Below are 115343 nucleotides of genomic sequence, written 5' to 3'. Positions count from 1 at the left end.
CGATTACATTCGCTGGCAGCACCTTTGGCCGCGCATTGGGAAGATGTTTGGGCTGGAGGTGGCGGAGCCGGTGCCGACGCCGCTCGCGGTCTACATGGCCGATAAGGGGCCGCTTTGGGAGGAGATTGTGCGCAAGTACAACCTGCGGCCGCTGCCGTTTGAGCAGGTGGCCTCGTGGTATTTTGCCGACGCGATCTTCCGGCTGGACTATGACAATATCTCCAGCACGATCAAGGCGCGGCAGGCGGGGTTCCACGATTGCATCGATACTGAGGCAATGTTTGCGGAGTTCTTTGCCGGGCTGCGGCGAGAGCGGATTATTCCTTAAGAAAACAACATCCGGCCCGGGTGAAGGCTTGCCCTCGGGCCGGGTTGCGGTTAGACTAAGAAGACGCTCTTAGAGGCGCGTAGCTCAGTTGGTTAGAGCGCTACCTTGACACGGTAGAGGTCAGCGGTTCGAATCCGCTCGTGCCTACCACTTCCGCGGTTCTCCTGTTGGACAACACTCCACAGATTGAGCTTGAAAACCGGAGGTCTCGTGCCTGTGTATTTTCAGGAACGGGCAATAGCGAATCAGGATTTGGAGTATCGACATGGCAGCGAAATGTGATCTCTGCGGCAAAGGCCCGCAGTTCGGCAATAATGTCTCGCACGCGAACAACAAGACCCGCCGCCGCTGGGATGTGAACCTGCGCCCCGTGAAGGCCAAGGTCGACGGCGCCAGCAAGCGCATGCGCGTCTGCACCGGCTGCATCAAGACCGGCAAGATCGTTAAGGGCTAAGCCCCGACAGGATTAAACGAAGTGACCCCGGTCGAGTGGGTATCGACCGGGGATTTTCGTGTTTCTGTTGGGGATTGGTGGCCGGGGAAGGAAAAGCTCAACCTCGGGGCTAAAGCCCGGACCTACCCCAGAAGCAAAAGCAACGGCAAAGACAGAAGCAACGGCAACAGCAAAGACAGAAGCAGATTCCTCCGCTTCGCTCCTGAATGACAACCAAGAAAACAGGCAACGGCAACAGCCAAGAAAACAGGCAACGGCGAAAGTGGCTCCGTTGCCCTTGGGTTTGTTTGGGACGACCGGGTTACTTCTTGGCGAAGGAGAGGCTGGCGCTGTTGATGCAGAAACGCTCGCCGGTGGGACGGGGGCCGTCGGGGAAGAGGTGGCCGAGGTGCGCTCCGCAGGTGGCGCAGGTGGCCTCGACGCGGCGCATCCCGTAGCTTCGGTCTTCGTGCAGCTCGACCGCCGTGGGGCTGACCGGCGCCCAGAAGCTGGGCCAGCCGGAGCCGGACTCGAACTTCGTGTCCGAGGTGAAGAGCGGGGCGTTGCAGGCGCCGCAGTGGTAGACGCCGTCGTCGTGGTTGTTGACTAGCGCTCCGGTGAAGGCGCGCTCGGTGCCCTTCTCGAACATGACGTGATACTGCTCGGGGGTAAGCTGGGCGCGCCACTCGGCGTCGGTTTTGGTGACTTTGGCGGGTGTCTGGATCTCACTCATAGTCTTTTTCTCCCTGACGATTAGATGTCGGCGCACCCGGTTGGCTTCTTGTGCTGCCCTTACGATGCCTTGACGACGAGGTCGATCTCGACCAGCGCGTCCTTGGGCAGGGCTGCGACCTGGACGGTGGTGCGGGCCGGGGCGACGACGCCCTCGGGGGCCAGGTACTTGCCGTAGATCTCGTTCATGGCGACGAAGTCCTTTAGATCCTTCAGGTAAACGGTGGTCTTGACGACCTGGCTGAAGTCGCAGCCGGCGGCGGTGAGGACGGCCTTCAGGTTCTCGAAGACCTGGGTGGTCTGCTCGACGATGCCGCCGGGAACGAAGACGCCGGTGGCGGGGTCGAGGGGAATCTGGCCGGAGGTGTAGAGCATGTCGCCGATCCGGATGGCCTGGGAGTAGGGGCCGATGGCGGCGGGGGCGTTCGGGGTGGCGATGGCGGACTTGCTGGTGGAGGTCGTCATGGAGGTATTGTCCCTTGGGGGAGGCGAATTTACCAAACCGGTCCGGCGAAATGGATTGGTTACAAAAGATTTACGAAACAAATTGCGGAGACGGTGTTTAGTCGATGTAGGGTATTGGAGTCTTTCTAAAGGGGGTTTTGGCATGGGGCTACTCGACGAGTTTGAAGCGTTTGCCGGTCAGGAACTGGCGCAGAACGGTGGAGGCGATACGGCTAAAGTGGCCGGTGGCCTGGTGCAGGCGTTGCAGGAGCATCCGGGCGGGTTGCAGGGTATTCTGGACACCCTGAAGCAGAACGGGCTCGACGAGCATGTGCAGAACTGGACCGCGGGCCAGGGCACTCCGGCGACGCCGGACCAGGTGCAGCAGGGGTTGAGCGGGACCGGGTTGATCGAGGCGGTTGCGGCCAAGGCCGGTGTCTCGCCGGAGATCGCGCAGATGGCGATGACGACGGTGCTGCCGATGGTGGTCTCGCACTTCGCTCCGAACGGCGAAGTGGCCGGGGAGAGCCAGTTTGGCGGATTGGCGCAGCAGTTGCTCTCGCGCTTCCTGTAGGGCTTTCGTTTTTGGAGTTTGCAGGAATGGCGGCGGCGCTCGGTGTCTGCCGCTATCCATAACCGATGCAGTACCGAGGAGATGACATGGCTGATTTTCAGGCGTTACAGGCGAAGTATGCTCCGGTGGTCGAGGTCATCAAGAGCTTTGAGGCGTATGGCTCGAAGGTGACGGGTGAGGAGCTGGTGGGCGAGCAGTATCACCTGATGGCCGACGTGCCGTCGCAGGTGGTGCTTAACCGGGTTTGGGACGCGATCAAGAGCGTCGATCCGACGTTTGCGGACCTGAAGCATGAGATCACCAACACGGGTGGGCAGGAGCAGAGCTACACCATCGTGGCCGGGGATAACCTGAGCAAGGTGAGCAAGCTGTTCTATGGCAGCGCGAACCACTATGAGGCGATTGCGCAGGCGAGTGGGATTGCCGATGCGAACAAGATTCAGGTGGGTCAGACGGTAACGGTTCCCGTCATCTCCTAATGCATTTGGGGAAGTGAAATTTTGAGGTCCTCCTGCTGGAGGAAGCGAGCATTTTTCGTTTCCGACCAGCGGGAGGACCGTTGCATTTTGAGTCATTGAGACAAGTGTGAAAGTCACGAAGTGACCGCTCTGCGCGTAGGAGGCCCGTCCGGCAGGACAGATTTGTGGCGGGGATAGGTCGGGCCTTCAGCCCTCATCCCCAATATGGGGACGGAACCCTAGGGCTTTGCCCTAGGCTGGTATAGAGCGCGCTTTCAGCGCTTTTCGAAGGCATCCGGAGGCTTGGGGCGAGTTGAAAGAAAGCATACCTCGGGGGCTAAAGCCCTATGTGCGTCCGGGGTAAACCTGGACCTGCCAGCCCGGACCTACCCCAGAAGCAACAGCAACGACAAAAGCAACAGCAAAGACAGAAGCAGATTCCTCCGCTTCGCTCCTGAATGACAACCAAGAAAACTGGCAACGGCAACAACCAAGAAAACAAGCAACGGCAATGGCAAGAACAACAGCAACGGCTCAGGCTTTAGAACTTGTGCTTGTCGTCCTTCTTGTCCTTGGAATCTTTGTCGTCTTTATCGTCGCCTGGCAGGGTTGGCGGTGGGTCTTCGCCGGAGTAGTAGCTGAGGCGGTAGTGGAGACGCGCGTCGGGGTAGTCCGGGATCGTGAGGGCGAGGCGGTGCAGGCCCGCGGGATTGGTCGAGGGCGTCTGGAAGCTGAGCAGGTAGTAGTTGTGGATGTGGTTGGCGAGTGAGTGCAGGCCGTCGTCGAAGCCGTGCTGGCCGCTGAAGTTGACGTACTCGCCACCGGAGAGCGAGGCCAGGGTGTGGGGCACGTTCTTGCGGACGGCCTGTACCGCCGAGACCAGCAGCCCGATCGGGCCGGGACCCATGCGGCCGTGGAAGAGCGATTCGAGGATATCGGTGCGGCCGGGGTTGTAGGAGACCGCGTCCAGCACGGTATTGGAACGGCCGAGACCGGCGATGACGTCGGCGGGGCGGGCGTGGGAGCCATGGTCGCGGGTCTCGCTGATGAGCAGGATGGCTTGGCGGTAGCGGCCATTCTGCTTTGCGGCCAGGTCGTTGAGGAGCGAGTTCGAGTAGGCTACGGCGTCCAGATGAGCGGCGTCGGATTCGTCGCAGGGCTGGAGCTGGTTGAGGTTGTGGATGAGGCGGGCGGGGTCGCTGGTGAAGTCGCCGAGGAGGGTCGGCTCACCGCCGTAGCTGACGACGGCGACCTGGCGGGGAGCGCCGCCGGTGATGTCGTCGATCATGGCGGCCAGGCCGCGGATGTTGTTGAACTGATCGAAGGCCGCGCGGCTGCACTGGACGGCGACGACGAGGGAGAGGCCGAGGGAGTCGACGTCTTCATCGACGTGGATCTTCTGGGGGACGCCGTTGTCGGTAAGGACGAACTGCTCGGGCTTGAGGGTATAGATCATCTCGCCCTGCTTGGTCTGGACCTGCGCGGGGACGAAGACGATGTTGGAGCTGGTGCGGAGGGTGAAGGGCGTCTCCTGCTCGGGTGGTGGGGCTGTTTGGGCGAGAGAAGCTGTGGCGAGGATGAGCGGGAGAAGCGCGGCTGCACGCATGTGCTTGAGTGTAGCGGTTGGCGATGTGGCCGGGGTCACATTTCGGTGACGGCGGTTCGATTTAGACTTGCGGGTATGGCTGAAACAGGTTCGGAACTGGCATTTGGTGAGACTCGGATTCGCGTGCGCTACGCGGAGACCGATCAGATGGGCGTCGTCTATCACGCGAACTACCTGGTCTGGTTCGAGGTGGGACGGGTGGAGCTGATCCGGCAGATGGGGCTGGATTACAAGTCGATGGAGCGCGAGGATGGGTGCGGGATCGCGGTGGTAGAGGCCAATGTGCGGTATCGGCTGCCTGCGCGCTATGACGATGAGCTGATCGTGAGAACGCGGGTTGTGGGCGTGCGCGGGTCGGTGCTGCGATTTGCTTATACGGTTGTGCGCGGAGAGACCGTGTTGTGCGAGGGGGCGACGGTGCATGTCGTCGTTGGGGCTGATATGAAGAAAGCGGCCATGCCGGAGCGGTATGCGGAGGCGTTTCGCAAGCATCTGGCTACTTCGTAGCGTTTTCGGGGGAGGACCACGCGAAGCTTTAAAAAGGAGTGTGGACGCTCGCCCTCCGCGCAGGAGACCCGTCCGGCAGGACAGGTTTCCCCAGTCGGAGAAAGCATACCTCGGGGGGCTAAAGCCCGCGTTTGGGGCGGTTTTGGTGTCCGGGCTAAAGCCCGGACCTGCCCCAGAGGCAACGACAAAAGCAGAAGCAGATTCCTCCGCTTCGCTCCTGAATGACAACCAAGAAAACAAGCAACGGCAAGAGCAACGAGGGGTTGTGGTCGGGCAATATTTCCAAGGCGCTTTTAAAGCGGCTGGTAGTAGCGGCTGGCGGGGTTGGCGCAGCCCTGGCAGAGCGTCTGTCCGTCGCGGAGGATCTCGCGGTCGTAGTTGATGCCCTCGCCGCAGATCGCGCAGGTGATGCGGGAGGACTTGTAGCCAGGCATCTCGCGCGCGGCCAGCGGGACCGTGACCCACTGCTCGGAGAACAGCTCGGCGTCGGGCAACTCGCGATAGGCGGTCATCTGCTGCTGGTTTTTGTTCTCGATGTGGGGATAAAGCTCGCGGGCGCGGGCCTTTGAGGACTCGAGCGCGGCGATGCGGATGGCGCGACCGCCGGGGTGGGTGTCGTTCCCAATATCGACAAAGGTGGCGGCCATCTTGCCCCAGTCGCGGAGCTTGAGGGCGCGCTTGCCCAGGCGGCAGCCGGTGACGACGGCGATAGCGTCGGTAGCGCAGCGGTCTATCTCGATGAAGGTGACCAGGCGCTTGCGGTCTGCGCCCTTGGGGTCGTCGATGCCGAGGCGCTCGCAGCCGAGCATGGCCATGCGCACGCCAAGGATCTGGCCTGCGCAGAGATGGCCGTGGGCTAGTTCGGCTTCGCGGAGCAGTTCGTTGAAGGTCTGCATGGTTCTTCTCGCCTCTACTTGGATGATAGGTGCTCGGGTTGGGTCTAACATAAAGGTATGGCTTCCGCGAAGACAGCCGCGAAGATCTCGGAGAAGAGCTTTCAGTCGATCGCGAAGGCGCTGGCCGATCCGCGCCGCACGGCGATCCTGCGGCAGATTGGTCAGTCCGGAGATACGCTGGCCTGCTCGTGCCTGCTGACCTGCATGGACGTCAGTGCGGCAACTGTCTCGCACCATATGAAGGAGCTGGAGATGGCTGGGCTAGTGGAGTCGGAGCGGGAGGGTAAGTTCGTGAACTACCGGCTGCGCCGCGATGTACTCCAGGCGTATCTTGACCGGCTTGCCGAGATCTGATTTTTTCCTCAAGAGCATGTTGGAACAAATTTCTGCACCCTTTCCTGGCCGGCTCAATCAATTAGATGGTTGTCGAATTATCGAAAACGAATGACGACACTAGGAGATCTGAGATGAGCAAGCTTAAGGGACAGGTAGCAGTGGTTACGGGCGCTTCGAAGGGCATCGGCGCGGATATCGCCAAGGCGTTTGCGGCTGAGGGCGCTTCGGTTGTGGTGAACTACGCGTCGAGCAAAGAGGGTGCGGACCGCGTCGTTGCGGAGATCGTGAGCAAGGGCGGCAAGGCCATTGCGGTGCAGGGAGACGTGGCCAAGCAGGCCGACGTGACGCGCATCTTCGAGGAGACCAAGAAGGCTTTTGGGCGGCTCGATACGGTGGTCAACAACGCAGGTATTTATGCGTTTGCACCGCTGGGGCAGATCACCGAGGAGCTGTTTCATAGCCAGTTCAACACCAACGTGCTGGGCCTGCTGCTGACCTCGCAGACGGCGCTGCCGTACTTTGGCGAGGAGGGCGGAAGCATCATCAACATCAGCTCGGCGGTGACGCGGGTGCATCCGGCGGGTAGCGCCACTTACACCGGCACCAAGGGCGCGGTGGATGCGATTACCGTCGTGCTCTCGAAGGAGTTGGGACCGAAGAAGATTCGGGTCAATGCGATCAACCCCGGCATGGTGGAGACGGAAGGCGTTCATGCGGCGGGTTTTGCGGAGAGTGATTTCCGTAAGGGCATTGAGGCGTCGGCTCCTCTCGGACGCATCGGGCAGCCGGATGATATCTCGCCGACCGCGGTTTACCTGGCTTCGACGGACTCGAAGTTCATGACCGGTGAGACGCTGGTTCTCGCAGGCGGAATGCGGTAAGCACTGCGTACCGTCCTCGGGGCGGTATGGGTGAGTTGGCTGTATCGGTCCTCCCGTTGGCCGGAAGCGAGCATTGCTTGTTTCCGGCCAACGGGAGGACTGTTGTTTTTTGAGTGGGTAGGACAAGTGTGAAAGTCGCGAAGTGATCGCCCTGAGCGTGGTGGGTCTGTCCGGCACGACAAATCTGTGGCAAGGATAGGCTGAGTTTTTGTGCGGTCTTAGACGCTTAAGGGGCAATGGAAAGACTACGTCCGATGGTTTGTAATCAACTCTGATGGTTGCTATACTGCGCAACAGAGCCAGACATTTTGCCGTAGTTTTTGAGCTTCTCTTTGAATCTCAGAGGCCGGAGGTCCATTTTTTTCGCGATGGATCGCTGCTTCTGCGTTTGAGATGAACGACTGTCGAAGCTGGTTGACTGATGTTGGCCCGGCTTGCTCCGGCCAGCTTGAGCAGCTACATGAGGCGGAGATTGATACTCCCCGATCATTCGTGAGTGCCGGTTAACGTACGACTCACTCGACAGGTTCATTGCATCTGGAATCAGCCGCAGGGCCATCCCATGCGGCATGACCGGGAGGAAGTGGCGTGCAGTTAGCGGATGCCAAATACGTTTACCCGATTCAGCCAGTGGTTCGGACCATCTCCACGAATCGTTTCCACCTGTCCGAACGGATGTACCCGCCGAATGCGATGTCGCCGCTGCACGCGCATGTGAAGCACTACCTGATCGTCACGCTCGATGGCCAGTACGCCTCCACGTTTGAGGACCGGACGGAGGAGTTCAAGCCCTGGTCGGTCAGCTACCATCGCGCGGGCATCTCGCATACCAGCCGCTACAGTTCCAAAGGAGCCAAGGTGCTGTACGTCGAGCTTCCGGCGGATCAGATCAAGAACTTCGCGCGCGAGGCTCCATACAGCCTGAGCACCGTGAACCTGCAAGGCGGGCTGGCGAAGTGGACCGCGCGGCAGCTCTATAACGAGTTCGATAATCCGGACGACCTTTCGCCGGTGGTGCTGGACTCCTTTATCCTTCAGCTCTTCGCGCAGGTCTGCCGGCATCGCCGCCAGATCACGCAGGGGCAACCGGCCTGGTTGACGAAGGCCGATGAGCTGATCCGCGACCGCTTTATGCAGCCGCTAAGCCTGGCCAAGGTGGCCAAGGCGGTCAACGTGCATCCGGTGCATATGGCGCGAGAGTTTCGGCGGCACTATAGCTGCACGGTAGGCGACCAGATTCGCCGCCTGCGGATCGAGTACGCCTGCGAGCAGCTTTCGAAGACCACGCAGCCGCTTTCGAATATCGCGCTGGCCGCGGGGTTCTCCGACCAGAGCCACTTTACGGTGGCGTTCAAGCAGCAGGTGGGCACAGCGCCTTCCCGTTACCGCCGCGCGCTCCAGGTGGATGTTGCATCCAGCACAAAAAGTTAGTCAGCTAAAAGATAGTGTAGGTTTATTTCACGTACAACTATTGCATCAGGTCATAGATATCCAGAGCCGACACGGTTTGCTTGATGGAGCGTGTGTGAGTCGTTTCACATCCACAAGGGATCTCCTGCGCAGATCTAACCTGTCGGCGCGCCTGCTCCCAGGGGCGGGTGGCTTCACTCTTTTACCCAGGGCGTCGCAATACGAGTGTGGCCTGCTCGATATTAAAACCGAGGTTCAGAATGCTGAATAAGAGACTTGGAACGATCGTTCTCATGCTGGCAACACTGGTACAGGGCAAGCGGGTCTTTGCCCAGGAGTCCACTAAGCCCATCGCGCTGGTTGCGGATACGGTGATCGACGGTACCGGCAAGGTGCTGCATCATGCCACGATTGTGGTGGAAGGCTCGACGATCAAGAGCATCGGCGGACCGATTCCGGCGGGCTCGGCGGTCTATAACCTGGGCACGCTGACGGTGGCTCCGGGCTTCATCGATACGCACGCGCATATCCAGTGGCACTTCGACAATGGCCGCCTGGCGGGCAAGGGCGAGCCGCCGCTCCAGGCGATTCTGCATGCGGTCGATAACAGCGTGAACACGATCAACGCCGGTTTTACCACTATCCAGAGCCCTGGTTCGGCTGAGGATCTTTATCTGCGCGCCGCGCTGGCTCGCGGCATTACGCCGGGACCGCGCATCATTACCTCTTTGGTGCCGCTGACGGAGAAGAGCGGCGATCCGGAGAAGCTGCGCGAGCTGGTGCGTGAGCGCAAGGCGCAGGGAGCGGACTTCATCAAGATCTTCGCGTCGAAGTCGATCCGCGAGGGCGGCGACCAGACCATGACGGATGCTCAGTTGCAGGCTGCCTGCGGCGAGGCCAAGAAGCTTGGGATGCGCACGCTGATCCACGCCCATGCGGATTCGGCTGCGCGCGCTGCTTCGAACGCCGGTTGCACCTCCATCGAGCACGGCGCGTTCGTTACGGACGAGACCTTCCGCCTGATGGCCAAGAACGGTACGTACTTCGACCCGAACATCGGCCTGGTACTGCAGAACTACATCGCCAACAAAGAGAAGTACATGGGCATCGGTAACTACAACGACGAGGGCTTCGCCTTCATGGTGAAGGGTGAGGAGATCACGCTCGAGGGCTTCAAACGTGCGATCAAGATCCCCGGCCTCAAGATCGTCTATGGCACCGATGCGGTTGCCGGAGCCCACGGCCACAACGGCGAAGAGTACATCGCGCGCGTGACGAAGGGCGGCCAGGACCCGATGGCGGGCATGATCTCGATGACCTCGCTCTCGGCGACTTCGCTGGGACTGGGCAAGGAGATCGGCTCCATCGCGCCGGGGATGCAGGCCGACATCGTTGCGATGGAAGGCAATCCGCTGACCGATCCTACGGCTGTTCGTCGCGTAGTCTTCGTGATGAAGGGCGGCACGATCTTCAAGAACGTGGAGCCGACCTCGCACAAGTAGGCCGCTGTTTTGTTCCACCAAGGGGCTGAGAGATGCTCGGCCCCTTTGAGTTCTGCTAGGAGAGTTCATGTCCGATTCCCGTTCGATTGCTTCTGTAAAGGGTTCGCTGCTGCTGTTGCTGGCGATCCTTGTTCTGCCGGTCTTCGGCTATGCTGCCGACCACGGCGCGAAGCCCTGCACCACCGCTACTCCCGAGTGTACGGAGTGGGTCACGCTCGGCGGCGGACCGTCGCGGGCGATGATCTATCGCAGCTATCCACTGTCGGCGAAGAGCAGCACCATTCGCCGCGCGCTGATTATGGTTCACGGCACCAACCGCAACGCCGATCACTACTTCCGCACGGCGACGAGCGCGGCTTTTCTGGCGGGCGCTCTGGATGACACGATTGTGATCTCGCCGAGCTTTCTTTCGGCGGATCGCGGCTGCAACGACAAGCTGCAGCCGAACGAGGTGAGCTGGAGCTGCCGCGGCGATAGCTGGCGCTCGGGCGGTGTTTCGCTCAGCAACAAGGACCTGACCTCGTTCGACTTCATCGACGAGATTCTGCGCAAGCTGGCGGATAAGAAGATGTTCCCGAACCTGACCCAGGTCGTGATCGCGGGCCACTCGGCGGGTGGGCAGTTCGTTGCTCGTTATGAGATGGCGAACCGGGTTCACGACACGCTGGGGATTTCGATTTCGTACGTCGTCTCCAACCCTTCGAGCTATGCGTGGCCGGATGCGACGCGTGCGCTGCCGACGGGCGATGCTGCTCCCGAGGCGGCTGTGGCGGGATGGAAGTCCGAAGCTCCGCATACCGACTTCAGCTACGGCCCGTTTGATGCGACGAAGGACCCCAAGTACGATCTCTGGCCCTATGGTCTGGAGCAGCGCACCGAGGGGTACACGGTGAAGATGAGCGATGAGCAGTTGAAGAAGCAGCTTGTCTCGCGGCCGACAACCTATCTGCTGAGCCAGGTGGATACGTTGCCGCTGGGTGGCTTCGATAGCGGTGCTTCAGCGATGGCGCAGGGTGCGACGCGGCGGGCTCGGGGTGAGGCGTATGTGAAGTACATCAACGAGAAGATGGGGGCGAAGGCCAACATTATGATTATCCCGGAGTGCGGGCACAACGATCGTTGCGTTTATACGACGGATTCCGCGTTGAACGTAATCTTTCCCAAGCCGTAAGTACTTTTTCTGCGGTCCTCTCGTTGGTCGGTTTGTTTCCGACCAGCGGGAGGACCATTACTTTTTGAGTTGGCGAGACAAGTGTGAAAGTCACGAAGTGACCGCCCTCCGCGCAGGAGGCCCGTCCGGCAAGGCAAGTTTGTGGCAGGGACAGGCCGGGCCTTCAGCCCTCATCTGTCGTCCCATACGGTTACCTAGGGCTTCGCCCTAGGCTGGTATAGAGCGCGCCTTCAGCGCTTTCTGGGGACCAAAGTGCACTCGAGAATTGCCTGGCATAATAACGCAGCCCCTGAAGACTCTTCAGGGGCTGCGTTATTATGCGTCGAGACTACCCGATGGGGTGCAGCGTGGTCTGGGTCAGGTAGGAGAGGTGTACTGCGTCGATATTGGAGGGAGCAGCCTTGCCGTCGGTCTTGAGGAAGAGAATGAGGGCCTTGATATCGTCGTCGCTCATGCCGGTGACCGGCGGCATCTTGCCCTTGCCGTTCTTGATCTGCGCCGTGATATCCGCATCGCTCAGGCGCTTGGTTACGCCGATCAGCGAGGGGAATACGGGGGGCATTCCGGCCAGGCTGGCCTGGTGGCACATGCTGCACTTGGAGGCGTAGAGGTCGGCTCCGTGATCTGTGGCGTCGTCACCGGCGGCTACGAGTTGAAGGTGTGGTCTTGCGGCGGACGAGACTGTCGGCTGCACGACTGCCTTCGTCAGAGCGGCGCTCAAAACCAGGAAGCTGAAGCACACTAAGGTAAGAACTCTCATGGATCCTTTCGATGCCAACCATCCTTGGCAGGTTTGGTCTATGGTGGTGCAATCTGTGATCGGAAACGGTCTCCGGACGGCGTTATCCGCAAACCGGATTGCGGAATCATTCTACCTTTTCCTTAGCTCCTCTGGCTTGCCGGAAGTTGATTGGCGATGGCGGTCGCGGAGCGCAGCGTAAGCGCAACAAAAGTAAGGGTTCCGTTGGTGCAGCCCGCCGAGGGCAGGGTCGGCGCGCCCACGACGTACAGATTTTCGTGGTCGTGGGTGCGGCCGAAGGAGTCGCAGACGCTGGTCGCGGGATCGGTGCCCATGCGGCAGCCGCCCGCGGGGTGGTCGAGATAGTCGCTCTCCGACGTGCGCAGGATCTTGCCGTTGTCGGCCTTGGCCAGACGGGCGAAGACCTCGTTCATGTGCTGCTTGGTTGCGGGCCAACGGGCCTCGGTGGCCTTGTCCATCTTGTGGATGATCTTGGGCATGGGGTCGCCCAGGCTGTTGCGGTGCGTGGGGTCGAGGGTCAGGGCGCTGTTTTCGTCGGGGTGGATGTCGAAGTAGCCACGCACGCGGGCGACGCTCTTCTTGTTGCGCGCGCGCCAGTCGGTCAGGACGTCTTCGCCCAGCAGAAACTCGCCGGAGTCGTTCTTCAGGCGTGGGCGCGGGCCGTTCGAGGGCCAGATGCGCAGGTCGTGCCGGACGTAGGGGCGGTCGGTGGGGCAGCGGAAGAACTCGCGCGAGATGAGACCGTACTGGGGGTTCATGCCGGGTGTCACGTCGCGCTCAATCTCGATGTAGGCCGTGATGAAGGCGTGGCCGGTGGAGTACTTGCCCACCTGGCCGGTCTTGTTGGCGAGGCCGTTGGGGAAGCGCGGCGAGGTGGAGAGCAGCAGCAGGTGCGGGCTCCACGTATAGCCGCCCGCCAGCACGAAGGTGCCTGCGCGGTACTGCACGGGGTCGTCGGGGTGGTCGCGGTGGACAGCCTCGGCGGAGGCGATGCGGTCGTTGCCCTCGTTGAGCGTGAGCTTGCGGACGAGGGTGTGGTCGTGGAGGGTGATCTTCTTGTTTGCGAGCAGGCGCTTGAAGGTGAAGTCGGGCGAGTACTTGGCTCCCGTGGGGCAGATGTCGCAGGTGCCGCAGCGGAGGCAGGCGTTGCGGCCGTCGTAGGGCACGGTGTTCTTGGACTGCGGGATGCCCTGGAAGAGGATGCCGCTCTGGTTGCCCCACTGCTTCATCTGTGCGATGTCGTGGCTGAGGATCATGCCGGGCATGGGGTAGGGCTGCGTCATCTTGTCGGCGGAGTAGAGGCTGGGGTCGCCCGAGACACCGAGGCGGCGCTCTGCCTCGCAGTAGTGGCGCTCGAGGTCGTCCCACTCCAGCGGCCAGTCGGTGTAGAGGCCGTACATTGATTTGAGGCGTAGGTCCTCTACCGAGAAGCGGTTGCACGCGCCGCCCCAGTGCAGGGCCTGTCCGCCGACGGCCATGCTGCGCGAGATCTGGCCCTCGGCGGCCTGGTCGGGGATGAAGTCCTCGTGCCAGGGGTTCTCGCCGTACTCCATCTGGCGCTGGCGATACTTCATGCGGTTCTCGAAGTCGAAGATGGAGCGTCCCGCCTCGACGACGGTGATGGACGCGTGCGGCCGCAGCTCGGTGAGCTTCTGGGCCAGCATGGCGGCGGAGACGCCACCGCCGATGATGCAGATATCGCTCTCGTACACAGGCATTTGCAAACTCTCCTCTGGTCTCTTGTGCGTTTAGGACACAGGTGCCGGGCGCTTGTCCGATCCGGCGAGGCCGCGGCAGTCCGACTCGCGTATGGCGGCGTTGTAGCAGAAGTCGACGCCGTCGCTGCTGCTGTAGAAGTAGCTCATCAGGTCGGCGGCTACGTGCTTGCCGTTGGGGCGGGGTGGGATCGCGGTTACGCCTGCCGCAGCCAATGCGGATTGGATGGCGGCGCGTTTTTCCTGCTTGCTGAGTGACGCGAAGCTACCGCTCTTTCCGGCGGCGGAGTCGAGCTGTTTGAGCTGCTCGGCATAGTGTGCGCCGGGGTTCGGGCCGAGCACGGTGGGCTTGGGAAAGCCGTAGCCGTAGCCCGCGTCGGCACCGGCGTGATAGCCGCTCAGCCACCGCTCGAAGGCGGCTGCGGTGGCGGCGATACGGCGGTCGCCGAGAGACTCCGGCAGAACGACGGCGGCGATGTCGTTCATGGTGGCGTTGCTGGGTGGAGTGTTGTGGGCGGGCGTCTGGGCGCGGCCCCACCTGGGCAGTAGCAGCAGGGCCAGGTTCGAGCTGAGTGACTTGAAGAAGGTTCTCCGTAGCATCATGGTGGTTTCCTCTACTTGTCTGCGGTGTTTTCGTCGAGCGCGAAGGCGACCAGTGTCGCTCCCGATCCGATGCCGGAGGCGATGACGACGTACTGTTTGCCCTCCTGACTGCGGTAGGTCATGGGCGTGCCGTGGGATGCGGAGGGCAGCGCGCCGCGCCACAGCTCCTTGCCGGTGGCTTCGTCGTAGGCGTGGAGCGCGCGGTCGCCGCCGCCGACGAAGACCAGTCCGGCCTTGGTCACGATGGTTCCGGCGGGCCCGGCGACGCCGAGCACCTCGGGTAGTTTGACGTTAGCCAGCGCGGGGTTCTGGCGCAGCTCGGGCCAGTCGCCGAAGGGGATCTGCCAACGAATGGTGCCCTGGTTCAGGTCGATGGCGGTGAGCTGGCCGTAGGGCGGCTTAGTGAGGGGAAGGCCGTTGTGGAAGGTGGCGTTGGTGCCTGCGAGATCGCCCGCCCAGTCGGCATCGACCTCGGAGGCGTGCGGGTTGGCCTGGGTCTTATCGGGCTGCTTGATGCGTGCGACGTGCGCCATGTTGGTGGTCTTGACGAAGAGCAGGCCGGACTCCGGATCGAACGCGCCGCCGCCCCAGTTTCCGCCGCCGAGCACGCCCGGCAGCATCAGGGTTCCCTTGTACGAAGGCGGCGTGAAGAGCGGGCCGGTGCGGAAGCTCTTCATCGCCTCGAGTGCCTCGGCCTTCAGCTCAGGAGTGGCGTCGAAGGCCAGGTCGGGTGTGACACCCTGAGGGCTGATGGCAGGGGGCTTCGAGGGGAAGGGCTGTGTGGGTGATGCGTGCTCGTTGGGGACATCGCTCGCGGGGACGGGGCGTTCCTCAATGGGCCAGACCGGCTTGCCGCTGACTCGGTCGAATACGAAGACGAAGCCTTCCTTGGTCGCTTGTGCTACGGCGTCCAGCTTGTGGCCGTTGGCTTTGATGGTGACCAGCGTGGGCGGCGAGGCGAGGTCGTAGTCCCACAGGCCGTGGTGGACGATCTGGTAGTGCCACTTCTTTATGCCGGTCGCGGCGTCGAGGCAGACCAGCGACTCGCCGTAAAGGTTGTTGCCTGGGCGGTTGCCGCCGAAGAAGTCGTTACTCGGGGTGCTGACGGGCAGGTAGAGGAGGCCGCGCGCGGCGTCGAGCGTCATGGGTGCCCAGACGTTGGTGTGGCCGGTGAACTTCCAGGCGTCCTTGCCCCAGCTCTCGTTGCCGGGTTCGCCCGCCTGGGGGATGGTGTGGAAGCTCCAGAGCTGTCTGCCGGTGCGGGCGTCGAAGCCGCGCACGCCGCCCGGCGGGTCGTTGCGGTAGACCAGGCGGTCACCGACGCCGTTGCCGAGGATAACGATGTCCTTGTAGACGACCGGTGGCGAGGTCTCGGTGTAGTGCAGCTTGTTGATCGGCCAGACCAGACCTTCGCTGAGGTCGATCACTCCATCTTTGCCGAAGGTTGGGACGGGCTTGCCTGTGGCCGCGTCGAGGCAGATGAGGCGGTAGCGGCTGTTGATGAAGATGCGCAGCTTGCCGCCGTCGCGCCAGGCGGCGACGCCGCGATGTACCCAGCCGGTGCCGTTGGCGGGCTGGCCCAGCTCGTAGGCTTTGGGATCGTAGCTCCAGAGCAGCTCGCCGGTGGCGGCCTTGAGGGCCACGACCTTGCTGTAGGGCGTGCTCAGGTAGAGGACGCCGTCGATCATCAGCGGCGTGACCTCGAACATGCCGGGCTTCGAACCGAAGCGAGGCATCTCAGTCTCGCCGGTCTTCCATGTCCAGGCTACGTGCAGGCGCGAGACGTTCTGCTTGTTAATCGCGGTCAGCGTGGAGTACTTCATGCCGCCCTGGTCGCCGCCGTAGAAGGGCCAGTCGGTCTGCGCGGAAGCAGGGGATTGGCAGTTCGCAACAGACGCCATCGTGCTGAGTGCGACGGCGCAAAAACAAAAGGACCTCATCAACAATCGCATGGTAGGGATACCTTTCATCGACGGCCAGGGGCTGGATGACTGCGGAACTTTTTCAGAGTGAGTGTGCCCATCATATCGAACGAGTGCTCGATATGCGTATAGGATTTGCGCGGCAAAAAAATGCCCCCGCCGCTGGTGGGCGGCGAGGGCGGAGGGTGATCCGGACTTTGCTTAGAAGTCCAGACGCGCTCCCAGCATGACCCAGCGGCTGCTGGCCTGACGGTTGCTCGGCACCGAGGTGCTGGTGAGAACACCGAAGGTGCTGACCGTGCTGCCCAGCATGGGCAGGGTGGCGTTGCTGAAGGTTACGTTGTTGAACAGGTTGAAGGCATCGGCCGTGATCTTCAGGTTGAGCTGATTGTGGACAGCGACGACCTTGCCGATCGAGGCATCGGTGTTGACGAAGCGCATACCGCGCAGCGGGCTGCCATAACCATCGCGTCCCGAGCTGAGCTGTACGTAGCCGAAGCTGTTGTGGACAGCGGCGGGGTCGGCGAACATGTTGATTCCGCCGATGCCGCCGGAGGTTCCGATGCCGCCCGAGCCAGCGACGTTATAGTGAACCCCGGAGTGGATGGTGTTGACCGGAACCAGCGGCACCGCAGGCGTGTTGGCCGCCGAACGCTGACCGCCACCGAAGACCTGAGCGCCCTCCGTCACGTAGACCGGCAGGCCGCTGACCGCGGTGATGATGCCCGAGACGTACCATCCGCCGACGACCTTGTTGACCGGGCGCGGGAGCATGGAATAGGACTTGGGCAGGTTGTAGATGAAGAGCGCGTTGAAGGAGTTGCGACGATCGAACTTGGACGGGCCGTAGTCGATGTTGGGATCGAATGGCGTCGCCAGGTTGGTGGAGTCGTTGGCGGCTCCCTGATTGGTGTCGAGCGACTTGGAGAAGGTGTAGTTCACGTCGGCGGTCAGGTTCTTGCCCGCGCGGCGGAAGGTCGCGATGAAGGCGTTGTAGTTGGAGCGTCCGAGGTTGGTCGCAACCGCCAGATCGTTGACCTGCGTCTCATCGTAAGCCTGCAGGCCGGCGGCCTTGCGCAGGAAGTTGAGACCCAGGGCGCTTGCGCTGGTGGCGTTGAAGAGGCTCGAGACGTTGCCGTTCTGGAAGTTGGAGGACTGGGTTGCGGCCAGGTACGCGGTGGTCGAAGCGTAGCCGTGGCTGGCTCCGATACCGGGTAGCTGGTTCTCAAACCAGGGCTGGGTCGCGACAGACTTGCCTGCACGCAGCGAGTTGGCTACAGCATCGTAGGCCTGGGCGAAGGTCTGGGAGGAGCCGGTGTCCGCGAACATATAGGGGCTCGCGTTCAGCTCGACGTTGCTCTCCAGACGACGGCCGTAACGGCCGGTCCAGGCTACTTCGACTACAGCGCCGTGGCCGAGGTCACGCTGGATGGTGAAGTTCGCCGCGTAGATGCGGGGAGCCTTGTAGTAGGGGTCGATGCCGGAGGAGACCAGCTCGCTGAACCCATCCGCCGGAACGTAGGGGCTGGGGAGCTTCTGGGGGTACTGCGGCAGGGGAATGGAACCGTCCACGCCGATGCGGAAGTCGCTGAGCGCGGGGTCGGAGGAGGCGGCGTTGCAGCCGAGGCCAGGGGCTCCGGAAGCGTTGCAGCTCTGGAGGCCGGTGGAGACGGTGGAGCTGGGACCAGCGGTGAGACCGGGGTTGACCACGCCCAGCTCGCCGTTCAGGCGGTCGTAGTAGAGACCGAAGCCGCCACGGACGACAGTCTTCGATGCGCCGAAGACCTTACCCATCAGGCCGTCCTGGAAGGACGGGTTCCAGGCCAGCGCCACGCGGGGAGCCCAGTTGTCGTAGTTGGTGTTGTAGACGCTGCTGCGGCCCGAGTTGGCGACCGGGAGGAAGGCGAGCAGCGGGTTGTAGATGGTGCCGAGGGCAGCCGATGCGGCCTTCTGGTGCAGGTAGTCCTTGGCGGAGATGATCTTCTGCGTGGCGGCATCGACCAGCAGGGACTCTTCGCGGTTGGAGAAGTTGTACGGCGTCTGCCAGCTATACGAGAGGCCATAGGTGAATGTCAGCGAAGGCAACATTCTCCAGGTGTCCTGTACGTAGAACGAGTAGTAGTAGCCGAGCGCGTTCATGATGAGCGGGGTGCCGATGGACTGCGCGGTGCCGCTGCCGTCGCGGACGACGAAGGCGTTGTTGTCGTTCATCAGGCCCAGGGTGCTGGCGTAGAGGCTGTCCCAGGTGTTGAGGCTGCTGGAGGGAAGACAGTTGGCGGTGACGCTGGCAGAGCAGGGCTGAGGACGATCCGCTGCCGGAATCGACAGGTAGGACGAATCGGCCGTGGTGGTGGCGTTCAGCGAGTTGACGGCTCCGCCGACCTTGCCCGTGTGGACGTGGTAGAGGGTGAGACGCTGCCAGTTCATACCGAACTGGAGGATGTGGTTGTGCTTGCTCCAGACCATGTCGTCGACGAACTGCTGGGTCACGTCGTTGTTCTGCTGCGTGCGGACCGTGTTGCTCATCGTGATAGGAGCGGTGAAGATGTTCGGCGAGACGGCCACGAAGCCGTTGCCGGAGGCGGTGCCGGGGAGTGCTAGCTCCTGGGCGATCGTCGAAAGCTGCGGACGAAGCGCGCCGTTGCGGTTGCGAACGTCGCCGAGGCGGATGTTCTCGGTGAGGCTCGGGGTGAGCTGGCCGGTGGCGCCGAAGATGAAGGCGTTGGTCCAGTTGGGCAGCAGGTCGCTGTTGACGATGTTGTTCGGGTTGCGGATGTCGAGAACGATAGGCGCGGAGTTGTACGCGATGTCGCGCGAGTAGCTGAAGCTTCCGTTCAGGTGCCACTTGCTGTTCAGGTTGTGGTCCAGGCGGAACGTGCCGAAGTCGTCGGTGAGGGGCGACTTGGCGTTGCCGGTGAAGCCGGTGGTGTTCAGGCCGTCGGTGCCGGTGAGTCCGGGGTTGTTGCCCGCGGGCTCGGCCGCCATCATGGCCTTCATGGTGGGGCTGATGCCGATGCCGCGAGGATCGCAGGCCGCGGTGCCAAGCGTGCCGCAGGTCTTCGAGGTTTGCAGGTTGTACGCGTTGGTGGCGCCCGAGGCATCCTTGAACTGCAGCGTGCCGGCGGCCATCGAAGCCGTCGGGACGATGGCACTGACCTGGAAGGACTCGGGGTAGCGACGGGCCTCGTACTCAGCGAAGAAGAAGGTCTTGTCTTTCCAGATGGGGCCGCCGAGGTAGCCGCCGAAACGGTTGTCTTCGACGTGCGGCTTGGCCAGCTTCAGGTGGTTGTTGTCCCAGGTGTTGGCGTTGAACGCGCTGTTCTGAATGTAGGAGAACAGGCCGCCGTGGAACTTGTTGGAGCCGCTCTTGCCGATGAGGGTTACCTGTCCGCCAGCGCCCTTGTTGAAGGTCGAGTTCGAGTTGGAGACGCCGACGCGAAACTCATCGACGGCCTCTACCGAGACCATCAGGACCGGACGGGCGCCGTGGTCGGTGTCGGTGGTGGAGTTGGTCTGGTTGTCGGTGATGTCGATACCGTCGAAGGTGAAGGTGGTCTGGTCGTTGACCGCGCCGCCTACCGAGCCGCCGCTGTCGCCGCCGGTGGCGGGCGTGGTGCCGGGCTGGAGAAACGTCAGCTCCTGGGCCTGGCGGAGACGGGTAGGAAGCTGCGCGAGCGCTTCGGTGCCGATGACGTCACCGACGGTCGAGTCCGTGGTCTGCAACTGGATCTGGGCCGCGGAGCTGTTCACGTCGACGACCTGCGTGGAGGAGCCCATTACCAGGCTGAAGTTGATCGTGGAGTCCGTGTTGACCTGGACCTTGACGTCGGAGACGGTCGAGGTCGAGAAGCCCTCGGGCTTGACGGTGATGTTGTAGATGCCCGGCGCGATGGTGGGGAAGGTGTAGTGTCCCGCGGCGTTGGTCGTGGTGGTGAGCTTGGCGTTCGTATCCTTGTTGAGCAGCTCCACAGGGGCGTTGGGGACGATTGCGCCCGAGGGATCGAGCACCGTTCCCAGGATCGCACCTGAGGTAGCCGTCTGCGCCTTGAGCGACGCGGAGAAGCCGACGCTGAAGAGTGCGAACAGGACCAACCATAGTCGTAACGATTTCATGTAACCTCCAGAGTTTTACTTCGTGGCAGTTCGGAGACGCTTGCCGCCTGGGGGACATCCGAGCCTGCTCTTGGTATCGCTTTTTGAGCACACAATATCCCTGACGCTTCGACTGAAACGTTTGGAGGGGGGATTATGTCTGTCTAGCAGTGATGTAACAGAAATACGCTATAGGGGCGGGTTCTCTCTTTTGCGTATTTAGCAATTTATTGAGGATGAAACATTGTTTTCATATTCTTTCCCGCACATCTTCTCGCTGGCCAATGGACTGACCATATGATGGCCTTACTGAGGGAAGCAAAGTGCTTTTTCACCTGTTTTAGTGGGGATTTAAGGACTTCGCGAGCCGGGAAGGGTAGTGCGGCAATCGCTCGGCATGCGTCGATTTTCCAGAAGGGGAAGGTCTGGTGGGGATTCCTTGGAGATAGAGGCGGTAGGACCGATGTCTTAGAAGCGAGAGGTGGGCCGCCAGAGTTTCGCGCGGAGCATCCAGAACCGCGCGAAGTGCTTTGAGGCCACCTTTGTTTTTGCGGTGCGTATTCACGCGAAATACATATGCGCGGCGAAGTCAAGACGCGAGACGCAATTTCGCGGGTACTAAAGTGCGAATTTGCAAGGGGAACTGTAGATAACTACCAGATGGTAGATGCCGATTCGGGAATTGTCTGACAACTTGGACGTGTCGGTGTGCAGCCGAATCGCTCGCACGCAAGATCCGACGTACGACGACATCTCTTGGGGCGGTCGCGAAGGCTCGCGACGCATGCCCTTTTGCTAATTAGACGCGGTAGTTTCCCGGAGGTTTCATGCTTGCCCTGCAGCGGTTGATCTTTTCCTGCCTCTCCCTTTGCGTTCTTGGCGTGGCCTTGAGTGGATGCTCGGGTAACTCCAACTCCACCCCGACGCCAACCACCCCCACGCCGACGAACAATCCCTCTCCCACGGTCACTTCGCTCTCTCCGGCCAGCGTATCGGCTGGCGCGGCGGCCCAGACGCTGACGATTACCGGTACGGGCTTCGTCTCGACCTCCACGGTGACCTTTAAAGGGGCCTCCCACTCCGCGACTTATGTCAGCGCCACCTCGATAACGCTGTCGCTGACGACTGCGGATCAGGCCACGGCGGGAAGCTTTCCAGTAGTGGTGACCAATCCCACTCCGGGCGGCGGTGCCTCGAAGGCGGTGAATCTGGCGGTTAACAATCCGGCTCCGACGGTTACGTCGATCTCGCCCTCTACGGTCAGTGCCGGTTCGGGCGCTACCACGGTTACGGTTACCGGTACGGGGTTTGTGTCCGGGAGCACGGTTACCTTCGCCGGAGCGGCGGTTACGCCGACCATCGTGAGCGGCACCTCGTTGACGATTCCCCTGACTGCGGCGAATCTCGCGGCGGCCGGTACCTTCCCCATCGTGGTGACGAACCCGGCACCGGGCGGCGGAGCCTCCACGGCGATCAATCTCACGGTTACGGCGTCGATCTCGGGCCTGGTCTATAAGGGCGCGTCGGTCGGCAGCACGGTGACTGCCTATGCGGTGAATAGCGACGGCACCAACGGCTCTGCAATCGGCTCGGCCAAGACGGATGCGGACGGCAAGTTCACGATCGCTCTCTCGAGCACGCCGACGGGCGCGGTTCGCGTTACGGCGGCGGGCGGAAACTACGTCAGCGAGTTTGACGGGACCACGATCACCGGGACCAGCAACGTCTCCGCGATTCTGGACTCGATCGGCGGCAGCGTTACCGGACTGGTGATTACGCCTGCATCCGACTTCATCAACTCTTACACCGCCGGTCAGCTCTCCTCGAAGAAAACCACGAGCGAGGTGACCGCGCACTCGACCGCGGAGGCGCTGATCCGCTCCTACGTCGGCCTCAGCTCGAAGGCGGTCATCGAGAGCCTGGTGCCGGTCTTCGACAAGCCGAGCATCACCTCGAATCCGGATGGGTTCACGCTGGGCCTGTTCATCGGCGCGCTGGCAGCCCTGGGCCATACCGATGTGCCTAGCTCGCCCGATGACATTATCGCGGCGCTCTCGGCCGATATCAGCGATGGCGTCTTCGACGGCAAGGTCTTCGGGACTCCGATTCCGCTCTCCGGCGCGGCTGCCGGTGCGGCGGTTCGGATGAAGGCGGTGGCATTGGCCAGCACGGCACCGACGACGCTCTCGCCGACGGCGGGCACCTCGGATATGCTGCTGGCGCTGGGGATCTATATCTCCTCCGGCACGGCGATCAAGAACGCGGGTATCCTGCCCGGCGATGTGGTCAACCTCGAGTCGTCCTTCTTTACCGGCGTCACGTCGTGCACCTGCACCCCGGCTTCGTCGGGTCTGCTGGCCTCCAGCTCGGGAGCCATGACGACCTACTCGCTGGCGGGACGGCAGTACCTGATCGTGGCGGCTCGGCAGCAGGGAGTCGTTGTGATCGATATCACCGATCCGACGCTGAAGGCGCCGCCGATCAACGCGTGGCCGGTCGTCTCTTCGAAGACCTTCTCTGGCTCTGATGTGGGTGGTGTTATCGCGATCACCGGACTGGCTGGGCATCCGCAGGTACTGGCCTATGCCTACCAGAGCAAGACGATCGCGGTGCTCAACCTGAACACGCTGATTACCGGCAATCCGGCGACGGACAATCCGGTGGATATCACCACGTCCCTTACTCTGAAGGCGAGCAGCCCGGTCGGCTTCAGCGGGGGCTCGGCTTATATCGCGGGTGGTATTCCGGATACGGGTCGGCTCGGCGTGTGGCTGGATACGGCCGATGGGTATGGGTTGCTGCCGCTTACCGCGCTGGCGTCGGCTTCGACGACCTCGCCGGTGGCGCTCACGCTGCCGTTCACCGTCGATTCGACGCAGGAGATCGCCGAGAATATGGGCGGCGACGTCACGAACAGCCAACTGCTGGGAGGCAACTACCGCGGGATTTATCTGATGGAGCTGGCGAAGGGCAAGTCGTACTACATGTCCTCGTCCGCGGTCCAGACGGTGGCGACGCGCTTCTCCGGCGACTTGATTGACGGCAACTCCGTGGATAGTGCGCTGCGGGTTGGCATCCTCACGTCGGAAGATACGCCGGCGGCGACCTTCCTGAACCTGAAGACCGCGGTCGAGACGGATCCATCACCGGCCACTGCCGCTCTGGGGACTCTGGCTCCGGCAAGCGGTGGGCTCGTCCAGGTCGTTCTTGGCTCTGGCTATAGCCCGGTGCTCTCCGGATCGGCGGTCGATAAGAGCAGCCATCTGGTGCTCTTCATGGCCGGCTACTCGAATGACTTCGCGGTCGGCAAGCTGCAGGACCCGGCTTCGGTGGCTGCGGGTGCTACCTGGGAGGGTATGTCGGACTGGAGCTACTTCACCATCAACAATGCCAGTACGGCGCCGCTCTCGTCCTACGAGTATGCGACCGATCCGCACTCGGTGGGTGTGGTGGTGAATCAGACTACCGGAACGCCTTATGGATACCTCTTCGATGGCGCGAGCGATCGCGGAGTCGTCCAGATCGACATGACGAACTTCCTGGCACTGTCGCGCAAGGGTACGACGGGCGACGGAGCGCACCAGCCGGGAGTCGATCCCAGCACGGCCACAACCACGGTCGGGGGTAAGAGTGGGCTGGTTCTCCAGGAGTTCACTTGGACGAATCCGACCGCTCCCATCGCGGCGATCAAACACACGGTCACGCAGGAGGAGTTCCCCAACCAGCCGATGTTGAAGCCTCAACCGAAGTAAAGAACCCGGGTAACCCCCGGCTGCCTAATGACAGGCGGCCGGGGGTTCTCGTTTCTGGAGCACGTTTGGATTTGTAATTACTTTTAGTCACTTTACCTGCTGTCAGTGGTTTGCCTCGGGAGTCTTTGTATGACGCACAGGAGTATTGGGTTCGCTCTGAAGGTGTTCTCTGTCGTACTTTGTTTTTTCTGCCTCTGCTGGTCCGCGGCACGCGCGGAGACTGGTCCCGACAGAATCTGCGCGCGTCCGCAGGAGGGAGCAGTTGTCGAGGAGCCGCCCGTGGTTGCCAGCACCAACGGGGCGCTGGCGGTGACGCTCAAGTTCAGGAGCGTGACTGAACCCGGGGGAAATGTTCGGTACTGCTATGTCACGGAGGCGGGGCTGGAGTCGCCTACGCTGCGAGTCGCTCCGGGGGATCGGCTCTCGATCCACTTTCAGAATGAGCTGCCGCAGAAGGACGCGGTCGCCAGTATGCCGGGGATGGAGATGGGCGGCGACTGCCACGGCATGATGACGGAGTCCGCAACCAACCTGCACTTTCACGGCATGGCGCTGCCTCCGCAGTGCCATCAGGACGAGGCGATTCACACGCTCATCGCGCCGGGGCAGGCCTTCGATTACTCGATGCAGATTCCGGGGGGGAATCCGCCGGGGCTCTACTGGTATCACCCGCATCCGCATGGCTTCAGCACGGCTCAGGTGCAGGGAGGAGCGTCCGGCGCGATCATTGTCGAGGGGATTCAGGCGGTGATCCCCGAGCTGAAGACACTGCCGGAGCGCACCTTTGTGCTGCGCGATCAGTTGCTCACACCATCGCAGGTGGACAACCCCGATCCGCTGAAGCCTTCGTGGGATCTCTCGCTCAACTACGTGCCTGTCAAGTTTCCCAGGTACGTTCCTGCGACGATTCATGCGCGTCCGCATGAACGGCAGCTATGGCGGTTCGTCAACTCCGCGGCGAACACCATCATCCACCTGCAGGTGCTCTACGACCATGTTCCGCAGACGATGGAGGTCTATGCCGTCGATGGCGTGCCCATGGCTAAAGGGCCGGTCGCGCAGACCTCGATCTTTCTGCCGCCGGGCTCACGGTCGGAGTTCGTGGTGACGACTCCGGCGCTGGGTGAGACGGCGCAGCTTGTGACCCAGATGCACGATCCCGGACCGGCGGGAGACAGCGCCCCGGCACGGCCGATTGCGAATATCGTCGCGATGAAGATGAAGGAAGAGAAGGTTCGGGTGGTTGCGAACGCTAAGGTCGCCAGGCTGCCTGAGAGCCTGCTCGATCTGAAGCCGGTGAGGACCCGGAGCCTCTACTTCTCGCAGAACGGCAACGGTACGGAGGGCGGCGCGGGGGCGGCGACGAAGTTTTATCTCACGGTGGTTGGCCAGCCGATCAAGGAGTTCGATATGTCTGCCCCGCCGAACATCGTGGCGCGGCAGGGCACGGTGGAGGATTGGGTGCTGGCGAATATGACCCCGGAGGACCACATCTTTCATATCCATCAGGTGCACTTTCAGTTGCTCGAGGTAAACGGAACGCCGGTGGATGATCCGCTGGTGCGCGACACCATATTGGTGCCGCACCAGGTGGGCAGAACACCCATCTCGAACATCAAGGTGCGGATAGATTTTCGCGATCCGGGGATCGTCGGCACGTTTGTGTACCACTGCCATATTCTCGATCACGAGGATAAGGGCATGATGGGGATGATTCAGATACTGCCCGCAGAGGCAGGGTCAGATGTGCGGCAGTGACAGCATCAGGCGCATCAGCTCGGTCTGGCGGCGGGTGCCGGTCTTGGCCAGCACCCGCTTTACGTGAAAGCGCGCCGTGCCCAGGGTCAGGCCCAGCCGGTTGGCGATCTCGCGAATCTCCAGCCCCTGAAATAACGAGTCGGCGAAGCGTACCTCGGCTGGGGTCAACGAGTAGAGCGCCCGCAGGGTCTCGCCGCGTGACTGCGGCTGGCTGTTGGAGTCGCTGACGAAGATCAACGCCGCCAGATGGACGGAGCTGCCCCGTAGCGGAGAGGAGAACGGCGTCACCGTGACCCGCAGCGGGTTCTCGCCCGAGCGGCGCTCGAGTAGCATCGAGGTGCCGCTGGAGATGCCGATGTGCGAGCCCACGGCGACGACATCCGCGAGAAGCGCCTGCAGGCGGTGGTTCTGCTCCGGCTGGGCCGAGGAGAGGACGCCGTTGGTCAGGCAGAGCGGGTCGCCGGGGAGGACCAGCGCCTCGGCCTGACGGTTGGCCAGGATTACCTTGCCTTCGCGGTTGAGGCCGAAGACTGCGTGTTCGAAGGCGTCGAGCGCGGACTCCAGACCGAGCACGCTGGAGTGCATCTGCGTAAGCTGCACGTAAAGGAGCAGGGCGCGTTGCAGGTGAGGCAGCAGCATCTCGTAGACCTTCCCCTGCTGCTCCTGAAAAGGCCCTTGTGACTTGGGCCGCTGGCAACTGAGATAGGCGGAGGGAAGATCGCCGAGCGGCACCTTTAGGCCGAAGCTGTAGTGCACGTTGTGGGGCTTGAAGAAGTCGTTGTAGAACTCTGTCTTTTCCAGTTCGTTGTCGGACATGGCACGGTCGCCGTAGCGCACGGTCCCATCCGGATAGATGGCGTCGCAGCGATGGCCGAGAACGTTTACCGAGGCGTAGTAGTCCATGTACAGGTTGATGGCGGACTCGTCGGTGCGTGCGTACGAGATCAGGGGATCGTTGGGAAGCTGGCTGAAGAGGACGGTCATCTCGCCCTGCACTGCCTCGGCGATGCCCTCGAGGGCCAGGGGCCAGAGCGAGGGTTGCTGGACGGCAGCGTAGATGGTTTCAATCAAGGCAAGTAGCTGGGTGGTCGTGCCGGACGTGTTCTCTGGATTGGCTGCCATGCAGGACCTTCTTTAACTCGCACAGAATGAACAGCTTGGACCCGTAGATTATGGCTCCTGAGCATAGCAGGCGATTATCTTTCGTTCAATCAATTTCGGAGGGATTTTTTATGGGTTTTCCGGCGGGTTCGCAGCGGGGCAGGAAAATGGGATGCGTATATATGAATATTGTAATATTCCTGTATGTACGATCCCTTGAGGCGGTTCAAAGCGGATATCTTTCAGGCGCTGGCTCATCCTACGCGAATCGCCATCCTGGAGCTTCTTGGAGCGGGCGAGCTGTCGGCCGGGGCGTTGATCGAGAGGCTGGGGATGGAGCAGGCCACGGTCTCGCAGCACCTGGCCGTGCTGCGGGCCAAGCAACTGGTCTTGAACCGCAAGGTTGGTAACCAGGTGTTCTATTCCGTTCGCGATCCCATCCTCATTGAGGTTCTGAACCTGATGCGCGCCTACTTCCATACTCATCTTAAGGAAGCGTCGGGGATGCTGGATGAGATGGAGAAGCCGTTGGCGGGCGTTCGGTGAGTGGTGGGTGTTGGCCGCTGGTGCGGCGTGTTTTTCAACTGTAGGTGTACTCAGGAGGCGTAGTGAATTCTTTGCTCAAGTTGCTGGCCCAGGTGGCAAGGTCGTTCGGTATATCGAGCCCGTCGGATAACGCGCGCAAGTCGGCCTCGCCGCGGCAGAGGCCGCCGGTCGATAAGCAGTCCTGATAGGGCTTGCTGCCGGAGGATTAGATTTCTATTCGTAACTTAAAATAAACTTTGGGCTGGAGCGAATGCACGAACTGTCGTTGATCCATAGCACGAATCGCACCATGCAGCGGAGAGTCGCTTCGGTGCGCCCGCATGTCTACCAGGACGGCAATAGCGTCACCATGCAGTTTCAGATCGGCGAGATCCAGAGCGAGATGCTGATGAGCGATCCGAACTTTCTGGTGCTCTCCTATACCCGCAGCATGATGGCATTTATGCTCTTTCATCCGAGCCCGAAGCGCATCTTGATGATCGGGCTGGGCGGCGGCTCGATGCCGAAGTGGTGCTATCGTCATCTGCCCACGACGGACATCACGGTGATCGAGATCAACCCGATGGTGATCTCGGTGCGGGAGGAGTTTCATGTTCCGGCGGATGACGAGCGGTTTCGCGTAATCTGCGCGGATGGCGCGGATTATGTCGCTTCTACGGACGATGCTCCGGAGGTGCTGATCGTGGATGGGTTCGACCTGCATGGGCAGCCGCCTCAGCTTTGTTCGCAGGACTTCTACGAGGACTGTTACCGGGTGCTCTCGCCAGATGGTGTGATGGTGGTGAACCTGTGCAACCCCGGCCATCAGCAATCTATCAATCAGATTCGAAGAACCTTCGGCAGCCGTGTACTTGTGGTCGTTCCCGAAGATGGCGAGAACAAGGTCGTATTCGCGGCAAAGGATGGCTGCCCCTGGGTGGAAGATGAGCCCATCGGTGAGTTTGCGAAGCAGCTTCAGGCCGATGAGGCGCTTCTGCCCTCGCTGATTCAGAGCAGATGAGGCGGGTTTAATTTGTAACTACACTTGTTGCTTGATGAGATGAGATGCTGTTCAGCCATTGTTGCAGGAAGTCGAGCAGCTCATCGGGCGGCCGCAGCCAGAGCTGCGCGCTGGTCTCGCGAAACTCCGGACGGACGAGGATGCCGAGTCCGCGAGGGCGCAAAGCTTCGAAGGCATCTTCATCGGTGAGATCGTCGCCGAGATAGACGACGGGAGTCGTGAGATCCATGTCGCTCAAGAGGGTCGTCACGGCGTCGCCCTTGTTGGGGTGAGCGACGCGGAGTTCAAGGCCGCCTTCGAAGCCGAGAAGCTTGAGACTGGATTGCTCTGCAAAGGCGCTCAGGCCCTTGTACAGAGGCTCGCGTATATTCTCTATTTCAGCGTCGGCCATTCCACGCCAGTGAACCGCTAAACCGCCGGGTTTGATCTCGGTCCTCTCTGCATAGCCTTCAGCCGTCAGCCATGATTCGGCCTGCTTGAGTAGCTCGGTGGTTGCGGGGGCGATGGCGAGTTGGCGATAGGTGCCGTCGGCCAGGCGATGCTCCAGCCCGTGCGAGCCCCATATCTCGACGCTTTGCAAAGGTCCGAGCAAGGCCTCTACTTCAACGATGGGACGTCCTGTGACGATGACGACGCGCGATCTTCCGCAGCTCAGGATGCTGTTGAGAAGCGGCACCACCTGCGGGTAGGGATAGGCGAGATGGCGCTCAGTGCGGAAGGGGGCCAGGGTGCCGTCGTAGTCGAGGAGCAGCGATGAGGTGGGCGCGGCGGTGAGCTGCTCCATCAGAGCGGAGAGGACGGTTGCTTCGGATAGATGCTGCACGTTATCTTCTCCTCCGGCTCAGGACTCTGCCGACGCTCTTGTCCGCGACTGCGGTGCTCCTCTTGGCGTCGATGCGGATGTCGCACAGCTCGCCGATCAGGTTGGCCGCCCACCAGTAGATGTTGTGCTCCTTCACCCATCTCCTCATGCGCTTCATGCGGTCTACTACCTCTTTGATGTTCATGTCGAGGGCCTGTGCGAGCGCCTCGGCTGTCGCTTGAATGTCGTAGGGGTTCACGAGGATCGCGTCACGCAGCTCTCGCGCCGCGCCGGTGAACTGGCTGAGGATCAAGACGCCGCGGTCGTCGTAACGGGACGCGATGTACTCTTTTGCGACAAGGTTCATGCCGTCGTGCAGGGAGGTGACCATGCAGAGATGGGCGACGCGGTAGTAGCGGGTCACTTCCTTGTGGCTGTGCTGGCGGCTCTGGAGGATGATGGGCTTCCATTTGCCGCGCTTGAAGCGGAAGTTGATCCGCTCGGCCTCGGCCTCGACCTGCGCCTGGAAGTCGGCGTAGCGCTTGATGCGGCTGCGCGTGGGTGCGCCGATCTGGATAAAGGTGAACTTCTCCTGGTAGCGTGGGTAGCGCTCCAGAAAGAGTTCTACGGCCTGGAGGCGCTCGATGATGCCCTTGGTGTAATCCAGGCGGTCGACGCCCACGCCGAGGAAGCTGGCTTCGATGCCGAGTTCGGAGAGTAGCTGGCTGCGCTCTTCTTCGATGCTGGATGCGGTGTCGATGTCCTCTTCGGGGAACTCCACGCTGATGGGGAACGGGCGTACGCGGGACTCGTGATCCTTGCGGCTGACGGTGAAGTGCTCCCAGTCGATGCGGGCTTCGAGGACGCGGTCGACGGAGTGGAGGAAGTTGTTGCAGTGGGCCTGGACGTGGAAGCCGATGAGGTCCGCGCCCAGCAGACCGTCGAGCAGCTCGCGCTGCCAGGGGCAGATGCCGAAAGATTCGGGGTTGGGCCAGGGGATGTGCCAGAAGATCGCGATGCGCGCGTGCGGCAGGCGGTCTTTGAGCATACGGGGCAGCAGAGCGAAGTGGTAGTCCTGGATGAGGACGACGGGGTGCTCTTCGTCGCCGATCTCTTCGACCAGGGCGTCGGCGAACTTCGCGTTGACGGCGTTGTAGTGCTCCCAATCCGATGTGCGGAAGGTGGGGCGGGTGTGGGCGATGTGGCAGAGAGGCCAGAGGCCCTCGTTGGCAAAGCCGTTGTAGTATCCGTCCTCCTGCTCGGCGCTGAGCCAGACGCGGCGCAGGGTGTAGCGCGGGTCCTCGGGCGGAACCTGTAGGCGGTCGTGGCTGTCTACGGTCTCCACGTCCGCGTCGCCGCTGCCGTGGGCGACCCAGGTGCCGTTGCAGGCGCAGAGGATCGGCTCGATGGCGGTGACGAGGCCGCTGGCCGGGACGGTAACGGTGATCTCTTTGCCGCGACGATTGTGGATGTAGGGCTCGCGGTTCGAGACCACGTAGAGGTTGCTGCCGTCGAGCTTGCTGCGGACGTGATCGGCCAGGCGTTGCGCGGTCCAGAGGGACTCGTTGGCGTTGCGCAGGCGTGCCTCCATCTCGGCTGCGGCGCGTGCCTGCTGCATACTCTCGGCCAGCGGCGCGACCTCGCGCGCGAGAGGCAGCAGGAAGTCCAGGTCGGTTGCCGAGGGCTGGACTGCCTGACGGCCGGTGCGCAGTGCCTTCATCCATTGGGCTGCGCGTGCGATGGGGCCGGTGAGACTCCAGCGCAGGATCAGGATCGTGATAGCCACGATGACCAGCACCTGGATGGCGATGTGGTAGAAGACACGGCCCCAGATGCGGAAGATCTCGGTACGGATGTAGCCGGCCTCGTGCACTACGATGATGCCGCCGGCTACATTCTTGTCCACGTCATGCAACGGCGCGGCCAGCAGGTAGACACGCTTGAAGTGCAGCAGCATGAACCTGCTGACGATGCGGTTGTTTGCCACGGCATCCTTCAAGAGCTGTGGTGGTGGCGAGAGGCTGGAGTCCAGGCTGTGGGTTACGGCCAGGGGGGAGCCATCGTCGTCGTAGACACCGATGCCGAGGAGATGGTCTCGATTGGTGTACTGCCGGGCCATCTCCTCTACCTTGGCGCGGTTGCCGGTCTGCAGATATGACTCCGCGTTGCTGGCGAGGCTCTCGCCCAGGGTTCCGGCTTTGCGCTCGAGATCGTGGCGCAGTGCGTCCTTCTCGGCACCCACCTCGTACCAGGATGATCCAAGGGAGACGAGTGTGATCCCAATAATCATCGCTACAATCAACCGCAAACTCAAAATCCGCATAAGGCTGGCCCCAGGCTGCTTTTTTCTTATCCCGACTGCTTTCTCGTTCATCATAAGGATGAGGCCGGTACATGGTCGAAAATACGCAGGTCTCTATGAGATGCATTTGGTGCGATAGATGCGTTGCCTAAGAGCCGCTCAACTCATTTGAGTTTTGGAAATTTTGATACATGCGAGATTATCTTGATGATGAAAAAGGCGGTTGTCTTCGGTGCAAGCGGATTTGTGGGCTCGTATCTTCTGCGCGAGCTACTGGATAGCCCTGATTATGAAGAGGTAATCGCTGTTGTGCGCAGGGAGTTGCCGCTCAGCCATCCCAAGCTCAGGATGTGGATCGGTGACTATAACTCTTCGTCGGAGACACGAGAGAAATTTGTTTGCGATGAGGTTTTTATTGCGCTCGGCTCAACCACGAAACGGACTCCCGATAAACGGGAGTACTACCAGGTTGACCATGACTATCCGGTGCTGGCGGCCAGGCTTGCGAGAGAGGGTGGCGCGCACTCTGTCTTTCTGGTCTCGTCGGTTGGTGCTAACGCCGCTTCGAAGACTTTTTATATCAGGACTAAAGGCGAAACCGAGCGCGATATTCTTGCGCTGAACTTTGAGCATACGAGGATCTTTCGGCCGTCGATGATTATGGGGCACCGCAGCGAGAATCGCCCGCTGGAGCGAGTGGTGTTGAAGGTATGGCCGCTTATCGATCTCTTCCTGGTGGGGAATGTGGATCGCTATCGGGGGACGTCTGCGGAAGATATTGCACGAGCGATGAAGAACTCTGCGAAGGATGCTGCGGGCAGGTCCAAGATCTATTACTGGCGAGAGATGCGGGAGCTGCTGCAATGCTAATGCTGGCGAGCCCTTATCTGGCTTGTCTTTTGCTTGCCTGTGCTTTAGAGATGATCGCTCCGACCTCGCGCATGGTGGCGCGGAGCCATACGTGCGCGGCATCGGTGTTGACGCGGGGATGCCAGATCATTACGTAGCGGAAGCCCCCAACCTCGGGTGGCGCTTTGAGTGTCTTGATGGCGGGCGTTTGTGTCATCCCTTCCACAAACTTGCGAGGAACGGTGGCGATAAACTTCGTGCGCTCGACGCAACGTACTGCGGCCTCATGGTATGGCACCTGGATGGCAATCTGCCGCTTGTAACCCTGCGCCGCGAGATGCTTATCCGGAGCTACCTGGATGCCGCTTTGAATGTTGACGCTTATGTGCTCGGCCGCGATGTACTGCGCTATGGTGAGCGTCTTTTTGTAGGGGCTCTTCCCATCGACAACGCAGACAAACTCCTCGTCGTAGATGGTCTGGCTCTGCAGCGGTGATGGTACGTCCACGATGCTGGCGCTGAAGACCAGATCGACGCTGCCGTGGGTGAGGTCGTCGAAGAGACCCTTGTGCCACTGGACAAACTCAAAGCGTATTTTGGTCGCCGAAGGAAGAATGTTGCGGCAAAGGACGGGGGCAAGGATCGACGCGGCGCTATCCGTTGTGGCAATGCGGAAGCTGGCCTGCTCGGAGGAGGGATCGAAGTTGGAGCCGCTGAGGAGGCGGTCCAGTTTGGGGAGCATCCCTTCGAGTTCTTGTAGAAGACGCTGCCCTTGTGGGGTCAGCTCGTAGCCCGCAGATGTTCTTACAAAGAGATCGTCATGGAAGGTATCGCGCAGCCGCTGGAGCGCGCGGCTGACGGCTGGCTGACTAAGCAGAAGACGCTCCGCTGCGCGGGAGACGTTCCGCTCTTCCGCAAAGACTGCGAAGACGACGAGGAGGTTAAGATCGGCCTGGCGTAATTGCGTAAGACGCATAATCAATATTAGTACTATGCATTGGAATTATGACAGGGAACGGCGCATTCTTCATCCATGGACGGTTTCGGAGAGCAGCGAAGCCGACGTGAAAAGGAGAAGGTTATGGCTAAGATAGCAATCGTTACCGGAGCATCGCGCGGTATCGGCCGCAGCATCGCCAAGCGTTTGGCCGCGGATGGTTTCGCGGTGATCGTCAACTATGCAGGCAACAGCGCCTCGGCCCAGGAGACCGTGGACGAGATTCGCAAGGCTGATGGAGAGGCGCTCGCGATCAAGGCGGATGTGGGCGATGCCGCGGAGGTCAAGCAGCTCTTCGATAAGACGATAGAGACCTATGGCCGCGTAGACATTGTCGTCAACAATGCAGGCATTATGCCGCTTTCGCCGATAGCGAAGGGAGATGTGGAGGCGTTCGACAAGGTGATCGCGACCAACCTGCGCGGCACCTTCCTAATCTTCGCGCAGGCGGCGCAGCATGTGGCTGAGGGGGGACGCATCATTGCCTTCTCCAGCAGCGTGTTGGCGAAGTCCTTCCCGACTTATGGTCCGTACATCGCGTCGAAGGCCGGTGTTGAAGGGCTTGTTCCTGTGCTGGCGAATGAGCTGCGTGGCCGCAACATCACGGTGAATGCAATTGCGCCTGGACCGACGGGCACAGATCTGTTCCTCACCGGCAAGACGCCCGAGCAGATCGCACAGCTTGGCAAGCTGGCTCCGCTGGAGCGCCTGGGCCAGCCGGAGGATATTGCGAACGTCGTCTCGTTCCTCGCTGGGCCGGATGGCGGCTGGGTCAATGCCCAGATTCTGCGCGCCAACGGTGGCTTCGCCTAAACAGAGCGTCGCGCCAGGGTTTTGAAGAGGGCGCGGAGATGTGCCCTCTTCTTCGACTGAATTGAAACTCCACGAATAGGGGAACTTCCATGAAGCAAGTCATTGTGATTACCGGCGCTTCGAGCGGCTTCGGCGCGCTTGCAGCGCGAGAGCTGGCGAAGGCAGGGCATACGGTCTATGCGAGTATGCGGGCTACGGAGACGCGGAATGTACCGCAGGTTGAAGCAGCAAATAAGTTCGCGCAGGAGAACAACGTCGATCTGCGCACGGTAGAGCTGGATGTGGCATCGCAGGACTCCGTCGATGCGGCGATCCAACAGATCTTGAGTGAGGCCGGGCATCTGGATGTGGTCATCCATAACGCGGGCCACATGGTCTTCGGGCCTACGGAGGCGTTTACGACGGAGCAGTTGGCGGCGGCGTATGACGTCAACGTGTTGAGCACGCAGCGTGTCAATCGCGCGGCCCTGCCTGTGCTGCGCAAGCAGGGACAGGGGCTGGTGGTGTGGGTGGGCAGCACGAGCACGCGTGGCGGAACGCCGCCGTATCTTGCACCCTACTTCGCGGCGAAGGCCGGTATGGATGCGCTCGCCATCAGCTATGCGGGTGAGCTTGCGCGCTGGAACGTCGAGACCTCGATCATCGTTCCCGGTGCTTTTACTTCGGGCACGAATCACTTCGCCAATGCTGGTGCTCCTGCCGATAAGGCGCGGTTGGCCGAGTATGAGGCCGGACCTACGGCGACGTTGGCGGCGGAGATTATGAAGGGCTTCGAAGCCACGGCGGTGCCCGATGCCGACGTGCTGGATGTGGCCAAGGCCATCGTCGAGGTGGTGAATATGCCGTTCGGCACGCGACCGCTGCGCGTGCACATCGACCCGGCGGACGACGGCGCCGAGATCGTGAATGGAGTTGCAGATCGTGTTCGGAGTGAGTTGCTTAAGAACATGGGGCTTGCTGACCTTCTTAGGCCCTCGAAGGCAAAGTAAACAATAGTCCCCAGGGAAGTCGAGAGACTTGCCGGGGACTATTGTTTATGCAGCAATGGTTTTGTCAGATTTGTACTTGACGACTCAAGACGATCAACTTGGTGGAGAGGAGCTGGTGCAGCAGGTAATCGTGGGCTGTATTATCTGCTCTGATTATGCCTTCCACGGAACCTTCAACGTTCCGTCCGGGGCGAAGCGGAAGAATCGCTGCTGCCAGCCCAGCGCAAAGAGGGCTAGGTTCTGGTCGTAGTAGCGGGCGGGGCTTCCAAGCAGGCCTGTCGATGGAGAGATCGAGGCTGCGACCCTCTGCCGGAGCCGGCCAGTCAGGGCATACTCGCCGGAGTTGAATGCAAATGGAATGAGGGCGGCGGCGAAGGATGCAGGTCCCGAGGCGCTCAGGATGGCACTGTCGGCGGCGACCGATTCAGGCGGCAGGGGATGCGCCTTCATGTAGCTGAGCATGGGAGAGAAGGTCTTGAGCAATCGCTTGTTGCCCGGAGTGTCCTTGCCCGCAATGCCCGCCCACAGATAGACGCGGATGGCATCGTAGCTGCCGCGTGGTGTGCCTGTGGTGTTGCCTGGCCCGGCGATGGGAGAGCAGTTGGTGAGGTTGCACTGGACCCAGTCCATCGCAAAGCCGCCTGGGCTGGATTCTTCCAGCCAGAACGGCAGATTGCGCGCCATCTGTTTCCAGGGGCCGCGAGGGTCCACGTTGCCCGAGGCGTAGAGCAGCGGGAGAGGCAGGTAGCTGGGGTTCAGGACCCACGTATCGGCGGTGTGGAAGCCGGTCTTGCCGGGAAGAAGCACGGGGCCGAGCCGCGGTATCTCCACCACCTCTTCCTGGGCGATGCGGTGGAGCAGGCTGGCTCCCTTGGCGGCATAGTCCGGCCGCTGCCAGAGGGTTCCGGCCTGGATCAGGCTGTAGGCGATCCATAGGTCGGAGTCGGAGGCGGAGTTGGCGTCGAGTACGCCCCACTGGTCGTCGTTGTTTTTGCCCCAGCTCCACGCAGGAAGATTGCTGGAGATTCTCCCTCGGGCCAGGTTGTCTTCGGTCCATGTCAGGATCTTTTGAAACGCACGTGGATCATTGGCGACGAGCGAGAAGAACAGGGCATAGCTCTGGCCTTCGGAGGTAGTCATGGAACTGCGATCCGGATCGACCACACGGCCCTCCGGCGTGATGAAGCGCTCGGCGTAGCGGCTCCAGAAAGGCCACGAACTCTTTCCCCAGGCGGGCGGTGTCAGGACCCCGGCCAGCATGGCTAGGGATAACATCCATTGTGTCCTCATGCAGATTGCTCCAGATGCTCCAGGGGTTGGTGGACCTGTGCCCATGGGAGCAGGTGGCCGAGGATGTAAAAGTGGAAGAGGGCGGTATCGGTAGATGGCCGCGTGTCTACTACAGAGCCGTCGGTGCCGACGCGGAGTGTCGAGGCGTTTACGAGCGAGAGAGCGTTGTCCCGATGGTCCATATGCAGCTTGAGCTTGTTCCTGTCTCCGAAGTGTGGGTGTGCGGGCAGACGGGAATGGGGCCGGTCACGTCAGGTCGTCGGCAAGCGGTAGCAGGAGAGGTGGATGGCATTTTCACCTCTTTGTTTTCAGAGGGTTGACGCCGAATCCCGAGGTCCAATGTGCGTCAGGCGCATCTTGTTTTCTCTAACTGTGCCACATGTTAGCACGCCGGTTTGCCTGTAGCCGCAAGGCATACTGGATGAGGGCACGGCATCGCAGAATCTGAATCTTGCGGGTCTGTGTGGGCTAAAGGTACAATCGCAGATAAAATCCGTGGCGTCAGGTTCTGGTTCGAGAGTTGTTGTCTGGTGGGATAGCGATGAGGGAACCGGTGAAGGCTCCAGCTTTCCGCATCCTTGCTTCGAGAAAAAAGCGGTCGAGAGCAGGACAACTCATATGGATCTGGTGTACGACGAGACCGCATCACTTCAGGCTTGCGACGATCAACGGCTGTTCTTTCTGGCCGTGCATGAGGTGGATCACCCAATTCTGATTCTCGATCAGAACCGCGTGATCCAGTACGCCAACCGCGCCTTCTTCGAGCTCTTCCAATATGCTGCGGCGGAGGTCATCGGACAGTGTCCGTCGGACATCCTGGCGGGCCCGGATACAAATGCCGAGGTCTTGAAGCAACTGCGGCACAAGGCATGGGGGAGCGAGGGTTTCCACGACGAGGTGCTCTTCCGCGGCAAGGACGGACGCGGGATCTGGGTCGCGGTAAACGTCAAGCCGATCTGCGAGGAGAATGGGGTTGCCAGAAACCTAGTCGTTGCCCTTATGGATATTACGGAGACGATGCGCATCCATGAGCTTCAGCAACTGGTGCTCGAAGCCGTTGCCAGCGGTCGTCCCCTGGCTGAGATTGCCGACCTGATCTGCCGTCAGGTTGAAGTGATTGCGCCCGAAGTCGTTTCTTCGATGGTCGCGGTCGATGACGAGGGGCGGCTGCATCCGCTTGCTGGGCCCAGGCTGCCTGAGAGCTATTCGGCTGCGCTTGAAGGGCAGCCGATCGGTGAGACGGCCGGTTCGTGCGGCACTGCGGCCTTTCTGGGCATTCCTGTTTGCGTCACCGATATTGAGACGGACCCCTTGTGGGAGGAGTACAGATCACTGGTCGAGCCGATGGGGCTGCTTGCCTGTTGGTCCTTACCCATTCAGAGCCGCGATGGCCGTGTTGTCGGCACCTTTGCGTTTTACTACCAGGAGAAGAGAGCCCCCAGCGCGCTGCACAAGAAGCTGGTGTCGGCCTGTGTGCATCTCTGCATGTTGGCGATCGAGCGTGAGGAGGCCAAGCAGAAGATCGAGCAGCTCTCGCACTTCGACGCGCTGACGGGGCTGCCCAATCGCACAGCCTTCTATGAGATGGCAGTGGAGCTGGTGTCGCGGGTCGATGGCGAACAGATCACCTTTCTCGCAATCGATCTCAACCACTTCAACGACATCAACAACACGCTGGGATACTCGGTTGGCGATCGGATTCTGATAGAGGTTGCGTATCGTTTGCGGAAGCTGGCGCAGCCGCGAGGGATTATCAGCCGGACGGAGGGCGACTCCTTTATTCTTGCGATTCCGGGGGGCAGCGTCGCGAAGGCCGCGGCGCTCGCTGACAGCATCATCGAGCTGCTGAAGGTGCCCATTGAGCTGCAGGAGACCACGCTGCCGATCTCCGCGCGCGTCGGCATCAGCATCACGGAGACGGGCAATCCCGATCCTCGCGTCTATGCGGAGCAGGCGATCACGGCCACCTTTCGCGATGGTGCTTCCGACCAGGAGGCGTACCGGTTTTACAGCTCGGAGATGAACCAGATGGCGCAGGATCGCCTGCTCTTTGGAACGGCTCTACGGACCGCGATTGAAAAGGGCACGCTTCGCCTGCACTACCAGCCCCAGGTGCGGCTGGCGACCGGGGCGCTTACCGGCGTTGAGGCGCTCTTGCGCTGGAATGACGAACGGTTTGGAGAGATACCCCCGAAGAAATTTATTCCACTTGCTGAAGACGCGGGGCTGAGCGAAGACTTTGGGCAGTGGGCCTTGCAGGAGGCATGTCGCCAAATGGCCCAGTGGAGGGAGAGGGGGATTCCGATACCCACGGTCTCGGTTAATCTTTCACCGCTGCACTTCAGAAATCACTCGCTGCCCTGGTTTGTGGATGACCTGCTGCGGCGCTACAATCTGCCACCCCGGTGCCTCACGATTGAGATTACCGAGAACGACATGATGGCCCGGAATCCGCAGAGTCTCGAGAGTATCAAGGCGCTGCATGAGCTGGGCCTGTGGATGTCTGTGGATGACTTCGGCACTGGGTTCTCCAGCCTCTCGCGGCTGACGCAGTTTCCGATCAACGAGCTGAAGCTCGATAGCAGCTTTATCTGCGACCTGGAGAAGAATGAGAACGCGCGCGCCTTGGCTACGGCGGTCATTCGCATCGGCCAGAGTCTGAAGATGAACATTATCTCCGAGGGAGTGGAGACGGCGGGGCAGGCGCGGCTTCTGCTGGAGCTGGGATGCGATGTGGCGCAGGGATTCCTGTACGCCAGGCCGATGTCTGTCCACGAGTTGGAGCAGTGGATCGTTTCCAGAAAGCCTGTGGATCTGAGCGGGGATCAGAACGGCGAATCGCCGAAGGATGCGGTCACGCCGGAGAGCCTGTTATTGCATCCCTGATAGAGTCTGCCGTTCCGTAGAAGACGGCAGGACCATCGCCACTATCAAGCAGATGGTTCGGATATCAAGAACTAAGAGGGGCCGATGCGTTCCAGGATGACTTGCGGCGCTGAGGCATTGGCCGCGACGTTGGCCGCGCCAACCAGCAACACAAACGGCTGCAATCCGCCATGAGCCGCCTTCGCACGCTGGAGTGTCGGCATCATCAGGGAGGGAGTCAGCAGAAATGTCGTTGCGGCTTCTGTGCCAGCCGTATTCAATCCGCCCACGATCAAAACGTGTCCTGTGGAAGTGAGATTCGGCAGATAGGCGATGAGGCCGTAGGTGTGAGATGGGTCGGGAGTGCCGTAGATATCTTTCTCCCCTGACCGCGGGTGCATGTTCACTATGCCGGAGGGTTGATCCTTGCCGGCATGGAAGCTGAACCGAAGGGGCATGTGCGGCTGAAAGAGCTCGATCCAGGGATTAGCCTCAGTGGAGCCAATCAGAATGGCGTTGCTTGAGCGAAGGTCTTCCATGCGTAGATCCCGCGCGTAGCGGACCATCATGCGTGCCGGTACAACCTCATCCAACTGGGCCAGATGGGCGACAAAATCCAGGTCGACGACGCTGGTGTAGCGTCGCGCGCCCAGCTTGAGTATCTCGGGCGCACCCGGGTCCCCATCCGTTTTTATATTTGCGCGATAGCTTCCGTTGACATAGCTCGTAAGCGGCACAGGACGTTCGGTAAGCCGCTGCATGATGACCAGGCCATCGTCAGAAGGGACGATAAAGGTATCCCGATCGTTGCTGAAGAGCTGGGACCACAGAGTCGCGGATGCCGCCTCGGACGGAGAAGGAAAGGCACGCTTCAAGAAAGGCAGGGGCCGCAGAACTTTGTAACTTGCTCCTAACACCAGGCCGATGCAGAGAGAGAGAACCACCCCGTACTTGCGTAGCGTCGCCGTTCCTACGGCATACCAGCGTGTTGTGGGTATGGAGATAGAGGCATCACTGAGAGGGTTCAGGGGCCGCGGTTTCAGGCTCTCTTCGGAGTGCTGAGGCGATGTATTGAGCGTGGCATCCGCGCTACTGCCGAGCTGCGGTGTAATCCGATTGTCATGGGCAGGCTGCACCGCCACCGCTTGTGTGGAGAAGGACGGTGCATAACCACCGCGTGGAATCTCGAGCCGTAGAGGCTCGTCTTTGCCTTCGAGCGCGAAGTACTCATCAATGCGCTTACGCAGATTGCGCGCGTAGCTGCGAACGATGTTGTCGTCGTTCGCGTCGTAGCCCTCTGCTCTGCCGAAGACAAGGATGCCGATCTGCTGCTCTGTGATCTCGTCGGTGCGATCGCGGATATGACGATCGACTACATACAACAGAAAATCTGCGAGCAACCGCGAACGCCCCAGGCTGCCACTGGCCGCGATGCGCCGCGCCAGTTGCCAACGAGGATCGTCGGCATGTGCGTGAACATCGGATACACCTGTGTTGGACGAAGGTGTATCGAGTCCCGTAGCACTCTTCGGCAATGGCTCCAGGATTTGCATGGATTTCAAACTCACTTATTTGTTAGAGATGAGTCTAAAGCGCCTCTATGAACACTCTGTAAACCGAGGCTTGAGATGTCTCCGCACACCCTTTCGTACACGCGGTGAGAAGAGGGTGTGTTTGCTGATATCAAAGGAGATATTTCGCCCACAATGTGTGAATCCCTTTATCACAAGGATCACCCCTACCGGCGGGGTAGAGGCTCCCCAATACTCGGGGCAATCAGAGCAGCATGTGGGCAGTGCCCAGGGAATAGGAGTGGGCTTCCCGGCAGCTCTGACACTAAGGAGAAGTGATGAAAGTTCTGACGCAACCATTAACGAGTACGGAGACGCCTCCAGCGAAGAGGTTTGTCTGGCGTGCCGTTTTCTTTGCCAGCCTATTGTTGATCCTCGGCCTGGCGCAGTCGCCGAACTTGTTCGGGCAGGGAATTACAGGTTCGATCACCGGAGTTGTGACGGATGCCAGCGGAGCTGCCATTGGCGGCGCGGCTGTCACCATCCTGCAGGTGAGCACGAACGCAACCCGCACCGTGACGACCTCCAATGTCGGCTCCTACACGGTGACCCAACTGGCGCCCGGAACTTATAGCGTCAGGGTCGAGAAGCCCGGCTTCGAAGCCTTCAAGGAGAGCAACTTCACGCTCTCCATCGACCAGGTGGCAAAGATCGACGCCAAGCTCACCATCGGCTCGGACCAGCAGACGGTGACCGTGTCGGGCGATGAGCCGGTGATCCAGACGGAGACCTCGTCGGTGGGACTGGTGGTCGACAGCGCCACCATCCAGAACACACCTCTTAATGGACACGTCAGCATCCTCGGCCTCATCAACCTGGTGCCCGGTGTGCAGGACGTCGCCGCGCAGGACCAGGTTCCTGTTCGTGGCGTGACGCTTGCCTTCGGCACCAACCAGCGCAATTCGTACGGAGACGTCGGCTTTACCTTCGACGGTGTCGTCAACCAGGAGGTGGAACTGCAGCGTGGCGAGGGCGAAGTGCCGCCGCTCGATGCTCTGTCCGAGTTCAAGGTCATCACTCAGGGCGCTCCCGCGCAGTTTGGTCAGCCCAATCAGGTCATCATCGTAAGTGCCAGCGGCGGCAATGCGCTGCATGGAGAAGTGGCGGAGTTCAACCGTAGCCGGGGTACGGCTGCCAAGCAATGGTATCCCGGCCCCAGCTCTGCAGCACCTGTGCGTGCGCCGTATCAGCGCAATGAGTACAGCGGCAACCTCAGCGGACCGATCTATATTCCGCACTTCTACAACGGCAAGGACCGCACCTTCTTTTTTGCCAGCTACGAAGGTTTCCATCTCACCCAGTCCAACCCGGTCAACAGCACCCAGCCCACGGACGCCGAGCGTAACGGTGATTTCAGCTGCTTCCTGGCTGGTGGTAGCTGCGCAACGGCTGCGAACCCAAACACAGTGATCAAGAACCCTGCGACCGGACTGCCATTCCCTGGAAATAAGATCAATGTTCCCTTCAATCAAGTCGACGTTCAGTTGCAGAACCTGCTCATGCCCAAGTCGACCACGCAGACCGTGGGTGCCGTCAACACCTTTGAGCTGATTCCGCATACGACTGAAGTCACTCGCTTCAACCTGCGCGTTGATCACAAGATCAGTGATCGTGATCAGATTCGCGGAACGTGGCTCCGTGCCTTTTATGGCCCCTTCAAAGACGTAGCTCCGCAGGGCAGCGGCTCCAGCCTCGCCGGTGGCGTTGCGCGTGACGGAGAGCATAACTCCATCTTTGTCGTCGGCTGGACCCATACCTTCTCACCGACGCTGTTGCTGGACAGCTACGTCTCCTACCTGCACCTGCCGCTCTATCGCGACGCGCAGAACTACCAGACGGACTTCTCGTCGATCATTCCGGGCCTGGGCGCTCAGTTGCTCTCAGGTGCGCCGAGCATCAATATCACCAACATCACGGCCTTCAGCGAAGCCGGTTCCAAGAACCTCGAGCAGACCTATCAAGGCAACACCGCGCTCACCAAGGTTCTGCCCAAGCACACCATCAAGGCCGGCGTCTCCTATCTGTATAACAACTCCTGGCAGGACAGCTCGCTCTCTCATGGAGGCTTTACCTTCAACGGCACATACTCGGGCATTCCCTATGCAGACTTCCTTCTCGGACTGCCCAACAGTACATCCAACGCAACCCCGCACGATTACGTGGTGCGGTTCAACTCCAGCCAGTACGCCGGATACATCCAGGACGACTGGAAGCCGCTTAAGAACCTGACGATCAACTACGGTATCCGGTACGATCTGCAGATATTCCATGACAACCCCTACGGCACCGAGTCGCTCTTCGTGCCCAGTGTTGGTAAGGTCGTGGTCTTCGGCAGCGCATACCCGGCAGTCAGCAACCCTCTCTACATTCCAGATACGGTTCTCGCGCCTTCGGTGGGTCTGCCGACCAGCATGTTTGCCTATCTCGGTCAAGCCAAGACGGATATCGCGCCGCGCCTCGGCTTCGCGTACGAGCTTCGTCCAAAGACGGTGATCCGTGGTGCGGTCGGCCAGTACTACAACCTGCTGCCCTCGGCTTATGTCGATGGTGGATTTAGCAACCTGCCTTTTGTCAGCAGCGTTACCTACTCAAACGATGTGACGACGCCCACCATTACGATGAATGCGCCGTTTGCGGCTACGGCGAGCGTTCCTGCCAACCCTGCGGTCATCGCGCAGCACAAGACCATCACTCCGTACACCGAGCAGTACAACCTCGCGCTTGAGCAGCAACTGCCTGGCGCAGTGGATCTGCGTATCGGCTACGTGGGCCAGCGCACCATCCACCAGAACAATCACGGCGGTCCCGGCAACACGGAGCCGGATATCAACTATGCGGCGCCTGGACCGACTGTGGAGCAGACTCGGAGACCCTACCAGCCCTTCGCTGCGATCACCAATGCTTTTGATCCGATCTACCATACGACAGGCAACTCGCTGCAGGTGGGCTTGCACAAGCAGTATCGCCACGGCCTCATGGTGAACGCGGAGTACCAGTGGATTCGTGTGCTGGGTGTTGAGAACCATCAGGACCCGACAAACATCGGCGACTCCTATGGTCCTATCTCCAGCATCACGCCGCAGACGCTTGAGGTCAGCTACGCGTACGAGCTGCCGTTCGGTCAGAACAAGATGTTGTTCGGTACTGTGGGCAACGTCGTGAACAAGTTCATCAGCGGATGGCAGATCGCTGGTCTTACCTCGTTCCAGACCGGACAGCCATTCTCGGTCACTTACACTGCACCGGGTAGCCAGAAGTACGGAGCCTCGGGCCGTGCCGACCGTGCTCCGGGTGTACCTCTCTACCCGTCGCACAAGACCAATGCGGAGTGGTTCAATACAGCGGCGTTCAAGAACCCGAATCCTTATGTCTTCGGCAACTCGGGCTACAACATGCTCCGGGGTCCTAACTTCCAGAACTGGGATATGAACCTGGAGAAGAACACCTCGATAGGAGAACGCTACAAGCTGCAGCTTCGCGGAGAGGTCTTCAACGTCGCCAATCATCCCAACTTTGGAACGCCGAGTGCGGCTATTAGCAACCCGGCATCCTTTGGTGTGATTTCGACGACGGTCAACGAGAACCGCACGATTGAGTTCGCCGTAAAACTCAACTTCTAACCCCTAACACGTCGCAAACCGGGAGTGGTCTGTCTGCCGAAGCTGGACACAGCTTCGGCAGACAGGCAGCTACTGCCTGGGATCTCTCCGCACCCTGCTTCTCCAGCCAGGAGTTACATCCTTCTATGAAATCTCAAGTCTCTTTTGACACTGCCAACTTTACTCGCCGTCGGCTTCTGAAGAGCGCCACTGGGCTTGCGGCTGCCGTCGCTGCCGAGACCCTGCTACCGCCGAACGTGCAGCGTGTGCTGGCCCAGGGAGAGCCGCGACACGGCTCCATGCGCGACATCAAGCATGTCGTGATGCTGATGCAGGAGAACCGCTCCTTCGATCACTACTTCGGGACATTGGCTGGTGTCCGAGGTTTCGATGATCCACACACGTTGACGTTGCCGAACGGTCGGTCGGTATTTCATCAACCCGATGCTCTGAACCCCGACGGCTACCTGCTGCCGTTCCATCTGGACACTCGCTCGAGCAGCGCGCAGAAGATTCCTTCGACCAATCATGGCTGGGCCGTGCAACACGAGGCGTGGAACGGCGGCAAGATGGATAACTGGGTGCCCGCGCATCGCAAGGCCGACGGCGCGCATGGCCCTTACACGATGAGCTACTACAAGCGGGACGATATCCCGTTTCACTTTGCGCTGGCCGATGCGTTCACCGTCTGCGATGCCTACCACTGCTCAATGATGGGACCCACCGGTCCGAACCGTATGTACTGGATGACGGGCACGGTCGATCCCGAGGGCAAGTACGGCGGCCCGATGATCCATAACAACTGGCCCGAGGAGGGCTTTACCTGGACCACGTATGCCGAGCGGCTCGAAGATGCGGGGATCTCATGGAAGGTCTACGCGCACCAGGAAGGCCACATCTACAACAGGCTGCAGAGCTTCAGAAACTTTATTCATGCTCCTAAGACCTCGCCGCTATACACCAAGGGGATGGCGATCTCTGAAGTAGGCCAGTTCGAGTACGACGCGATGCACGATAAGTTGCCCGCGGTCTCCTGGCTCTTCCCTACGGCTCTGGAGTCGGAGCACCCCGACTACACGCCCGCCGATGGCGCGGCCTTTATCGCCAGCAAGCTCGATGCGATTGCCTCGAATCCCGAGGTGTGGGCGAAGACCGTCTTCATCCTGAACTACGACGAGAACGACGGGATCTTCGATCACGTCGCGCCGCCGGTTCCACCTATGGGCACAGCGCAGGAGTTCATCGACGGCCTGCCCATCGGCGCGGGCTTTCGCGTACCCTGCATCCTCATCTCGCCGTGGACGGCTGGAGGCTGGGTGTGCAGCCAGCCGTTCGACCACACTTCGGTGCTCCAATTTCTGGAAAAGTTTACCGGCATCCGGGAGCCCAACATCAGCGACTGGAGAAGGCAGATCTTCGGCGATCTGACCTCGGCCTTCCGCTTCCGCCATGCGAGCGCGAAGCCGCCTGTATTGCCCGATACTACGGGTCGGTTGCGGCTGTCGAAGTACGCGATCAACAACCTGCCCGCTGCTACATTTCCGGGCGCAGACCAGCAGCCGCCAAAGCAGGAGAGCGGCACGCGCAAACGTATCTCCTAACGCAGAACAGCTTCACGAAAACAAGGACAACCAACATGCGCACTTTGCTGACGATTGCTGCAACGATGATCCTGCTTCCCCTCGCCGCTGTGGCGCAGAACATCACCGCCGCGCAGCAGGACCAATCCATACGCATCAACCAGATCCAGGTGATTGGAAGCCATAACAGCTATCACACGGGTATCGCGCCGAGTGAGCGGAAGGTCATCGAGCAGCAGAACCCGAAGGCGATGTATGCGCTCGACTATGCTCATGCGCCGCTCGCCGATCAACTCTCCGGCGGCGTGCGCCAGCTCGAGATCGACGTCTATGCCGACACCAAGGGCGGTCGCTACGCGCACCCTGCCATCGTGGATAAGGTTGCCGCTGCGGGCCTGCCTGCAGATCCTGACTTCGATCCGAAGCATGAGATGGATAAGCCCGGCTTCAAGGTGATGCATGTGTTGAACGTGGATCAGCGCAGCTCCTGCCACACGTTTGTCGCGTGCATGGTTGCGGTGCGGAGCTGGTCGCAGCAGCACCCGCAGCATCTGCCCATCTTCATCCTGGTCGAGACCAAGCAGGGGCGTCCCGGCACTGCGCCGACCGCGGGCGGGCCGGAGCCATTTACATCGGCGACCTTCGACGCGCTCGATGCTGAGATTCGCTCTGTCTTCTCGGAGAAAGAGATGATTACGCCGGACCAGGTGCGCGGTAGCTATGGCACGTTGCTGGAGGCGGTGCAGGCCAGTGGGAGCGCCCTTGCTGCTGAGAACTCGGGTTGGCCCACGCTGGCGAAGGCTCGCGGCAAGGTGGTCTTCCTGATGGACCAGCGGCCGGTGGAGGCGGTTTATACCGAAGGCCATCCGTCGTTGCGTGGACGCGTGATCTTTACCAATGCCACTCCGGGTGCTCCTGATGCAGCTTTCACCGAAGCGAACAGTGCGACAAAGGCGGAGATCGATGCGCTCGCGAAGCAGGGATATCTGATTCGTACGCGTACAGACGATGGCACTGTGGAAGCGCGCAACAATGACCACACGCGCGCAGATCTTGCGCTCTCGAGCGGAGCGCAGATGTTGAGCACGGACTACCCGGCATCGGAGCCTGCGAAGTGGACTGGCTTTTTCGTCGGCCTGCCGCATAGCCTCGTCGCGCGTTGCAACCCGGTGACCGCGCCTGCGGGTTGCGTCGATGCGCTTCTGGAACCGTCCTCCGCTAAGTAACCGCTGTTCAATCGCAATGCAGTGCTAGAGCCATTTATCAACGGAGATTCACTTGACGACCAATATGTTGCGCAACGCAGAAGAGAACGGTAACGACCGTCTTTCATTCACCTTTTCGTATCTGCATGGACTCCGCTCATATCGGCCTGCTCGTCTACTTGCCGTTGCGTGCATGGCTCTCTCCGTTGCCATAGCGCCGCTGTTTGGAGCCGCCCCCCAGCCGCAGAAGGATTACACGCATAACGTCGATCCTTTCATCGGTGTGGATTGGGGCGGCAATACGTTTGTCGGTTCGGCGATCCCCTATGGCCTGGTCAAAGTGGGGCCTGATATGGCCTCCTTCGACGGCCGCCGATCTGGCTTCGGTTACGCCAGCAGCGGCGTCATTCTTGGCTTTTCGCATCTGCACCTCAGTGGTGCGCAGGGCAAGTACGGCAATATCCTGGTCGCGCCTGTCACGGGCTCGCTCGATCTCGACGATATAAAAACTCCGCGTACCGATGAGGTCAACCACGTCGGCTACTATGCTGCGAAGCTCACGCGCTATGACGTGAAGGCAGAGCTGACCAGCAGCCGTCGCGTGGGCTTTCATCGCTATATGTTTCCAGCCTCGAAGCAGGCGCACTTGACGCTAAATGTAGCTTCAGCTCTGAGTCTTGGAACGGACTGGCAGGGGCAGAAGTTTCTGGGCGCAGAGCTGCACCTTACCTCTAACCACGAGGCGCAGGGTGTCGCGCGCTTTACCGGCGGATGGAACAGGGGCGGCGAGTACAGGGTCTTCTACTACATGGTGCTCGATACACCCGCCGAAGCCACGCAGACGTGGACGGGTAAGACTCTCTCTGCGGCGAAGGACGTCACTGTTGGAGCTGACACTCCTATCGGTGCTTCCTTCGACTTCGCCACGAAGGCTAATCAAGTCATCCAGGCGAAGGTCGGCATCTCCTTTATCAGCGCCGAGCAGGCGAAGCAGAATGTGCAGCAGGAGGTTCCCGAGTGGAACTTCAACGCTGTGCGCAATGCCGCGGTCTCTTTGTGGAACACTGAGCTGGAGAAGCTCAGCCTCTCAGGTGAGAGTGACTCGCAGCGCCGTCAGCTCTACACGGCTATGTATCACGTCATGCTGATGCCGACCGATCGTACGGGTGAGAACCCTGGCTGGAAGTCCAGCGAGCCTTATTACGATGACTACTACTGCATCTGGGACACCTACCGTAGCTCAAGTCCGCTGCTTACGCTAATCTCGCCGGATCGTCAGCGCGACCTTATCCGCTCGCTTGTCGATATCTATCGCCACACCGGCTACATGCCCGACGCTCGCAGTGGCAATGACAATGGCCGCACCCAGGGCGGCTCCAACGCGAACGTGGTCGTGGCCGACGCTTACGTGAAGGGCATGAAGGGGATCGACTACGAGACCGCCTTTGCCGCCATGGTGCATGATGCCGAAGTTCCTCCCGCCGATGCGCAGAAGGAAGGTCGCGGTGGCTTAAAGGACTACAACGAAAAGGGTTTCGTCACGCTGGCCGATGAGCGCTCCGGTTCGCGCACTGCGGAGTATAGCTATGATGACTTTGCTATTTCAGAGGTCGCGTGTGGTCTCGGCAAGACGAAGGAAGCAGCCTTGTATGCCAGCCGTGCGCATAATTTCGAGCACCTTTGGGATAAGGACATGACCGTGCAGGGGGTCAAAGGCTTCATGCGTCCACGCAACCCGGACGGCACCTGGGCTCCGCCGTATCTTGTCGTGCGTGGCACCTGGCCTGACTTTTTCTACGAAGGCGATATCTGGACTTACTCAATCTACGCGCCGCAGGATATGAAGCACCTCATCGAGATGGCGGGCGGCAACGAAGCTTTCATCCATCGCCTCGATTGGACTTTTCTCCGTGGCCACTTTGATGTAACCAACGAGCCCGGGTTTCTGCTCCCCGTGCTGTACAACTATGCGGGACGGCCGGATAAGACTGCGGACATCGTCCATATGATCCTTGAGAAGTCCTTCACCGATACCCGTGCCGGTATCCCCGGCAATGATGATTCAGGCGCGATGTCGAGTTGGCTGATCTTCTCTACGCTTGGGATCTTTCCCGTCGCTGGACAGGATGTTTACCTTATCAGCACGCCGAGCATTCCCGACGCCTCGCTCGCTCTGGGCAATGGAAAGAAGCTCCGCATCGTGGCGAAGAACCTGGATGGCAACGGGCTTAATCGCTACGTGCAGTCGGCGACGCTGAACGGCGTCGATCTTCCGAACTCCTGGTTCCGTCATGCGCAGATCAAGGATGGAGCCACGCTGGTCCTGACGATGGGCCCCGCGCCATCAGAGTGGGGCAAAGCCACTCTGCCGCCTTCGATGAGCGATGCGAACTCACCTCTTTGTTCCTCCGCACAACAGAAGAACTAAGCCAGACCTTTCAAACTTGTAACAGATTTAATTACTTTTACTTCACCCTTGGGAATAGAGAAATCGCTCGAATGCAGGTAACGCTTGGTATCAGTCTTCTTCTTGGAATCTCCATGTCAATATTCAGTGCAGCCCAGACGCCGACGGCAGCAAACTCCGTGAATTTGCTCATTGGAACGGCTGGCGACGGGATGACGTTTCCCGCGGTGGGTGTGCCCTTTGGCATGACGCAGTGGACCCCGCAGACGCGCGAAGGGGAGAGAAAGTGCGTTGCTCCCTACTATGCCGTGGACGCGCGGATTCAAGGCTTTCGCGCAAGTCACTTCCTCTCCGGCTCCTGTATGCAGGACTATGGCAGTGTTACTCTGATGCCTCTCAGTGGGCCGCTTAAGGTCGATCCGAAGGAGCGCGCGTCGGCGTTTCTGCGTGAAAGCGAAGTGATCCATCCTTCGTCTTACTCGGTCGATTTGAAAGACTACGGCATCCACGTCGATATGACTGGTTCCCTGCGGAGCGGCTTCCTGCGCTTCCGCTTTAATCAAGGTGGAAAATCTTGGATCTTGGTACAGGACAACGCCCGTCCTGGTGATGGCGACATCTTGATTGATGAGGCGCACCAGGAGATCAGCGGAAGAAATGCAGTGCGGCGTCTCTACGCAGGTCGTGGCAAGTTGGCGGGCTTCAGCGGCTACTTCGTGGCTAAGTTCGATCGACCATTCCATGTTGGCGGCACCTGGTCGGGAGATGTGAAGCACGAAGGTAGCCTCTCGCAGCAGGCTGTCGCCGGGGCTCCGGGCGCTTACATCTACTTTGATCTAAAGCCTGGTGATGTTGTGCAGTCAAAGATTGGAACGTCGTTCACCAGTGTCGATGAGGCGAGGAAGAACCTCCATGCCGAGATTCGCGGTTGGAGCTTCAACCGTGTTGAGGCTCAGGCTCGCAGTAAGTGGAGCGACGCACTGGAACACGTACAGATTACGGCCGATGCGACCGACCGCACGATCTTTTATACCGCGCTCTATCATGCGTCTTTACTGCCGCGCACCTTCAGCGATGTCAGCGGAAGCTATCCGCGCTTTGCCGGAATGGGCGAGTTGGAGCAGGCCAAGGGCTTCACCTACTACGATGACTTTTCCATCTGGGATACCTTCCGCGCAGTGCATCCTCTCCTCACCATCCTCGATCCGAAGCGCGAGAGCGATATGGTTCGGTCGCTTATAGCCAAGGGTGATGAAGGTGGCTTTCTGCCTATCTTTCCTGCATGGAACAGCTATACGCAGGAGATGGTCGGAGACCATGCCGGAGCGATCATCTCCGATGCGTACTTCAAGGGGATTCGTGGCTTTGACGTAAAGGATGCCTATCGCCTGATGCGGAAGAATGCGCTGGAGTCGCCTGCGTCGGAGGCACTCTATAGCGATGGCCGCGGGCGTCGCGCGTTGCAGTCTTATCTGAAGTACGGATACATTCCGCTCGAGGATAAGGTCCCCTTCGCTTTTCATGGAGAGGAGCAGGTCTCCCGCACGCTTGAGTATGCCTATGACGATGCGCAGGTGAGCGCGATGGCGGCGGCTCTAGGACACGACGAGGATGCGGAGCTATTCCGCAAGCGAGCGCAGAACTATCACAATGTCCTTGATCCCGAGACAGGCTTTGTGCGCGGTCGCCATGTCGATGGCACGTGGGATAAGCCCTTCGATCCAGCAGGCAAGTACCACTACATCACCGAAGGCCTGCCCTTCCAGTACACCTTCTTTGTCCCGCAGGATGTGGATGGATTGATCGCTGCGCTCCACGGACGCAAGGCCTTTGTCGACAAGCTCGATGCGCTCTTCGACGGAGGATACTACGACCACGGCAACGAGCCGAGTCATCATATCGCCTATCTCTACGACTACGCTGGGGAGGCGTGGAAGACGCAGGCTCACGTGCACAAGATTATGGACGAGGGGTACCACAACGGACCTATCGGCCTGGCTGGAAACGATGATGCCGGTCAGATGTCAGCGTGGTATGTCTTCAGCGCACTCGGGTTTTATCCAGTGTCTCCAGGCACGCCGCGCTACAGCATCGGTACGCCACGTTTTGAAGACGCTACCATCCATCTGCCCGGCGGGAAGCAGTTTCATATCCATGCCAACGGTGCGCATGACGGTAAGTTCTTTATTCATGCAGCCAAGCTGAACGGTGTTCCTCTGACTCGGAACTGGATCACCCATGCAGAGATCGCGGCTGGCGGCGAGCTGGTCTTCGATATGTCGTCCGAGGCCAATCCAGAGTGGCCAGCGGCTGTTGAATAGCGGTCTTTCAGTGCCCACGCAAGTTCACGCATCTGCTAACCGAATTCATTGACCTGTGAGGTATTTCTTATGAAGCTTCTACGCTGTCTCTTCCTTCTGCTCTTTGCATGCTCGCTGCCTTTGCGGGCCGAGCTACAGAAACCGGATGTGGTGCTTGAGGGTGCCGTGACCGTAGCTCAGAATCACACGCATTTTTTTGTTCCCTTCACGGTGCCTGCTGGAGTGCATCGTATCTCGGTCGACTTCTCGTATGACAATCGTCGCGAAGAGAAGACGGTCTTCAATATCGGCATCCATGACCCGTCGGGGTTCCGTGGCCAGAGCGGCAGCAATAAGGATCACTTCACGATTGGGCCTGGTGATGCGACGCCCTCTTACATTCCCGGTACGATCCCGCCCGGCCAGTGGAAGTTCCTGATCTCGGTCTCGAACATCCGGCCTGAGGTTACGTCGAAGTATCGCGTGGAGATTCGCTTCAACTCGCCGCTCGAAGATTCGAGCTTCACGATGGAGCCGCTCGAGACTAGCCAGCGCTGGTACCGCGGCGATATGCACATGCACACCGGGCATAGCGATGGTTTCTGCGGTAGCCAGAATGGAAAGCACGTTCCTTGCCCGCTGTTTCTGACGGCGCAGACTGCGTCTAATCGCGGACTCGACTTCATCGCTATCTCGGATCACAACTCGCTGGCGCACTATGCGGAGATGCGCGAGCTGCAGCCGTACTTCGACAAGATGCTCCTTATTCCGGGACGCGAGATGACCACGTTCTACGGTCACTTCAACGCCTTTGGCATCACGCAGTACGTCAACTACCTGGTGGCCGAGAAGGACGGCCGGACAGTTGATGAGGTGATGAAGGATATCCGTGCGCTGGGTGGCATCGCTTCGATCAATCATCCGATGTCGCCTACAGGCGAGGCTTGCCGAGGCTGTGGATGGACGCCTCCCGGGACTGTTGATATGTCTCAGTTCAGCGGGGTTGAGGTCGTCAATAGCGGCCGTGTGATGGATGGGTTCTGGGATCAGCAGATTGCCAAAGGCGTGCGCCTGACTGCGATCGGCGGCAGCGATAACCACGATGCTACCAAGGCTGAGGATCAGCGCGGTGCTCTGGCGCATCCGACCACGGTGGTGCAGGCGAAGGAGCTGTCTGTTGCGGGAATCCTCGATGGGATTCGCGCCGGTCATGTCTTCATTGATCTCACCGGCTCGCGGAACAAGTTGATGGACGTCGATGCAAGCAGCGCGTCTGGAACCGCGCACATGGGAGATGCGTTGGCGATCAAGAGCGGCGTTGATCTCAAGCTGCATGTTCACGTCGTTGCGTGTGCAAACGATCAGCTGCGCATGCTGGTTGACGGCAAGGTGGCCGGTGATCCTCTACCAGTGCAGGGAGACGATCAGTCGCTCGATACCCATTGGGTGGGTGATGGCGCGAAGCACTGGGTTCGCTTTGTCGTGATGGATACGGCAGGAAATACGGTGCTTCTGGGCAATCCGGTCTACGTCAACTTTTAGGAGTTGGCCCCGTGGAGAGCTGTGCGAGCACGGGCCGCTCACCCATCATCATTCACTGCTCCTGTCTGCTGGGATAAGCGCAGGCAAGAGCGGACTGAATCCAACCTTGTACTTTCTGAGAGGAACACTGAGTATGCGTCCGCAAAAAATCTTTATGGCTGGTCTGGTTCTGGCAGGTTGCATTAGCGGTTCGGCGCTGGGGCAGACCACCCATAGCAATCCCTGGGCTCCTACTGAGCTCAATAATTTGCCTCCTGTTGCCAGCCTTACCGATGGTATCTGGCTCAAGGGCGATCTTCACCTGCACTCCCGGCACAGCAAAGATTCTTCGAATAATCCGGAGTCGAAGATCATCTCCTTTGCCGAGTCCGTCGGTATGGACTATCTCTGCATCACCGATCATGACAATCATGTTCAGGGCGATACGGCGCACAACACCTGGAACGATCCCGAGTTCAAATCGAAGTCTGTGCTGCTGCTGTATGGTGCGGAATGGACGACGACACGCGGCCATGGCAACGTGTTCTCGGCTGTGCCTTACGACGAGCAGCGGCTCTATGATGTGCGCGATCAGCGCGACGTGGTGGTGGGTGCGGTGAAAAAGGAGCTTGGCATTCACCTCTCGGCCAACCACCCGAGCGGCAAGGATCACTTCGGCTACTCCTACGATATGGTCAACTCCATTGAGGTCTGGAACTCCGCGGTCTGGCCCAAGAATGCCAACGCGATCATGATCTGGGACGACATGCTTTCGTCGGGGCGCAAGTTGACTGGGCGCGGCGGAAGCGATTCGCACCACGGCACTCCGGATACTCCCGACAAGGCAACGAAGAATAGCGTACAACGTACGGCTAATTATGTCGGTACTCCGACGACCTGGGTGTATGCAACGGCGCGTACTTCGCAGGCAGTCGTCGACGCACTGACCAACGGCCGTGTTGCCGTGAGCGCGAACCCGTATGGGCCGCGCGTCGAGTTCTATGCCGACCTCGATCAGGACGGCAAGATGGATATGATGATGGGCGACAACGTGAAGGCGACGGGCAAGCCGGTAAAGTTCCGCGTGCAACTGACGGGCAACACCGTTGCGGGTGCTACCTATACCGTGCGCGTGGTGAAAGACGGCAACCCGTTCAGCACCCTGCAAGCGACGGGTGGCAAGACGACCGCGGTTGAGTTCACCGATACTCCGGTATCGCTGGGGCGCACCTACTACCGCGTCGAGGTCGAGGGACCGCAGACGGCTTACCCGCAGGTTCCGGGATCAATGGCGTTGAGCGGCAACATGGTTGGTCTGTCGAACCCGCTCTACTTCAACTTCGATCCAAACTTTTAGTTAGTTCCGCTTTATTGCAGCAAGAGAAAAGCGTACAGCGCCTGGTCGGGCTGTACGCTTTTTGTCTTGTTGTGTGTGGGCTTACGAGCACTTGAGCAGCAGTTGCGGATCGAAGCGGAACATATCCGGGAAAGTGCAGTACTCGGGATTGCCGAACTCCAGAACCGGCTGTGCGTCGATGATGCGCTGAACGTGTGTCTTGAGCATCTCGCGATAGGCACTCTGCTCCTGGTCCGTGAACGGCGCAATCTGGTAGGACATGGTGATGTGGAACACGTAGGCGGCGTGGTCCTTGAGCTTGAAGCCGTAGATCTCGGAGATGTGGTCCCTGATGGAGCGCAGCTTGATGTTTTCATTGTCATCTGCGGGCATCATGCGCAGCGTGCAGGCCGTCGAGTAGCTGAGGGTGGATGCCTGATTGATGCGCACGCGTATCGGTAGCTCGCAGGCAAGGTGCGCCTTCGCTATCCTCTCGCCGACCATGCGGTTGCAGACCTCGATGGGAGCGTCCGCGGGCACATAGGAGGGCCATCCGGAGACCGTGCGGTCCTGATCGTTGGCTCCGGGAAAGATAGTCATGTGATAGCTGTCAGGTGAGGTCGGCCCCAGCTTGTGGTAGAAGGGAGCCTTTACCAGGGCATCGTGGAGCTCAAGCATCGCATCGCGCATGGCACACTGAACCGGCAGGTGACAGATGACGGTGTTGCCGGCGAAGGGGCGCGGCGTGCCCTCGGGTGTGAACTTGAGCTGTGTATCCCGGTTAGGAATGTGAGGGGCAGAGGGCGCGGTCTGCAGGGCGCTTGCAAAGAGATTCGTTGGCAGCAGGCTGGCTGCTGCCAGTGCCGACGACTGCATCAGGAAATCACGGCGGGAAGATGGGTTGTTATGCTGCGACAAAGTTTGGATCCTTTCCTGAATAGCGCGATGGGAGACAAACAGATTGTGAGAGGGGCGGCAGCTCGACTGCTGCTGCCGCCGCATCTCGTTGGTGGAGAGCTAGTGTTAGAACGCCAGCCGCAGTGCGAGCTGCACCTGGCGCGACGGGTAGACGCTGCTGCTGCCGGTAAAGCTGCCGAAGCCGCTGGCGTAGCTGGGAGCGCCCGACGTGCTGTTGACCGAGCCTATGTTGGTGGAGGGGCTGATGTAGTTGGTGGAGTTGAAGACGTTGAACGCTTCGATGCGGAACTCAATTTTATACCGATCGTTCGGTAGGCTGAACTTCTTGTGGGCCGCGAGATCGAACTGACCGAACGCGGGTCCACGAAGACTGTTACGGCTTGCGTTGCCGAAGATCTGCGTGCCGGACGGAATCGCCACTCCGGGCGGAGGCGTTGTGCCTGAGCCGGGGATGAAGTATCCGTTGAGTGAGCTGTCGGTCTTGGTCAGGGTGTGGCCGTATACCGCCGAGACCGGACCGGTGAGGTTGGGGCGCAGCGAGTAGGAAGCGCTGGTGGTGGAGACCACCTGGTTGCTGCTCGCCGTGTAGTTCAGGTTGATCGGAACGCCGCTGGTGACGACGTTGATGCCGGTCAGCTGCCAGCCGCCCAGTAGCTGCTGTTGCCACCCCGGAGCACTCGATCCAAAGCGATGGCCGTGGCCAAAGGGAAGGTCGAGGATAGCCGACGTGGTGTTGTTCAGGGGCTGGTTGTAACCGGAGGGACCGCGGTCACCGGCAGGGTTGGCTGTGTTGACCAGGGCGCTGTCGCCGTTCTGCGTCTCGAGGTCGGCGCTGGAGAGATCAATGCCACGCGACCAAGTAAACGAGTTGATGAGGAAGAGGCCATGCGAGAAGCGGCGTTCGAGCTTGGCCTGGAGCGAGTGGTAGATCAGGAAGCCGACGTTGGTCTCCGTCAGGATATCCGTGAAGTTGGCGATGGGGCGGCGGTTGAGCAGAGATGTGTTGCACTGGCCACCGGCGTTTGCAGGCACCTCGCTGGGCAGGCAGGTTCTTGCCTGGTTGAAGTCTTCGAGCGTCGCGATATGCACGGTGTGGTTGCCCACGTAAGACAGCTCAAGGGTGGACTGCAAGGGCAGCTCCTGCTGCACGGAGAGGTGAAACGCCTGTACGTACGCGGGTTTGAAGTCCTTGGGGGTGTAGTGGGTCTGCGCCTTGGTAGTGGAAAAGTTGGTGGGCCCGGCAAAGTTCGTCTGATAGCCGTCCTGCGTGCGGCGGAAGCAGGTGGTGGGGTCCTGGGTCAGCGAGGAGCAGAGCCCCTGGCTGGGCGTCTGGTTGCTGGGCAGGGTCGCGTTGTAGTTGTTCGGTCCGTTGTAGGCGAGCAGGCCCTCTCCTCCGAAGCGGAAGAGGTAGGCATAGCTGATGCCGTAGCCACCGCGGATTACCGTCTTCGGTGACGTCTGATAGGCAAAGCCTACGCGTGGGCCGAGGTTGGTGTAGACGGGATCGACCAGGCCGCGGTCGGCGAGCGAGTTTCCGCCGGTGTAGTGGATGTTGTAGACGTGGCCCGGCGCGGTGCTGTTGATGTCCGTGCCGGTGCCTGCTGCGAGCAGACGGTCGTTGACGGGATCGAAGTTGTAGAACTTGTTGTCCTGCTCATAGTTCGGCGACATGAACTCGTAGCGCAGACCGATGTTCACAGTGAGATTCGGCAGCGGCTTCCAGTCATCCTGAACGTAGCCCATGTGCCAGTAGCGAAGATAGTTGACCTCGTTCGGAGCGTTGAGCTGGTAGTTGCTGCGTGCGCCGAAGAGGAAGTCGGTGAGGTTGGCAGCCTGTGCGGTGCTGGATGAGCCAGGCGTGCCGGGGGGCGGGCTGTACGAGCTGAAGGAGCCCGCGTAGGTGTCCTGCCCGAACTTGGGATGGAAGTCGGAGATGGCCTGCGAGAGCCAGCCGAACTCGTAGCCTACCTTCAGGCTGTGGTGGCCGTGGACCCAGGTGTAGTTGACCTTGGGATTGGCTTGCGTCGGGTTGTTGAACTGGGGGTTGGTGCCCTGCTCGCCGAACTGGGTGAAGCCGGAGACGCCCTGCGCGTTCAGCCCGCCGGTGTAGGTTGGGTCCTGCGGAACGTTGGGGATGCCTGCGAGGAAGTTCGGTGCGCCGAGGAAGACGGGCTGCTTGCCGCTCTCGGTCCAGGTCTCGCCGAAGCGCAGCTCGAGGATGGAGTTCGCGGTGACGGTCCAGTTGTAGCCTGCGGCAATCTGCCGCGTCCTGGCGTACAGGGTGCCGTTGCTGTTGCCGCCCGCTGCTCCAGGGAACGGCGGCGGCTGGAAGTAGGTGACGGCGCGCTGGCTATAGCGGAAGAAGCCGTTCTGCTTTTCGTTGAGCACGTAGTCCACGCGTGCATCGCCCTTGTTATCGACGGTCGGTGCGGCGGGGAGGTACTGGTAGTTGGCGGCGGTAAGCCCGGCCCCAGGAATGTTGGGTGTGGGCAGAGCCTTGAAGGCAGCGAGCGCGATGGGGTCGATGTTGGGATCGTTCAGGGGAACCTGGCCGTTCAAGTACGCTTTGCCCGTATACGGGTTCTTGACGGGGACGGGAGTGCCTGTGGCGGTGCCATCGACGGTGAAGAGGCCGGTCAGCTCTGCTGCTGTCGGCAGGGTCGCCGTTGTCAGGGCGTGCGAGATGGAGCGCAGGCCCTCGAAGTCCATGAAGAAGAAGACGCGGTCCTTCAGGATCGGTCCGCCGAAGGTTCCGCCGAACTGGTTCTGCACCAGCGTGGGCTTTACGCCGGTTCCGTAGAACGGGCCAAAGGCGTTGAGGACGGTGTTGCGGAAGTAGTCGTACGCGCCGCCGTGGAAGGCGCTGGTGCCGCTGCGTGTGGTCGCGTTGACGATAGCGCCGCCAGCCCGGCCATACTCGGCCGAGTAGTTGTTGGTCTGGACCTTGAACTCCTGCAAGGCGTCGGGCGAGGGGATGACTGCCTCGTTGGAATAGCCCTGGTTGGCCTCCTGGTAGGCGTTGTTGTCGATGCCGTCGAGGGTGAAGTTGTTATCCATCGAGGTGAGGCCGTTCACGTTGTAGGAGGCATCGCGCGGCGGGGTCGAGGCCACCGTCGCGATCAGCGAGCGGCGCACACCGGGAACGAGTTGCGCCAGGTCGGCGTACGAGCGGCCATTGAGCGGCAGCACGACCGCTTGAGCACCCTGTACCGTCTCGCCGCGATCGCTGGTCTCGGTCTCGAGCTGGGCCGCCGCGCCTGAGACGTTTACCGTCTCGGTGGCTGCTCCGAGCTGCAGGGCAAGATCGACACGCTGACGTGCTCCGACGTTAACGGTGAAGTTATCCGTCCTGGACACCTGAAAGCCGGGGGCGGTGACGGAGATGCTGTACTCGCCGGGCTGCACGCTGTCGAACTCGTAGGAGCCGCCGGCATCGGTCTGGTGTACGACCTTGACGCCCTTGGCCACGTTCAACAGCTCCACGGTGGCCGAGCTGAGCGTGGCGCCGGATGGGTCCTTGATGTTGCCGAGCACCGCGCCCGAATCGAACTGGGCACGAGCGTTGACCCAGCTCCCGATCGTCAGCAGCAGAAGAAGCAGGCGGGCAGGAGCCCACGTGCCGTGCCGACGATGAAACCTCGTAGGACTGCTTTTATTAATCTTCATTGCGTTCGCTCCATAAGTTGTTGTTTGTTTAGAATCCCGTTTGTATGTCACTTCACTGGATGACACATGCGATCCCATGCACCGGTATGAGCCACTGACTGCGTGTGAAAGGGGTGCCAGTTAGAAGTAGCAGCGGTCTTGTGGTTCACCAATGCAATTCACGGCTACGCGTCTCGATACAGTCCGCAAGTTTTATGGAATGAGTGATTTACGTGGGGATCATGTGTCGCGATACAGTGAACGCCGTGTTAATATTCATGCGGGGTTCATGCGCTGCTGCTGTAATCATCTCGGACCCAATGAATCGAATGAAGCGAATGCCTGAGGTTCTTGGATCGTCGTCTCCTCAAGTTGCTCTTGCCGCGGATTGGCCATCACTTGCCCACCGCGAACTGGTGAGCCGCATTGTGATCTCGCCCACGTTTGCCAAAAGTGAGCGTCTCTGCTCGCTGCTGACGTATGTCTGCGACATGGCCCTGAAGGGTCGCGACTCCGAGATCAATGAGCAGAAGATCGGCCATGCGGTCTTTGGGCGTTCGCTGGACTATGACTCCTCCATCGACGGTATCGTGCGCACACAGGCCAGCCGCCTGCGTCAGCGGCTCGATCTGTACTTTCAGCACGAGGGCGTCGATGAGCCGGTGCGCATCGTCATTCCCAGAGGCAGCTATGTGCCGATCTTTGAGTCCCGGCCCATCGCCGAGCCGCCGCAGATGCCCGAGCTTCAACCTGCGGCGAGTGCTCCTTTAGCGCCGATGGCACCGCCATTGGAGATGCTCTCCGACAGGCAGCACCCCGGAAGCAATATGGCTTTGTGGGCTCTTTGTGGTGTGCTAGCCCTGGCGCTCGCCGCGATCCTGCTGCGTGACTACACGCGACGCGATACGAGTGCGTCCCGGATAGCGGCCCACCCGCTCTGGGGACAGATGTTCTCGTCGAAGTATCCGACGCTGGAGGTGCCGGGGGACTCGGGGCTGGTGATGTATCACAACTTCGATGACCGCGACATCTCGCTGAACCAGTATCTGCTCGGGGATTATCGCAGTGCCAAGGCAAACTCAGTGATGCACTCGTCCGCGTCGGAGTGGCCAAATGTGCAGGTCGAAGTTGCCACCCGGCGTTACACCTCGATCGTCGATCTTGAGGCCGCTGCAACGCTGGCCCAGATTGCGCAGTCGGCCCATAGCACCATGCAGGTTCGTTACGCGCGCGATCTGCGGCCGAACGACCTGAAGGCCGGAAACGTTATCTTGATCGGAGCCTTCGAGGCCAACCCGTGGGTTGAGCTCTTCGAGCGCAATATGAACTTCTCGCTGCACAACAATCGCAAGGCGCATGTGTTCTCCGTCCTGAACCGCTCGCCGAACGCCGGTGAACCGACTCATTGGGAGTCGGCTGGCAACGATCCGCAGCGGCGTGTCTATGGCCTGGTCGCCTTCATGCCGAACATCTCGAGAGACGGCAATGCATTGATCGTCGAGGGCACCTCGATGGCGGGCACGGAGGCGGCGTGGGACTTCGTCTCGGACGACACGGAGCTGCTGCCATTTCTGAAGCGGATCAAACGGCCTGATGGCACGATTCCGCACTTTGAGCTGCTGCTCGAGACGCAGAACATGAGTTCGAGCGCGGTGCATAGCAATCTGCTGGCATGGCGGATCACGAACTGATCCTTCGCTTTGTACGGCGCTCGTCTGCGGCGAGTTACTTGAAGAATTGCAGCAGTACGCCTGCAAGCATTCCGAAGGCGGAGAGCACGCGAACCCACTCCAGCGCGTGTCGTTCAAACTGGAGGTCTTCAAGCGTTCTGCGATACGAAGTATTCTCGATATCCATCTGATTCTTGATGGCTCGGCAGAGGAAGTCGCGCTCCCACCAGAAGGTGGCGAGGAAGACCGCCGTGGCTATAGCGAGCAGTGCAGCGCCGATGAGCCTAAGACTCATAGTTATCTGTCAGGCCACTAGGGATGGCAGCTTTGAAAGTTGGAGGAGGCGTCGGCGCGGGTCGGGTTGCAGAGCGGTGAGTAGGATCGCATTCCTCCCTCCAACTGCTTCTGCTTCAGCGTCTCCATCTGCAGTTGCTGATAGCCGTTTGCCGCTGCCGAGCCGCCGCCGCTCTGGCTCTTGCGATAGGCGGTCATGGCGGAAAATGCCATTACTTCGGCGAGCCGCACCTGCTGCTCCACGGGATCGGGCGATGCCAGGATCTTGGCCCGGTAGGTTTGCACAAACGACGCTAATTGCTGCTGGTTGGTGTGCGCGAAGTAGCTGTTCAGGTAGGGCTGGTTGTGCTCGATGCTGGCCAGTCCCTGGCGCATTCCCTGGTCCATGCCGGGATAATCCTTCGGGATGGCGCGGCGCATCTGCGCGATGAACTGAGGCCCCGGAGGCGATATGTGGAAGAGCGTAGCTCCATAGGCGTTGGCACGCTGGAGTGCTTGCAGGCTCGCGTCGCTGAGGACGGGCTGTGATGCCTGCGGCGGTGCCCCGGCCAGGCAGGTACTGATGCTGAAGCAGAGGCACAGCAAGCTGCAGAGCTTGAGGATCGTTGGTTGGAAGCGCATCACCCCTCCATGCAATCGACAAAAGAATAGGGCGCTTACGTTACATGATGAAAAACGAAGTCCATGCTGCTGTGTCGCTGCATGAAAATAAGCAGCTACCGCCGCTTCCTTTGCAAGAAGGAAGCGGCGGTAGTTGGGAAGAGCTTTGTTGGGTTACTTCGGCTCGACGTGTGCGTTAGCCGCGGTTCCGGGGAAGGCTACCTCGTCCGGCGATGTCGTGACCGTGCCGTACTTGGGGTTGATATAACGCTCGAGGAAGACAAGCTCCTTTTGCATGGCATCGAGCCGGTGGGCAGGATTGGACAGGCCGTGAAGCTCGTTGGGATAGGTGAAGTAGAAGTAAGTCTTATGGTTGGCATGAAGCGCTCTTGCAAACGCGGCGGCTTCACCGGGAGGAACCTGGGGATCGTTCTCGCCGTGGATAATCATCAGCGGGGTCTTGATCTTATCGACCGAGAGCAGCACGTTGGCCTTGGCGTAGACCTCCGGCTTCTCCGTGGGAGTGCCGCCCATCTTCATCATCCAGCGCACGGCGGAGTGCGGGTTGGTGCGGTAGACGAACATCTCGCGGTCGACGACACCGGCCATCTGGATGGCAGCGGCAAAGAGATCGGGATACCGCGTGATGGCGTAGCCGACCATGGTGCCGCCGTGGCTGAGGCCGCAGATGGCGATGCGCTTGGGATCGGCGAGGCCGCGGTCGATCAGGTACTGCGCGCCTGCGGCTACATCGTCCGTCTCGCCGCCGTTCGAGTCTTCAACGTTGAGGTTGCGGAAGGCTTCACCGTATCCCGAGCTGCCACGATAGTTGGGACGAAGCACGATGTAGCCAGCCTGTGCGAGGTACTGGTACTGAGGCCAACCGGCGTCGCGGTCGAAGTCGAAGTTGTCCTGCCCCTCGGGGCCGCCGTGGATGAAGAGGATCGTGGGTAGCTTGGTGCCGGGCTTCATGTTGGGCGGCGTGTAGAGCAGACCGGCGATCTCTTTGCCGTCCTTGCTCTTCCATGTGACGCGCTGCGGCACCTGCGCGCTCGAAAAGTTCGTCGGCGTGGTGTGGGTCAGGTACTTAGGCGTGGATGCGGATAGATCCTGCACGAGGAGGTCGGGCGATTCAATCGGCGACTGATGATTGAAGTAGATGCTCTTGCTATCCGGAGCCCACTGTGGGCGGGCAGACATGCCGGGGACATCGAACTTCGTCACTAGTTTTGCGGTGCCGCCTTGCGCCGGTATCACCCAAAGGTTGGTGGCTTCGAGCAGGTCACGGTTCGAGATGAATGCGATGCTCTTGCCATCGGGTGAGAACGCGGGGTTCTCATCTTCAAACGAGCCGTCGGTGATCTGCTTGGGAGCGCCGCCCGTCTTGGGCAGAAGATAGATGTGGTTCCAGCCGGAGTTCTGCAGCACGGTGGCAATCGTCTTGCCGTCCGGGGACCATGTGACACCGCGAATGGACCAGCCGCCGCCACGGTCGATGGGAGAGGTGTACAGCACCACAGGAGCGCCGACAGGCTGGCCTGCCTTGGGGTCGAACTTGATGAGGTTGATGCGGCCGCTGAAGTACTCTTTGCCATTGCTGGTGTAGACGATCTCGTCGCCACTCGGCGACCACTGGCCGCTCTGGGCCTCGTCGTGCGGAGGGGTGATGAAGGTCGTCTCGCTGCCATCGACGCTGACGACCATCAGGCTTGCGGTGCCACGGCGTCCGCTCGCGAAGAGTATCCAGTGGCCGGAGGGTGACCACTCAGGGCTGCGGTCGCCGGACTGGCGCGGGTCGCCACCGGCTCCGGTGCCGGGGGTGGTAAGACGGTGCGGGGCTCCGCCACTGGCCGAGACCACGAAGATGCCGCCCTGGCTGGCGTAGGCGATGCTCTTGCCGTCGGGCGACCAGGCCAGGCCGGACTTGGCTCCGGCGGTGCTGGTAAGGGTTACGGGCCATCCGCCCTCGGAGGGCATCAGTTGAATCTGTCCGGCGCGGGCGAGCGCGATGGTCTTGCCGTCAGGAGAGAGCGCGGAGTCGCCGATGGGGTCGGCGGAGAAGAGATCCTGCAAGGTAAGCCGAGGACTCTCTTCTGCGACGGCTAAGCCACCAGTGGCGAGTGGAAGAAGCAGGGCAAAGCAGGCAAGGTTGTGGCATAGCCGACGAAGCGGATACATGATGATTCCTTTCATCAATAGAGTTCAACAGGGCAGTGCGGCGGCATGAGCTGCCGCCGCACCGCTGGTTAGAAGCGATAGCGCACGCTGAACTGCGCCGAACGAGGTGCCTGGATCGTTTGCAGCGTACCAAAGGTCGCAGTGGCGGAGCTATTGGTGCCGTTTACAAACTGCTGTCCCGCGCCCTGGTTGGTGATGTTCAGGATGTTCATGTCAGCCTCGATCGACTGTCGATCAGTGAGTTTGAACTCACGTCCGACGAGCGCGTTCAGCTGGATGAGCCAGGGGCAGAAGATCTGCCCGATACCGCGATTCGCGTACTTGAAGCGGTAAGTCGTCGCCAGTGGGTTGGATACGGTGCGGCCATTGACGGACAGGGTCGCGGGTCCATGGGAGCCATCGTAGCTGGCCAGGGTCAGGGTGACGGGGCCGCCAGGAGTGCCGGACTGGGCCGTGAAGACGCTGGCCACACGCAAGTTCCAAGGCGCGCGCCAGGTGATGCCGGTGCGCTCCTGGTGGCGTTGCCACATGCGGTTGCGAGTGTCGCCCGTGTAGTCGTTTGTCGGGTTGCTCGAGATGTTTCCACGCACGGAGCCGAGTCCGGCGTTGTTCGCGAACTTCGTCGGCTCAAGGATCGCCGCTGGATCAAAGGGCTGGAAGGTTCCGGCGAGATGATCGGGCGAGTAGGTGTAGGTGCTGAAGATTTGCAGCTTCTTCGTCTGCTTGCTGGCCGTCATCTCGATGCCCTGGTAGACGAACCAGTTCCAGTGGTTGTTGGTGACGTAGAAGGTATTGTTGAGCGCCGGATTCACCAGACCGCCCCAGACCGTGCCCGTTGAGGTCGTGGTGTAGATCTGGTTGGTGTCGTACTCGGCCGGACGGTCTCGGTACTCGCGGTCGATGTAGCTGACGTCGATCAGCACCTGGCCAGGCAACTGGGTGCGATAGCCCACCAGCCACTCTCGCACAAAGCCCTGATGGCGGCCCGGATCGAAGGTCTTGCCCGGCGTCAGGGCGGTGCTGCCCGGAGTCACAAAGGTGACGACTCCCGTGGGATTTGTAACCGTTGGTGTTTCGTAATAATTATCCGTGGTGGTGACGGTGCTGGTGCCGGCCGTGCCGAGATAGCTGAAGTTGGTAATGTCGGTCAGCTTCGTCCAACTGGCGCGGATGACGTTCTTCTCGTTCTTGGTCAGGATGTAGGCGGCACCGACGCGAGGCGCGTAGTTCCACGAGTGTTGGATGACGACCTTGAAGATCTCATCTTTAGCCGAAACCCAGTCCGGACGCAGACCGCCGGTCAACGTCAGGCGGCGGAAGGGACGCCAGCGATCCTGGATGTACCAGGCATAGTCGTTGGCGGCAGTGTATGCAGCCAGATTGCTGCTCTGGTTGACCGACTGCGTATGGAAGACGGTGTAGCCTGACGCGGGATTGTTGGGGTCCTTGAGAACGGCATCCTCCTGGATCAAATTGCCGTTGTTGGCGTAGAGCACGGTCTCCTTGGTGCGCTCGTGCGGCTCGAGATAGAAACCCGCCTCCATCTCATGCGTGCCCCATCCTTTCGGAATGTAGTAGGTCACATCGCCGCTGATGGTGGGCTTGCGCGCCGGCTCCAGCGTGATGGAGCTCAGATTGTTAAGCGTGGCTAGAGATGATCCCTGGCCGATGAGCTTACCGGCGGAGAGGGAGTTCGTTGCATAGACATCAACCTCAGGCAACGCGCCTACACCTCCAATAGATTCGGCACTGTGGTTGTAGCTCTTGTTGTTGAACGAGGCGAGGAAGCGCGTGGTCAAGCGGTCGTTCCACTGCGAGATGAGGCGCGCGCCGTAGGCTCCGCCGCCGTACTGCGTACGGTTGATGTTCGCCGCGTACCACTGGGAGTTCGCGTCCTGCCTGCGGCTGTCGTACTGGAAGAGGCCCATAAGCCGGTGCTTCGGAGTGAGTTGGATGGTGGTGTTGGCCAGCGAGACGAAGCCGCGTGCCTCGTTATCGAACGGGCTGTAGGTTGGATCGATGCCTGTCAGGTAGGCGCTTTGACTCGCCGTGCGGCTGATGCCGTCGTTGCGGTTGATATAGCGGCCGGAGAAGAAGAACCAGGCGCGCTCGCGCTTGATGGGACCACTCAAGGTAAAGTCCGGCTGCTCGGTGGTCGTCTGGGAACTGACGCCGCCGGGGGTGTTGCTGCCGTTCAGCGTCCTGAGTCCCATCAGGTAGTAGACCGTGCCGTGGAACTTATCGCTGCCGGTTGGCGTGCCCAGGTTGATGACCATGCCCATGGCGGCGGGAGAGGATGCGTCGTTAGCTCCGGTCTTGATCTGGATATCGCCGACCGACTCGTTGGCAATGCTGATGGAGTTGGAAGGCCAGTTTTGCTGAAAGCTGCCGATGTCCATACCGTCCATCAGGACCGCGTGATTTTCATTCTCCGAGCCACGCAGAAAGTAAGTCTGGCCGCCCTCGGCGTCGCTATTGGCGCTGATGATACCGGGAGTTACCTGCAAGGAGTCGGACCAGTCATGACGGACAGTAACTGGAATATTCCGGAGTAACTCGCCGCTAAGATTGACGGCCTGCTCGGCGCTCTGGGTGTCGATCAGAGGAGCGTCACCGGAGACCTCGACCGATTGCGTCTCCGATCCAACCTTGAGCCCGATATCGACCGTGACGTTGAGTCCGGCGCTTACGATCAGGCCAACGCGCACGAACTTCTCGAAGCCCGGCATCGTGGCTTCCACGGTGTAGTCCACGCCGATGGGTAACTCGATCAGGCGATAGTTACCTTCAGCGTCACTTACTGCTTTGAAGGTTCCACCTACCGTGGGGCAGTGCGCGAGGATCTGGACTCCAGGCAGGATCGCCCCGGAGTTATCCGTGACCCGGCCATAGATGCTGCCATCCGCGGATGTCTGTGCCAGAGTCATGCTGGAGGCGAAGAGAAATAACATTAGGAGAACGACTAACTTCCTCGGCCCTGTCAGGAGGGAAGCATAAAAAGCGGACAAGGCGCCCAGGTAAGATGGCGCGATATATTCAACGGTGACTGTTCGGTCTACTGGCATGAAGCTGCTCCTGAAATGACAGATGTGTTGCTGCCCATCGAGGCTTGACTAAGTACGTCGCCGCGTATGGAGCTGGTCGGCCTGAATCGGCGGTCTGTGTGGGCCTGGAATACCATGGGCGTCCCAGGGCAGCGGCATTGCAATTGCCGCTGCTAATTCGAACAAACAGATCTCTAGAGAGAGGCAGCTTTAGACCGGAGTGCCAGATGATCTACAGGGGACTGCGAACTTCTCTATGCTGATTTTTGGGTGTGGCCAGTATGAGATATCACCGATCAGACACAGGGGCAGTACTCTCCCTGCATCTAAGTTCCGAAGGCTCTTCGATGGATTTCTCTATCGAGTAACTCGAAACTCTAGTGCAGACAGACGGCACTGAAAACTGGTTTACCTGTGTATCTGATTGTGAAGCGGAGGAGTGTCCGGTGGTGCGGTGTTAGCAACAACAACAGGCGATATCGGACGACGCATTTACCGCGCGCATGTCCTGGAGTCCGGAGATAAAAAACCGTAGCTTCATAATCGCCCTTGATGTTGCGTGTTGGAGCGATGCTATAGGAGCTGCGTCCAAAGATCAATATCTAACTTGCTTGCGCTTGAGTTACTGGTCTCTAGTCCTGTCTTATCTGGGCTTCCCCAACCAGCGTCGTGTGGCTCATCGATAGGGCGGGTCTGAGTTATGCAGAACTTATAAGATGGCTATTTTGCATATTAGATCTGATATATCAGTTTTCTGGGTTGGCTTAAGTTACTCATGTGGCTGGGTGGATGCTCTTCGATAATGGGGTGGCAGTTATCCATGTTCGAAGGAAAGCACAACATAGCCATAACGCATGTTTAGACAGGCTACGTTGTCACCTCGGACTTAGCAGTAATTGGTATGGTTGATATCGGCGCTCGGCCACGCTGCTTCGGTTGCGACCCCAGATGCTCCCGCGTCTGTCAGGGGCTCCGTATTCAGTGTCCATGAATCTCCTGCGTACTCGGATATAGATTTCAGTCAGGTCGTACCAGGGCTCAGCCATGTGGGGAAAAGCACAGGCAAGCCCGATATCCTCGCATGGTAGCCAGCGACTAACTCTTTCCTTTATGACAATCGAGTAAATGGAGGGTTTGGCCGGGATGTATCGTGCCATTGTCCTCTCTATGCGATCTTCGTATTTCTGGGGTTTTCGCATATTTTTGCGATGTATCGTACGTGTGGCGGTGAATTGGCTTCCATGCCGTAGTCTCCAGTGATATCTCTTTGGCGTGAAGATCCCAACCACCCCCCAGAATCTGCCTTCTCAGGAACATCCTCTTCTCTCACGCCGGAAGCTGCTCCAGGGTGCCTCGCGCATCGCGGCTGCCGCAGCAGCGCGTGCCATCATGCCTGCCAACGTGCAGCGCGCCCTGGCCCAGGGACCACCTCGTCGCGGCGGCTTGCAGGATATCAAGCACGTCGTCATCCTGATGCAGGAGAACCGCTCCTTCGATCACTACTTCGGCACCATGGCCGGTGTCCGCGGCTTTGACGACCCTCACGCGCTGAAGCAGGAGAACGGCCTGTCCATCTTCCATCAGCCGGATGCCGTGAGCGCCGAAGGTCACCTTCTCCCCTTCCATCTTGATACCCACTCCAGCAGCGCCCAGAAGATTCCCTCGACCAGCCATGCCTGGGCCGTGCAGCACGAGGCCTGGAACGGCGGCCGCATGGATCGCTGGCTGCCCGCGCACCGCAAGGCCGATGGCCATCACGGTCCCTATTGCATGGGCTACTACACGCGTTCGGATATCCCCTTCCAGTTCGCCTTGGCCGACGCGTTTACACTCTGCGACGGCTATCACTGCTCCGTCATGGGCCCCACCTGGCCCAACCGCATGTACTGGATGACAGGAACGATTGACCCGGAGGGCGCCCACGGAGGGCCGATCATCAAGAACATGGCTCCGCCCGAGGGCTACACCTGGACTACCTACCCGGAGCGGCTGGAGCAGGCCGGTGTGAGCTGGAAGGTCTACGCGCAGGAGCAGCACTTCGGCTTCAACATGCTGGGCAACTTCAAGGTATTTCGCGAGGCCGCCAAGGACTCCCCGCTGTATACGAAGGGAATGGCCGCCGGTCCCATCGGTCAGTTCGAGTACGACGCGATGAACGATAAGCTGCCTGAGGTCTCCTGGATCATCACGACCGAGCTGCAATCGGAGCATCCGAACGCGATGCCTGCCGACGGAGCCGCCTTCATCGCCAGCAAGATCGACGCGATCGCCGCCAACCCGGACGTCTGGGCCAAGACCCTCTTCATCATCAGCTACGACGAGAACGACGGTCTCTTCGACCACGTCCCCCCGCCGGTCCCTCCTGCTGGAACTCCCCGCGAGTTTGTCGACGGCCTGCCGATTGGTGGCGGTTTTCGCGTGCCCTGCTTCCTCATCTCGCCCTGGACCGCCGGTGGCTGGGTCTGCCACGACACCTTCGATCACACCTCGATCCTCCAGTTCCTGGAGAAGTTCACTGGCGTTCGAGAGCCGAACATCAGTGACTGGCGCAGGAAGACGTTTGGGGATCTTACCTCGGCTCTACGCCTTACGCGGCCATCCTATCGCGGTCCATCGCTGCCTGACACCGCAGGCCCTTTGAACCTGGCTCGCTACGAAGCGGCGACCTTCCCGCTGCCGGAGATTCCAGACAAGAAGCAGGTGCCGCCAACCCAGGAGAGGCGCTCACGGCCGAAGCGATAGCCGTCGTGCCGACCACAGCCGGTCAACCAGCCACGGGGCAGGGAAGCATGAAGTTCAACAGGAGATGGGCTCTTGCTGCTCTGAGGGAAGGATCGGGCGGCCTGCTCTACTGGACGTAGAAGCGGGTCGCGATGATCTGAGCCTCTGGAGCGGTTGCACCGATACTATTCGTCTCCACCAAAAGCTCGAACGGCTTCAGCGATCCATTCGGCAACGTCGCCTGTTGCAGAATAGGCTTGATCGCCTTTGCATTAAACAGTGTGTCGGCTGCGGCCTGGGTGGCCGCCATGTTGAGCCCCTGGATAATCAGCACATGACCCGCACCATCCCCCTCCGGTAGATAGGCGATGGTGCCATAGGTGCGATTGGGCTTCTCATTGGTTCCGTTGCGATAGATCGCCTGCTCGGAGTCGATTGGGTGTAAGTTCACCACAAAGGACTGGTCTACCTGCGGCGTGTACTCCAGCCTGAAGTTCAGCCGCTTTTCGAACAAGGACACCCAGGGGTTCGTATGCGCCGAGCCCAGCAGAATGGAGTTCGAGTTTTTGATATCCTCTGCCGTGATTCCTCTTGCATAGCGAACCTGGGTCCGATTGGCGATAAACTCCGGCAGGCGCGTCAGCATCGACGTTATATCCAGATCGACGACGCTTGTATAGTGCTGCCTGCGCAGATCATTCAGGTTCCCGGGATCCATTCCCGGTGGAGCATGTAGTTCGGCGGGGTACGCTCCATTCGCATACTCCTCCAGGCTAACCAGGTGGCCGCTAAGATTCTCGAGGATGCCCAGACCGCTGTCGGCCGGCACAATCAGCGTATTCCGATTGCGTTGGAACATCTGTGCCCAGACCGCATGGGCAGCGCTCTGGTCCTGCTGCGCCTGCATGGACCGTATCCCCAGCCAGCCGGCTGTGGCCAGCACGCCTCCGATCACCATGCCCAGCAAGGTTGAAAGCCACGCTGGCCGCCAAGGCTTCGCCGTTGTCAAAGCACCATAACTGGATACCGGCGGAACCGCGATAGCATGAGGCCTTGCTGAAGTCCGGTCCTTCTCTCCATTCTCCGGCGGGTGTGTCCCGGCAGCCCCTTGCTGTGGATCGGGGCTGGAATAAAACGTAGGGATGTATCCGCCCCTGGGGATGACGATCCGCATCGGCTCATCCCGTCCCTCTCCGTCGAAGTACTCGTCGAGCCTCTTGCGCAGCAGGCGCGCATAACTGCGCACGATATTGTCTTCGCCGGGGTTGTAGCCCGTGGAGCGGTTGAAGATCTGGGTGCCGATCCGCTGTTCGGTGATCTCCTGCGTATCCCCCGTAAGGTACTGCTCGCACACATACAGCAGAAACCTGGGCAGAAACTCGGACTTGCAAAACCCTTTGCTGGCCGCGACCCGGCAGGCCAACTGCCACTCCGGTCCTGAGAGCGAGCCTTCGCGATCCACTGCTCTGTCTACTGTCCTGTCCAGCGGCTGCTCTTCTTCCAGTATTACTCCTGCCGCACTGTGCGAACGGGAGACGGCAGCACCTTCGGACCTGGTCCGAAAGCCCTCAGGGCCCTCTCCGTAAGTCTGTTCGCGAGGATTCGGCATGTCCCTAGCGTAGTCCTCTTAGATGAATTTCCTATAAACGCCCGGACCGCCTGCATCGCGTATCTCCCTGAAATATAGAGGGGTGAAGCAGGGGTGAGCCTACAGGGTGCGCGCTTAAATCCACATGGAACACCCTTTTGCGTCTTCCTGGAACCTGACCATGATCAATCCACCAGCACCTATTGATGTGGTTCGCAGACAGCGCCGGAGGCCCCCGCCTGCAGACTACCCACCCACTTCTTCAACCCGAATAAGAGAATTTTGGAGTTATTTGTGAAACGTCTCTTTTGGTTAGCGACATTTGTTTGTCTCCTGGTCCTGAACTCTACGCCGATATTCGCCCAATTCGAAACGGCATCCGTCCTTGGTTATGTCCGGGATGCCTCAGGCGCAGTATTGCCCAACGCCGCTGTCTCGCTCGTCAACCAGGAGACCAAAGCCATCGTCACGGCCAAGACCAGCGCCCAGGGTTCCTACGAGTTCACGGACGTCAAGATCGGTGAATACAAGGTTACAGCCCAGTCCGACGGCTTCGATCTCAGCGCCACCCAGCCCTTCCGCGTCACCGTCAACGCCCACCAGCGCGTCGACATTGCTCTGAAGATTGGCTCCGCAAACCAGACTGTCACGGTCAGCGACGCAGCCGCACTCCTCGAGACCGACTCCAGCGAGCGTGGCCAGATCATCGGAACCCGCGAGGTCGAGAACCTTCCGCTCAACGGCCGCGCCTACGCCGACCTTGCCGCCCTCGTCCCCGGCGTTCGCCGCAACCTGCTCGAGAACTCCACCGACTCCAGCCGCGATGCCTCCTTCAACGTCAACGGGCAGCGCAGCGAGTTCAACAACTTCCTTCTCGACGGCGTCGACAACAACGCCTACGGCACCTCCAACCAGGGCTTCTCCAACCAGACCATCCCGCCTTCGCCTGACGCCATCGACGAGTTCCGCGTCGAAACCGACAACTACAGCGCCGAGTACGGCCGCTCTGCCGGAGCCGTCGTCAACGTCAGCATCCGCAGCGGTACGAACAAGTTTCACGGCAAGGCCTACGACTACATCCGCAACACGGTTCTGAACGCCGTCGGTCCCTTCACGCCGCCGTCCAACCCGCTCACCGGCAAGCCGCAGAAGCCGACCCTGATCCGTAACCAGTTCGGCGGCACCTTCGGCGGCCCCATCTGGAAGGACCACACCTTCTTCTTCGGCGACTACGAAGGCACTCGCCAGGTTCAGCACTCGCCCATGTCGGCAACGGTCCCGACGGCGAACCAGAATGGAACCAGCGCCCTCGCCATTGCTAACGGCGGTTACACCTTCATCACGGGTAAGACCAACGAGAACGGCACTCCGATTCCCCTCATCAACCCGCTTACCGGCCAGGTCTATACCAACGGTGTGATCCCCTTCAGCGACCCGTCGGTCTCCTCCTTCGCCAAGGGCGTTCTCGCGGCTCTGCCGTCGTCCAACGTCCCCGGCTCGCCGTACGCCAACAACTACTCCTCGCAGCCTGCCGACACGCTCACCGACAACAAGTTCGATGTCCGCGTCGACCAGACCTTCAGCCCGCGCACCACGGCCTTCGTCCGCTACAGCCAGCACAAGGGCACCATCATCTCGCCGCCCAGCATCCAGGGACCGGCCGGTGGTAACAGCAACGGTACTGTCGACATCTTCAATCAGCAGATCGCCGGCGGCGTCACCCACTCCTTCACGCAGAACTCGATCCTCGACGCCCGCTTCGCCTTCACCCGTACCGACGGCGGCAAGTTCCCCTACGGCCAGAACCTGCCCAGCCTGATGACCGGCATCCCCGGCCTTCCGACCGATCCTCAGGTTGTCCGCAGCCTCAACGACCAGAGCGTCAACGGGTTCACGCAGTTCGGCAACCAGAACAGCAACCCGCAGTATCAGAACCCCTACATCTACAATCCCAAGCTGAACTACACGTTCATCCACGGGCGCAGCACCTATAAGATCGGCTACGAGTACCAGGCCATCTTCACCACCATCGACGACTTCAACCCGACCTTTGGCATCGACACCTACAACGGCGGCTTCAGCTTCAACGGCGTTCCCGCCTACGGGACCACTGCTGCGGTTCCCGGCACCTCTGCCGGTCTCAGCTCGGCCGATACCGGCACCAAAGAGGCAGCCTCGCTGGCCGACTTCCTCTTCGGCGCGCGCGATACCTACCAGCTCAATAACTTCGTCAACGTCCACGTCAACCAGCGGATGCACAACTTCTACTTCCAGGACGATATCCGGGTCAACTCCCGGCTTACCGTCAACGCCGGTCTGCGCTACGAGCTGGTAACGCCGCAGTGGGAGTCGAGCAACAAGCTCGCCAACTACGACCCGGATACGAAGTCGCTCATCACTGCCACCCCTGGCTCCATCTACAACCGCGCTCTGGTCAACATGCCCAAGCTCGACTTCGCCCCGCGCTTCGGCTTGTCTTTCCAGGCCACGCCGAAGACCGTGATCCTGGCGGGTTATGGACTTGGCTACGCGCAGTTCAACCGTGAGGGCGGCGAGAACCTGCTCGTTTACAACTTGCCCGCCATCGTCAACACGAACATCGTTCAGGCGCCGCAGTTCGCCCTGCCCACCGTCATCACGCAGAAACCGGAGACCACCTGTACCGCTGCGCAGGCCGGAACAGCCTTCAACTCCGCCAACCCCAACCCCTGCTTCCGCACTACCTCGCAGGGTTATCCCACCGGCTTCACCGACCCTGCCAATGTGACCGCGGCCAGCAACCTCAGCACGCAGGCGCGTTATATCCCCAAGAACCTGCCCACGGGATACGTGCAGAGCTATCACCTCACCGTGCAGCGTCAGCTCAACAGCAACACGACCTTTGAGGTCGCCTACGTTGGTGAGCATGGCGTCAAGATCCAGGTGCTCGCCGACCTGAATCAGTCCGAGGCCAATCCCGTTACTGCCACCTGTAATGGAACGGGCGCGGTGGGCAGCACCTCTGGCTGCCTCAGCGTTGCGGCACGTCGTCCCATCTCCAACTTCACCACCATCGAAGAGACTCTTCCCGATGGCTTCCTCACCTACAACGGTATCCAGACCAAGCTGGAGCACCGCACCAGCCACGGTCTCTACCTGTTGAACTCCTTCACCTGGTCGCGCGCGCAGGACAACGGCGAGGGCCACCTCGAAGAGGTGTCCGGAGATAGCGGACGTATCAACCTGGCCAACCCGATCGGCGACCGTGGTCCCTCCGGCTACAACCAGCCGCTGAACGAGATTCTCTCGCTCGTCTACGACCTGCCTTACGGCAAGGGACGTATGTTCGGTGGCAACGCGCCTCTTCTGATGCAGGAGCTTCTGGGTGGGTGGCAGGTTACGGCCATCAACAGCGCCAGCAGCGGCACGCCGGTCAACATCACCTACTCGCCGAACAGCGCCCAGTCGGTCAGCACCATTCTGGCGCAGCGGCCCAACCAGATCTCGAACAACGTCATCATCCCGAAGAAGGATCGTGTCAAGGCGAATGGCAATCAATCCTTCGTCGCTTTGAACAGCGCGGCGTTCGCGATTCCGGACAACAATCATCCCTATGGCAATGTCGGACGCAACTCGGTCCGCTTTGACGCCTTCTATCAGCTCGATATGGGTCTTCACAAGCAGTTCCCGCTCTATCCTGCGGGCACCTCGTTCGACTTCCGGGTCGAGGCCTTCAACATCCTTAACCAGACCAACTACGCCTATCCGCAAAGCAGCGTTGGCGCCAGCACCTTCGGCACCGTAAACGCGGCTACCACCTTCCCGGCTCGTATCCTGCAGTTCGCCGGTAAGATCATCTTCTAACCAGCACCACAGAGGGGTTCAACATGGACCGCAGACAGTTCACTGCCCTCGGAGCTGCATCGCTCGGCAACCTGCTCACCCGGAAACTCTGGGCTGAGCAGGTCCGGGCGGCAGCTTCACCCGACAAATTCTACTTCGCCCTCGTCGCCGACACCCATATCATCGACGACTTCTACGTCAAGGGTAGCGAGAACGGCGTCGAAGACAACGAAAGCATCCTCGTCACTACGCCGCGCTTCACCTCGGCCCGCGACCTCATCAACTCGCTCAGCCCCGCCATCGAGCAGACCTTCCTCGTCGGCGACTTCTTCCACAACTACCCCTCCACCGACTACGACTTCTACTTCAAGAACACCACCCGGCTCGACCACGCCAAGACCATCGTCGATGGCTTCAAGATGCCCGTCCACCTTGGTTTCGGCAATCACGACTACGACGTCAAGCGCGTGGACCGCGAGATGAGCCACCGTCTCTTCAAGGCCAAGTTCAACGCCGAGCCTTATTCGGTTGTGGACTACAAAGGTTACAAATTCATCCATCTGAATAACTTCCTCGGCAGCACCCAGGACCGCACCTCCGCCGATTTCCATCCCGGTGTCGGCTCTCTGGGCGAGACACAGCTTCATTGGTTCGAGGCGCAGCTTCAGCAGCACAAGCCCACCTTCGTCTTCATCCATTACCCGCTCATCCAGGACCAGCCCACAGAGTTTGCCGACTACGGCCTGTATCCACTTCTGAAGAAGTATCAGGACACCATCCAGCTCGTCGTCTCCGGCCACCAGCACAAGTGGGTCGACTACAAACACAACTACGGCCCGCAGCACTACATCATGGCCGCCACCCGCTACGACCCCAACGCCTACATGCTCATGGAGGTCGACACGAAGAAGGCCACATGGCGCTTTATGAACGAGAGCCTCGTCGAGTGGTCTACGCACTACAGCAAGCCCTGGCAGGGTCAGAGCCTGTGATCCGCCTGCTTCCGTTTGAAAGCTAGTCTGTTCTTCCAAAGGCACGGCTTCGGCCGTGCCTTTGACTGCCCGCGATCCATGCACTTTCCAGCCACTCCAGACAGAGGATCATCCATGAACCGCACGCTCTCTACCCTCGTCCTCGCCGCCTCCCTCACCGCCGCGGCCAAGGCACAATCTGCCGATACTGCCATCAAGCTCAACCAGATTCAGCTCATCGGCACCCACAACAGCTACCACGCGGGTATCGCTCCCAGCGAGAGCAAGCTCTGGCAGGGCAAGTACGCCGACGCTTACAAGGGCCTCGACTACCAGCACCAGCCGCTTCCGCAGCAGTTCGACAGCGGTGTCCGCCAGATCGAGATCGACATCTACGCCGACGCCAAGGGTGGACGCTACGCCCATCCCACTGGCCCCAAGAACGTCGAAGCCGCCGGCCTGCCCGCCGACCCCGACTTCGACCCCAAGGGCCTCATGCTCCAGCCGGGCTTCAAGGTTATGCACGTCCAGGATGTCGATTACCGCAGCACCTGCCAGCCCTTCACCGGTTGCCTCCAGCAGATCCGTCACTGGTCCCTCGGCCACCCCAACCATGCCCCTATCTTCATCCTCGTCGAGACCAAGCAGGATCGGCCCGGCAGCACGAATCCTCTCCACCTGACTGAGACCGAGCCCTTCACCGCAGCCACCTTCGACGCGCTCGACGCCGAGATTCGTTCCATCTTCTCCCCCGGCGAGCTCATTACTCCGGACGACGTTCGTGGCCGCTATAAGACCCTCAACGAGGCTGTTCTTGCCGGTAACTGGCCTACCCTCGCCAAGGCCCGCGGCAAGGTCGTCTTCCTCATGGATCAGCACGCCATGACGCCCGTCTACCTCGAAGGTCACGCTGGTCTGCATGAACGCGTCATCTTCACCAACTCCACCCCCGGTGATCCCGATGCTGCCTTCCTGGAGCGCAACGACGGCCCCGCCTCCGACATCTCCGCACTCGTCCGTCAGGGCTATCTCATCCGCGCCCGCACCGACTCCGATACCAAGGAGGCCCGTGTCAACAACACCGCCACGCGCGACGCCATGATTGCCAGCGGAGCCCAGCTTCTCAGCACGGACTATCCTGTCAACGAGCCCGCACGCTGGGATGGCCACTTCGTTGTCACCTTGCCTGAAGGCGGCGAAGCCCGCTGCAATCCTATCAACGCCCCCGCCAACTGCACTCTCGATACCTTAAAAAAATAAGTATCGCCGAAGAGTAGCCCATGTCCCGCAAAGGACATGGGCTACTCATTTTAAGCCGCATCCCAAAAGCAACCCGCTTGAAAAACTAAAAGCCTCCGCTGAGGGAGGCTTCGAACTTATCTCTTGTATGAATCACGGAATCAAAGTGGTGGCCAGAGACGGGATCGAACCGCCGACGCCGGCCTTTTCAGGGCCGCGCTCTACCACTGAGCTATCTGGCCTTGGCATGGCACATCCGTGCTGAGAAACCGCCAAGATGGGTTCCCGCACACTTGCCCGAACGTCTGTCGTACCGGCCTGTGCGGGATAAAACGTTCAGGAGGTAGATCGTACGTCTTGCCGTTGGCCGCTCCTCGCTCTCCGCACCAATGCTGGAGACTGGAAGCCGCCTACGTTGCTTTTACAGTATAGCAACTCCGCTGGGTCGCCGCCAGTACCCCGTGTCTAGACACGGGGTACTGGCGGGAGGATGGGGAAGAGTGCCCACTTTTCTGTTATCCGGGGTCATGGTTATTGCAAATGGTAGTTACTATACTGAACGTTTAGTTTATGATTTCAAAGAAGTAAGCTCCGTTCCGCGCGAGAGAGCAGAAAGCTCCAGCCCACAGCCCTCAGGCAGGAATGACGCACTCCACAGGAGCAGTCCCATGCAGCAGTTGCAGAACGTGCCGCCAACAGACGAGCCCAGGCCGCGTGGCCGCCACAGAAGTCCCGAGGCCAAGGCGGCGATCCTGAAGGCGACGCTCTATCTGTTGGAGCGCAAGACCCTCCGTAAAGTAACCGCTGATGCCATCGCCCAGCGGGCCGGAGTCAGCAAGGCCACCATCTATAAGTGGTGGCCCAACAAGAGCCTGGTGGCGCTCGAGGCCTACCTCGAGGTCATGACCGAGCGCGTCCCGCTGCCCGATACGGGCTCCGCCGAGCTCGATTTCACTCTGCAATTGCAATCCCTCACCGCCTTCTATCTCACTCCACTTGGGCGTATGTTCTGTCAGTTCATCGCCGAGGGGCAGAGCGACCCCGGCTTTCTCGCTCTCTTTCGCGAGCGTTTCCTCTATCTCCGTCGCGATGCGGCTCGTATCATGTGGCGGCGCGGCGTGGACCGCGGCGAGATACGCAGCGAGGTTGACGGCGAGATCGTGCTCGACCTCGTCTACGGTCCCATCCTCTTTCGCCTGCTCGCCGGACACGGATCGCTCAACGATCACGAGGCGGCCGCCATGGTTGAAGTCATTTTTGGGGGTCTTCGTCGCCCCGGTTACCGTCATAAAGGTAAGGCGACGAAAAATAATCGCCTTGTAGTAAACGAGTCCAAACGGCTTGTTTGAATCCAGGCGTTATCGCCTATCATCATATTCTGAACGAGCGGTTTAGTTTTATAATCAAAGCTCGTCGACAACAATTACGTATTGCTCAAACCGAGGAGTCTCCTACTCCTCCAGGCGTCGGGCACGCCGGCCAAAGGAGCCTTGATGTGGATCGTCCGTCTCGCACTCAAGAGACCTTACACATTTGTCGTGTTATCTCTGCTGCTGTTCATCATTGGCCCTGTCGTGATGTTGCGGACTCCGGTCGATATCTTTCCCAGCATCGACATCCCGGTGGTATCGGTCGTCTGGAACTACGCGGGTCTCTCACCTGAACAGCTGAGCGACCGCATCGTCGTCGGCTTCGAGCGCAACCTGACCACGACCGTCAACGACATCGAGCACACCGAGTCGCAGACCCTCAACGGCATCTCGGTCGTCAAGATCTTCTTCCGTCCCTCGGTCGAGATCTCGCAGGCCGTGGCCCAGGTCACCTCTACCGCGCAGACCTCACTGCGCCAGGACCCCGTCGGAACGACGCCCCCGCTGGTCATTCAATACAGTGCCTCGAGCGTGCCCGTCCTGCAACTCGGTCTCTCCGGCAAGGGTCTCTCCGAGCAGCAGCTCAATGACTTCGGAATGAACTTCATCCGCACGCAACTGGCGACCGTGCAGGGTGCATCCGTGCCCTACCCCTACGGCGGCAAGACGCGCCAGGTGCAGGTCGACATCAACACCGCCAAGCTGCAGGCCTACGGGCTCTCCCCATCCGATATCGTCAACGCCGTCAACGCGCAGAACATCATCCTGCCCGCCGGCGATATCAAGATGGGCCATCTCGACTACCAGGTCGAGACCAACAGCGCCCCCACCAGCATTGTCGCGCTCAACAACCTGCCCATCAAGACGCAGAACGGCTCCACCATCTACATGCGCGACGTGGGCAACGTCCGCGACGGCTTCCCGCCCCAGACCAACGTCGTTCGGGTCGATGGCCAGCGCGCCTCGCTTATCACCATTCAGAAGACGGGTAAGTCCTCCACGCTGGACATCATCGCCAACGTCCGCGCGCAGCTTCCGCTCATCGCGGCCCAACTGCCGGAGTCGCTTCGCATGAAGCCCATCTCCGACCAGTCGGTCTTCGTGCGCAGCGCGATCAGCGGCGTCGTTCGCGAGGCCCTCATTGCCGCCTGCCTCACCGCGGCCATGATCCTCCTCTTTCTCGGCAGCTGGCGCTCGACGGTCATCATCGCCGTCTCCATTCCGCTCTCGGTCATCTGCTCGCTGCTCATGCTGGCCGCGCTCGGCGAGACCATCAACATCATGACCCTCGGCGGACTCGCGCTGGCGGTCGGTATCCTGGTCGACGACGCGACAGTAGAGATCGAGAACATCAATCGCAATCTCGAAGAGGGCAAAGAGGTCGAGCACGCCATCCTCGACGGAGCCGCGCAGATCGCGGTCCCGGCCTTCGTCTCGACCATCTCTATCTGTATCGTCTTCGTCCCCATGTTCTTCCTGGGCGGCGTCGCGCGCTACCTCTTCGTGCCCCTGGCCGAGGCGGTCGTCTTCGCCATGCTGGCCTCTTACTTCCTCTCGCGTACCATCGTCCCCACCATGGCCAAGTACCTCCTCAAGGGCCACGAGCACGATCGCGAGGAGCAGGCCAAGGCCAGCCGCAACCCCTTCGTCCGCTTCCAGATCATCTTCGAGCACTACTTCGAGATGCTGCGCACCTGGTACCACGGCCTGCTTGGCATCTGCCTCGAAAACCGCGTCGTCTTCCTCCTCGGCATCGTCGTCTTCTGGGTCGGCTCCATCGCGCTCCTCTACCCCTGGCTCGGCCAGGACTTCTTCCCCTCCGTCGACGGAGGCCAGTTCAAGCTCCACGTGCGCGCCCACACCGGCACGCGCATCGAAGACACAGCACGGCTCTGCGACCAGATCGAAGACGTCATCCGTCAGTCCATCCCGCAGTCCGAGCTGGAGACGATGATCGACAACATCGGCATCCCTTACTCGGGTCTCAACCTCTCCTACTCCAACTCGGCCACGGTCGGCACGGCTGACGCGGACATCCTCGTCACTCTGGGCGAAAAACACCGGCCCACGGCGGAGTACACCCATCTGCTGCGTGACAAGCTCACCCAGCAGTTTCCCGGAACCGAGTTCTACTACCTGCCCACCGATATGGTCAGCCAGATCCTGAACTTCGGCCTGCCCGCCCAGATCGACTTGCAGTTCGTCGGCGCGCAGACCGAGCAGAACCGCCGCCTGGCCGAGCAGATGATGCAGCAGATCAGCCACATCCCCGGCACCACCGACCTGCGCATCCAGCAGCCCTTCAACCTGCCCAAGTGGACCATCAACGTCGATCGTACCCGCGCCCAGCAGGTCGGCTACAGCCAGCGCGACGTCGCAACGGATGTGCTGATCGGCCTCAGCGGCAGCTTCCAGACGCAGCCCACCTACTACCTCAACCCGCAGAACCACGTCAGCTATAACCTCGCGGTCCAGACTCCGCAGTACGACGTACACGATCTGCAGCAGCTACAGAACTTCCCCATCGCCAACAGCGGCTCTTCGCAGCAGCCGCAGATCCTCGGCAACCTAGCCTCCATCGACCGCGGTGCGGAGCAGGGAACCGTAAGCCACTACAACGCCCGCCCGGTCATCGACGTCTACGGATCGGTCGAAGGCACCGATCTGGCCAGCGTGGCCGGCAAGATCGAGAAGATCGTCAGCGACAACAAGAGCAAGCTGCCGCGCGGCACCGAGATCTACGTGCGCGGCCAGATCCAGACCATGCACACCTCCTTCCTCGGACTGGTGCTGGGTCTGCTCTTCTCCATCGTGCTGGTCTACGCGCTCATCGTGGTCAACTTCCAAAGCTGGCTCGATCCCTTCATCATCATCGCGGCCTTGCCCGGCGCGCTGGCGGGCATCGTGTGGTTGCTCTTCCTCACCAACACCCACATCAGTGTGCCCGCGCTCACCGGCTCCATCATGTGCGTCGGTGTGGCCACGGCCAACTCCATCCTGGTCGTCAGCTTCGCCAAGGAGCAGATGGATGAGGGTCTCTCCGCAGCCGAGGCCGCGCTCACGGCAGGCTTCACGCGCTTCCGCCCGGTCATTATGACGGCGCTGGCCATGATGATCGGCATGGTCCCGATGGCCCTCGGTCTGGGTGACGGCGGCGAGCAGAACGCCCCCCTCGGCCGCGCCGTCATCGGCGGTCTGCTGCTGGCCACCTTCGGCACCCTTACCTTTGTCCCGGTCTTCTTCTCCTTCATGCACCGCAACGATCCCATCGTTACGCCGCCCCCACCCGATGGCGAGCAGCCGGTGCGCGCATGAGCTACGAAGAGCATGAAGATCGGTCAGAATCCAGAAACTCGAGCGAACACGGAAACAGTACACAGGAGAAGAGCGCGATGAGCTCCGAACAGCAGAAGAGAGAAGCAGCAGCGAATGCACCCGTGTCCAGGCACAGTGAAGTGCACGGCTTCGAGCAGTTGAAGCAGGAGAACCCGAAGGTCTCGCGCGGATCGCTCCTCGTCCTCGTCCTGATTGTTCTGGTCGTGGCGGCCGTACTCGCCATCTTCGGCATCGCGCGTCGCAAGCACGAAGGCTCCGAGCTTGCGAAGTACACCGATGTCACCGCCGCGCCTCCCGTGGCGCTCGAGAAGCCTGCCTTGCAGCAGACGGCGCAGGAGATCGTCCTGCCCGGCAACGTGCAGGCATTCACCCTCGCGCCCATCTACGCCCGCACCACCGGCTACGTCAAAACCTGGTCCCACGACATCGGCTCCCACGTGCGCAAGGGCGACCTGCTCGCCATCATCGAGACGCCCGAGCTTGACCAGCAACTCGCTCAGGCCAAGGCCGATCTCGCCACCGCCCAGAGCAACGCCGCCCTGTCCAAGATCACCGCCTCTCGTTACGGCGACCTGATCGGCAAGAACGCGGTCTCGCAGCAGGACACCGATAACGCCACCAACGATCTCACCGCCCGCACCACCCAGGTCAACTCCGCCCAGGCCAACGTCCGCCGCCTCGAGGAGCTGGTCTCCTTCGAGCGCATCGTGGCTCCCTTCGACGGCGTCGTCACCGCGCGTAACATCGACATCGGCCAGCTCATCTCGGCCACCGGCAGCACCACCACAGCCGGAGCGGGTACCGTCACCGCCAGCCGCGAGATCTTCGATATCTCGGCCAACCGCACGCTGCGCGTCTTCATCAACGTGCCCCAGATCTACGCGCCCGACGCCACCAACGGTACGCTGGCCAGCCTCACGCTGCCGCAGTACCCCGGCCGCAAGTTCGAAGGCCACCTCGTCCGCACCTCGAACGCCGTCGATCCCGCCACCCGCACGCTGCTTGCCGAAGTCGACGTCGACAACAAGACCGGCGAGCTGCTCCCCGGCAGCTACACCGAGGTCCACCTCCACGTCTCCCACTCAGCGCCCGCGCTCATCGTGCCGGTCAACGCGCTCATCCTCGAGTCCGACGGCCTCCGCATTGCCACAGTCGATTCGGCGAACCACATTCGCATGGTCCGCGTCACCCCCGGCCGCGACTTTGGCTCAACAGTCGAGATCCTCAGTGGCCTCGAGCCCGGACAGGGCATCGTCGCCAACCCCTCGGACTCCCTCACCGACGGCCAGGAGGTCCGCGTAGTCAACCCCGCCGACAACAAGCCTGCACCCACTACGGGAGCCAAGTGAGGAGTCGAGTGATGAACCTTCGCCATCTCTCCAATCAGACCGCACTCTTTGCCCTGCTGGTACTGGCAGGTTGCAAGGTCGGGCCCAACTACACCAAGGCCCCCGCGATGCCCGCGCCTCCGCCCGCGGCCTACTCGGACAACGGCCACAACGGCGCCTGGACCACCGCCACGCCAGCCGACGGCACCGATCGCGGCACCTGGTGGGCCATCTACCAGGATGCGCAGCTCAACACGCTCGAGCAGCAGTGCGCCACGGCCAACCAGAACATCGCCGCGGCCCTGCACGCCTACGAGCAGGCCCACGACCTCGTCCGCGAGGTTCACTCCTCGCTCTTCCCCACGGTCTCGCTCGGCGGCTCCGCCAATCGCAATCGCATCTCCAGCACCCGGCCCCTGCGCCCGGCCAACTCGGCTCAGGACTACTGGGACTTCCTCATTCCCCTCAACATCTCCTGGGAGCCCGATCTCTGGGGCGCGGTCCGCCGCCAGATCGAGTCCGCCTCGGCCAGCGCGCAGGCCTCTGCAGCCGATCTCGCCAACACCCGCCTCAGCCTGCAAGGGATGCTGGCCACCACCTACCTCCAGATCCGCGGCATCGACCTGCAGGCCCAGCTCCTCCGCTCTACGATCGAGGCCTTTGCTGCCTCCCTCCAACTCACCAAGGACCGCTTCACCGGCGGCCTGGCCAGCGAGAGCGACGTAGAGCAGGCCACCGCGCAGCTCGAAGAGACCCGTGCCCAGTTGGTCGATCTCGGCGTGCAGCGCGCCCAGTACGAGCACGCCATCGCCGTGCTGGTCGGCGTCGCCGCCACCGGCTTCCATATCGCGGAGAATCCCATCGTCGGCGATCCGCCCAGCATCCCCACGGGCATTCCCTCCGAGCTGCTCCAGCGCCGCCCGGACATCGCCACCGCCGAGCGCCGCGTCGCCTCGGCCAACGCGCTCATCGGCGTAGCCAAAGCCGCCTACTACCCCACCGTCAGCCTGGGAGCCTCGGGCAGCATCGAGAGCGACGCCATCACCAGCCTCTTCAACTCGGGCAGCGCTGGCTGGAACGCCGGTCCCGGCATCAACGAGACCCTCTTCGACGCCGGACGCAGAAAGGCGCAGGTCGACTACGCCCTCGCCCAGCGCGAGCAGGCTACCGCGCTCTATCGCCAGCAGGTACTCTCGGCCTTCCGCGACGTGGAAGACCAGTTGGCCGCGCTCCGCGTACTCGAAGAGGAGGCAGCCGTTCAGGACCGCGCCGTAGCCTCGGCCAGGCGCAGCACCGAGCTGGCCACGCTGCGTTACAAGCGCGGCCTCGCCCTGTACCTCGAGGTACTCACCGACCAGACCATCGAGCTGACAGACGAGCGTGCCGCCGCCGCCCTCACGGCCCGCCGCATCGTAGCCGCCGCCCAACTCCAGATCGCCCTGGGCGGAGGTTGGGACGCAACCCAGCTCCCCAAAAACTAACCCGTACCGTCTTCTTCTGACCTGTGGCCGCTTCTGCAGCCACAGGTCTTTTGTTTGCTTTTGCTGTTGTTTGTTCTCTTGGTTGTCATTCAGGAGCGAAGCGGAGGAATCTGCTTCTGTTTTTGTTCTTGCCGTTGCTTTTGAGTAGGTCCGGGCTTTAGCCCGAGGGATGCTTTTCTCTCCCAGCCACAAAACAAAGGCAAAATCGCCCTCACGCCGGGCGGGCGGCACTTCGTGTGGTTTTGGACGCTTCGCGTGTCAGTTCACTTCTCCCGGCCCTAGAATGGTGCGAGCCAAAAACTATGAAGATCAAGGCCACAATCGAGCAGCTTCCCGGCGGCATGATGATGGTCCCCCTCGCCTGTGGCGCACTGATCGCCACCTTCGCTCCTCACGCCGGTCCCTTCTTCGGCTCCTTCACCAACGCCCTCTTCACCGGCGCACTCCCCATCCTGGCCGTCTTCTACGTCTGCATGGGCTCGACTATCTCGGCCCACTCGCTCCCCATCATCGTGCGTCGCGGCGGCGCGCTGATGGCGGCCAAGATCGCTCTCGGCATCCTGACCGGCACCATCCTGGGCCACTTCTTAGGCTCCCGCCCGGTCACCTCCGGCTGGTTCGCGGGCCTCTCCACCCTGGCTGTGGTCGCGGCCATCAACGACACCAACGGCGGCCTCTACATGGCCTTGATGCGCCGCTACGGCAGCGCCCAGGACGCGGCCTCCTACGCGGTCATGGCGCTCGAGTCCGGCCCCTTCCTCACCATGGTCACGCTCGGCGTCGCGGGCCTCTCGGCTTTTCCGTGGCAGACGATGCTGGGCGCGATCCTGCCCCTCTGCGTGGGCATGTTGCTCGGCAACCTCGACCCGGAGATGCGTTCCTTCTTGGGCCAGGGCGCTCCGGTGATGATCCCGTTCTTCGCCTTTGCGCTGGGCACCACGCTGGACCTGCACCTGGTCTGGACCGCCGGAGCTCTGGGCCTCGGCCTCGGCCTTGCAACACTCGCAGGCTCGGCCCTGGTTCTGATGACAGTAGACCGGCTGATTGGCGGCAACGGCACGGCGGGCATCGCGGCAGCCACCACGGCGGGCAACGCCGCCGCAGTCCCCATGCTGGTGGCAGCAGCCAATCCCGAGTATGCAGCCGCGGCTAAGTCGGCGACGGTGCTGGTAGCCGCCAGCGTAGTCGTAACCAGCCTGCTGGCCCCGCCACTGACCGCATGGTGGTACGCGCGCGTCCGCCGGGGCAGGTCAGAGTAAGTTCTGAGAGCTGGTTCGGAATCAGATCCGATCTGCGGAATAGATGCTCGCCACCTGCAAAGCCGCTTTTCGGAGACGGCACCAATCCGGTATCCAGAGAAAAACGCACAGATCCCTCATATTTATTGATCTTTCCCGTTTCGTCCCGCCCCGCACCCCGCACAGGTCGGACCGCATGACGGAACAACCGGTTCCCGCCACCCGGAGGCGAGCCAGCACCGTTGACACCATTTCCACGGCATCGGTACGGTTGCGCTCGATTCATGACACCTGCCTGCCGGACGTCCGGGTTGTACTCGCTGGTCAGCGTGGTGAACAGGAGCCCTCCGATGTCGACGCGAACTCTGAAATACGTGCTGGTTCTGGTTACGTTTGTCTTAAGCGCTGTGACGACGCGAGATGCCGCCGCGCAGAACACCACGGGAACGATCACCGGACGCCTGACCGACCCGACCGGAGCCATCGTCTCCGGGGCGAAGGTGACGGTGCGCAACACCGGCACCTCGGGTAGCCGCACCCTGACCACCGACAGCTCCGGCGACTTCACCGCGACCCTCCTGCTCCCCGGAGCCTACATGGTGACGGCGGAGATGCAGGGCTTCAAGACCGAAGTGCGGAACGGCATCACCCTGCAGGTGGACCAGACCGTACGCGTAGACATGGCGCTCTCGATCGGCACCATGGACGAGCGGATCGAGGTCAACGCCAACTCGCTGACGCTCGACACCGACTCCTCCTCCATCGGACAGGTCATCGACCAGAAGCAGGTGACCGAGCTGCCCTTGAACGGCCGCAGCTTCGTAAGCCTGCTCTTCCTCGAGCCGGGCGCGGTGCAGACCGGCGGCGAGCAATCGACCTACCGTTACGGCGCGGGTGACGCCATCAGCATCGGCGGCGGAGTAAGTGCCTCAAACAGTTACACATTAGACGGCACAACCATCACCGATACGTCCTACGTAACCCCGGCCTTCGATATCTCGGTCGACGCCGTGCAGGAGTTCAAGGAGCAGACCAAGACCTACTCGGCTGAGTACGGCTTCGGCGCAAATCAAGTGAACCTGAGCACCAAGTCGGGCACCAACAGCCTGCACGGCAGCGCCTTCGAGTTCATCCGCAACACAGCCGTGGACGCGCGCAATTACTTCAACGTCTACCCGCAGCCGGTGGCCCCGCTCAAGCAGAACCAGTTCGGCTACTCGCTGGGCGGCCCGATCCTTATTCCTCATATCTACAACGGCCGCAACAAGACCTTCTTCTTCGCCAACTTCGAGGGAATGCGTATCCGCTCTCAGCAGACGGTGACGGGTTACATGCCGACCAGCGACGAGCTGAACGGCATCTTCCAGACCTCATCCTTCAACCCCAATCCCAATGCGACCATCATCGACCCACTGACGCAGCTTCCGTTCACCACCAACGCAAACGGCGCGTATGTCATTCCAAGCACGCGCTTCTCGCGCCTGGGCAAGCTGGCCGCGGCTGAGCTATTCGCTCCGCCAAATGCGACGGCCGCAGGCTACAACTACAGCACCAACTCGCCCTTCACCGTCACCTCCAACCAGCAGACCTACCGCATCGACCACGTGATCGGCCCCAAGGATTCCATCTTCGGCCGCACCACAATCGCCGACGTGTACGTGCTGAACCCCGCGCTGACCAAGTACACGACCTCTTCGCAGAATCAGGTGACGCGCAACTACCAACTTACTGAGACCCACATCTTCAACCCCAACCTGTTGAACCAGGTCCGCGTGGGCTACCTGGAGGCGCAGGTGCTGCGGCTCGGCTACCAGATCACGCAGGCCGACGCAGCGGCTCTGGGCTTCAGCAACATCTTCCAGATGCCGGACGCGAACTATCCCGTGCTCGGCCTGAGCGCCGGTCTGGCGCAGACATCGGGCAGCAGCGCCACGCAGAATCTCAGCTCGGTGGCGGCCCGCGAACCTGCCCACGGGCAGCCTGCAACCCGCGTGGGACCTCTCCGACTCCATCTCCTACACGCGTGGCCGCCACACCTTCAACTTCGGCTTTGACTGGCGCGACGTCGTGCTGGACCGGCAGAGCACGGTGAACCCCGAAGGAAACTTCACCTTCGACGGCTCGCTAAGCCACAACCAGATCGCCGACCTGCTGCTGGGCACGCCGCTGAAGGCGCAGGACGCGCAGCCCGGTCCGATCTCCGACGTGCAGACGGGCAACTCGGTCCACATCCACTTCAAAGCCTGGGCACCCTACCTGCAAGACGACTGGAAGGTAACCCCCAAGCTGACACTGAACATGGGCGTGCGCTATGACTTCCAGACCATTCCCTATGAGGAGCAGAACCACATGGCCTGGTTCAATCCAGCCAACGGCGGCGGTCTCTTCATGGCCAACGCGGCGGTGGCCCAGACCTACGGCGGCGGCCTCTACACCGCCGATGGACAGCGCGGACCAGGGCCTGCGGTGAAGAACGTATGGGCACCGCGCTTCGGATTCGCCTTCCGTCCCTTCGCCAACGCCACCACGGTCTTCCGCGGCGGTTACGGCATCTTCTACGACACCTTCGAGACCAACGAGTTCGTTTCCTCCACCGCGGTCTTTCCCTTCGCGCCGACGCAGCTCTACACCTCCACTGCGGTCAAAGGTCCCATCTACCAGACTGACACCCTCTTCCCGCCTCTCTCCGTCGGGGCGGCGACTCCGGCGACCTTCATCAACGGAAGCCTGCAGATCGCCGCGCAGCACAAGCTGAACCCCTACGTGCAGGACTACTCGCTGGGTGTGGAGCAGCAGCTCGACAGCAAGACGATCTTCACGCTGGAGTACGTGGGCAACAAGGGCACGCACCTGAACATTCGCACCAACCCCAACCAGCCCACGCCCTGCAATGCCACCACAAACTGCAACCCGTCGGATACCTCTGTTGCGAACAAGACAGCGCGGCGGCCTTACAAGAACCTCGGCCTGGTGATCCTCGAGGACTGGAGCGGCTATTCGAATTACAACGCGCTAAACGCAAAGGTGGAGCGTCGCTCGAAGAACATCACGCTGAGCGCGGGCTATGCCTGGTCGAAGATGATGGACATCAAGAGTGCCGCTGCAGCCCTCACAGGCGATGCAGGCGGAGCTTACGGCTTCCAGAACGGTCACTGCCCCCGCTGCGACTACGCGCGGTCGTCCTACGACGTAGGCCAGCGCTTTGTCCTGAGCGCGCTCTACAACCTGCCCTTCGGCGAAGAGCAGCGCATCGGCGCAACGACGCCGGTGGTGGTGCGCAAGATCATCAGCGGCTGGCAGGTCAACGCCATCGGCACACTGCAGGGCGGCTTCCCCTTCTCCATCGCTGGCTCCGATGTAGGCAGCATCAACGAGGCCAACTCGGAGCGCGCAAACGAGGTTGGCAACCCTTTCCCGGCAGGTTTTGTGAAGAACATCAACCACTGGTTCAACCCCGCTGCCTTCGCCAATCCCGCACCCGGCTTCTTCGGTACTTCGTCGCGCAACCTGCTGCGCGGCCCAGGACTCGCAAACCTGGATATGTCGGTGATGAAGAACGTGAAGATCAGGCCAGTGGATATTCAACTGCGGATCGAGTCGTTCAACGTACTCAACCACCCAGAGTTCGGCACGCCGAACAACTCGGTGACGAGCACCAGCCTCGGCACCATCACGACGACGAACTCCTACGTGGCGGCGCGCCAGAATCAGGCCGCCGTGCGCATCACGTTCTAAGTCAAAGGAGCAGGGATTTGATGGAAGAGTTGGAAGATCCAAGCGATCTGCTGCTGGATGACGAAGACGATCTGGAGACGCCCACGCGGCGCGGCGACCGCAACGAGTCGGTCACCGTGCTGCGTGCGTGCGAGGTGCTCAAGGCGTTTCGCCATCGCGGAGAAGAGCTTCACCTGGCCGAGATCGTAAGCCGTACCGGGCTTCCCAAGACCACGACGTTTCGCCTACTGCGCACGCTGGTACACGGCGGGTTGCTCGAGCGAGCAGGCGCAGGCGTCTATCGCAACCGCTTCGAGACCGTGGCGACGCGGCAGCTCCGCATCGGCTTCGCCGCGCAGGGCGACTCCGAGTTCTGCCGCTCGGTGATGCAGAACATCGAGACGGCGGCGGCGCGCGAGCATGTCCACCTCATCACGGTGAACAACCGCTACTCGGCCCGCGAGGCGCTGCGCAACGCGGATCTGCTCATCAGGGAAGGCGTCGACCTGATTCTGGAGTTCCAGACCTACGAGCGTGTAGCCCCGGTGATTGCCTCCAAGTTTCTCGAGGCCAACACCCCGGTGATCGCCATCGAGATCCCGCATCCGGGAGCGACCTACTTCGGGGCCAACAATTACAAGGCCGGGCTCATCGGCGGCAAGGCGCTGAGCCGTTGGGCACGCGAGCACTGGGGCGGCATGTTCGACCAGCTTGTCCTGCTCGAGTTACCCATCGCAGGATCGCTGCTGGAACTGCGCATCACCGGCTTTGCAGACGGCCTGCGCACCGAGCTTCCGAGCAGCGGCAACGTGCCGATCGCTCACCTCGACGGGCGCGGCGACTTCGAGCAGATCCTTGGCGTGATGCGGCAGTACCTGCGTCGTACGCCGGTGCGCCGAACTCTGATCGGCGCGGTCAACGACGTGTGTGCGCTGGCTGCGCTGCGAGCCTTCGACGAGGCAGGCATCAGCGAGTACTGCGCGGTGGTGGGGCAGAATGCAATCCTCGATGCACGCAATGAGCTGCGCCGCCCAGGTACGCGGCTGGTGGGCACGGTCGCGTATTTTCCGGAACGTTACGGCGACGAGATCATTCCGCTGGCCATCGCGATCCTGCAAAAGAAAATGGCCCCTTCGACGATCTTCGTCAAACATCAACTCATCACGCAGCGCAACGTCGACCTGATCTACCCACTGGACAAGGGCCGCAGCTTCGCCCCGGCACTCGTACGGCGTTGCTAATGAGCCTCGGCTTCCAGAGCCTCCAACTCCTGCCGACGATGCCCACTGGTCGTCGCGCCCGCATCCGGCGCAAGGCTGAGCGAGTTGAACACAGGCCCCAGCGCCAGTACTGCCATAAAGAGAATGGCTAGATGAAAGTCCCGTAGCTGAGGCAGAGTAGCCGAGTGCCCACGCGCGTGCGCCACCAGCCGCAGCGTGATCGCCCCGACGGCAACCCCCATGCCCATGCTGAGCTGCATCACCGCCGAGAGAAACCCATTGGCCCGCGACATGCGCTCAGAAGGAATCTCGGTGTACGCCAGCGTGGTCATGCAGGTGAACTCCATCGACCGAAACGCCCCATGCGCAAAGAGAATCACGAGCAGCAACGGAACCGGCGTGGCCGGGCTTAGCGTCGCACACAGCGCCACTGACGCCGCCGTAATCACGCCATTGACGATGAGAATACGGCGGAAACCAAACCGTCGCAGCAAGGGAATGACGATGATCTTCATGCTTAGATCGCCCGCAAAAAGAGCGAGCAGATAAAGCCCGGAGGTGAATGCATTCAGACCAAAGGCGATCTGAAACATGAGCGGCAGCAGAAAGGGAAGCACCGAGACCGCGATGCGAAAGGCGCTGGCCCCATAGACCGAGAGCGCATAGCTGCTGAGCCGCAGCGAGTCGAAGTCAATGAGCGAAGTAGCGGGCTTGCGCCGCGCCACAACGACAGCCAGCACACCACTGAGCAGGCTCAGCGTAAGGATGACGGCGGGCATCTGCCAGCGGTCGCCCTCGCCGCCCAGCTTCTCCATGGCGTAGACGATGCCGGTCGAAGCGCAGCCCGCTAGCAGGAACGTGAGCCAGTCGAAGGGATGATGCTCATCGACGCGGAAGTTCTCCACCCACAGCAGCGTCAGCACCAGCGCGACGACGCCCAGCGGCAGGTTGAGAAAGAAGATCCAGTGCCAGCTCGCATAGGTCGTAATGAACCCACCCAGCGGCGGCCCCAGTACCAGCGCGGTCAGGCCCGGCCAGGTGATGTACGCGATGGCCTGCGTCAACTGGTCCTTGGGCGTCGTGCGCAGCACGATCAGGCGTCCCACCGGCACCATCATGGCTCCGCCGATACCCTGCAAAATCCGCATCAGCGTGAACTGCGTGAGCGTCTGGGAGTATCCGCAGAGCAGCGAGGCAAAGGTGAACAGGGCAATCGCTGTGGCAAAGACCGAGCGCGAGCCGAAGCGGTCGGCTACCCATCCGCTAATGGGGATGAAGACCGCCAGCGTTAACAGGTAGGCCGTCATGCCGATGTTGAGATGGACCGCGCCTACGTGAAAGCTGCGCGCCATCTGGGGCAGCGCCGTGGCGATGACGGTGCCGTCGAGGTTCTCCATGAAGAAGGCTCCGGCGATCAGGGCGGTGACGTATCGCGAGGAACGCAATTTCTTCATAGGAATAGTTTACGAAAGGGAATCGTGCTTTGCTCGTCGTCTGTACCAAGGCAGTGACGGTGCAGATGTTAGCCTCGGGACACGGCCTCGTATGCGATGCCGACTGCGAGTTCAGGAAGGTAGCGAAGCGGCGATGAAGAAGCGTGCGGTCTGTCTATTGGGTATGCTGCTGTTTGCCTCGGCAAGCGCCTGGGCGCAAAAGAAGCCGGTGAGCACGCCCGCTCATCCTCTGGTGGTCGAGCACGGCATCTATAAAGTTCATCTGCTGCTTCACGACATCGGTAGCGAGGAGTACACCGTCACGGAAAGCGGTGGCCACCAAATCTTGACCGCGCAGGTCAGCTTCTCGGACCGCGGCACTAAACGCGGTAGTTCCACCACGCTCGAGATGGACGAGTCTTTCAACCCCATCCGCATCGTCCAGCATCCAGTTCCAGAAGTCGCAGGCGGCGATTCCGTGGCCGAGCTTACGGCGTCCTCGGTGCAGGTGCGCGAGGCCGACGCCAGCCGCACCATCGCCCGCCCCCGCGTGGCCTTCGTGGGCTTCGGAGCCGTGCCCGCCTCGGTGCAGATGATGATGATGCGCTACTGGCGGCGTCACGGCCGTCCGGCCAGCCTGCCGCTGCTGCGCGCCAACGCCCGCGCACTGCCGGTCGAGATCAGATCGGTAGGCTACGATGCCTTCGACTTCCACGGCCACATCCTGCGGCTCGAGCGATACACGGTCGCCAATCTCGTCTTCGGCCGCGAGATCCTGTGGATGAACGACAGCGGCCGCATCGCCGCCATGATGACCTTCGCGGGCGGTCTGCCGCAGGAGCTGGTGCTCGACGAGTACTCCTCCGTGGCGGGCCAGATGGTCCACAGCGCCGTCCAGCAGGAGATGCTCGACCTGGCCGCGCTGGACCGGCAGGTGTCGCCCACGGCGCAGGGCAGCTACGCCATCGCGGGCGCGCGGCTGATCGACGGCACCGGCGCGCCCGCCGTGGAGAACGCCACGGTGCTGGTGCGCGATGGCCGCATCGCCGCTGCTGGCGCGGGCGTCAGCGTCCCGGCCGGCACACGCATCGTCCACGCCGAGGGCCAGTCGCTGCTGCCCGGCCTGTGGGAGATGCACTCGCACTACTCGGGCGTGGAGTTCGGCCCGGCGTTGCTGGCGGCGGGCGTCACCACGGCTCGCGACTGCGGCGGCGAGGTGGAGTTTCTCACCGCAGTGCGCCGGGAGATCGATCAAAAACACGCTCTGGGGCCGCGTCTGTTGCTCGCGGGGCTGATCGACGCAGGCGGCCTGTTGGGCTTCGGAGTTGTGGACGCGAACACCCCCGAGGAGGGCGTGGCGGCGGTCGATGCCTATGCTGATGCGAAGTTCGAGCAGATCAAGGTCTACACGCAGCTTCGGCCCGAAGTCCTGAAGGCCATTACGGCGGAAGCGCATCGCCGCGGCCTGACCGTGACCGGCCACGTGCCCGCGGCAGTCGATGCGTTTGAAGGCGTCGAGGACGGGATGGATCAGATCAATCATCTGCAGTTCGTGACCAAGGCGATGCAGCAGCCGGGTAGCAACGGTCCACTTGACTTGAACTCCGAACGGGCAAAGGCGTTGATTGCCCTGCTGAAGCAGCGGCAGATCGTCATCGACCCGACGGTTGGTTGGGGCGAGATGGCCGGGCATCCGAAGAACATCGACGTGGCCTCGTTCGAGCCGGGTATCCACGCCGCGCCGGAGTCGATGGCGTTCAAGTTTCGCGGGCTGGGAGTTCCGGCTGCCGATGAGGCGAAGTTTCACGAGCGGATGCAGACGAATCTCCGCGTCATCCGCGCGCTTTACGATGCGGGCGTGCCCATCGTCGCGGGCAGCGATACGAACATCATCGGCTACGGCCTGGACCGCGAGCTGGAGCTATATGTCCAAGCTGGAATGACGCCGTTGGCGGCGATCCAGTCGGCTACGCTGGTGCCCGCGCGAGCTATGAAGCTCGACCGCGAACTGGGCACGGTGGAGGTGGGCAAGCGTGCGGATCTGCTGCTGGTGCGGGGCAATCCACTAGCAAAGATCAGCGATCTGCGCCAGGTAGTGAGCGTGGTGAAAGATGGCCGGATGTACGACAGCAAGGCGCTGGGCCGGAGCGTCGGCTTCCAACGCTAAAGTTGGGTTCAATCACAGACCAAGGAGTTTTTCACGCGGGGCGAGCGTTCACAAGCCTTTTTGAAGCTTCGCATGGTCCTCCCGTTGGTCGGAATTGAGAGATGCTCGTTTCCGGCCAATGGGAGACCCCAAGAAGAGCTATCTTGCCTACATCCTCCCCGAAAAGGGTACGAAGTCCAAATAACGCCGGAGATCCTGCCGGTTGCGAACAAGAAGGATCACGCCCGCAGCCATGAAAATTTGAAGGTCACACCAATCCGTCACACCCGCAAGCAGTAGAGATACCCCTTCTGCCTTGAAAGCAGTCCCTCAAAAACGGAATCCGCATTTCCTGCGATGAGCGAATAAACCAACCCTCCGCTTCAACCCCATCCAGCGGAAGCCTTCGAATCATAGCCCTCGCAACACCTTCTCTCCCTCCGTCCGTCGGCCAATCCGAAGGTCAAGCTCGTTGAATCGAAAAACGATACCAATAATTTTCGTATTGACACCAGACTTGCCGAATCCGTATGGTGTGGTCCGTTCATGCACCAGTCACTTTACGTGCGTGCAACGGAGGGACGTATGCGGTTGAAGAGCTGCTGGATCTTGCTGCTGGTTTTGGTTCTCGGGTGGAATCTGGATGGAATGGCGTTTGGACAGGAAGATCGCGGCCGCATCAACGGCCTGGTGACCGATCCCACCGGAGCGGTGGTGCCCAAGGCCGGCGTCACGCTGTTGAACGAAGAGACCGGCGTCACGCTGAGCACCGTCTCCGATGCCGCCGGAGCCTACATCTTCGAGCTGGTCATTCCCGGCGTCTACACCGTCACCGGGTCCAGTGCGGGCTTCAAACAGTACAGCGCCACCCACGTCCGCGTGGAGGTGGCCGCGCACATCGGCATCCCCATCCCGCTCCAGGTCGGCCAGCAGAACGAGCAGGTCACCGTGCAGGGAACCGGCGGCGCCCGGCTCCGCACCGAGGACTCAGTGCTCGGCTACACGGTCGAGTCGCGCTCACTCGCCGAGCTGCCCATCCTCTACAGCAACCCCTTCGACCTGCAACTGCTCGCCCCCGGCATCACCAGCACCAGCCTGCAACCCTCGCACACTTACGAGGGCGGCTCGGAGAGCAGCAAGGTCGACGGCGCGCAGTCCGGCCAGACCGAGTTCACGCTCGACGGCGCGCCCGACACTCGCAACGGCGGCGCGGTCACCACGGCCTACATCCCCTCGCGCGACTTCGTGCAGGAGACCCGCGTCATCACCTCGCCCTACGACGCCTCGCTCGCCCATACCTCGGGCGGCTCGCTCGACACCAGCCTCAAGTCCGGCAGCCGCCAGTTCCACGGCAGCGGAAGCTGGTTCTTCCAGCCTCAGGGCGTCGATGCCCCGGCCTACTCGCTCGGCCCCACCAGCGCCCCGGCCAATAAGTACGATCGCGAGAGCGGCGAGGTCAGCGGCCCCATACTGCCCTCGAAGCTCTTCTTCTTCGGCGGCTACGAGCGCCAGTTCAACCAGCAGGCCGCCAGCACCACCACCCAGACCGTCCCCACCGACGCGGAGAAGAGCGGTGACTTCTCGGCCCTGCTGCCGCTGGGCACCACGCTCTCGAACACGGTGACCTGCCCCGGACACGTGGCCGCGCCGTACAACAGCTACCAGATCTTCGATCCCTTCAAGACCACGCCCGATCCCGACTGCCCCGGCCAGTACACCCGCGCCGCCGTCCCCGGCAACGTCATCACCAACATGCAGACCATCGACCCGGTCGCGGCTAAGATCCTCAGCTTCTATCCGGAGCCGACGGGCTCGGCCGTCGAGACCCCGAACGGAGCCAATAACTTCGTCTCCAACGTCAACAACGTGGATCACTACTGGAACATCGCCACGCGTATCGACTACACGCTCAACGACCGGCAGAAGCTCTTCGGCCACTACATCCACAGCCTGCGCTCGCAGCCCGGCAAGAACGCCTACTACCCCGGAGCCAGCGGCCAGACCCTGACCCTGAAGAACAACGCTATCGCGCTGGACTACGTCGATACGCTGAACGCGACGACGGTCCTCAACGTCCGCTACTCCTTCACGCGCTTCACCACGGTCACCTCGCTCGACGCCAAGACGACTTCGACCGACCTCGGCATCAACCCCAACGCCATCGCGGGTTCGAACCCCGCCGCGCAGGGCTTCCCCCAGGTCAAGATTACCGGCTACGCCACGCTCGGCAACTCCGATCCCGGCTTCGAGGCGGATAACATCCACGTCGCCATGGCTTCTATCTCCAAGTCGCTGGGTCGTCACCAGGTCCGCTTCGGCGTCGAGTGGCGCGAGTACCAGGCCAACCAGTTCAACTCCTCAGGCGAGCACTTCGTCGTTAACGCCCAGGGGACCTACACCAAGGGGCCGGAGAACACTAACGCTACCACTGCTACTATCGGGCAGGCGCTGGCGTCGCTGGAGTTCGGCCAGTCCGAGGGCTCGTCCGAGACCCTCAACGCCGCCACCTCCAACAACACCGACTACACTTCGGGCTACTTCCAGGACGACTGGAAGGTCACGCCCAAGCTCACCGTCAACCTCGGCCTGCGCTACGAGTACGGCAGCCCCGTCCGAGAGCGCCACAACAAGAGCACCACAGGCTTCGCCTTCGACGCGCCCAACCCCGTCGCCGCCCAGGCCCAGGCCAAGTACGCCTCGCTCTATACGGCCTCGGCGGCCAACCCCGCCACGGCCTACTACGCCAGCCCCGGCAGCTTCGCGGTCAACGGCGGCCTCGAGTACGCCACTCCAGGCGGCTCGCAGCAGGCTCTCTGGAGCGGCCAGAAGAAGAACGTCTCGCCGCGCATCGGCTTTGCCTATAACCCCACGCCCAAGCTGGTCATCCGCGGCGGCTACGGCATCTTCTTCAGCCACCTGGCCGAGTACGTGCAGTACGGCAACGCGGTCGGCTTCAGCCAGACCACCAACACCGTGCCCACCAACGACGGCGGCCTCACCTTTGTCTCCAGCCTCGCCAACCCATTCCCCAACGGTCTCATCCAGCCCAGCGGAGCGGGCAACGGCCTGCTCCAATCTATCGGGACGTCGATCACCTTCTTCCCGCAGCACCCCAGCACGCCTTATAATGAGCGTTATTCTCTCGGCTTCCAGTACCAGCTTCCCGCCGACATGATCGTCGAGGCGGACTACGTCGGCAATCAGGGCTACCACATCCGCGTCACGCGCGACTACGATCCGGTCCCCAACAGCCTGCTCAGCACGGACTCGAGCCGCACCGTCGCGCAGACCGCCATCAACACCCGCATGACCCACCTGAGCGCCAATCCCTTCCAGGGCATCGCGATGCCCGGTAACCCCAGCCTGGCCTCCAGCACCACCATCGCCAACAGCCAGCTGGCCAAGCCCTTTCCCGAGTTCACTGGTATCACCGCGCAGGATACCTCCGGCTTCTCCAGCTACAACGCTCTGCAACTCTCGTTGCAGAAGCGCTTCTCGCACGGCTACAACATGACCGTGGCCTACACCAAGTCGCGCTCGCTCGACGCCATCACCTTTCTGAACCCCGGCGACGCCAAGCCCTGGTACGGCGTCTCCAACGGCGACTACCCGCAGGTGCTCGCGGTCTCGGCCATCTATGAGCTGCCCTTCGGCAAGGGCAAGCCCTTCTTCGGCTCGGCTCACGGCGTGCTCGGCGAAGCCATTCGCGGCTTCCAGGTGCAGGGCAGCTATCAGGTGCGCAGTGGCCAGCCGCTCACCTTCAACAACGCCGGAGCCATCCTGCGTCCGGGCGCTACCTTCGCCGACATCGGCAAGAACCCGCACAAAAGCTACACGCAATGGTTCAACACCGCCGCCTTTGTCAACAATCTGCTGACCGGTGTGCAGGGCCAGACGGTCGACAGCGACTGCAAGGCCCACCCCACTACCTGCTACACCAATACGGTACTGGAGTCGAACGTCCGCACCTATCCGCTGCGCTTCAACAACGTTCGCCAGGACTACCAGGACCTGCTGAACGTGGGCGCGCTCAAGAAGTTTAACGTCAAGGAGCGGGTCGACATGATCGTCCGCGCGGAGGCGCTCAACGCGCTCAACCACCCGGTCTACTCGGCTCCCAGCACCGATCCCTCGAGCACCAGCTTCGGAGCCATCACCGGCTTCGGCAACCTATCCCGCATCCTGCAATTCGCAGTAGAAGCCCGCTTCTAGCACTTCGTGCCGTTCTCGGGGCGGTGTGGGTAAGTAATCTTCTGAGGGCCTCCCGTTGGTCGGCAGCGATTATTTTGCTTTCGCTGTTGCCCGTTTTTTGTTGTCATTCAGGAGCGAAGCGGAGGAATCTGCTTCTGTCTTTGTTCTTGCTCTTGCCGTTGCTTCTGGGGTAGGTCCGGGCTTTAGCCCGGACATCAAAACCCGCCCCAGGTGCGGGCTTTGTTCTGCTCGTGCAATCTCACCGAACCACTGCAACCGACCCCTGCCAGAAAGCTGCGCGATTTTTTGCCGGATCGAGCACCGTCACCTGGCACTGATACTCTCCAGCTTCCAACGCTTCAAGTGAAACCTTCAAGTTGATCGGCACAACTCCCAGGCGGCTCTCCGGCAAGGCCACTGCCTGTACAAGGTCGCTCTGCATCACCTTACTGCCGTTGCGGTAGAAGCTGACGAAGGCGACGACCTGAGCCCTTGCCGCCTGCTGTGGAGAAGACGCTGCATCCGTACCTCCCATATAAGCCTGAAGAAAGACCTCCAGTTCGCGGTCACCATGAAAGGCCCGCGTAACACTGGGAATGAGCTTGCCGCCCCCATTCACCAGCGGATTCACCGCGTCGTTCTTCGCCTGTTCCTTGCCCTTCATCGTATTGAAGAGCGCCTGCTTCGTATCGACCCTCTGGCTGCTCAGCACCACCGAGCTGATTGGAAGCCGCTTCAACTCCTTGTTCAGATTGGGAACGACAAAGGTCGTCTGGAAGGTTCCGATACGTCCGGTCTCGTTATCCCGCGCAAGAAACTTGATCGTGTAGTGCCCGGGCAGCAAAGTAAATCCCGTGCTGTACTCGATCGGCCTGCGGGCAAGCTCAGCCACGGAGGCATCGTTCAACTTCACATCGACGTTGTCGCGCAGATTGGATGTGGTGATGCCCATCTCATCCTTGATCTCGCAGACAAAATCGATCACCGTGTGTTCGTTGCCGAAGTGTTTCGCCAGCGCCAGCTCTCGCCCCGGAATCTTCACCGTGATCGGCACAAAATACTCGGCGCGATTCATCTGGAAGTAGTTGATCTCCATCGCCACGGTCAGCTCGGTGATCGGGTCCCCCAGCAGCAACGCATCTTCCAGCTGCCGCTCCTTCTCCGCTTCGTTGAACTTTCCAAACTCCTTATTGGCGTAGTATCCCTGGCGATAGTCGAGGCTTGCATCGCCCCTCCCCGGCAGCGTGATCTTGATGCGACGAAAGTGCCCGTTCTGCGCGGTGTTCGTCGTGTAGTAGCCCACCAGGTAATAGTCCGAGGTGGCACGCTGCGCCCGCACGATCCCTGAGGCAAGATCGTTGTTATCGAAGAACGCCTTGCCTCCCGTATCCGCGGCCAGCGAGTACAGCGTGTCCTGCGACTGCTGAAAGCGGTCGTTCCCCGCCTGCACCGCCGTCCCGTTATACATTCCGGCGTTGCCCGGCGATCCCTGCGTCGCATCTCCCAGCGGAGCCTGGGCCACAAGCCCGCGCGCATCGACGGGCCAGAACGCAACCCCCGCCTTCACCGCCGCGTCCACCGTCGCGTGAAGCTGTGCCTGGTTGTCGTTCCCATTCAGTCGCAGCCCGCTTGAAAAATAAAGCAGCGTCTTCTTCTCGTTGATCTGCTCCAGCATGTGAGCCGTAGTCTGAAGCGCGGACAGTTGCCGATCGGTATTGAAGATGTTGAACTCGCTCGCATCCTGCCCGAACGCCGCTCCCTCATCGGTGCTGCTGCTGTCATCGACGCCCTCAGCAGAGCCTTGGCCTTCGCCCACGACCATCGTCTCCAGAATGCTCAGCATCTTGTTACGGTCGGAGCTGAAGTCCAGCAGCACATCCACCGAGCCACCCTGGTAGCGCAGGATCGACAGCATATCCACCTCTGTCATCTGGGTGCGCACAAACTTCTCCGCTGCCTGCAGGGCACGCACCTGGTCGTCCGGACGCATCGCCGTCATGTCGAAGTAAAGTGCCAGCAGACGCCGATCCTTATAGTTCTCCTTGCCCGTAGCAGCGTACGACGTGCGCCCAAGCCGTTTGTAGATACGAACGTTCTCTTCCTCCTGAGAGGTTATTGGCAACGGAGCTGCATCCACCGGCAACGACTCCCGCTCGAAGACGCGAACCGTCTGCGGAGTGCCGTCTTCCGTCACCTCGAAGTCCTTCGCGGACAAACCCGAGACGAACTTTCCCTGCTTATCCTTGACGACGACAACCTCGGTCACCAACTGCGATTTAACGCTGAGGGTATAGGTCGTGTCCTTGCCCTGCACCTCGTTGGTCCCCAACTGTTGCGCGCAGCTCAGGCGCGCACTCAGGACAATGGCGGCAATCGCGCATATCGTGAATCGCATCGTCATCAGAATCGCAGTCTCCCGCTGATCTGCAGGCTGCGCATCGCCTTGGTATTGGCGGGCAGGCCAAACGTTGTCCCGTTGATGATGGTGTTCCAGCCCGTATACACCACGTGGTTCAACGCGTTCGTCGCATCGACACGCACGTCGAGGTTGAACGGATCGCGCATCCGAAAGTTGCGCGCCAACGATGAGTCCAGAGTCAGCGCGCTCGGACCTTCAATGGAGTACCTCCCCGCGCCTCCCCACTGTCCCGCGGCGGGCGCGGCAAATGCAGCCGAGTTCAGGTGATACCCCGCGCCGCCCGTGTAGATGGCGGCTCCCGTAAGGTCCGGGCGAACCGTTCCAGTCACGCCCGTTCCCGGTACTGCGGTTAGATAGATCGGCGTCTGCGGCAGTCCCGTCCCCGCGCTTAGCTCTGAGGCAATCGTCCACTGTTTCAGCAGCGTTCCTCGCCATCCCGAGAAAAATGCTCCCCCATGCAGGCTCATACCTGTCGTGTACTGCGCGGTCAGCTTCAGCAGATGACGCTGGTCGAAACTGGAGCGGCTCCGCTCCGCCCGCAGGTCGAGCCAGTTCTGCGCGATCGTCGCGGAGGATGCTGCACTGGCAACGGCAGACGCTGACGACGATGCAGGAGTAGACGAGACATAGCCCGCGCCACCCAGCATCGAATCGTTATCAATCGACTTCGCATAAACATAGTCGAGTGTCGCCGTGAGCCCGCTACGCAGCCTGCGCCGCAACTGTACCTCCGCCGCATGACGAATCGAGTTGCCGTTCGATGTCTGATAGGTAAACCCTCGCGGGCAGTCGGCGCAGAGCGTTGCCGCGCCGGGAGCATCCGTGTTCGGCAGAAACTCCTGCGGCCCGCGCGTGCCCTTCGTGCCCAGATACGTCGCCGTCATCACCAAGGCTCCGGGCAGATCCTGTTGCACCGCGAGCCGCCAGCTCTGCGCATACCCAACGCGAAAGTTCGGATCGATGGCAAACGTATCCGCCGTCGTGCCCGCACAGTCGAGAAAGCCATTCGCCAGCGTCAGCGGGCAGTTCGCGCTATTGGAGACGTTGATGCTCTTCGATAGCGGCGACTGTTGGGCCATGAGCTGCGCGCTCGCAAGGTACACCGACGTATCGACGTAGATGCCATACCCGGCGCGAACGACCAGCGCCACCGTCGGCAGCGGCCTCCACGCAATCCCCAGCCTGGGCTCGAACTTGCGCCGGTCCGGACGCACCAGCGAGGAGGGATAAGCCACTTTGGTGATCGGCCCCGTAGGATCGCTCCCCAGCACGGGCATGGCCGCGCTGAACCCCGGCGCGATATCCAGGTTCACCAGCCTGCCCTTCAGCTCCGTGATGGGAGCGCCATAGTCCCAGCGCAACCCCGTGCTGATCGTCAGCTCCGGCCGCACCCTCCAGTCATCATTCACAAAGAGGTCGTAGACTGTCTGCCGAAAGTACTTGTCCGCATTGCCGTAAGCGATCTGGCTCGTGTCCGGCACGCCCAGCAGAAAGTCCGCCAGGTCCGACCCTGTGCTCCCAGCGCCCTGCGTCGCGGCCCCCGTAAAGGTGAACGCGCCGCGAGCGTTCTGTTGAGAGAACTGATTGAACTGTTGCCGCCGCAGATCGCCGCCAAAGGCCACCGTATGACGGCGATGCGTCCACGTTGCCTCCGTCGAAAAGGCGTCGGTCCTGTTGCGGTTGAAGGCGCTCTGCGCATCCGACAACCCCGAAAGCCCGCTCGAGAACGAGAGATCCGGAGGCCCCCAGTTCGTCGAGCTTTGCTCATTGCCCATAATCCCGGCATCGCCGGAGACGTTCTGACGATCCTGAAAGTACGGCCGCACCTGCGTGCGCAGGCGAGTAAACCGATAGCCCGTCTCCAGCAGAACCTGGTGAGGAAGCTGGTGCGACCAGTGCACATTGCTGTCGATTCCAAGCGTGTTGGTCACGTCGCGAAAGTGGAAGAGGTTCTCGCTATCGGCGCGCACACTACGAAACGCGAAGCCGCCGTAGACCTGGTCTCGACGTCCGAAGCCGCGATCCATGCGCGACTGCAAAGCATCCGTGTGCGTATCCGTTAGCACCTGCGTTTGGTAGTTATAGCGAGTATTGCCCGCAAGATTCGGCAGCGGATACAGCGCGAGCAGCGCCTTGGCCTGCTCGCTTACCGCCACGGGTCCACTGATTGGAAGGCCGGTCGCAGGATCGAGGATCGTCACCGGCTGCCCGTCAGGCGTGCTTGTCTCCAATAGATCGCCGCCGCGTTGAGCCTCCGTTGGGACCAATCCTGATAGCGTGCTTGCCGAGGTATCCCGCGTCCATTGATACCCGACAAAGAAGTTCGGCCCATCCCGCATCAGGTGCGGAATCTTCAACGGACCACCCAGCGTAGCCACTCCGTTGATGCGGCTGTACGAGGCCTTCGGCACCGCAAGCCCCGTCAGCGAGTAGGGCCGCGCATCGAAGGGAGAGGCGTTGATCTGCGCGCCGACGCTGCCCGTATACAACCCCTTCGCCCCTGGCCTGCGTGAGCCGAACGCCTGCGAGATCGAGTACTTCGACGTGGCGGCATTGTTCTCGCTGCCATTGATCAACATCCCGTCCGAGCTTCTCTCGGCCTCGCGGCTGCTGGCCGGGGAAGGTGGCGGGGTCTCCTCTTTTTCCACCTTACTGTCTTTAGCTTTCGCCGTTGGGAGAGGTGCCGGAACAAGCGGCGGAGCAATCCTCTTCGCCGATGCCAGCACCTCAGCCATAGAGAGCATCTTCAGCTCAAAGCTGCTCGCAGCCGCGGCTTGGTTGATCCGGATCGTCTGCTCTTCGGTCGCGAATCCCTGCATCGCAACCCGAATCGTCCACTCCCCATCGGCCAGATCCGCAAACTGAAACAGCCCCTGCACGTCCGTCACGGTGGCCACCTGCTTCGATCCGCTGGTAGCGGCCACACTCGCCCCCGGCACCGGCACGCCATTGAACAGCACGCGCCCATGATGCTCCGCCGCAAACGCAGTCACGGGCATCGCCAACAGCACCAACATCCGTAGCCGACCCCTCATGCGGCTCATGCAGCTTAATTCTCGCTCGGCTTGTCCACGTGGTCGATCACCATCACCTCAACCATCGCCTTGCCCGCATCCAGCTTCAGCCCTATCTGCTCCTGGATCGCGGTAAAGATGGGCGGCGGCGCATCCGCTGCTTCATTGGGAGTGATCTTCACCCCAAACACCTGGAACTGCGTCTCATCCGGCGTCCACTTCAGCGAGCAGTTCCAGCGGCCCGCGATCCCCGTATGGTCCACCACGGGACGGTCGAAGACCGCTCCCTGCATCCCGTTCACGAAGTCCTCCATCGTCGCATTGCGCACGGTCAGGTTGCCCAGCTTGGTGAAGAAGAAGGCGTGCGGTGCATTCGGGTCCGACTCGCTCTTCGTCAGCTTCGGCCCATCCTTCGCGACGCTCAGAATATAGGCCGACATCTCCTTCTTCTCTTTGTGGAACTTCAACCCGAATCGCGCGGCCAGCAACTTCCGCATCATCGTCCGGACCTGATCTTCACTGGGCGCGCCCGGCGCATCCGGCTGTCCTGTCGTAATGTCGAAACGGTCGCTCTCGGTCCACGCCGGAGCGCCCACGATCTGCTTGGTGTTCACCCCATACACAAACATCACCAGGTCGTTGAGCGTCGTGCCGCCTGTCCGGAACCGGCGCGGCGGGCCGCCAAAGCCCTTGCCCTTGGACGCCGGATCGGTTGGCTTGATCGTCGCCACCTCAAAGCTGGGATCGGCATCGGCAGCCATAGGAGGGAGCTTCGGCGGCGGCTCCGGAATCGTCCACGCCGTCTCGGCGGTCGCTCTCGCCAGGATCAGAGGATGGCTCGTGTCCCCCTGCTTCCACTCGCCCGTAATCGTCGTTCCATCGGGAGAGATCTTGCCCACATACGTGCCATCGATGGCCTCTACATTGAGCTTCAGTTCACTACCCTGAAACAGCGTCTCCTTGACTTGAAGCGGCTGGCCAGCCTGATCGATGCTGTAGAAGGTCGTCTTCAACGTTCCATCCGGAGCCTTCACGATCTTCAGAACCAGGCGCAGGTCTTTCTGTAGATGCAGCGTGCCCTGCCACGCGTCGTCGATGTTCTGCTTCGCCGGAGCCTGGGCGTACGATCGAGACGCATGCAGCGCCCCAAACACAACCGGCACCCCGATCGAGAGGACACCGGCAACGCTCAACACCAGCTTGCGCGCTACGGTCAGACTCCGCGCACGATCCCCCGACAGAATGTGCGCAATACGCTTCTTCAGATCCGCACCGGTAACACCCGAAACACACGCCACTGGAACCTCCAGATAAAACTTACATACGTTGAGAATCCCCTCGGCATACTCCAGCGCTGAGTGCGAACGCTCGAGCACTGCTTCATCGCAGGCCGTCTCGCGCTCCGCGATCATCCGCTTGCCGATCCACCACACCAGCGGATGAAACCAGAACACAACCGAGACCAGCATGTGCATCGCAGCCGTCAGGTTGTCGCGCCTGCGCGCATGACAAAGCTCATGCTCGACGATCGCTTCAAGCTGCGTTGGCGTCAGCGTTCCCGTTACCCCTTGCGGCAATACAAGAACCGGCCGCACAATCCCGAAGATCCCAGGCTCCACGTCGCTCGAAACCATCACCGCACGCAGCCCAGACCTCTCCGGCAGCGGCGTCCCGCGCCGTATCATCGCCCGCAGCTTCGACCATCGCCACAGCCACACGCCTGCAATCATCAGCGAACCCATCAGCCAGAGCGCGGCCAGCGGCCACATCACAGAGACCGGCTTTTTCCCCGCTTCAGGTCGAGCCGCCGCCGCACGCGACAGAGGCGATGCAAGCTGCGGCGGCTTAGCCTGAGCCTTCAAAGGCTGCGTTGCCGGACCCTCCATCACCATCGAAAAAACCGTCCCGGTCCCCGGCGCAGTTCTTCTTGCAGAGAGCGACTCGCCCGCCATCACCAGCAGGCCAAAGGGAAGCAGAAATTTGACGGAGGCCAGCATCCACAGGCGAAATCGCATCCGCGCCGAGTTCCGCCGCAGCATCAGCGTCAGCGCCCACACCCCAAGGCATACAAGGGTCGATTGCCAGAGATGATGCACCAGGACGATGGTCCACACGGCATTCCAGCTAACAGGAAGATTCATTTGGAGCTCCTCCGCTTTGCAGCCGACTTCAACAGCACCTCTGCTTCTTTGACATCTTCAAGAGTCAGTTCCCCGGCTTCGATCAACTGGGCCATTACGAGCTTGCCCTTTCCGCCGAAGAACCCCAGAAACTCATCCAGCAACCGCCGTTGCGCCTTGTCGCGCGTGATGACCGCAGCAAAGACGTGGAAGTTTCCGATCTTTCCCGCTCGCCGCACCACACCCTTTTCTTCCATGCGATACACCACCGTCTGCACGGTCGTATAAGCGGGCGGGCGCTTTGCGGTGGCCCGCTTCGAGAGGGCCTCCTGTATCTCGCGAATGGAGGCTTCTTTACAGGTCCACAGAAACTCCATCACCTGAAACTCGAGCTTGGACAGCTTGGATTGCATCGTCATTTCTCACTGCATGTTTACTACAGGTGTAGGAGATGCGGCAAGTAAAATTCCCCGCATGTAATGAACGAGGCAGAAAACAAATGGCCTGGGCTCCCCTTGTCAGGAGCTCCCAGGCCATTTGTTTTCATCTATCCAGTTCGAAGGTTAGATATCTGGATTTAGATATCTAGGTTCTTCACATCCAGCGCATTCTCTTCGATAAACTTCCGTCGGCTCTCGACATCCTCGCCCATCAGAGTCGTAAAGATCTCTTCCGTGGCGGCAATATCCTCAAGCTTCACCTGCACCAGCGTGCGGTGGTCGGGGTCCATCGTCGTGTCCCAGAGCTGCGGCGCGGTCATCTCGCCCAGCCCCTTGTAACGCTGCACCTGGTACTCCTTGCGCCCCTGCTCGATCACGTAGTCGAAGACCTCACGCGGCGTCTTCTTCTCGACCGGGTCCTGGTTCACCTTGCTCGAACGCTTCGCCGTCGGCTTGACCTCCGCAGAGGCATTCTGAGCGGCGTCCGCAGTGGCCGCGATGCTATCGACCACGCCCTCCTCCTGCACCGCCTCATCCGCATCTGCGTCGTCGATCGCCGCCTGGGTCACCTGCGCGGGCGTCTTGGCCGCATAGCTGATGAGGAACGGAGCCTGCAGCTGCTCCCTGATCTGCGCGTACTTCGCCAACAGCAGACGGCTCTCTGCCGTGCTCGCCAGCGCCCAGTCTACCTTCCGCGAAGCGCCCTGCGCATCGGTAAAGCTGATCGACCAGGTCTGGTGCTCCTCGTCGAACTCCGGCTCGCCCACTGCGCGGAACTGGAACTCCCGCGCCATCTCGTCCAGCCGCTTCTTCATCTCGACGAGCTTTGCAGGAGCCGCGCCCTCACCCTGGAAGTCTTCCTTCCGCGAAGGAGCAGCACCCTCGTGCGCGAACAACTCCATAAAGTCGGTGGTGACGCGCTCATTGCGCAGCCGCTTACCCACCTTGTCGAAGAAGGCAAGGTAGTCGTTCAGCTTAATCATGAACTCGGTCAGCGCCGCGCCTTCCAGCTTCGCGCCGCCCTCGCCGTAGGTCAGGATCATGCCGTCCGAAGCCCGCTTCACCATCACGTCCACGTACTCGCGCTCGTCCTTGATGTACTGTTCGAACTTGCCCTTCTTGATGCGGAAGAGCGGCGGCTGCGCGATGTACACATGGCCGCGCAGGATCAGCTCCGTCATGTGGCGGAAGAAGAACGTCAGCAGCAGCGTGCGGATGTGCGATCCGTCGACGTCGGCATCGGTCATCAGGATCAGTTTGCCGTAGCGCAGCTTGCTGGCGTCGAAGTCTTCCTTGCCGATGCCGCAGCCGAGCGCCGTAATCATGGCCCGAATCTCTTCGTGGCCCAGCATCTTGTCGTAGCGCGCCTTCTCGACGTTGAGGATCTTACCCTTCAACGGCAGAATCGCCTGGAACTTGCGGTCGCGGCCCTGCTTGGCCGTTCCACCGGCGCTCTCTCCCTCAACGAGGTAAAGCTCGCACCGGTCCGGTTGCCGTTCGGAGCAGTCAGCTAGCTTGCCCGGCAGTCCACCGCCGTCCAAAGCGCCCTTACGCCGTGTCAGGTCACGCGCCTTGCGCGCCGCCTCACGCGCCCGCGCCGCGTCGATCGCCTTGTTGATGATCCGCTTGGCCACCTGCGGGTTCTGGTCGAGGAACCCACCCAGCCGCTCATTGACGAACGCCTGCACCGTGCCCGCGATATCCGAGTTCAGCTTGCCCTTGGTCTGGCCCTCGAACTGCGGCTGCGAGAGCTTCACCGAGACCACGACCGTCAACCCTTCGCGCACGTCATCGCCGCTCAGGTTTTCCTTCACGTCCTTGAAGAGGCCCAGCGACTGTCCGGCGGCGTTGATCGTGCGCGTCAGCGCCGTCTTGAAGCCCGCCAGGTGCGTGCCGCCGTCGATGGTGTTGATGTTGTTGGCAAACGTGAACACCGTCTCCGAGTAGGAGTCGTTATATTGCAGCGCGATCTCCATGGCCACGTTGTTGCGCTCGGCCTCCATGTAGATCGGCTTCTCGTGCAGCACGGCCTTGCCCTTGTTCAGCAGCTTGATGAACTCCGCGATGCCGCCCGTGTACTTGAAGGTCTGGGTCTTGGCCTCGCCGGTCTTCACGTCGGTCTGGCGCTCGTCGGTCAGCACAATCTCGATGCCCTTGTTCAGGAACGCGAGCTGCCGCAGCCGGTTGGCCAGCGTGTCGTAGTTGTACTCGTGCACGGAGAAGATGCTCTTGTCCGGCAGGAAGTGGACCTTGGTGCCGCGCCGTGTGCTCGCGCCCATCTTGCGCAGCGGGCTGATGGGGTCGCCCTTGGCATAATCCTGCTCCCAGGCGAAGCCGTCGCGCCAGATCTCCACGTCAAACGCCTCCGAGAGCGCATTGACGCAGCTCACACCGACGCCGTGCAGACCGCCCGAGACCTTGTAGTTCGAGGCGTCGAACTTGCCGCCCGCGTGGAGGATCGTCAGCACCACCTGCACCGCGGGCATGGTCACGCCGTTGATGGTCTTGTTGTCCACCGGGATGCCGCGCCCGTCGTCGATGACGGTGATGGAGTTATCGACGTGGATGATGACCTCGATCTTGGTCGCGTGTCCGCCCAGCGCCTCGTCGACCGAGTTGTCGACGACCTCGTACACCAGGTGGTGCAGCCCCTGCTCGCCGGTGGAGCCGATGTACATCGCGGGCCGCAGCCGCACGGCCGCCAGGCCTTCGAGCACGGTGATGTTCTCGGCCGAGTAGCCGCCCGTGTGGGCCTCCTGGGTCAGGCTCGAGGTTTCCTTGGACTGGAACAGGTCGTCGTTAGGCTGGGTCGACATTCGCTTGGGTAGTCTCCGTTTCGTCTCGGGGGAAGCCCGTCGTCAGGCTCCGGCCCGAGGGTGGAAATGGCGCAAAACCCGCGTCAATTCAGCACTTTCGGGCGTTCTCTCCGATTCTTAAGTATACCACGGCACTTCGTGCCGTTCTCGGGGCGGCATGGGGGGAGGAATCAGCATGGGGCCTCCCGCTGGTCGGCAGCGAGAGGCCCCATATGAGCTGTTCTATGAGTGTGTAAGGCGAAGGAAAGTGGCTTAGCTGGCCAGGATGACAGCCTCGATTTGCTCCAAACCCCAATCCAGATCCTCGCGGCTAATCATCAGCGGCGGAGCAAACCGGATCACCGTGTCATGCGTCTCCTTGCACAGCACGCCGCGATCCTTCAGCGCCTCGCACAGCGGCCGCGCCGGTCCCTTCAGGTCGATGCCGATCCACAGCCCCAGCCCGCGAATCTCCGCGACATTCGGGTGCTTCAGCCGTTTCAGCCGGTCGAGCGCATAGGCCCCCAGCTCGGCCGAGCGCGCAATCAGATCCTCATCCACCAGAACCTTCAGCGCCGCCCGAGCCACCGCACAAGCCAGCGGATTACCCCCAAAGGTGCTGCCGTGGTCGCCGGGATGGAATACTCCCAGCACCTCCCGCGACGAGAGCACCGCCGACACGGGATAAAATCCACCCGAGAGCGCCTTGCCCAGAATCACCACATCCGGCGCAACGCCCTCGTGCTCGGAGGCCAGCAGCTTGCCCGTGCGCCCCAGTCCGGACTGGATCTCATCGCAGATCAGCAGGATATTGTGCTCTTTGCAAAGCTCAGCGACAGCCTTCAGATAGCCCGCGGGCGGAATCCGTATCCCGGCCTCACCCTGCACTGGTTCGATCAGAATGGCGCAGGTATTCGGCGTAATCGCCTGGTGGAAGCTCTCGATATCTCCGAAAATAACCTGCTTGAACCCCGGCGCGAACGGCCCGAAGCCGCACTTGTACTGGCTCTCGGAGGAGAAGCCGACGACCGAGATCGTCCGTCCATGAAAGTTATTGGTGCAGGTCAGGATCTCGGCCTGCCCCGCTGGAATCCCCTTGACGGTCTGGCCCCACTTGCGCGCGGCCTTCAGCGCGGTCTCGACGGCTTCGACGCCGGAGTTCATCGGCAGCGCCATCGGGTAGCCGGTCAGATCGTGCAACTCCTTTAGCAGCAACGGCAACTGGTCGTTGCGGAAGGCGCGCGAGGTCAGCGTCACCTTAGCGGCTTGCTCCACCAGCGCCTTGTAGATGGCCGGGTGGCAGTGGCCCTGGTTCACGGCCGAGTAGGCAGAGAGGAAGTCGAGGTAGCGGCGGCCCTCGACGTCGAAGACCCATGCGCCCTCGGCGCGGTCGATGACGACGTCCAGCGGATGGTAGTTGTGAGCGCCGTACTGGTCTTCTAATTCGATGAAATCCTGCGACGAGAGAGACGTTTCGTTCGAAGTGGCGAACATGGCTTAGGCTCCGGGTGTTCTTTCAGGATACCCCGGCTGCCGCCGTCTGGCACGTCTGCGGGTTTCCTCGGAGGGTTCGGGCCGTCCCAGCTTGGTATACTCGGCCCGATGGCTGAGCCCCGCACGCTGCTTCTGTTCGACCCCAAAGCCCAGCCTCCGAGCTGGAATGAACGATTGATTCCAGGGGAGTTCGCTGTCCTCTACTCAAGCGAACCGGCGCGCCCGGTCTCTTCAGCCGGAACCCGGCCAGCCGGACCGACCTGTACGGTATTCGGCTCGCTGTCCGAGGCCGAAGCCTACGCGTCCGAGCAGGTGGCCGCCTCTCCCTGGCTGCGCTGCCGCATCTACGACCACCACGGCCTCGGCGGCCGACCGGTGCGGGAGGTTCGCGGCACTGATTTCAAAGGCGATAGCGAACTTTCGGCCCGTTTCCGGCGCTGGGCGGGCGGACTGCTCTTCTTCGGCGGAGCGGCCCTGATGGGGCTGGACTGGTCCACCGGTTTTACCTACAACTGGCCCGCGGCGCTGGGGGCCAGGATGCTTCCCGTGGGGCTGGTGCTGCTGCTCACCGAGCTGGTCATCATCATTACCGAAAGGCGCAAGAAAGCCGCCGAACAGCCGTGAACTGCCTGATTCTACTGCTGCAACTGGCGGTCATCCTGGCCGTGACATCCCTCTGCGGGGCGTTGGCGCGGCGCGTGGGACAGCCCAAGGTGGTTGGCGAGATCGCCGGTGGCCTCGCTCTGGGGTCTCTGGGGCTCGGTTACCTGCTGCCGGGAGCCTCACATTTTCTCTTTGCCGCGTCACGGCTGCACTTGCTGGAGACCGTCAGCAACATCGGCCTGGTGCTCTTCCTGTTCCTGATCGGCTCGGAACTGGACCTGACGGCGGCTCAGCGCAACCGTGGATCGTCGCTGGCGATCACGGTCGGCAGCATCGGCGTGCCCTTCGCGCTGGGCGCGGCTCTGGCCCCGGTGCTGCTGGTCCGTCTGGGCACGCCCGGCGTCTCACGGCTGGGTTTTGTGCTCTTTACCGGCATCGCGATGAGCATTACGGCGCTCCCGGTGCTGGCCCGAATCCTCGAGGAGCGCAGCTCGGTGGCTTCGACCACGGCTGCTACGGCCCTGATCGTGGCGGCGGCAAACGACCTGGTGGCCTGGTCGCTGCTGGCGGTAACGCTGGCGCTCATCCACGGCGGACCGCTGGCGACGACGCTCATCGGATTGGCCTGGCTGGCCCTGTACGTCACGGTGATGCTGGCGGTGGTGCGGCCCATATTGGCGCGACTGTCAGGCCCGCTCTGGCTTTGGCTTCCCCTGGCAGTGGGCTTCTCCTTCGCCAGCGCCCATGTGACGGAGCTTCTCGGCATCCACGCCTTCTTCGGGGCATTTCTGGCGGGCGTCTGCGTGCCCCGCGTGGCGGAGCTGGAAAAAATGCTGCGCCGGATACTGACTCCGGCGATCGCAGTGACGCTGCCGGTCTTCTTCGCCATGACCGGCCTCAAGATGCAGCGGGAGATGTTCTCCAGCCGCGGGCTGGGCTGGCTCGCCGTGGTTCTGGCAGTGGCGGTGGCGGGCAAGATCGGCGGCTCGATGCTGGCCGGACGGGCGAGCGGCATGGGGTGGCGACCGGCGCTCGAAATCGGCATCCTGCTGAATACACGTGGATTAGTGGAGCTGATCGCGCTGAACGTGGGCTATCGAGAAGGTGTTCTCAGCCCTCTGCTGTTCACGTTGTTCGTACTGATGGCGGTTTTGACGACGGCGATGACAGTGCCGCTATTGGCCCTGACAACTACAAAAACGCCCTAACGCCGGGCGGGCGGCACTTCGTGCGGTTTTGGACGCTTCGCGGGATAAAAGCCCTTATTTCTTCCCCTTTTCCACGCTTTCGGCTACACTTATACAGTTGTCCAGAATGTAAGAAGGATCACCATGCCCAAGTTGAAGACGCACTCCGGCGCTTCCAAGCGCTTCACCAAGACTGGCACCGGCAAGTTCAAGCGCGGCCACTCGAAGATGCGCCATATCCTCACCTCGAAGAACAACAAGACCAAGAGCCGCCTGGGCAAGTCTGGTTTGATCTCCGACGCGGATCACCACAATGTCGCCCGGATGCTCCCCTACGCCTGATTCTAAGGTGTTTATAGTCTTTTAGATCAAGCGGGCCGGAACTGCGTCGTGGCCCCTGGAATAGTGAAAACGAACTCCATCGAGATCTGAATTTGTATGGCGAGTGAAGTGGAACCCTTTCCACCAGCCGCTTAAACGATGTACGCAAAAGGAGATTTACCATGCCCCGTGTAAAACGGAGTACAAAACGGGCCGATCGTCGGCGCAAGATTCTCAAGCGCGCAAGCGGCTACTTCCTCACCAAATCCAAGCTCTATCAGGCCGCGCAAGAGGCCGTCGAGCGTGGACTCAAGTTTGCCTACACCGGCCGTAAGCAGAAGAAGCGTCAGTACCGCTCGCTGTGGATCGTCCGTATCGGCGCGGCTGCGCTGAAGAACGGCATGAGCTACTCCACCTTCATCAACGGCCTCAAGCTGGCCGGCAACGGACTCGATCGCAAGATCCTGGCCGACATCGCGGCGAATGACGCTGCGGGCTTTGCGGCTCTGGCCGAGGTGGCCAAGGCTGCCCGTGCGAAGGCTGCTGAGGGACATGCGGCGGCTCAGAAGGCAGCCAAGGCTTAAGCCAAAAGATTTATTCAGGCTGAAACAAGAAAGAGGCACGGCTTTTAGCTGTGCCTCTTTCCTTTGCGCGCTTTGCAGGTATCTTATAGGCATGGCTTCCTCTACTTTTGCTCCGGAATCTGCGAGCCAGACGGCCACGACGCCGAGTTCCGCGCCGTTCGAGTCGTGGGGCCGGTATCCCGTCTACCAGGCTAATGTGGTGCCGCTTCACTGGCAGAGCGACTTTCCCGCAGTCACCAATGGCCTGCACAACGGCTCGCTGGTGGTGGGGATGGGCCGCAGCTACGGCGACTCGTGCTTGCTGAAGGACGGCAACCTGCTGGTGACCACGGCGATGAACCGCCTGATCTCCTTCGACCCCGAGACCGGGCTGCTAACGGCCGAGGCGGGACTGACGCTGGCGCAGATCCTTGACTTCGCGGTGCCGCGCGGCTTCTTTCTGCCGGTGACGCCGGGGACCAAGTACGTGACGCTGGGCGGGGCCATCGCCAACGACATCCACGGCAAGAACCACCACGTCGCGGGCTGCTTCGGCAACCACATCGTGGAGTTCGAGTTGGTGCGCTCGGACGGCTCGCGGCGTCTCTGCTCGCGGACCGAGAACCTCGACTGGTTTGCCGCGACGATCGGCGGGCTGGGCCTGACCGGGATGATTACCTGGGCGACGCTGCGGCTGCGGCCTATCGTCTCGCGCGGCATCGACTACGAGGGCATCCAGTTCCACGGCATCGACGAGTTTCTAGCGCTGACCGAGGCGTCTAAGCACATCGAGTACACGGTGAGCTGGATCGACTGCGCCTCCACCGGCAAGAACTTCATGCGCGGCGTCTTCATGCAGGGCGACCACAGCCAGGTTCCGGCGGAGCTGAAGCCCTCGCCCGAGCCCAAGCTGGTCTTCCCGTTTGAAGCGCCGGGTTTCTGCCTGAACCATACGACGGTCAGCGCGTTCAATACGGTCTTCTTCCACAAGCAGATGAAGCCCGCGTCAAGGCGCTGCAGGACTACGAGCCGTTCTTCTATCCGCTGGACAAGGTGCTGCACTGGAACCGCATGTACGGCAAGAGCGGCCTGTTGCAGTTCCAGTACGCGATCCCGTGGGAGTCGGCGCGTGAGGGGACGATTGCTATTCTGCGCGAGGTGGCGCAGTCCGGGTTGGCGAGCTTCCTGGCCGTGCTGAAGGCCTTCGGCGATGTGCCTTCTCCCGGCCTGATGAGCTTCCCCAAGCCCGGCATCACGCTGGCGCTCGACTTCCCCATCAAGCCGAAC

At 61.1% G+C, this 115343-nt stretch carries 77 protein-coding genes and 2 tRNA genes (2 of these 79 cut by a window edge); 48 read left to right on the top strand and 31 right to left on the bottom strand.

Annotated elements, in window-relative coordinates:
• From FTO74_RS18760 to rpmB, 3 genes are all read left to right on the top strand, one after another.
• Positions 1 to 328 carry the end of an SDR family oxidoreductase gene (locus tag FTO74_RS18760; RefSeq protein ID WP_162539501.1) on the top strand. Its footprint begins 728 nt before the window's first position, so only the last 328 of its 1056 coding nucleotides appear in the window; the start codon falls outside the window, past its left edge; it ends in the stop codon at positions 326 to 328.
• Between the two features lie 73 nt (positions 329 to 401).
• Positions 402 to 478, top strand: a tRNA-Val gene (locus FTO74_RS18755).
• 115 nt (positions 479 to 593) lie between these two features.
• On the top strand, positions 594 to 782 hold the full coding sequence (gene rpmB, locus FTO74_RS18750) for a 50S ribosomal protein L28 (RefSeq protein WP_162539500.1): 189 nt from the start codon (positions 594 to 596) through the stop codon (positions 780 to 782).
• 301 nt (positions 783 to 1083) lie between these two features.
• On the opposite strand, the gene msrB is transcribed toward rpmB, so the two are convergent.
• Entirely contained in the window at positions 1084 to 1494 is a 411-nt protein-coding gene (gene msrB / locus FTO74_RS18745) for a peptide-methionine (R)-S-oxide reductase MsrB (protein ID WP_162539499.1), read from the bottom strand.
• Positions 1495 to 1553: 59 nt separating this feature from the next.
• Positions 1554 to 1958, bottom strand: coding sequence for a RidA family protein (locus FTO74_RS18740; RefSeq protein WP_162539498.1), 405 nt, complete (start codon positions 1956 to 1958; stop codon positions 1554 to 1556).
• Between the two features lie 142 nt (positions 1959 to 2100).
• Here FTO74_RS18740 and FTO74_RS18735 point away from each other — a divergent pair, with 142 nt between their 5' ends.
• Both FTO74_RS18735 and FTO74_RS18730 read left to right on the top strand, forming a co-directional pair.
• Entirely contained in the window at positions 2101 to 2511 is a 411-nt protein-coding gene (locus FTO74_RS18735; protein WP_162539497.1) for a YidB family protein, read from the top strand.
• An 86-nt stretch (positions 2512 to 2597) separates the two neighbouring features.
• Positions 2598 to 2990, top strand: coding sequence for a LysM peptidoglycan-binding domain-containing protein (locus tag FTO74_RS18730; protein ID WP_162539496.1), 393 nt, complete (start codon positions 2598 to 2600; stop codon positions 2988 to 2990).
• Between the two features lie 520 nt (positions 2991 to 3510).
• Here FTO74_RS18730 and FTO74_RS18725 read toward each other — a convergent pair.
• On the bottom strand, positions 3511 to 4575 hold the full coding sequence (locus tag FTO74_RS18725) for a VWA domain-containing protein (protein ID WP_162539495.1): 1065 nt from the start codon (positions 4573 to 4575) through the stop codon (positions 3511 to 3513).
• 75 nt (positions 4576 to 4650) lie between these two features.
• Here FTO74_RS18725 and FTO74_RS18720 point away from each other — a divergent pair, with 75 nt between their 5' ends.
• Positions 4651 to 5082, top strand: a complete 432-nt coding sequence (locus tag FTO74_RS18720; protein ID WP_162539494.1) for a thioesterase family protein — start codon at positions 4651 to 4653, stop codon at positions 5080 to 5082.
• 293 nt (positions 5083 to 5375) lie between these two features.
• Here the strand turns inward: FTO74_RS18720 and FTO74_RS18715 are convergent, their stop codons facing one another.
• Positions 5376 to 5978, bottom strand: coding sequence for an FmdE family protein (locus FTO74_RS18715; RefSeq protein ID WP_162539493.1), 603 nt, complete (start codon positions 5976 to 5978; stop codon positions 5376 to 5378).
• A gap of 57 nt (positions 5979 to 6035) precedes the next feature.
• Between FTO74_RS18715 and FTO74_RS18710 the strand changes: the two genes are divergently transcribed.
• The 5 genes from FTO74_RS18710 to FTO74_RS18690 all read left to right on the top strand — a co-directional run bounded on the left by FTO74_RS18710 (position 6036) and on the right by FTO74_RS18690 (position 11278).
• Positions 6036 to 6332 carry a metalloregulator ArsR/SmtB family transcription factor gene (locus FTO74_RS18710; protein ID WP_162539492.1) on the top strand — a complete coding sequence of 99 codons (297 nt, stop codon included), beginning with the start codon at positions 6036 to 6038 and terminating at the stop codon, positions 6330 to 6332.
• Positions 6333 to 6445: 113 nt separating this feature from the next.
• On the top strand, positions 6446 to 7195 hold the full coding sequence (locus FTO74_RS18705; protein ID WP_162539491.1) for a glucose 1-dehydrogenase: 750 nt from the start codon (positions 6446 to 6448) through the stop codon (positions 7193 to 7195).
• A 588-nt stretch (positions 7196 to 7783) separates the two neighbouring features.
• Complete coding sequence (locus FTO74_RS18700) at positions 7784 to 8626, top strand: AraC family transcriptional regulator (RefSeq protein WP_162539490.1); 843 nt, start codon at positions 7784 to 7786, stop codon at positions 8624 to 8626.
• A 239-nt stretch (positions 8627 to 8865) separates the two neighbouring features.
• Entirely contained in the window at positions 8866 to 10107 is a 1242-nt protein-coding gene (locus FTO74_RS18695; protein WP_220399055.1) for an amidohydrolase family protein, read from the top strand.
• Positions 10108 to 10174: 67 nt separating this feature from the next.
• Positions 10175 to 11278, top strand: coding sequence for an alpha/beta hydrolase (locus FTO74_RS18690; RefSeq protein WP_162539489.1), 1104 nt, complete (start codon positions 10175 to 10177; stop codon positions 11276 to 11278).
• A 328-nt stretch (positions 11279 to 11606) separates the two neighbouring features.
• Here FTO74_RS18690 and FTO74_RS18685 read toward each other — a convergent pair whose 3' ends face one another.
• From FTO74_RS18685 to FTO74_RS18665, 5 genes are all read right to left on the bottom strand, one after another.
• The gene (locus FTO74_RS18685; protein ID WP_162539488.1) at positions 11607 to 12038 is read right to left on the bottom strand and encodes a cytochrome c; all 432 of its coding nucleotides are present in this window, start codon (positions 12036 to 12038) and stop codon (positions 11607 to 11609) included.
• 122 nt (positions 12039 to 12160) lie between these two features.
• Positions 12161 to 13756 carry a GMC family oxidoreductase gene (locus FTO74_RS18680; RefSeq protein WP_162539487.1) on the bottom strand — a complete coding sequence of 532 codons (1596 nt, stop codon included), beginning with the start codon at positions 13754 to 13756 and terminating at the stop codon, positions 12161 to 12163.
• A gap of 30 nt (positions 13757 to 13786) precedes the next feature.
• Complete coding sequence (locus FTO74_RS18675) at positions 13787 to 14356, bottom strand: hypothetical protein (RefSeq protein ID WP_162539486.1); 570 nt, start codon at positions 14354 to 14356, stop codon at positions 13787 to 13789.
• An 11-nt stretch (positions 14357 to 14367) separates the two neighbouring features.
• On the bottom strand, positions 14368 to 16296 hold the full coding sequence (locus FTO74_RS18670) for a pyrroloquinoline quinone-dependent dehydrogenase (protein ID WP_162539485.1): 1929 nt from the start codon (positions 16294 to 16296) through the stop codon (positions 14368 to 14370).
• Between the two features lie 183 nt (positions 16297 to 16479).
• The gene (locus FTO74_RS18665; RefSeq protein WP_162539484.1) at positions 16480 to 20391 is read right to left on the bottom strand and encodes a carboxypeptidase-like regulatory domain-containing protein; all 3912 of its coding nucleotides are present in this window, start codon (positions 20389 to 20391) and stop codon (positions 16480 to 16482) included.
• 806 nt (positions 20392 to 21197) lie between these two features.
• Between FTO74_RS18665 and FTO74_RS18660 the strand changes: the two genes are divergently transcribed.
• Complete coding sequence (locus FTO74_RS18660) at positions 21198 to 24122, top strand: hypothetical protein (protein ID WP_162539483.1); 2925 nt, start codon at positions 21198 to 21200, stop codon at positions 24120 to 24122.
• Between the two features lie 279 nt (positions 24123 to 24401).
• Entirely contained in the window at positions 24402 to 25880 is a 1479-nt protein-coding gene (locus tag FTO74_RS18655; protein ID WP_162539482.1) for a multicopper oxidase family protein, read from the top strand.
• On the opposite strand, the gene FTO74_RS18650 is transcribed toward FTO74_RS18655, so the two are convergent.
• Positions 25863 to 27002 carry a helix-turn-helix transcriptional regulator gene (locus FTO74_RS18650; protein ID WP_162539481.1) on the bottom strand — a complete coding sequence of 380 codons (1140 nt, stop codon included), beginning with the start codon at positions 27000 to 27002 and terminating at the stop codon, positions 25863 to 25865. The genes FTO74_RS18655 and FTO74_RS18650 overlap by 18 nt on opposite strands.
• A 183-nt stretch (positions 27003 to 27185) precedes the next feature.
• On the opposite strand from FTO74_RS18650, the gene FTO74_RS18645 reads away from it, so the two are divergent.
• The 3 genes from FTO74_RS18645 to FTO74_RS18640 all read left to right on the top strand — a co-directional run bounded on the left by FTO74_RS18645 (position 27186) and on the right by FTO74_RS18640 (position 28527).
• The gene (locus FTO74_RS18645) at positions 27186 to 27527 is read left to right on the top strand and encodes a metalloregulator ArsR/SmtB family transcription factor (protein ID WP_162539480.1); all 342 of its coding nucleotides are present in this window, start codon (positions 27186 to 27188) and stop codon (positions 27525 to 27527) included.
• Positions 27528 to 27589: 62 nt separating this feature from the next.
• Positions 27590 to 27712, top strand: coding sequence for a hypothetical protein (locus tag FTO74_RS19885; protein ID WP_255462390.1), 123 nt, complete (start codon positions 27590 to 27592; stop codon positions 27710 to 27712).
• 65 nt (positions 27713 to 27777) lie between these two features.
• A complete protein-coding gene (locus tag FTO74_RS18640; protein ID WP_162539479.1) occupies positions 27778 to 28527 on the top strand; it encodes a fused MFS/spermidine synthase in 750 nt (249 codons plus the stop codon).
• A 7-nt stretch (positions 28528 to 28534) separates the two neighbouring features.
• Here the strand turns inward: FTO74_RS18640 and otsB are convergent, their stop codons facing one another.
• Both otsB and FTO74_RS18630 read right to left on the bottom strand, forming a co-directional pair.
• On the bottom strand, positions 28535 to 29350 hold the full coding sequence (otsB, locus tag FTO74_RS18635) for a trehalose-phosphatase (protein ID WP_162539478.1): 816 nt from the start codon (positions 29348 to 29350) through the stop codon (positions 28535 to 28537).
• Position 29351: 1 nt separating this feature from the next.
• Positions 29352 to 31637, bottom strand: coding sequence for a trehalose-6-phosphate synthase (locus FTO74_RS18630; RefSeq protein WP_255462389.1), 2286 nt, complete (start codon positions 31635 to 31637; stop codon positions 29352 to 29354).
• Between the two features lie 201 nt (positions 31638 to 31838).
• Between FTO74_RS18630 and FTO74_RS18625 the strand changes: the two genes are divergently transcribed.
• Complete coding sequence (locus FTO74_RS18625; protein WP_220399054.1) at positions 31839 to 32501, top strand: NAD-dependent epimerase/dehydratase family protein; 663 nt, start codon at positions 31839 to 31841, stop codon at positions 32499 to 32501.
• 13 nt (positions 32502 to 32514) lie between these two features.
• Here the strand turns inward: FTO74_RS18625 and FTO74_RS18620 are convergent, their stop codons facing one another.
• The gene (locus FTO74_RS18620) at positions 32515 to 33456 is read right to left on the bottom strand and encodes a LysR family transcriptional regulator (RefSeq protein WP_162539476.1); all 942 of its coding nucleotides are present in this window, start codon (positions 33454 to 33456) and stop codon (positions 32515 to 32517) included.
• A gap of 105 nt (positions 33457 to 33561) precedes the next feature.
• Here FTO74_RS18620 and FTO74_RS18615 point away from each other — a divergent pair, with 105 nt between their 5' ends.
• Complete coding sequence (locus tag FTO74_RS18615; RefSeq protein WP_162539475.1) at positions 33562 to 34290, top strand: SDR family oxidoreductase; 729 nt, start codon at positions 33562 to 33564, stop codon at positions 34288 to 34290.
• An 89-nt stretch (positions 34291 to 34379) separates the two neighbouring features.
• A complete protein-coding gene (locus FTO74_RS18610) occupies positions 34380 to 35279 on the top strand; it encodes an SDR family oxidoreductase (RefSeq protein ID WP_162539474.1) in 900 nt (299 codons plus the stop codon).
• A gap of 153 nt (positions 35280 to 35432) precedes the next feature.
• On the opposite strand, the gene bcsZ is transcribed toward FTO74_RS18610, so the two are convergent.
• Entirely contained in the window at positions 35433 to 36554 is a 1122-nt protein-coding gene (bcsZ, locus tag FTO74_RS18605; RefSeq protein ID WP_162539473.1) for a cellulose synthase complex periplasmic endoglucanase BcsZ, read from the bottom strand.
• An 11-nt stretch (positions 36555 to 36565) separates the two neighbouring features.
• A complete protein-coding gene (locus tag FTO74_RS18600) occupies positions 36566 to 36751 on the bottom strand; it encodes a hypothetical protein (protein ID WP_162539472.1) in 186 nt (61 codons plus the stop codon).
• A gap of 436 nt (positions 36752 to 37187) precedes the next feature.
• On the opposite strand from FTO74_RS18600, the gene FTO74_RS18595 reads away from it, so the two are divergent.
• Positions 37188 to 39455 carry an EAL domain-containing protein gene (locus FTO74_RS18595; protein ID WP_162539471.1) on the top strand — a complete coding sequence of 756 codons (2268 nt, stop codon included), beginning with the start codon at positions 37188 to 37190 and terminating at the stop codon, positions 39453 to 39455.
• A 71-nt stretch (positions 39456 to 39526) separates the two neighbouring features.
• On the opposite strand, the gene FTO74_RS18590 is transcribed toward FTO74_RS18595, so the two are convergent.
• Positions 39527 to 40987, bottom strand: coding sequence for a hypothetical protein (locus FTO74_RS18590; RefSeq protein ID WP_162540002.1), 1461 nt, complete (start codon positions 40985 to 40987; stop codon positions 39527 to 39529).
• 296 nt (positions 40988 to 41283) lie between these two features.
• Here FTO74_RS18590 and FTO74_RS18585 point away from each other — a divergent pair, with 296 nt between their 5' ends.
• The 7 genes from FTO74_RS18585 (at position 41284) to FTO74_RS18555 (ending at position 54974) form a co-directional block, all read left to right on the top strand.
• Positions 41284 to 44625, top strand: a complete 3342-nt coding sequence (locus FTO74_RS18585; RefSeq protein WP_162539470.1) for a TonB-dependent receptor — start codon at positions 41284 to 41286, stop codon at positions 44623 to 44625.
• A 125-nt stretch (positions 44626 to 44750) separates the two neighbouring features.
• Complete coding sequence (locus FTO74_RS18580) at positions 44751 to 46205, top strand: alkaline phosphatase family protein (RefSeq protein ID WP_162539469.1); 1455 nt, start codon at positions 44751 to 44753, stop codon at positions 46203 to 46205.
• 35 nt (positions 46206 to 46240) lie between these two features.
• A complete protein-coding gene (locus tag FTO74_RS18575) occupies positions 46241 to 47410 on the top strand; it encodes a phosphatidylinositol-specific phospholipase C1-like protein (RefSeq protein WP_162539468.1) in 1170 nt (389 codons plus the stop codon).
• Between the two features lie 172 nt (positions 47411 to 47582).
• Positions 47583 to 49817 (top strand): GH92 family glycosyl hydrolase, encoded by a 2235-nt coding sequence (locus FTO74_RS18570; protein WP_162539467.1) that lies wholly within the window; start codon positions 47583 to 47585, stop codon positions 49815 to 49817.
• Between the two features lie 71 nt (positions 49818 to 49888).
• The gene (locus FTO74_RS18565) at positions 49889 to 52117 is read left to right on the top strand and encodes a GH92 family glycosyl hydrolase (RefSeq protein WP_162539466.1); all 2229 of its coding nucleotides are present in this window, start codon (positions 49889 to 49891) and stop codon (positions 52115 to 52117) included.
• Between the two features lie 69 nt (positions 52118 to 52186).
• Positions 52187 to 53638: a CehA/McbA family metallohydrolase gene (locus tag FTO74_RS18560; RefSeq protein WP_162539465.1), complete on the top strand. Its 1452-nt coding sequence runs from the start codon at positions 52187 to 52189 to the stop codon at positions 53636 to 53638.
• A 133-nt stretch (positions 53639 to 53771) separates the two neighbouring features.
• On the top strand, positions 53772 to 54974 hold the full coding sequence (locus FTO74_RS18555) for a CehA/McbA family metallohydrolase (RefSeq protein ID WP_162539464.1): 1203 nt from the start codon (positions 53772 to 53774) through the stop codon (positions 54972 to 54974).
• 81 nt (positions 54975 to 55055) lie between these two features.
• Here the strand turns inward: FTO74_RS18555 and FTO74_RS18550 are convergent, their stop codons facing one another.
• Positions 55056 to 55871: a DUF1868 domain-containing protein gene (locus tag FTO74_RS18550; RefSeq protein ID WP_162539463.1), complete on the bottom strand. Its 816-nt coding sequence runs from the start codon at positions 55869 to 55871 to the stop codon at positions 55056 to 55058.
• Between the two features lie 105 nt (positions 55872 to 55976).
• Positions 55977 to 59537 (bottom strand): carboxypeptidase-like regulatory domain-containing protein, encoded by a 3561-nt coding sequence (locus FTO74_RS18545; RefSeq protein ID WP_162539462.1) that lies wholly within the window; start codon positions 59535 to 59537, stop codon positions 55977 to 55979.
• A gap of 317 nt (positions 59538 to 59854) precedes the next feature.
• On the opposite strand from FTO74_RS18545, the gene FTO74_RS18540 reads away from it, so the two are divergent.
• Complete coding sequence (locus FTO74_RS18540; RefSeq protein WP_162539461.1) at positions 59855 to 61207, top strand: hypothetical protein; 1353 nt, start codon at positions 59855 to 59857, stop codon at positions 61205 to 61207.
• Positions 61208 to 61241: 34 nt separating this feature from the next.
• On the opposite strand, the gene FTO74_RS18535 is transcribed toward FTO74_RS18540, so the two are convergent.
• From FTO74_RS18535 to FTO74_RS18520, 4 genes are all read right to left on the bottom strand, one after another.
• A complete protein-coding gene (locus tag FTO74_RS18535; protein ID WP_162539460.1) occupies positions 61242 to 61481 on the bottom strand; it encodes a hypothetical protein in 240 nt (79 codons plus the stop codon).
• A gap of 17 nt (positions 61482 to 61498) precedes the next feature.
• A complete protein-coding gene (locus FTO74_RS18530; RefSeq protein ID WP_162539459.1) occupies positions 61499 to 62101 on the bottom strand; it encodes a hypothetical protein in 603 nt (200 codons plus the stop codon).
• Positions 62102 to 62254: 153 nt separating this feature from the next.
• Positions 62255 to 64258: a S9 family peptidase gene (locus tag FTO74_RS18525; RefSeq protein WP_255462388.1), complete on the bottom strand. Its 2004-nt coding sequence runs from the start codon at positions 64256 to 64258 to the stop codon at positions 62255 to 62257.
• A 68-nt stretch (positions 64259 to 64326) separates the two neighbouring features.
• The gene (locus tag FTO74_RS18520) at positions 64327 to 67185 is read right to left on the bottom strand and encodes a TonB-dependent receptor (RefSeq protein ID WP_162539457.1); all 2859 of its coding nucleotides are present in this window, start codon (positions 67183 to 67185) and stop codon (positions 64327 to 64329) included.
• A gap of 1389 nt (positions 67186 to 68574) precedes the next feature.
• Between FTO74_RS18520 and FTO74_RS18515 the strand changes: the two genes are divergently transcribed.
• A complete protein-coding gene (locus tag FTO74_RS18515) occupies positions 68575 to 70044 on the top strand; it encodes an alkaline phosphatase family protein (RefSeq protein ID WP_255462387.1) in 1470 nt (489 codons plus the stop codon).
• A gap of 106 nt (positions 70045 to 70150) precedes the next feature.
• Here FTO74_RS18515 and FTO74_RS18510 read toward each other — a convergent pair whose 3' ends face one another.
• A complete protein-coding gene (locus tag FTO74_RS18510; RefSeq protein ID WP_255462386.1) occupies positions 70151 to 71485 on the bottom strand; it encodes a hypothetical protein in 1335 nt (444 codons plus the stop codon).
• Positions 71486 to 71905: 420 nt separating this feature from the next.
• On the opposite strand from FTO74_RS18510, the gene FTO74_RS18505 reads away from it, so the two are divergent.
• The 3 genes from FTO74_RS18505 to FTO74_RS18495 all read left to right on the top strand — a co-directional run bounded on the left by FTO74_RS18505 (position 71906) and on the right by FTO74_RS18495 (position 77664).
• Positions 71906 to 75454 carry a TonB-dependent receptor gene (locus FTO74_RS18505; RefSeq protein ID WP_162539455.1) on the top strand — a complete coding sequence of 1183 codons (3549 nt, stop codon included), beginning with the start codon at positions 71906 to 71908 and terminating at the stop codon, positions 75452 to 75454.
• Between the two features lie 23 nt (positions 75455 to 75477).
• Complete coding sequence (locus tag FTO74_RS18500; protein ID WP_162539454.1) at positions 75478 to 76425, top strand: metallophosphoesterase; 948 nt, start codon at positions 75478 to 75480, stop codon at positions 76423 to 76425.
• Positions 76426 to 76539: 114 nt separating this feature from the next.
• Complete coding sequence (locus FTO74_RS18495) at positions 76540 to 77664, top strand: phosphatidylinositol-specific phospholipase C1-like protein (RefSeq protein WP_162539453.1); 1125 nt, start codon at positions 76540 to 76542, stop codon at positions 77662 to 77664.
• A 146-nt stretch (positions 77665 to 77810) separates the two neighbouring features.
• On the opposite strand, the gene FTO74_RS18490 is transcribed toward FTO74_RS18495, so the two are convergent.
• A tRNA-Phe gene (locus tag FTO74_RS18490) sits at positions 77811 to 77885 on the bottom strand.
• A gap of 426 nt (positions 77886 to 78311) precedes the next feature.
• Between FTO74_RS18490 and FTO74_RS18485 the strand changes: the two genes are divergently transcribed.
• The 8 genes from FTO74_RS18485 (at position 78312) to FTO74_RS18450 (ending at position 91351) form a co-directional block, all read left to right on the top strand.
• Entirely contained in the window at positions 78312 to 78992 is a 681-nt protein-coding gene (locus FTO74_RS18485) for a TetR/AcrR family transcriptional regulator (RefSeq protein WP_162539452.1), read from the top strand.
• A 144-nt stretch (positions 78993 to 79136) separates the two neighbouring features.
• Complete coding sequence (locus FTO74_RS18480; protein WP_162539451.1) at positions 79137 to 82328, top strand: efflux RND transporter permease subunit; 3192 nt, start codon at positions 79137 to 79139, stop codon at positions 82326 to 82328.
• A gap of 77 nt (positions 82329 to 82405) precedes the next feature.
• A complete protein-coding gene (locus FTO74_RS18475; RefSeq protein ID WP_162539450.1) occupies positions 82406 to 83698 on the top strand; it encodes an efflux RND transporter periplasmic adaptor subunit in 1293 nt (430 codons plus the stop codon).
• An 11-nt stretch (positions 83699 to 83709) separates the two neighbouring features.
• Positions 83710 to 85158, top strand: a complete 1449-nt coding sequence (locus FTO74_RS18470; RefSeq protein ID WP_162539449.1) for an efflux transporter outer membrane subunit — start codon at positions 83710 to 83712, stop codon at positions 85156 to 85158.
• A 302-nt stretch (positions 85159 to 85460) separates the two neighbouring features.
• On the top strand, positions 85461 to 86417 hold the full coding sequence (locus FTO74_RS18465; RefSeq protein WP_162539448.1) for a 2-keto-3-deoxygluconate permease: 957 nt from the start codon (positions 85461 to 85463) through the stop codon (positions 86415 to 86417).
• Between the two features lie 329 nt (positions 86418 to 86746).
• The gene (locus tag FTO74_RS18460; protein WP_162539447.1) at positions 86747 to 88450 is read left to right on the top strand and encodes a carboxypeptidase-like regulatory domain-containing protein; all 1704 of its coding nucleotides are present in this window, start codon (positions 86747 to 86749) and stop codon (positions 88448 to 88450) included.
• Positions 88335 to 90131 (top strand): TonB-dependent receptor, encoded by a 1797-nt coding sequence (locus FTO74_RS18455; RefSeq protein ID WP_162540000.1) that lies wholly within the window; start codon positions 88335 to 88337, stop codon positions 90129 to 90131. Before FTO74_RS18460 ends, FTO74_RS18455 begins: the two co-directional genes overlap by 116 nt.
• Positions 90132 to 90151: 20 nt before the next feature.
• Positions 90152 to 91351, top strand: coding sequence for a substrate-binding domain-containing protein (locus FTO74_RS18450; protein WP_162539446.1), 1200 nt, complete (start codon positions 90152 to 90154; stop codon positions 91349 to 91351).
• Here the strand turns inward: FTO74_RS18450 and FTO74_RS18445 are convergent.
• Positions 91348 to 92784 carry an MFS transporter gene (locus FTO74_RS18445; protein WP_162539445.1) on the bottom strand — a complete coding sequence of 479 codons (1437 nt, stop codon included), beginning with the start codon at positions 92782 to 92784 and terminating at the stop codon, positions 91348 to 91350. The two genes, FTO74_RS18450 and FTO74_RS18445, sit on opposite strands and share 4 nt — an antisense overlap.
• 133 nt (positions 92785 to 92917) lie before the next feature.
• Here FTO74_RS18445 and FTO74_RS18440 point away from each other — a divergent pair, with 133 nt between their 5' ends.
• Complete coding sequence (locus FTO74_RS18440; RefSeq protein ID WP_162539444.1) at positions 92918 to 94930, top strand: amidohydrolase family protein; 2013 nt, start codon at positions 92918 to 92920, stop codon at positions 94928 to 94930.
• A 564-nt stretch (positions 94931 to 95494) separates the two neighbouring features.
• A complete protein-coding gene (locus FTO74_RS18435) occupies positions 95495 to 99121 on the top strand; it encodes a TonB-dependent receptor (RefSeq protein ID WP_162539443.1) in 3627 nt (1208 codons plus the stop codon).
• Positions 99122 to 99359: 238 nt separating this feature from the next.
• On the opposite strand, the gene FTO74_RS18430 is transcribed toward FTO74_RS18435, so the two are convergent.
• The 6 genes from FTO74_RS18430 to rocD all read right to left on the bottom strand — a co-directional run bounded on the left by FTO74_RS18430 (position 99360) and on the right by rocD (position 111382).
• Positions 99360 to 101495 (bottom strand): VWA domain-containing protein, encoded by a 2136-nt coding sequence (locus FTO74_RS18430; RefSeq protein WP_162539999.1) that lies wholly within the window; start codon positions 101493 to 101495, stop codon positions 99360 to 99362.
• Between the two features lie 5 nt (positions 101496 to 101500).
• Positions 101501 to 104563 (bottom strand): carboxypeptidase regulatory-like domain-containing protein, encoded by a 3063-nt coding sequence (locus FTO74_RS18425; RefSeq protein ID WP_255462385.1) that lies wholly within the window; start codon positions 104561 to 104563, stop codon positions 101501 to 101503.
• A gap of 5 nt (positions 104564 to 104568) precedes the next feature.
• Positions 104569 to 106674: a M56 family metallopeptidase gene (locus FTO74_RS18420; RefSeq protein ID WP_162539442.1), complete on the bottom strand. Its 2106-nt coding sequence runs from the start codon at positions 106672 to 106674 to the stop codon at positions 104569 to 104571.
• On the bottom strand, positions 106671 to 107066 hold the full coding sequence (locus FTO74_RS18415) for a BlaI/MecI/CopY family transcriptional regulator (protein WP_255462384.1): 396 nt from the start codon (positions 107064 to 107066) through the stop codon (positions 106671 to 106673). The genes FTO74_RS18420 and FTO74_RS18415 overlap by 4 nt, the downstream gene beginning before the upstream one ends.
• Before the next feature lie 164 nt (positions 107067 to 107230).
• Complete coding sequence (gyrB, locus tag FTO74_RS18410) at positions 107231 to 109909, bottom strand: DNA topoisomerase (ATP-hydrolyzing) subunit B (RefSeq protein ID WP_162539440.1); 2679 nt, start codon at positions 109907 to 109909, stop codon at positions 107231 to 107233.
• 252 nt (positions 109910 to 110161) lie between these two features.
• The gene (rocD, locus tag FTO74_RS18405; RefSeq protein WP_162539439.1) at positions 110162 to 111382 is read right to left on the bottom strand and encodes an ornithine--oxo-acid transaminase; all 1221 of its coding nucleotides are present in this window, start codon (positions 111380 to 111382) and stop codon (positions 110162 to 110164) included.
• Positions 111383 to 111490: 108 nt separating this feature from the next.
• Between rocD and FTO74_RS18400 the strand changes: the two genes are divergently transcribed.
• The 6 genes from FTO74_RS18400 to FTO74_RS19995 all read left to right on the top strand — a co-directional run.
• Positions 111491 to 112006 (top strand): hypothetical protein, encoded by a 516-nt coding sequence (locus tag FTO74_RS18400; protein ID WP_255462383.1) that lies wholly within the window; start codon positions 111491 to 111493, stop codon positions 112004 to 112006.
• Complete coding sequence (locus FTO74_RS18395) at positions 112003 to 113193, top strand: cation:proton antiporter (protein WP_162539438.1); 1191 nt, start codon at positions 112003 to 112005, stop codon at positions 113191 to 113193. Before FTO74_RS18400 ends, FTO74_RS18395 begins: the two co-directional genes overlap by 4 nt.
• Positions 113194 to 113316: 123 nt before the next feature.
• Positions 113317 to 113514: a 50S ribosomal protein L35 gene (gene rpmI / locus FTO74_RS18390; protein WP_162539437.1), complete on the top strand. Its 198-nt coding sequence runs from the start codon at positions 113317 to 113319 to the stop codon at positions 113512 to 113514.
• Between the two features lie 161 nt (positions 113515 to 113675).
• Complete coding sequence (rplT, locus tag FTO74_RS18385; RefSeq protein WP_162539436.1) at positions 113676 to 114077, top strand: 50S ribosomal protein L20; 402 nt, start codon at positions 113676 to 113678, stop codon at positions 114075 to 114077.
• A 91-nt stretch (positions 114078 to 114168) separates the two neighbouring features.
• Positions 114169 to 115254 carry an FAD-binding oxidoreductase gene (locus FTO74_RS18380; protein WP_345933732.1) on the top strand — a complete coding sequence of 362 codons (1086 nt, stop codon included), beginning with the start codon at positions 114169 to 114171 and terminating at the stop codon, positions 115252 to 115254.
• Positions 115215 to 115343: the beginning of a hypothetical protein gene (locus FTO74_RS19995; protein ID WP_345933730.1), read on the top strand. It continues 201 nt past the right edge of the window; the window shows 129 of its 330 coding nt (coding positions 1–129); its start codon is at positions 115215 to 115217; its stop codon lies off the right edge, out of view. Before FTO74_RS18380 ends, FTO74_RS19995 begins: the two co-directional genes overlap by 40 nt.

This window comes from Granulicella sp. WH15, from assembly GCF_009914315.1.
Taxonomy (GTDB): domain Bacteria; phylum Acidobacteriota; class Terriglobia; order Terriglobales; family Acidobacteriaceae; genus Edaphobacter.
The sequence above is the reverse complement of the archived record's forward strand: the minus strand, read 5'-3'. Positions and strand labels throughout refer to the sequence as shown.

Excerpts from the sequence above, each read along its gene's own strand:
- FTO74_RS18440 (WP_162539444.1), top strand. The coding sequence starts at position 92,918 with ATGAAGAAGCGTGCGGTCTGTCTATTGGGTATGCTGCTGTTTGCCTCG.
- FTO74_RS18715 (WP_162539493.1), bottom strand. The coding sequence starts at position 5,978 with ATGCAGACCTTCAACGAACTGCTCCGCGAAGCCGAACTAGCCCACGGC.
- FTO74_RS18420 (WP_162539442.1), bottom strand. The coding sequence starts at position 106,674 with ATGAATCTTCCTGTTAGCTGGAATGCCGTGTGGACCATCGTCCTGGTG.
- FTO74_RS18580 (WP_162539469.1), top strand. The coding sequence starts at position 44,751 with ATGAAATCTCAAGTCTCTTTTGACACTGCCAACTTTACTCGCCGTCGG.
- FTO74_RS18540 (WP_162539461.1), top strand. The coding sequence starts at position 59,855 with ATGCCTGAGGTTCTTGGATCGTCGTCTCCTCAAGTTGCTCTTGCCGCG.
- FTO74_RS18735 (WP_162539497.1), top strand. The coding sequence starts at position 2,101 with ATGGGGCTACTCGACGAGTTTGAAGCGTTTGCCGGTCAGGAACTGGCG.
- FTO74_RS18485 (WP_162539452.1), top strand. The coding sequence starts at position 78,312 with ATGCAGCAGTTGCAGAACGTGCCGCCAACAGACGAGCCCAGGCCGCGT.
- FTO74_RS18475 (WP_162539450.1), top strand. The coding sequence starts at position 82,406 with ATGAGCTCCGAACAGCAGAAGAGAGAAGCAGCAGCGAATGCACCCGTG.
- FTO74_RS18610 (WP_162539474.1), top strand. The coding sequence starts at position 34,380 with ATGAAGCAAGTCATTGTGATTACCGGCGCTTCGAGCGGCTTCGGCGCG.
- FTO74_RS18675 (WP_162539486.1), bottom strand. The coding sequence starts at position 14,356 with ATGATGCTACGGAGAACCTTCTTCAAGTCACTCAGCTCGAACCTGGCC.
- FTO74_RS18730 (WP_162539496.1), top strand. The coding sequence starts at position 2,598 with ATGGCTGATTTTCAGGCGTTACAGGCGAAGTATGCTCCGGTGGTCGAG.
- FTO74_RS18590 (WP_162540002.1), bottom strand. The coding sequence starts at position 40,987 with ATGCAAATCCTGGAGCCATTGCCGAAGAGTGCTACGGGACTCGATACA.
- FTO74_RS18585 (WP_162539470.1), top strand. The coding sequence starts at position 41,284 with ATGAAAGTTCTGACGCAACCATTAACGAGTACGGAGACGCCTCCAGCG.
- FTO74_RS18560 (WP_162539465.1), top strand. The coding sequence starts at position 52,187 with ATGAAGCTTCTACGCTGTCTCTTCCTTCTGCTCTTTGCATGCTCGCTG.
- rplT (WP_162539436.1), top strand. The coding sequence starts at position 113,676 with ATGCCCCGTGTAAAACGGAGTACAAAACGGGCCGATCGTCGGCGCAAG.
- FTO74_RS18460 (WP_162539447.1), top strand. The coding sequence starts at position 86,747 with ATGTCGACGCGAACTCTGAAATACGTGCTGGTTCTGGTTACGTTTGTC.
- rocD (WP_162539439.1), bottom strand. The coding sequence starts at position 111,382 with ATGTTCGCCACTTCGAACGAAACGTCTCTCTCGTCGCAGGATTTCATC.
- FTO74_RS18530 (WP_162539459.1), bottom strand. The coding sequence starts at position 62,101 with ATGCGCTTCCAACCAACGATCCTCAAGCTCTGCAGCTTGCTGTGCCTC.
- FTO74_RS18575 (WP_162539468.1), top strand. The coding sequence starts at position 46,241 with ATGCGCACTTTGCTGACGATTGCTGCAACGATGATCCTGCTTCCCCTC.
- FTO74_RS18380 (WP_345933732.1), top strand. The coding sequence starts at position 114,169 with ATGGCTTCCTCTACTTTTGCTCCGGAATCTGCGAGCCAGACGGCCACG.
- FTO74_RS18680 (WP_162539487.1), bottom strand. The coding sequence starts at position 13,756 with ATGCCTGTGTACGAGAGCGATATCTGCATCATCGGCGGTGGCGTCTCC.
- FTO74_RS18430 (WP_162539999.1), bottom strand. The coding sequence starts at position 101,495 with ATGCGATTCACGATATGCGCGATTGCCGCCATTGTCCTGAGTGCGCGC.
- FTO74_RS18435 (WP_162539443.1), top strand. The coding sequence starts at position 95,495 with ATGCGGTTGAAGAGCTGCTGGATCTTGCTGCTGGTTTTGGTTCTCGGG.
- bcsZ (WP_162539473.1), bottom strand. The coding sequence starts at position 36,554 with ATGTTATCCCTAGCCATGCTGGCCGGGGTCCTGACACCGCCCGCCTGG.
- FTO74_RS18600 (WP_162539472.1), bottom strand. The coding sequence starts at position 36,751 with ATGGACCATCGGGACAACGCTCTCTCGCTCGTAAACGCCTCGACACTC.
- FTO74_RS18445 (WP_162539445.1), bottom strand. The coding sequence starts at position 92,784 with ATGAAGAAATTGCGTTCCTCGCGATACGTCACCGCCCTGATCGCCGGA.
- FTO74_RS18500 (WP_162539454.1), top strand. The coding sequence starts at position 75,478 with ATGGACCGCAGACAGTTCACTGCCCTCGGAGCTGCATCGCTCGGCAAC.
- FTO74_RS18620 (WP_162539476.1), bottom strand. The coding sequence starts at position 33,456 with ATGCGTCTTACGCAATTACGCCAGGCCGATCTTAACCTCCTCGTCGTC.
- rpmI (WP_162539437.1), top strand. The coding sequence starts at position 113,317 with ATGCCCAAGTTGAAGACGCACTCCGGCGCTTCCAAGCGCTTCACCAAG.
- msrB (WP_162539499.1), bottom strand. The coding sequence starts at position 1,494 with ATGAGTGAGATCCAGACACCCGCCAAAGTCACCAAAACCGACGCCGAG.
- FTO74_RS18740 (WP_162539498.1), bottom strand. The coding sequence starts at position 1,958 with ATGACGACCTCCACCAGCAAGTCCGCCATCGCCACCCCGAACGCCCCC.
- FTO74_RS18695 (WP_220399055.1), top strand. The coding sequence starts at position 8,866 with ATGCTGAATAAGAGACTTGGAACGATCGTTCTCATGCTGGCAACACTG.
- gyrB (WP_162539440.1), bottom strand. The coding sequence starts at position 109,909 with ATGTCGACCCAGCCTAACGACGACCTGTTCCAGTCCAAGGAAACCTCG.
- FTO74_RS18415 (WP_255462384.1), bottom strand. The coding sequence starts at position 107,066 with ATGCAATCCAAGCTGTCCAAGCTCGAGTTTCAGGTGATGGAGTTTCTG.
- FTO74_RS18520 (WP_162539457.1), bottom strand. The coding sequence starts at position 67,185 with ATGACTCTGGCACAGACATCCGCGGATGGCAGCATCTATGGCCGGGTC.
- FTO74_RS18650 (WP_162539481.1), bottom strand. The coding sequence starts at position 27,002 with ATGGCAGCCAATCCAGAGAACACGTCCGGCACGACCACCCAGCTACTT.
- FTO74_RS18625 (WP_220399054.1), top strand. The coding sequence starts at position 31,839 with ATGATGAAAAAGGCGGTTGTCTTCGGTGCAAGCGGATTTGTGGGCTCG.
- FTO74_RS18595 (WP_162539471.1), top strand. The coding sequence starts at position 37,188 with ATGGATCTGGTGTACGACGAGACCGCATCACTTCAGGCTTGCGACGAT.
- FTO74_RS18665 (WP_162539484.1), bottom strand. The coding sequence starts at position 20,391 with ATGAAATCGTTACGACTATGGTTGGTCCTGTTCGCACTCTTCAGCGTC.
- FTO74_RS18615 (WP_162539475.1), top strand. The coding sequence starts at position 33,562 with ATGGCTAAGATAGCAATCGTTACCGGAGCATCGCGCGGTATCGGCCGC.
- FTO74_RS18525 (WP_255462388.1), bottom strand. The coding sequence starts at position 64,258 with ATGTATCCGCTTCGTCGGCTATGCCACAACCTTGCCTGCTTTGCCCTG.
- FTO74_RS18570 (WP_162539467.1), top strand. The coding sequence starts at position 47,583 with ATGGCTCTCTCCGTTGCCATAGCGCCGCTGTTTGGAGCCGCCCCCCAG.
- FTO74_RS18450 (WP_162539446.1), top strand. The coding sequence starts at position 90,152 with ATGGAAGAGTTGGAAGATCCAAGCGATCTGCTGCTGGATGACGAAGAC.
- FTO74_RS18495 (WP_162539453.1), top strand. The coding sequence starts at position 76,540 with ATGAACCGCACGCTCTCTACCCTCGTCCTCGCCGCCTCCCTCACCGCC.
- FTO74_RS18465 (WP_162539448.1), top strand. The coding sequence starts at position 85,461 with ATGAAGATCAAGGCCACAATCGAGCAGCTTCCCGGCGGCATGATGATG.
- FTO74_RS18545 (WP_162539462.1), bottom strand. The coding sequence starts at position 59,537 with ATGAAGATTAATAAAAGCAGTCCTACGAGGTTTCATCGTCGGCACGGC.
- FTO74_RS18720 (WP_162539494.1), top strand. The coding sequence starts at position 4,651 with ATGGCTGAAACAGGTTCGGAACTGGCATTTGGTGAGACTCGGATTCGC.
- FTO74_RS18690 (WP_162539489.1), top strand. The coding sequence starts at position 10,175 with ATGTCCGATTCCCGTTCGATTGCTTCTGTAAAGGGTTCGCTGCTGCTG.
- FTO74_RS18660 (WP_162539483.1), top strand. The coding sequence starts at position 21,198 with ATGCTTGCCCTGCAGCGGTTGATCTTTTCCTGCCTCTCCCTTTGCGTT.
- rpmB (WP_162539500.1), top strand. The coding sequence starts at position 594 with ATGGCAGCGAAATGTGATCTCTGCGGCAAAGGCCCGCAGTTCGGCAAT.
- FTO74_RS18645 (WP_162539480.1), top strand. The coding sequence starts at position 27,186 with ATGTACGATCCCTTGAGGCGGTTCAAAGCGGATATCTTTCAGGCGCTG.
- FTO74_RS18400 (WP_255462383.1), top strand. The coding sequence starts at position 111,491 with ATGGCTGAGCCCCGCACGCTGCTTCTGTTCGACCCCAAAGCCCAGCCT.
- FTO74_RS18480 (WP_162539451.1), top strand. The coding sequence starts at position 79,137 with ATGTGGATCGTCCGTCTCGCACTCAAGAGACCTTACACATTTGTCGTG.
- FTO74_RS18685 (WP_162539488.1), bottom strand. The coding sequence starts at position 12,038 with ATGAGAGTTCTTACCTTAGTGTGCTTCAGCTTCCTGGTTTTGAGCGCC.
- FTO74_RS18565 (WP_162539466.1), top strand. The coding sequence starts at position 49,889 with ATGCAGGTAACGCTTGGTATCAGTCTTCTTCTTGGAATCTCCATGTCA.
- FTO74_RS18725 (WP_162539495.1), bottom strand. The coding sequence starts at position 4,575 with ATGCGTGCAGCCGCGCTTCTCCCGCTCATCCTCGCCACAGCTTCTCTC.
- FTO74_RS18640 (WP_162539479.1), top strand. The coding sequence starts at position 27,778 with ATGCACGAACTGTCGTTGATCCATAGCACGAATCGCACCATGCAGCGG.
- FTO74_RS18710 (WP_162539492.1), top strand. The coding sequence starts at position 6,036 with ATGGCTTCCGCGAAGACAGCCGCGAAGATCTCGGAGAAGAGCTTTCAG.
- FTO74_RS18555 (WP_162539464.1), top strand. The coding sequence starts at position 53,772 with ATGCGTCCGCAAAAAATCTTTATGGCTGGTCTGGTTCTGGCAGGTTGC.
- FTO74_RS18425 (WP_255462385.1), bottom strand. The coding sequence starts at position 104,563 with ATGAGCCGCATGAGGGGTCGGCTACGGATGTTGGTGCTGTTGGCGATG.
- FTO74_RS18670 (WP_162539485.1), bottom strand. The coding sequence starts at position 16,296 with ATGAGGTCCTTTTGTTTTTGCGCCGTCGCACTCAGCACGATGGCGTCT.
- FTO74_RS18470 (WP_162539449.1), top strand. The coding sequence starts at position 83,710 with ATGAACCTTCGCCATCTCTCCAATCAGACCGCACTCTTTGCCCTGCTG.
- FTO74_RS18705 (WP_162539491.1), top strand. The coding sequence starts at position 6,446 with ATGAGCAAGCTTAAGGGACAGGTAGCAGTGGTTACGGGCGCTTCGAAG.
- FTO74_RS18535 (WP_162539460.1), bottom strand. The coding sequence starts at position 61,481 with ATGAGTCTTAGGCTCATCGGCGCTGCACTGCTCGCTATAGCCACGGCG.